The 115,343-nt window shown below is 41.5% G+C and carries 106 protein-coding genes and 2 pseudogenes (2 of these 108 only partly in view); 47 read left to right on the top strand and 61 right to left on the bottom strand.

Annotated elements, in window-relative coordinates:
- The 3 genes from J0654_RS01640 to J0654_RS01630 all read left to right on the top strand — a co-directional run.
- Nucleotides 1–1,040 carry the 3' portion of a Gfo/Idh/MocA family protein gene (locus J0654_RS01640; protein WP_207026034.1) on the top strand. 292 nt of this gene lie to the left of the window's left edge, so the window shows 1,040 of its 1,332 coding nt (coding positions 293–1,332); its start codon lies off the left edge, out of view; its stop codon occupies nucleotides 1,038–1,040.
- A 326-nt stretch (nucleotides 1,041–1,366) separates the two neighbouring features.
- Nucleotides 1,367–3,085, top strand: coding sequence for a GMC oxidoreductase (locus J0654_RS01635; protein WP_207026033.1), 1,719 nt, complete (start codon nucleotides 1,367–1,369; stop codon nucleotides 3,083–3,085).
- Nucleotides 3,085–3,738 (top strand): gluconate 2-dehydrogenase subunit 3 family protein, encoded by a 654-nt coding sequence (locus tag J0654_RS01630; protein ID WP_207026032.1) that lies wholly within the window; start codon nucleotides 3,085–3,087, stop codon nucleotides 3,736–3,738. Before J0654_RS01635 ends, J0654_RS01630 begins: the two co-directional genes overlap by 1 nt.
- Before the next feature lie 199 nt (nucleotides 3,739–3,937).
- On the opposite strand, the gene J0654_RS01625 is transcribed toward J0654_RS01630, so the two are convergent.
- Nucleotides 3,938–4,801, bottom strand: a complete 864-nt coding sequence (locus J0654_RS01625; protein WP_207026031.1) for a universal stress protein — start codon at nucleotides 4,799–4,801, stop codon at nucleotides 3,938–3,940.
- A 111-nt stretch (nucleotides 4,802–4,912) separates the two neighbouring features.
- Nucleotides 4,913–5,755, bottom strand: a complete 843-nt coding sequence (locus tag J0654_RS01620; RefSeq protein ID WP_207026030.1) for a universal stress protein — start codon at nucleotides 5,753–5,755, stop codon at nucleotides 4,913–4,915.
- A 193-nt stretch (nucleotides 5,756–5,948) separates the two neighbouring features.
- Between J0654_RS01620 and J0654_RS01615 the strand changes: the two genes are divergently transcribed.
- The 4 genes from J0654_RS01615 (at nucleotide 5,949) to J0654_RS01600 (ending at nucleotide 13,067) form a co-directional block, all read left to right on the top strand.
- Nucleotides 5,949–6,413, top strand: a complete 465-nt coding sequence (locus tag J0654_RS01615; protein ID WP_207026029.1) for an Hsp20/alpha crystallin family protein — start codon at nucleotides 5,949–5,951, stop codon at nucleotides 6,411–6,413.
- 104 nt (nucleotides 6,414–6,517) lie between these two features.
- Nucleotides 6,518–9,178, top strand: a complete 2,661-nt coding sequence (locus J0654_RS18350; protein WP_207026028.1) for a cation-translocating P-type ATPase — start codon at nucleotides 6,518–6,520, stop codon at nucleotides 9,176–9,178.
- A 264-nt stretch (nucleotides 9,179–9,442) separates the two neighbouring features.
- Complete coding sequence (locus J0654_RS01605; protein ID WP_207026027.1) at nucleotides 9,443–12,022, top strand: PAS domain S-box protein; 2,580 nt, start codon at nucleotides 9,443–9,445, stop codon at nucleotides 12,020–12,022.
- Nucleotides 11,994–13,067, top strand: coding sequence for a response regulator (locus tag J0654_RS01600; protein WP_207026026.1), 1,074 nt, complete (start codon nucleotides 11,994–11,996; stop codon nucleotides 13,065–13,067). Before J0654_RS01605 ends, J0654_RS01600 begins: the two co-directional genes overlap by 29 nt.
- Before the next feature lie 452 nt (nucleotides 13,068–13,519).
- Here the strand turns inward: J0654_RS01600 and J0654_RS01595 are convergent, their stop codons facing one another.
- From J0654_RS01595 to J0654_RS01580, 4 genes are all read right to left on the bottom strand, one after another.
- Nucleotides 13,520–14,821, bottom strand: coding sequence for an erythromycin esterase family protein (locus J0654_RS01595; RefSeq protein WP_237685854.1), 1,302 nt, complete (start codon nucleotides 14,819–14,821; stop codon nucleotides 13,520–13,522).
- Nucleotides 14,822–14,990: 169 nt separating this feature from the next.
- The gene (locus tag J0654_RS01590) at nucleotides 14,991–15,830 is read right to left on the bottom strand and encodes a universal stress protein (RefSeq protein ID WP_207026023.1); all 840 of its coding nucleotides are present in this window, start codon (nucleotides 15,828–15,830) and stop codon (nucleotides 14,991–14,993) included.
- A gap of 22 nt (nucleotides 15,831–15,852) precedes the next feature.
- The gene (locus J0654_RS01585; RefSeq protein ID WP_207026012.1) at nucleotides 15,853–16,389 is read right to left on the bottom strand and encodes a hypothetical protein; all 537 of its coding nucleotides are present in this window, start codon (nucleotides 16,387–16,389) and stop codon (nucleotides 15,853–15,855) included.
- Nucleotides 16,390–16,451: 62 nt separating this feature from the next.
- Nucleotides 16,452–16,685 carry a hypothetical protein gene (locus J0654_RS01580; RefSeq protein ID WP_207026010.1) on the bottom strand — a complete coding sequence of 78 codons (234 nt, stop codon included), beginning with the start codon at nucleotides 16,683–16,685 and terminating at the stop codon, nucleotides 16,452–16,454.
- A 202-nt stretch (nucleotides 16,686–16,887) separates the two neighbouring features.
- Between J0654_RS01580 and J0654_RS01575 the strand changes: the two genes are divergently transcribed.
- Complete coding sequence (locus J0654_RS01575; protein WP_237685853.1) at nucleotides 16,888–17,535, top strand: phosphoribosyltransferase; 648 nt, start codon at nucleotides 16,888–16,890, stop codon at nucleotides 17,533–17,535.
- A gap of 97 nt (nucleotides 17,536–17,632) precedes the next feature.
- Here the strand turns inward: J0654_RS01575 and J0654_RS01570 are convergent, their stop codons facing one another.
- The 4 genes from J0654_RS01570 to J0654_RS01555 form a co-directional block, all read right to left on the bottom strand.
- The gene (locus J0654_RS01570; protein WP_207026008.1) at nucleotides 17,633–18,028 is read right to left on the bottom strand and encodes a hypothetical protein; all 396 of its coding nucleotides are present in this window, start codon (nucleotides 18,026–18,028) and stop codon (nucleotides 17,633–17,635) included.
- Between the two features lie 8 nt (nucleotides 18,029–18,036).
- Nucleotides 18,037–18,678, bottom strand: coding sequence for a class I SAM-dependent methyltransferase (locus J0654_RS01565; RefSeq protein WP_207026006.1), 642 nt, complete (start codon nucleotides 18,676–18,678; stop codon nucleotides 18,037–18,039).
- A 166-nt stretch (nucleotides 18,679–18,844) separates the two neighbouring features.
- Entirely contained in the window at nucleotides 18,845–19,051 is a 207-nt protein-coding gene (locus J0654_RS01560) for a dodecin family protein (RefSeq protein ID WP_207026004.1), read from the bottom strand.
- Nucleotides 19,052–19,097: 46 nt separating this feature from the next.
- Nucleotides 19,098–19,607: a nicotinate-nucleotide adenylyltransferase gene (locus J0654_RS01555; protein WP_207026002.1), complete on the bottom strand. Its 510-nt coding sequence runs from the start codon at nucleotides 19,605–19,607 to the stop codon at nucleotides 19,098–19,100.
- A gap of 253 nt (nucleotides 19,608–19,860) precedes the next feature.
- Here J0654_RS01555 and ppsA point away from each other — a divergent pair, with 253 nt between their 5' ends.
- On the top strand, nucleotides 19,861–22,260 hold the full coding sequence (ppsA, locus tag J0654_RS01550; RefSeq protein WP_207026001.1) for a phosphoenolpyruvate synthase: 2,400 nt from the start codon (nucleotides 19,861–19,863) through the stop codon (nucleotides 22,258–22,260).
- A gap of 332 nt (nucleotides 22,261–22,592) precedes the next feature.
- Here ppsA and J0654_RS01545 read toward each other — a convergent pair whose 3' ends face one another.
- Nucleotides 22,593–23,042: a hypothetical protein gene (locus J0654_RS01545; RefSeq protein ID WP_207025999.1), complete on the bottom strand. Its 450-nt coding sequence runs from the start codon at nucleotides 23,040–23,042 to the stop codon at nucleotides 22,593–22,595.
- 99 nt (nucleotides 23,043–23,141) lie between these two features.
- A complete protein-coding gene (locus J0654_RS01540; RefSeq protein WP_207025997.1) occupies nucleotides 23,142–23,594 on the bottom strand; it encodes a DUF2267 domain-containing protein in 453 nt (150 codons plus the stop codon).
- 325 nt (nucleotides 23,595–23,919) lie between these two features.
- Here J0654_RS01540 and J0654_RS01535 point away from each other — a divergent pair, with 325 nt between their 5' ends.
- Complete coding sequence (locus J0654_RS01535) at nucleotides 23,920–24,297, top strand: DUF7980 family protein (RefSeq protein WP_207025995.1); 378 nt, start codon at nucleotides 23,920–23,922, stop codon at nucleotides 24,295–24,297.
- Here J0654_RS01535 and J0654_RS18415 read toward each other — a convergent pair.
- The 8 genes from J0654_RS18415 to J0654_RS01495 all read right to left on the bottom strand — a co-directional run bounded on the left by J0654_RS18415 (nucleotide 24,290) and on the right by J0654_RS01495 (nucleotide 29,478).
- The gene (locus J0654_RS18415; protein WP_417948822.1) at nucleotides 24,290–24,628 is read right to left on the bottom strand and encodes a DinB family protein; all 339 of its coding nucleotides are present in this window, start codon (nucleotides 24,626–24,628) and stop codon (nucleotides 24,290–24,292) included. The genes J0654_RS01535 and J0654_RS18415 overlap by 8 nt on opposite strands.
- Nucleotides 24,621–24,773, bottom strand: a complete 153-nt coding sequence (locus J0654_RS01525) for a hypothetical protein (protein WP_207025992.1) — start codon at nucleotides 24,771–24,773, stop codon at nucleotides 24,621–24,623. The genes J0654_RS18415 and J0654_RS01525 overlap by 8 nt, the downstream gene beginning before the upstream one ends.
- 61 nt (nucleotides 24,774–24,834) lie before the next feature.
- Nucleotides 24,835–25,596, bottom strand: coding sequence for an SDR family NAD(P)-dependent oxidoreductase (locus tag J0654_RS01520; protein ID WP_207025990.1), 762 nt, complete (start codon nucleotides 25,594–25,596; stop codon nucleotides 24,835–24,837).
- Complete coding sequence (locus tag J0654_RS01515; RefSeq protein WP_207025988.1) at nucleotides 25,577–26,263, bottom strand: WG repeat-containing protein; 687 nt, start codon at nucleotides 26,261–26,263, stop codon at nucleotides 25,577–25,579. The genes J0654_RS01520 and J0654_RS01515 overlap by 20 nt, the downstream gene beginning before the upstream one ends.
- A 197-nt stretch (nucleotides 26,264–26,460) precedes the next feature.
- Nucleotides 26,461–27,336, bottom strand: coding sequence for a universal stress protein (locus tag J0654_RS01510; protein WP_207025986.1), 876 nt, complete (start codon nucleotides 27,334–27,336; stop codon nucleotides 26,461–26,463).
- Nucleotides 27,337–27,567: 231 nt separating this feature from the next.
- Entirely contained in the window at nucleotides 27,568–27,966 is a 399-nt protein-coding gene (locus J0654_RS01505; RefSeq protein WP_207025984.1) for a hypothetical protein, read from the bottom strand.
- Between the two features lie 5 nt (nucleotides 27,967–27,971).
- Nucleotides 27,972–28,748: a sigma-70 family RNA polymerase sigma factor gene (locus J0654_RS01500; protein WP_207025975.1), complete on the bottom strand. Its 777-nt coding sequence runs from the start codon at nucleotides 28,746–28,748 to the stop codon at nucleotides 27,972–27,974.
- Nucleotides 28,749–28,848: 100 nt separating this feature from the next.
- Nucleotides 28,849–29,478, bottom strand: a complete 630-nt coding sequence (locus J0654_RS01495; protein WP_207025973.1) for a hypothetical protein — start codon at nucleotides 29,476–29,478, stop codon at nucleotides 28,849–28,851.
- Nucleotides 29,479–29,736: 258 nt separating this feature from the next.
- On the opposite strand from J0654_RS01495, the gene J0654_RS01490 reads away from it, so the two are divergent.
- The gene (locus J0654_RS01490) at nucleotides 29,737–30,501 is read left to right on the top strand and encodes an exodeoxyribonuclease III (protein ID WP_207025970.1); all 765 of its coding nucleotides are present in this window, start codon (nucleotides 29,737–29,739) and stop codon (nucleotides 30,499–30,501) included.
- Nucleotides 30,502–30,552: 51 nt separating this feature from the next.
- Here the strand turns inward: J0654_RS01490 and J0654_RS01485 are convergent, their stop codons facing one another.
- Nucleotides 30,553–32,202: an ABC1 kinase family protein gene (locus tag J0654_RS01485; protein ID WP_207025968.1), complete on the bottom strand. Its 1,650-nt coding sequence runs from the start codon at nucleotides 32,200–32,202 to the stop codon at nucleotides 30,553–30,555.
- Nucleotides 32,203–32,549: 347 nt separating this feature from the next.
- Between J0654_RS01485 and J0654_RS01480 the strand changes: the two genes are divergently transcribed.
- The 4 genes and pseudogenes from J0654_RS01480 to J0654_RS01465 all read left to right on the top strand — a co-directional run.
- The gene (locus J0654_RS01480; RefSeq protein WP_207025966.1) at nucleotides 32,550–33,212 is read left to right on the top strand and encodes an FMN-binding protein; all 663 of its coding nucleotides are present in this window, start codon (nucleotides 32,550–32,552) and stop codon (nucleotides 33,210–33,212) included.
- Between the two features lie 505 nt (nucleotides 33,213–33,717).
- Nucleotides 33,718–34,653: an MBL fold metallo-hydrolase gene (locus tag J0654_RS01475; protein WP_207025964.1), complete on the top strand. Its 936-nt coding sequence runs from the start codon at nucleotides 33,718–33,720 to the stop codon at nucleotides 34,651–34,653.
- 59 nt (nucleotides 34,654–34,712) lie between these two features.
- Nucleotides 34,713–35,879: an alpha/beta hydrolase-fold protein gene (locus tag J0654_RS01470; protein WP_207025962.1), complete on the top strand. Its 1,167-nt coding sequence runs from the start codon at nucleotides 34,713–34,715 to the stop codon at nucleotides 35,877–35,879.
- 208 nt (nucleotides 35,880–36,087) lie between these two features.
- Nucleotides 36,088–36,480: pseudogene (locus J0654_RS01465) on the top strand (nucleoside deaminase); the annotation flags it as partial.
- A 313-nt stretch (nucleotides 36,481–36,793) separates the two neighbouring features.
- Here the strand turns inward: J0654_RS01465 and J0654_RS01460 are convergent.
- Nucleotides 36,794–37,225 carry an RrF2 family transcriptional regulator gene (locus tag J0654_RS01460; RefSeq protein WP_207025956.1) on the bottom strand — a complete coding sequence of 144 codons (432 nt, stop codon included), beginning with the start codon at nucleotides 37,223–37,225 and terminating at the stop codon, nucleotides 36,794–36,796.
- A 115-nt stretch (nucleotides 37,226–37,340) separates the two neighbouring features.
- Between J0654_RS01460 and J0654_RS01455 the strand changes: the two genes are divergently transcribed.
- The 17 genes from J0654_RS01455 (at nucleotide 37,341) to J0654_RS01375 (ending at nucleotide 52,645) form a co-directional block, all read left to right on the top strand.
- The gene (locus J0654_RS01455; RefSeq protein ID WP_207025954.1) at nucleotides 37,341–37,853 is read left to right on the top strand and encodes a c-type cytochrome; all 513 of its coding nucleotides are present in this window, start codon (nucleotides 37,341–37,343) and stop codon (nucleotides 37,851–37,853) included.
- A gap of 5 nt (nucleotides 37,854–37,858) precedes the next feature.
- Nucleotides 37,859–38,440, top strand: coding sequence for a fasciclin domain-containing protein (locus J0654_RS01450; protein ID WP_207025952.1), 582 nt, complete (start codon nucleotides 37,859–37,861; stop codon nucleotides 38,438–38,440).
- A gap of 39 nt (nucleotides 38,441–38,479) precedes the next feature.
- Nucleotides 38,480–40,432 (top strand): Sec-dependent nitrous-oxide reductase, encoded by a 1,953-nt coding sequence (gene nosZ / locus J0654_RS01445; RefSeq protein WP_207025951.1) that lies wholly within the window; start codon nucleotides 38,480–38,482, stop codon nucleotides 40,430–40,432.
- Between the two features lie 125 nt (nucleotides 40,433–40,557).
- Nucleotides 40,558–41,169 (top strand): hypothetical protein, encoded by a 612-nt coding sequence (locus J0654_RS01440; protein ID WP_207025948.1) that lies wholly within the window; start codon nucleotides 40,558–40,560, stop codon nucleotides 41,167–41,169.
- Nucleotides 41,170–41,179: 10 nt separating this feature from the next.
- Nucleotides 41,180–41,614, top strand: a complete 435-nt coding sequence (locus J0654_RS01435) for a nitrous oxide reductase accessory protein NosL (protein ID WP_207025947.1) — start codon at nucleotides 41,180–41,182, stop codon at nucleotides 41,612–41,614.
- Between the two features lie 19 nt (nucleotides 41,615–41,633).
- Nucleotides 41,634–41,927, top strand: coding sequence for a cupin domain-containing protein (locus J0654_RS01430; RefSeq protein ID WP_207025944.1), 294 nt, complete (start codon nucleotides 41,634–41,636; stop codon nucleotides 41,925–41,927).
- A gap of 103 nt (nucleotides 41,928–42,030) precedes the next feature.
- Nucleotides 42,031–43,242: a nitrous oxide reductase family maturation protein NosD gene (locus tag J0654_RS01425; protein ID WP_417948417.1), complete on the top strand. Its 1,212-nt coding sequence runs from the start codon at nucleotides 42,031–42,033 to the stop codon at nucleotides 43,240–43,242.
- A complete protein-coding gene (locus tag J0654_RS01420) occupies nucleotides 43,239–43,952 on the top strand; it encodes an ABC transporter ATP-binding protein (protein WP_207025942.1) in 714 nt (237 codons plus the stop codon). The genes J0654_RS01425 and J0654_RS01420 overlap by 4 nt, the downstream gene beginning before the upstream one ends.
- Nucleotides 43,945–44,727, top strand: coding sequence for an ABC transporter permease (locus tag J0654_RS01415; protein ID WP_207025937.1), 783 nt, complete (start codon nucleotides 43,945–43,947; stop codon nucleotides 44,725–44,727). The genes J0654_RS01420 and J0654_RS01415 overlap by 8 nt, the downstream gene beginning before the upstream one ends.
- Before the next feature lie 24 nt (nucleotides 44,728–44,751).
- A complete protein-coding gene (locus J0654_RS01410; RefSeq protein ID WP_207025936.1) occupies nucleotides 44,752–45,954 on the top strand; it encodes a hypothetical protein in 1,203 nt (400 codons plus the stop codon).
- Between the two features lie 146 nt (nucleotides 45,955–46,100).
- Nucleotides 46,101–46,535, top strand: a complete 435-nt coding sequence (locus J0654_RS01405) for an RrF2 family transcriptional regulator (protein ID WP_207027887.1) — start codon at nucleotides 46,101–46,103, stop codon at nucleotides 46,533–46,535.
- A gap of 53 nt (nucleotides 46,536–46,588) precedes the next feature.
- Complete coding sequence (gene ric, locus J0654_RS01400) at nucleotides 46,589–47,317, top strand: iron-sulfur cluster repair di-iron protein (RefSeq protein ID WP_207025935.1); 729 nt, start codon at nucleotides 46,589–46,591, stop codon at nucleotides 47,315–47,317.
- A 7-nt stretch (nucleotides 47,318–47,324) separates the two neighbouring features.
- Entirely contained in the window at nucleotides 47,325–47,786 is a 462-nt protein-coding gene (locus J0654_RS01395; RefSeq protein ID WP_207025931.1) for a hemerythrin domain-containing protein, read from the top strand.
- 16 nt (nucleotides 47,787–47,802) lie between these two features.
- Nucleotides 47,803–48,090, top strand: coding sequence for a hypothetical protein (locus J0654_RS01390; protein WP_237685852.1), 288 nt, complete (start codon nucleotides 47,803–47,805; stop codon nucleotides 48,088–48,090).
- Nucleotides 48,091–48,351: 261 nt separating this feature from the next.
- A complete protein-coding gene (gene nrdG, locus J0654_RS01385) occupies nucleotides 48,352–48,801 on the top strand; it encodes an anaerobic ribonucleoside-triphosphate reductase activating protein (RefSeq protein WP_207025928.1) in 450 nt (149 codons plus the stop codon).
- A 6-nt stretch (nucleotides 48,802–48,807) separates the two neighbouring features.
- Nucleotides 48,808–50,661, top strand: coding sequence for an anaerobic ribonucleoside-triphosphate reductase (gene nrdD / locus J0654_RS01380; protein WP_207025927.1), 1,854 nt, complete (start codon nucleotides 48,808–48,810; stop codon nucleotides 50,659–50,661).
- A gap of 172 nt (nucleotides 50,662–50,833) precedes the next feature.
- Nucleotides 50,834–52,645 carry a hypothetical protein gene (locus tag J0654_RS01375; protein WP_207025926.1) on the top strand — a complete coding sequence of 604 codons (1,812 nt, stop codon included), beginning with the start codon at nucleotides 50,834–50,836 and terminating at the stop codon, nucleotides 52,643–52,645.
- Between the two features lie 97 nt (nucleotides 52,646–52,742).
- Here J0654_RS01375 and J0654_RS01370 read toward each other — a convergent pair whose 3' ends face one another.
- The 3 genes from J0654_RS01370 to nadA are packed head-to-tail and all read right to left on the bottom strand — an operon-like array spanning nucleotide 52,743 to nucleotide 55,907.
- On the bottom strand, nucleotides 52,743–53,351 hold the full coding sequence (locus J0654_RS01370; protein ID WP_207025925.1) for a thioredoxin family protein: 609 nt from the start codon (nucleotides 53,349–53,351) through the stop codon (nucleotides 52,743–52,745).
- 20 nt (nucleotides 53,352–53,371) lie between these two features.
- Nucleotides 53,372–54,940 carry an L-aspartate oxidase gene (gene nadB / locus J0654_RS01365; protein ID WP_207025924.1) on the bottom strand — a complete coding sequence of 523 codons (1,569 nt, stop codon included), beginning with the start codon at nucleotides 54,938–54,940 and terminating at the stop codon, nucleotides 53,372–53,374.
- Between the two features lie 7 nt (nucleotides 54,941–54,947).
- Complete coding sequence (nadA, locus tag J0654_RS01360; RefSeq protein ID WP_417948412.1) at nucleotides 54,948–55,907, bottom strand: quinolinate synthase NadA; 960 nt, start codon at nucleotides 55,905–55,907, stop codon at nucleotides 54,948–54,950.
- A gap of 183 nt (nucleotides 55,908–56,090) precedes the next feature.
- Between nadA and J0654_RS01355 the strand changes: the two genes are divergently transcribed.
- Nucleotides 56,091–56,543, top strand: coding sequence for an RrF2 family transcriptional regulator (locus tag J0654_RS01355; protein WP_207025922.1), 453 nt, complete (start codon nucleotides 56,091–56,093; stop codon nucleotides 56,541–56,543).
- 40 nt (nucleotides 56,544–56,583) lie between these two features.
- Here the strand turns inward: J0654_RS01355 and queD are convergent, their stop codons facing one another.
- From queD to J0654_RS01340, 3 genes are all read right to left on the bottom strand, one after another.
- Complete coding sequence (queD, locus tag J0654_RS01350; protein ID WP_207025921.1) at nucleotides 56,584–56,940, bottom strand: 6-carboxytetrahydropterin synthase QueD; 357 nt, start codon at nucleotides 56,938–56,940, stop codon at nucleotides 56,584–56,586.
- Nucleotides 56,927–59,293, bottom strand: coding sequence for a nitric-oxide reductase large subunit (locus tag J0654_RS01345; protein ID WP_237685851.1), 2,367 nt, complete (start codon nucleotides 59,291–59,293; stop codon nucleotides 56,927–56,929). Before J0654_RS01345 ends, queD begins: the two co-directional genes overlap by 14 nt.
- A gap of 398 nt (nucleotides 59,294–59,691) precedes the next feature.
- Nucleotides 59,692–60,270 carry a 5-formyltetrahydrofolate cyclo-ligase gene (locus tag J0654_RS01340; RefSeq protein ID WP_207025919.1) on the bottom strand — a complete coding sequence of 193 codons (579 nt, stop codon included), beginning with the start codon at nucleotides 60,268–60,270 and terminating at the stop codon, nucleotides 59,692–59,694.
- A 138-nt stretch (nucleotides 60,271–60,408) separates the two neighbouring features.
- Here J0654_RS01340 and J0654_RS01335 point away from each other — a divergent pair.
- The 5 genes and pseudogenes from J0654_RS01335 (at nucleotide 60,409) to J0654_RS01315 (ending at nucleotide 63,732) form a co-directional block, all read left to right on the top strand.
- A pseudogene (locus tag J0654_RS01335) lies at nucleotides 60,409–60,782 on the top strand (group III truncated hemoglobin).
- A 6-nt stretch (nucleotides 60,783–60,788) separates the two neighbouring features.
- The gene (locus J0654_RS01330) at nucleotides 60,789–61,085 is read left to right on the top strand and encodes a hypothetical protein (protein ID WP_207025918.1); all 297 of its coding nucleotides are present in this window, start codon (nucleotides 60,789–60,791) and stop codon (nucleotides 61,083–61,085) included.
- 361 nt (nucleotides 61,086–61,446) lie between these two features.
- Nucleotides 61,447–62,358: a tryptophan 2,3-dioxygenase family protein gene (locus J0654_RS01325; RefSeq protein ID WP_207025917.1), complete on the top strand. Its 912-nt coding sequence runs from the start codon at nucleotides 61,447–61,449 to the stop codon at nucleotides 62,356–62,358.
- A 2-nt stretch (nucleotides 62,359–62,360) separates the two neighbouring features.
- On the top strand, nucleotides 62,361–62,654 hold the full coding sequence (locus J0654_RS01320) for a cupin domain-containing protein (protein ID WP_207025916.1): 294 nt from the start codon (nucleotides 62,361–62,363) through the stop codon (nucleotides 62,652–62,654).
- A 757-nt stretch (nucleotides 62,655–63,411) separates the two neighbouring features.
- Nucleotides 63,412–63,732 (top strand): recombinase family protein, encoded by a 321-nt coding sequence (locus J0654_RS01315; protein WP_207025915.1) that lies wholly within the window; start codon nucleotides 63,412–63,414, stop codon nucleotides 63,730–63,732.
- A gap of 19 nt (nucleotides 63,733–63,751) precedes the next feature.
- Here J0654_RS01315 and J0654_RS01310 read toward each other — a convergent pair whose 3' ends face one another.
- From J0654_RS01310 to J0654_RS01250, 13 genes are all read right to left on the bottom strand, one after another.
- Entirely contained in the window at nucleotides 63,752–64,159 is a 408-nt protein-coding gene (locus tag J0654_RS01310) for a response regulator (protein WP_207025914.1), read from the bottom strand.
- Nucleotides 64,160–64,171: 12 nt separating this feature from the next.
- Complete coding sequence (locus J0654_RS01305) at nucleotides 64,172–65,269, bottom strand: PAS domain-containing sensor histidine kinase (RefSeq protein ID WP_207025913.1); 1,098 nt, start codon at nucleotides 65,267–65,269, stop codon at nucleotides 64,172–64,174.
- A 548-nt stretch (nucleotides 65,270–65,817) separates the two neighbouring features.
- Entirely contained in the window at nucleotides 65,818–66,489 is a 672-nt protein-coding gene (locus J0654_RS01300; RefSeq protein ID WP_207025912.1) for a bifunctional 4-hydroxy-2-oxoglutarate aldolase/2-dehydro-3-deoxy-phosphogluconate aldolase, read from the bottom strand.
- Nucleotides 66,490–66,500: 11 nt separating this feature from the next.
- Nucleotides 66,501–67,541 (bottom strand): sugar kinase, encoded by a 1,041-nt coding sequence (locus J0654_RS01295; protein WP_207025911.1) that lies wholly within the window; start codon nucleotides 67,539–67,541, stop codon nucleotides 66,501–66,503.
- 64 nt (nucleotides 67,542–67,605) lie between these two features.
- The gene (uxaC, locus tag J0654_RS01290; protein ID WP_207025910.1) at nucleotides 67,606–69,033 is read right to left on the bottom strand and encodes a glucuronate isomerase; all 1,428 of its coding nucleotides are present in this window, start codon (nucleotides 69,031–69,033) and stop codon (nucleotides 67,606–67,608) included.
- 38 nt (nucleotides 69,034–69,071) lie between these two features.
- Nucleotides 69,072–70,268 carry a Gfo/Idh/MocA family protein gene (locus tag J0654_RS01285; protein WP_207025909.1) on the bottom strand — a complete coding sequence of 399 codons (1,197 nt, stop codon included), beginning with the start codon at nucleotides 70,266–70,268 and terminating at the stop codon, nucleotides 69,072–69,074.
- 6 nt (nucleotides 70,269–70,274) lie between these two features.
- The gene (locus J0654_RS01280) at nucleotides 70,275–71,603 is read right to left on the bottom strand and encodes a Gfo/Idh/MocA family oxidoreductase (RefSeq protein ID WP_207025908.1); all 1,329 of its coding nucleotides are present in this window, start codon (nucleotides 71,601–71,603) and stop codon (nucleotides 70,275–70,277) included.
- 4 nt (nucleotides 71,604–71,607) lie between these two features.
- Nucleotides 71,608–72,972 (bottom strand): 3-keto-disaccharide hydrolase, encoded by a 1,365-nt coding sequence (locus J0654_RS01275; RefSeq protein WP_207025907.1) that lies wholly within the window; start codon nucleotides 72,970–72,972, stop codon nucleotides 71,608–71,610.
- A gap of 38 nt (nucleotides 72,973–73,010) precedes the next feature.
- Entirely contained in the window at nucleotides 73,011–74,306 is a 1,296-nt protein-coding gene (locus tag J0654_RS01270) for a TRAP transporter large permease (protein WP_207025906.1), read from the bottom strand.
- 5 nt (nucleotides 74,307–74,311) lie between these two features.
- Nucleotides 74,312–74,770 (bottom strand): TRAP transporter small permease, encoded by a 459-nt coding sequence (locus J0654_RS01265; protein ID WP_207025905.1) that lies wholly within the window; start codon nucleotides 74,768–74,770, stop codon nucleotides 74,312–74,314.
- On the bottom strand, nucleotides 74,770–75,750 hold the full coding sequence (locus J0654_RS01260) for a TRAP transporter substrate-binding protein (RefSeq protein WP_207025904.1): 981 nt from the start codon (nucleotides 75,748–75,750) through the stop codon (nucleotides 74,770–74,772). The genes J0654_RS01265 and J0654_RS01260 overlap by 1 nt, the downstream gene beginning before the upstream one ends.
- 61 nt (nucleotides 75,751–75,811) lie before the next feature.
- Nucleotides 75,812–76,990, bottom strand: coding sequence for a mannonate dehydratase (uxuA, locus tag J0654_RS01255; RefSeq protein WP_207027885.1), 1,179 nt, complete (start codon nucleotides 76,988–76,990; stop codon nucleotides 75,812–75,814).
- 19 nt (nucleotides 76,991–77,009) lie between these two features.
- Entirely contained in the window at nucleotides 77,010–77,828 is an 819-nt protein-coding gene (locus J0654_RS01250) for an SDR family oxidoreductase (protein WP_207025903.1), read from the bottom strand.
- 110 nt (nucleotides 77,829–77,938) lie between these two features.
- Here J0654_RS01250 and J0654_RS01245 point away from each other — a divergent pair, with 110 nt between their 5' ends.
- On the top strand, nucleotides 77,939–78,637 hold the full coding sequence (locus J0654_RS01245; RefSeq protein ID WP_207025902.1) for an NUDIX hydrolase: 699 nt from the start codon (nucleotides 77,939–77,941) through the stop codon (nucleotides 78,635–78,637).
- Between the two features lie 601 nt (nucleotides 78,638–79,238).
- On the opposite strand, the gene J0654_RS01240 is transcribed toward J0654_RS01245, so the two are convergent.
- A complete protein-coding gene (locus J0654_RS01240) occupies nucleotides 79,239–80,174 on the bottom strand; it encodes a TerC family protein (protein WP_207025901.1) in 936 nt (311 codons plus the stop codon).
- A 133-nt stretch (nucleotides 80,175–80,307) separates the two neighbouring features.
- Here J0654_RS01240 and J0654_RS01235 point away from each other — a divergent pair, with 133 nt between their 5' ends.
- The 8 genes from J0654_RS01235 (at nucleotide 80,308) to J0654_RS18230 (ending at nucleotide 86,439) form a co-directional block, all read left to right on the top strand.
- A complete protein-coding gene (locus J0654_RS01235) occupies nucleotides 80,308–81,387 on the top strand; it encodes a sensor histidine kinase (protein WP_207025900.1) in 1,080 nt (359 codons plus the stop codon).
- A complete protein-coding gene (locus J0654_RS01230; protein ID WP_207025899.1) occupies nucleotides 81,380–82,057 on the top strand; it encodes a response regulator in 678 nt (225 codons plus the stop codon). The genes J0654_RS01235 and J0654_RS01230 overlap by 8 nt, the downstream gene beginning before the upstream one ends.
- 110 nt (nucleotides 82,058–82,167) lie before the next feature.
- On the top strand, nucleotides 82,168–83,955 hold the full coding sequence (locus J0654_RS01225; RefSeq protein WP_207025898.1) for a TrkH family potassium uptake protein: 1,788 nt from the start codon (nucleotides 82,168–82,170) through the stop codon (nucleotides 83,953–83,955).
- Nucleotides 83,956–83,959: 4 nt separating this feature from the next.
- Nucleotides 83,960–84,646 carry a potassium channel family protein gene (locus J0654_RS01220; RefSeq protein WP_207025897.1) on the top strand — a complete coding sequence of 229 codons (687 nt, stop codon included), beginning with the start codon at nucleotides 83,960–83,962 and terminating at the stop codon, nucleotides 84,644–84,646.
- A complete protein-coding gene (locus J0654_RS01215; RefSeq protein ID WP_207025896.1) occupies nucleotides 84,639–84,932 on the top strand; it encodes a hypothetical protein in 294 nt (97 codons plus the stop codon). Before J0654_RS01220 ends, J0654_RS01215 begins: the two co-directional genes overlap by 8 nt.
- A 322-nt stretch (nucleotides 84,933–85,254) precedes the next feature.
- Entirely contained in the window at nucleotides 85,255–85,626 is a 372-nt protein-coding gene (locus J0654_RS01210) for an ArsR/SmtB family transcription factor (protein WP_207025895.1), read from the top strand.
- A 1-nt stretch (nucleotide 85,627) separates the two neighbouring features.
- The gene (merTP, locus tag J0654_RS01205; protein ID WP_207025894.1) at nucleotides 85,628–86,230 is read left to right on the top strand and encodes a mercuric transport protein MerTP; all 603 of its coding nucleotides are present in this window, start codon (nucleotides 85,628–85,630) and stop codon (nucleotides 86,228–86,230) included.
- On the top strand, nucleotides 86,230–86,439 hold the full coding sequence (locus tag J0654_RS18230) for a GDCCVxC domain-containing (seleno)protein (RefSeq protein WP_237685849.1): 210 nt from the start codon (nucleotides 86,230–86,232) through the stop codon (nucleotides 86,437–86,439). The genes merTP and J0654_RS18230 overlap by 1 nt, the downstream gene beginning before the upstream one ends.
- Nucleotides 86,440–87,291: 852 nt before the next feature.
- On the opposite strand, the gene J0654_RS01200 is transcribed toward J0654_RS18230, so the two are convergent.
- From J0654_RS01200 to J0654_RS01110, 19 genes are all read right to left on the bottom strand, one after another.
- Entirely contained in the window at nucleotides 87,292–89,766 is a 2,475-nt protein-coding gene (locus tag J0654_RS01200; RefSeq protein ID WP_313782972.1) for a TonB-dependent receptor domain-containing protein, read from the bottom strand.
- Nucleotides 89,744–91,111: an HTTM domain-containing protein gene (locus tag J0654_RS01195; protein ID WP_207025893.1), complete on the bottom strand. Its 1,368-nt coding sequence runs from the start codon at nucleotides 91,109–91,111 to the stop codon at nucleotides 89,744–89,746. Before J0654_RS01195 ends, J0654_RS01200 begins: the two co-directional genes overlap by 23 nt.
- A complete protein-coding gene (locus tag J0654_RS01190) occupies nucleotides 91,112–92,254 on the bottom strand; it encodes an imelysin family protein (RefSeq protein WP_207025892.1) in 1,143 nt (380 codons plus the stop codon). It lies immediately after the preceding gene.
- 102 nt (nucleotides 92,255–92,356) lie between these two features.
- Nucleotides 92,357–93,580: a DUF4856 domain-containing protein gene (locus J0654_RS01185; protein WP_207025891.1), complete on the bottom strand. Its 1,224-nt coding sequence runs from the start codon at nucleotides 93,578–93,580 to the stop codon at nucleotides 92,357–92,359.
- Between the two features lie 338 nt (nucleotides 93,581–93,918).
- The gene (locus tag J0654_RS01180) at nucleotides 93,919–95,004 is read right to left on the bottom strand and encodes a Fic family protein (RefSeq protein ID WP_207025890.1); all 1,086 of its coding nucleotides are present in this window, start codon (nucleotides 95,002–95,004) and stop codon (nucleotides 93,919–93,921) included.
- A gap of 296 nt (nucleotides 95,005–95,300) precedes the next feature.
- Nucleotides 95,301–96,734, bottom strand: a complete 1,434-nt coding sequence (locus J0654_RS01175; protein WP_237685848.1) for an SLC13 family permease — start codon at nucleotides 96,732–96,734, stop codon at nucleotides 95,301–95,303.
- 81 nt (nucleotides 96,735–96,815) lie between these two features.
- Complete coding sequence (locus J0654_RS01170; protein ID WP_207025889.1) at nucleotides 96,816–99,464, bottom strand: exo-rhamnogalacturonan lyase family protein; 2,649 nt, start codon at nucleotides 99,462–99,464, stop codon at nucleotides 96,816–96,818.
- A gap of 23 nt (nucleotides 99,465–99,487) precedes the next feature.
- On the bottom strand, nucleotides 99,488–100,333 hold the full coding sequence (locus J0654_RS01165; protein WP_207025888.1) for an ROK family protein: 846 nt from the start codon (nucleotides 100,331–100,333) through the stop codon (nucleotides 99,488–99,490).
- Nucleotides 100,333–101,589 carry an MFS transporter gene (locus J0654_RS01160; protein ID WP_207025887.1) on the bottom strand — a complete coding sequence of 419 codons (1,257 nt, stop codon included), beginning with the start codon at nucleotides 101,587–101,589 and terminating at the stop codon, nucleotides 100,333–100,335. Before J0654_RS01160 ends, J0654_RS01165 begins: the two co-directional genes overlap by 1 nt.
- Before the next feature lie 58 nt (nucleotides 101,590–101,647).
- Nucleotides 101,648–102,535: a PIG-L deacetylase family protein gene (locus J0654_RS01155; protein ID WP_207025886.1), complete on the bottom strand. Its 888-nt coding sequence runs from the start codon at nucleotides 102,533–102,535 to the stop codon at nucleotides 101,648–101,650.
- A 212-nt stretch (nucleotides 102,536–102,747) separates the two neighbouring features.
- Nucleotides 102,748–104,130 (bottom strand): RagB/SusD family nutrient uptake outer membrane protein, encoded by a 1,383-nt coding sequence (locus J0654_RS01150; protein ID WP_237685847.1) that lies wholly within the window; start codon nucleotides 104,128–104,130, stop codon nucleotides 102,748–102,750.
- Between the two features lie 17 nt (nucleotides 104,131–104,147).
- On the bottom strand, nucleotides 104,148–107,672 hold the full coding sequence (locus J0654_RS01145; protein ID WP_207025885.1) for a TonB-dependent receptor: 3,525 nt from the start codon (nucleotides 107,670–107,672) through the stop codon (nucleotides 104,148–104,150).
- 60 nt (nucleotides 107,673–107,732) lie between these two features.
- Nucleotides 107,733–108,914: a FecR family protein gene (locus tag J0654_RS01140; RefSeq protein ID WP_207025884.1), complete on the bottom strand. Its 1,182-nt coding sequence runs from the start codon at nucleotides 108,912–108,914 to the stop codon at nucleotides 107,733–107,735.
- Nucleotides 108,915–109,075: 161 nt separating this feature from the next.
- Entirely contained in the window at nucleotides 109,076–109,630 is a 555-nt protein-coding gene (locus tag J0654_RS01135; protein ID WP_207025883.1) for an RNA polymerase sigma factor, read from the bottom strand.
- A gap of 745 nt (nucleotides 109,631–110,375) precedes the next feature.
- On the bottom strand, nucleotides 110,376–111,038 hold the full coding sequence (locus J0654_RS01130; RefSeq protein WP_207025882.1) for a P-loop NTPase family protein: 663 nt from the start codon (nucleotides 111,036–111,038) through the stop codon (nucleotides 110,376–110,378).
- Entirely contained in the window at nucleotides 111,035–111,574 is a 540-nt protein-coding gene (locus tag J0654_RS01125) for a hypothetical protein (RefSeq protein WP_207025881.1), read from the bottom strand. The genes J0654_RS01130 and J0654_RS01125 overlap by 4 nt, the downstream gene beginning before the upstream one ends.
- 3 nt (nucleotides 111,575–111,577) lie before the next feature.
- Nucleotides 111,578–111,856 carry a helix-turn-helix domain-containing protein gene (locus J0654_RS01120; protein ID WP_207025880.1) on the bottom strand — a complete coding sequence of 93 codons (279 nt, stop codon included), beginning with the start codon at nucleotides 111,854–111,856 and terminating at the stop codon, nucleotides 111,578–111,580.
- Between the two features lie 284 nt (nucleotides 111,857–112,140).
- Nucleotides 112,141–112,980 carry an RteC domain-containing protein gene (locus tag J0654_RS01115; protein ID WP_207025879.1) on the bottom strand — a complete coding sequence of 280 codons (840 nt, stop codon included), beginning with the start codon at nucleotides 112,978–112,980 and terminating at the stop codon, nucleotides 112,141–112,143.
- A 12-nt stretch (nucleotides 112,981–112,992) separates the two neighbouring features.
- A protein-coding gene (locus tag J0654_RS01110) for an aminotransferase class I/II-fold pyridoxal phosphate-dependent enzyme (protein ID WP_207025878.1) crosses the window boundary here: on the bottom strand, nucleotides 112,993–115,343 show its 3' portion. 55 nt of this gene lie beyond the right edge of the window; 2,351 of the gene's 2,406 nt are visible here — the last part of the coding sequence; its start codon lies off the right edge, out of view — the gene reads right to left on this strand; its stop codon occupies nucleotides 112,993–112,995.

Below are 115,343 nucleotides of genomic sequence, written 5' to 3'. Positions count from 1 at the left end.
GAAAGATCAACGTAAAGGACAAGCATAAGTTTGTTGGCTTTGATGGCTTTAAAAAGGCCATTGACCTTGCGGATGTGGTCATATTGACCACTCCTCCCGGTTTTAGACCCTATCATTTTGCCTATGCCATTGAAAATGATAAACACGTATTTATGGAAAAACCGGTGGCCACAGATGCGCCCGGAATACGCAAAGTATTGGAGACGGCCAAGTTGGCCGAGCAGAAGAAACTAAATGTCGTTGTCGGGCTACAGCGACATTATCAGGAAAATTACATCAAAGTAAATTCACTTATCAAGGGCGGTGAACTGGGCAAAATCCTGTCGGGGCAGGTCTATTGGAACTCTTCCGGGGTATGGGTACGTCCACGAAAACCAGAACAGTCCGAACTAGAATATCAGATGAGGAATTGGTACTATTTCAATTGGATCTGCGGAGACCACATTTTGGAACAGCACATCCATAACATCGATGTGGCCAACTGGTTCATTGGGGAATATCCTGTCTCTGCGCAGGGCATGGGCGGACGCATGGTCCGGAAAGGGCCTGATCACGGAGAAATATTCGACCATCATTTTGTAGAGTTCACCTATCCCAGCGGAGCGGTCATCGCAAGCCAATGTAGGCACCAGCCCAACACCATGTACCGAGTGGGCGAGGCGTTTCAGCTAACCAATGGTAGGGTGGACACCCATGACGCAGGGGTCGCCAAGATCTATGACCTGGACGGTAAGGAAATACAGTCCATAGGAAACTCCAAAGGGCATAACCCGTATCAACAGGAGCATAATGAACTGTTTGCTTCTATACGAAACAATGCGGTCATCAACGATGCTTACAATGGTGCAAAAAGTACTATGACTGCGATAATGGGGCGTATGGCAACCTACAGTGGAAAAGTCATCGGATGGGAAGAGGCCCTAGCATCCGATCTACAACTTATGCCAGAAGAACTTAGCTGGGATTCTCCGACACCAACAAGGCCTGATGAAAATGGCAACTATCCTGTCCCGGTGCCAGGCCAGGCTAAAGTTCTTTAGTGGGCATGATCGATAGGATATGATAAAAAAGAGGTATATAAAAGGTTTGGTGATGAAATATGTCAATGAACCAATGACCAACACATTATACTCACTAAGCCGTCTGAACTAAAAGGGCACGATCAAAAAGACCATGCCCTTTCCATCGAAAGAGTTCTTCCGGTGGAAAATAATCCGAATGTACCTCCTAAAGTATATAATAAAAGCCACTATGGAATAAAAAATATACAACGTGAACGCAAAGGAAAGTACCCTTTGATATTTTAAATGAAATAACAATCGAAGAGCAAGAAATTTTGATATCTTACAATTATAATTATTAACTAATGAGCAAATTTTATTACAACGAAGAACAAGAGTCCTATGATGCCATCGTGGTAGGTACGGGTATCAGCGGTGGTTGGGCTGCCAAAGAGTTATGCGAAAACGGTCTCAAGACCTTGGTCTTGGAACGTGGACCCATGGTAAAACACCGTGAAGATTATCCAACCGCCAATATGGATCCATGGGATTTTCCCCATGGAGGGCAACAGACAAGGGAAGACAAAAAAAAGCAGGAGAAACAATCCAGAACAGGTTACACGGTGCAAGCCGCTTCCAAACATTGGTTCGTAAACGATCTGGAACACCCTTACAATGAAACCAAAAGGTTTGATTGGATGAGAGGCTATCACGTAGGTGGACGTTCCATCATGTGGGGACGTCAAAGCTACCGTTGGAGCGACATCGATTTTGAAGCGAATAAAAATGATGGTATTGCCGTAGATTGGCCGGTACGTTATAAAGATATAGCCCCATGGTATGATAAGGTTGAAAGCTTTATCGGAGTTTCCGGGGAAAATCTCGGATTGCCCCAACTACCCGATGGTCAGTTTGAGCCTATGATGGAACTTAACTGTGTGGAGCAACATGTCCGTGAAAAGGTAGCAGAACATTTTAATGGTCGGGTGATTACCGCAGGAAGAACAGCTCACATTAACAGTGACAAAAAATTTGAAGGAGATGGCCGCGTACGTTGTCAATTTCGTAACCGTTGTATCAGAGGATGTCCTTTCGGAGGATATTTCAGCAGTGTCTCCTCTACCCTTCCAACAGCTGAAAGAACAGGTAACCTTACCCTAAGGCCGGACTCCATAGTTCACGAGGTAATTTATGACCCGGACACCCAAAAAGCTACAGGTGTCAAGGTAATCGATAGGGAAACCAAAGAAGAGTTTGAGTTCAAAGCCAAAGTGATTTTCCTTTGCGCATCTTCAATTGCCTCAACTTCCATATTGATGCAATCCAAATCCGATAGATTCCCAGATGGTTTGGGAAATGATTCAGATCAATTGGGTAGAAATATCATGGACCACCATTTGGGAGTGGGAGCATCTGGTAAGTTTGATGGTTTCGAAGACAAATATTATAAGGGTAGAAAACCCAATGGCATCTATATTCCAAGATTTAGAAATCTGGGAGGTAGTTCCAACATGAAAAACTTTATCCGTGGGTATGGTTACCAAGGTGGTGCCGGTAGGGGCAACTGGGAAAATAACGTAGCGGAATTGTCCTATGGTAAAGAGTATAAAGATGCCATGCTCAAACCGGGGGGCTGGACTTTTGGAATGGGTGGATTTGGAGAGGTTCTGCCATATCAAGACAACAGAATGACCTTGGATTATGATAAAAAGGACAAATGGGGCCTACCTACCGTAACTTTTGATGCAGAATTCAAAGAAAATGAATGGAAGATGCGGGAAGATATGAAAGAACAGGCCGTCGAAATGCTTACCAAAGCAGGATTAAGGGATGTCCAACCTTATGATAATCCGGGCGCGCTTGGACTGGGTATCCACGAAATGGGTACTGCGCGTATGGGGCGTGACCCAAAAACTTCCGTGGTCAATGGATTTAACCAAGTTCATGCCTGTAAAAATGTTTACGTTACCGATGGTGCCTTCATGGCTTCCGCAAGTTGCGTAAACCCATCGTTGACCTATATGGCATTTACTGCAAGGGCCGCCAACCACGCCGCCCAAGAACTTAAAAAAGGAAATATATAATGGAAAGAAGATCAGCACTTAAAAATATGGGATTGGCCTTTGGCTATGCCGTGGCCACACCGACCTTATTATCGTTATTGCAGAGCTGTAAAAACAAGCCAGCCTATGCCGAATGGACTCCAAGTTTCCTTGACAAGGAACATGGATATGCCATGGCACAGACATTGGACGTGATTCTTCCTAAAACAGATACCCCTTCTGCAACCGAAGTGAATGTACATGTATTTATCGATGCTTATCTGGATGAAGTAATGCCCTTGGACCAAAGGGATTTTGTCGTCATGAAAATGAACAAGTTCTACGATAAGGTACTTGCGGATTCAGGTAAGGAAACATTAATGGATATTGAGGCAGCGGACATTGAGCCTGCCTTGCAAAAATATCTCAAGAAACGCACCGATGAGGAAGAAGAGGCACATTCCGAGGCCATCATGAGCTATATGCAGGCCATTATGCAAGGTGGCGAGGCCGTATTGGACGATGAAATCGCCCGTTTCTCCTTTGCCAACGATTTGAGGGATCTGGCCACTTGGGCCTACAAAAACTCAGAATACGTAGGTGAGGAAGTATTGGCTTATTTGCCCATTCCCGGGGAGTACGTTCCCTGTGGGGACCTAGAGACATTGACCGGTGGAAAAGCTTGGTCGTTATAAATATTGTCTTTGCACAACTAAAAATAAAAACCTCCAGTTCTGGAGGTTTTTTTGTCTCTATTTAACATAATGGTGGCTGAATGTCTCGCAAACAAGTACCCTCAAGCAATGGACTAAATAATATGGGGCTATCCTACACCGATCTCTGAACAAATGGTTATCCGTATTAAAATATACTCAATACTTCAATGATCTACTATCAACCCTTCCATTGAGTTTCGAAATCAGGCATCACCAATAAGGGGACATTCGTCTTGGAGCCTATCTTTTTAAGTATAGGTTCATGTATCAAACTTTCAAACAATCCATGGGAGTACTTGGTAATAACAATCATATCCGATCCAACGAAATTGGTTTCCCCAAGTATATCATCTGTTACCGAAGCGGACTGGTTTACTTGATCAAAGTTAACCTGTAATCCTTTGAGTCTTTTCTTCAAGATGACCTTGTTCATTTTTTGTTCTTCCGTTAATTTAAAGTCCTTCGCCACATAAACAATATGTAGCTCCGATTGCCATTTTTTTAACAATTCAATCAAGGGTGTCAGTACATATTTAGGAGTGAAATGTTTAAACTCTGTGGGATATACAACAGTTCTCAATCTTTGAAAGTCAAAGGAATTTGGAACCAATAATATATTACAGTTCATTACTTGTCTTAGTACATTTAGGGCATTATTTCCAGCAAATACTTTTTTGGAATCTGTCTTCCCGTGCGTCCCCATCACGACCAATTCCAAATCATATCTTGAAATCAATACCCTAACCGTATCGACCAAACTGCCAGCCATAAGTAATGCCTCAAAGGAATGATTACTGTTATCGTTATGTTTAATAAGATAATTTTTGGTTTCTTCCATACGCTCTTCTAAATCATGCTCAACGGGAGAATTAATTTCAAAACCTTTCGAGTCGCCCTCATTGGGTACCATCTTCCAATCCTTTGGCTCGAAGGTGTGCAGAAGATAGAATTTGCAATCCCATGCAGCATATAACTTTACCGCCGTATATAAGGCGTTCCATGCGTTTGTTGAAAAATCGGTGAGCAATAATATATTTTTCATGAGGTATTAATTATTTGTTTCGAACATCATCCGCTAAGCAATCCACTCTCGATCGCACCGATAGTTGACATTTTCACCTTCCCTTTTTAGGGTAGATATCAATAGATTATTTCATTGAACCATGGATTCGTTTATACTGAGCAATGGAATAGCGGTTTTTCTCATTATTTTTTTGACCATGTTTGTATGGGCGAATGTTTCTTTTTTGCCTCGCTCCAGCATCATTAAAATATCGACCTCCCCTCGTTCAAGATATTGCATCACAGCATCGGAAATGTTTTGGGCATACATTAACTCAAATCCAATCTTTTTATATGGAATCTTTTGTTTCAACAAGGCTCTGAACCGATTCATTTGAATTTCCCCCGCCTCAACACCCATCGAATGCACATGGAGCACATGTAAGTAACTCCCCAAGGGAGCCACAAGGTGCTTGACAAGCCATGATAAAACAGGGATGTCACCATCATCATAATCTGTAGCATAACCTATTCTTTCCAAAGAAAAACTACTTAGGTTTGGAGGTATGTTCATTAGGGGACATGATCTTTTTTTGATCATGGCCGTAGTGTTGCTTCCCATGATCAAATTCTTTAGGGTACTTGTACCTTTTGTTCCCATGACCACAAGTAATGCATCAAAACCAATGAACACATCTGTGATGGCTTCGCTAACTATAGGGTTTTCCCTGACAACAAGTTCAAGCTCTTTAGCGGAGGAATCCAAGCCGATATGGGCCTTACAAAAATCCTCTAGCCGCTCATAATGTTTGCCGAATTCCTCGTTCTCCATTTTTTGATAGGTCATGCTCAGCGGTGTCAATAAGGCAATATTCAAATCAAATACGTGCAGAACTACCAATTTCGCATGAAGTTTATCACTTAGCACATGCGCCATTTTCAGTGCGGAAACCGAACCTGACGAGTAATCCGTGGCACATACAATAGACTTCATTTTTGTTTTGATATAAACTTATCGGTAATCCACATAAAAAGAAATGATTTTCATCAATCCCTACACTGTAAGTGTATACTTAGAATCCCATACGAATTGCGTCCCATGGTGACCCAGATCATTTTACTTCAGCATAGTGTATTATAATTTAGGTACCATTAAATGGATAGTGTTTAACTAAAAAAATTGAATTATGTCACTGGTAAAATTTAAAAGAAGACCCCTTGGAAGACTTATAGGTTCGGATTTTTTCGACCTTGACGATTTCTTTGAAGATCGCATTTGGGACCCAAAAACTTGGAAAGGAAGGTTTTGGAACGGAAAATCTTCCGTTCCTGCCATAAATATCAAAGAGACCGATGAGGACTTTGCGGTTGAAATGGCTGCACCCGGTTATGACAAAAAGGATTTCAACATTACCATGGAAAATGGGTGTTTGAACATTTCTGCAGAAAAGTCCGCGACAAAAGAGGAAAAAGAAGGAGAGTATACACGACAAGAATTCAGTCACGAATCTTTTGAACGCTCCCTCCAACTGCCCGATAGTATTAAAGATGAGGCTGTAGAGGCAAAATATGATAATGGGATTCTAAGATTCAAATTGACCAAGAAAGAGGAAGCCAAAAAACAAAAACCAAAAGTAATAAAGGTCTCCTAGATTTCGATTTTTTTGGTATCCCCATTGCTGTTTCACCAACAAAAAAAGGTGATGACCAATGGGGATACCTTACTTCTAATTGTAAACTGAACAATTTTCAAGGGATGAACCTTACCCATCACAATGCATATTCCATCCCAATAAAAAAGGTTGTCCAGTTACTGGATAGTGATCAAAATAAAGGTTTGAGCCCTCATGAAGCAACAAACCGCCTCTCCAAATATGGTGAAAACTGCCTTCCTCAACATGTACGAAAGACCAAACTTCAGGTTCTGTTGGAACAATTGGATAACCCTATTCTATATATCCTTGCCCTTGCCGCTGTTCTAACCTACTTTTTTGGTGATTTGTTGGAAACAATTACCGTCTGTATTGTCATCATCATTACCCTTCTCATTGGGTTTTTCATGGAGCTAAGTGCCTTACGATCCCTTGAATTGCTTCGCAGCATTGGACAAATGGAGTGTCGGGTGATCCGTTCGGGCAAAATCCAAAAGGTTCCGACCACTAGAGTTGTTCCCGGGGATATTCTTATGTTGGGAATTGGGGATGTCATAGCAGCGGATATTCGTTTGACAGACACGGAAAACCTGGAAATAAAAGAAGGAATACTGACCGGGGAAAGTATCCCAGTTTCAAAGCATGTCAAAACTTTAGGGCAAAAACTTCCTACAGTCGAGCAAAAGAACATGGCCTTCAAGGGCACTATCGTAAGCAGGGGCAACGGAAAAGGAATAGTGGTAGCCACGGGGCCCACAACCGTTTTGGGGAACATTCAGTCCCTAGCGGCATCCACAGAGGAGTCCGGCACTCCTTTGGACAAAAAGTTGAACCAACTCGGTAGACGATTGATATACTTTACGTTAGCTTTTATTTTCCCCATTATCCTGATGGGGATTTGGAGGGGAATAGATCTTATCGTCATGGTCGAAATTGGAATCGCGTTGGCAGTGGCGACCATTCCAGAAGGTCTACCCGTGGTGGTCACCATTGCATTGGCCAGGGGGATGTTGCGATTGTCCAAAAAACAGGTCGTTATCAAAAGAATGGAAGCTGTGGAGGTGCTCGGTTCCATCACCATGGTGGCATCGGATAAAACCGGAACCCTGACCGAAGACAATATGTTGGTGGATACCCTTGCCATTGATGGAAATTTTTTCCGCCCATTGCACCAGAACCAAAAGGAATGGATGGAACAAAAAATGAATACAAATGCATTGGAAAAGCTTATATTGACAAGTACCCTATGCAACGATATCACCCTAGGGACAGATCGGCCATATTATGACTCCATTGACCTGGGCCTGCTTCAGTTTGTTCGTCAACTTGGCAAAGACCCCGAAAGGATACGGAAAAAACATCCCGAATTATACAAAATTCCCTTTGATGAGAACAGAAAGTTTATGGTCACGGTTAATCAAATGGATTCAACCTCAAATGCTGTTTTTGTAAAAGGGGCCTTTGAAAAAATAGCTCCATTATGTTCTCGGGAATACAGGGAGGAAACCATAGTTCCATTAAAGAGTCTGGATGCCTGGCGCCGATCCATGGAGCAAATGTCCTCCAATGGGTTAAGAACCATTGCAATGGCCTATAAAACTGGACAGGGAACGGAACTAAAAAAAGAGGATCTATGCAATAATCTTATTTTCTTGGGACTTGTAGGTTTTATGGACCCTGCAAGGGACGATGTAAAACAGATCATGGACATTTATGAGAAAGCGGGTATCAGGGTCGTGATGATGACCGGGGACCATCCGAAGACAGCACAAAAAATCGCTGTGGACATTGGTCTGTTGAACTTGGACGAACCGCAAATCGCTTTGATGGAAGGCAATGAATTGGAAAGGTTGGATATTAAAAGTCCCCAAAGTATAAAACGACTACTGGGCACAAAAGTGTTTGCAAGGGTAACACCCCAACAGAAGCTGAACCTCGTTACTTTTTTTCAAAAACAAAACAATGTAATTGGGATGTTTGGGGACGGAGTCAATGATGTACCGGCCCTTATCAAATCGGATATCGGCATTGCGATGGGCAAAAGAGGAACCGAAGCGGCAAGGGAAGCCGCTGATATCATTCTCAAGGATGATCGTTTTGCAGCCGTAGCATTGGCTATTAGGCAAGGCAGGGTAATCTTTGATCATATAAGACAGTTTTTGATTTATCTGCTCTCTTGCAATCTGGCAGAAATCATAATTGTGGGTGTGGCAGCACTTTTGAACATCACATCCCCCTTGCTACCCCTTCAAATCCTCTTCCTAAATCTGGTCACCGATATCTTCCCTGCGCTGGCCTTGGGTTTTGGAAAAGGTGAAGATGGGGTAATGGAAAAGCCGCCGAGAAACACAGAAGATCCCATAATGACCGCCCTGCATTGGAAATCCACTATTCTGTATGGTCTATCCATCACTATCTCTGTATTGGGAATAACCATCTTTTCTGAATATAGTTTACAACTTCCTCCTCAACAGATAAACAACTTGGCATTTTACACCTTGATCATCGCCCAATTGCTCCATGTGTTCAACATGCCAAGCAGACATGCTCCGTTTATCCATAACGAAGTGACGAAAAATCCATGGATATGGGGTGCCATTGTCCTGTCTTTAGGTATTACCCTAGCAACTTATTTTATCCCTGTAATGGCAAGGGCACTCTCCTTGGTAAGGATATCATGGTCAGAGATGGGGTGGCCACTTTTATTTGGAGGTATTTCTTTGATAGTTTCCCAATGTTTAAAACGAATCGGAATCACATGTTGAACACGAACATGAGTTATTCTGATTATTTGAAAACTTATCCCGCCCATAAGAACCATTCCATTCCAATAAATCATCAACAAGTTGATTTTCATCATGGTGTACACCACTATCAACACTTATTTTTGGTTCATATTATACTTAAGTTCTCTTTTGTTTAAGTTGAAAGAGGATATCAGCCCATTAAAGGAGAACACCGATGCTATCCGGGATCACAAAAGCAAGTGAAACATTTGTAATGTGGTATAGCCTCAAAAAAAGAAGGTTATGCAAGGGCAAAACTTCAATAAGCAACAAGACTACTCCCTTTTATTTGAAGGGGATAGGAAGTTGCGTACCCTCGTGGAAAACTTACCTGGTATTGTTTTTAAGTGCAAAAATGACCCTAAAAGGACCATGCTCTATATAAGCGAGGAATGCCAATGGGTCACGGGACATAAGCCCGAAGCATTCTGTGCGATCGATGGGGTTTCCTGGACGGATATCATCCATCCACTGGATCTTGGAAATGTTCAGAATACCATCCAAAAAGCCTTGGACAATAAAACGAAATTTCGTCATACCTACAGAGTTTTGGACAAAAACCAGAGGGTACACTGGGTAAACGAAACGGGGGTCGCGATCCAAAATAAAAAAGGAACCATTTTCCTGGAGGGATACATTCAAGATATCACGGAACAGATTACAGGGGGAAAGATCAATATCATAAGGGATAGGGCACTCGACGAAGTCCAAAATGGTGTAATCATATCCAATGCACAGTTGGAAGGGTTTCCCATCATTTATGTAAACAAGGCTTTTGAAAGGATTACCGGATACACTCACGATGAAGTTATTGGAAGAAAATGCAATTTTCTTCAAAATGATGATCGAGACCAAAGGGAAATATTCGACATGCGTGAAGCATTGAAGTCCAAATCACCATGCCGTGTCGAGATACGAAATTACAGGAAGGACGGCAGCATGTTTTGGAATCAACTTTCCATTACCCCCATACGGAACGAAACAGGCGAAGTCACCCATTTTATAGGTGTCCAAAACGATATTACCGAAAAAAAGAACCTGGAATTCATACGAAAAATAAAGAATGAGGTATTGGAAATGATCATAGAGAAAAGGAATTTGACACAGATATTCGACCGTATGAAATCAGTTTTGGAGCAACAACTCAATGTCGGTATCATAACAATTGCAGCCTATGATCAAAGGGAACAAAAACTGCAGCGGATTTCTGGTGTGTCCGCTTCAATGCCTTTCGAGCAAGCATTGGACCAAATTATATCTGAGTCTGCTTCGTGTACCGCTTTAAGGGCGGTACAATCCAAAAAAAAAGAAGTTGTACCCGATATCTTCAAAGAACCTTCATGGTCAAAATACTGGGATGTGCTCAAACAAAGTGGTATCCAATGGACCTGTTCCTATCCCTTGATGGACGCTGAGAACAATGTGCTTGGGATATTGTCCATTTTTCACCCATATCCATTCCGTCCAGACTCGAAAATAGGAAAACTTGTAGAAGAGATGGCCAATTTGGCCAGTTTAGCGATTGCAAAAAAAAGAGTTCAGGAAAATTTGATCCTTAGTCGTAAACAATTGGAGCGGTATTCCAAAGAATTGGAAAAAAAAGTTTCACGGAGAAACAAGGATTTAAAAAAAACCCTTAAGAAATTGACAGAGACCAATTTTGACCTCATCACGCAAATAGCGGAGACCAAAATGGCCGAAGAGCAATTGGAAATCCATGAGACCATTTTACTGAATATTGCACAAAATTTCCCAAAAGGCTCTATCCTTTTGGTCGACCAAAAAATGGAGATCACCTTTTTCAAGGGTACTGCGTTCAAACATTTACAGGACCAACTAGAAACAAATAAAGCACTCAGAATCAATGACCTGAGAGGTATATCCAAAAAAAACAGGTCACTACTCCAACAGCATATCGATCAAACCTTGAAGGGAAAGCACCTCAGTTTTGATTTTGAAGATGCAATGGACAGCTATATGGTCAACACCACTCCCCTATTCAAAGAAAATGGGGAGGCATCCCTCGCTCTTTTGGTCTTGTTCAATATTTCGGAAAGAAAACGAAATGAAGAGACTGTCCAGGATAACCTTAGAAAAGAGATAGAGCTCAGCGAACTTAAGAGCCGCTTTATAAGTACCGCATCCCATGAGTTCAGAACGCCACTAAGCATCATTCTTTCCTCCGCTTCCCTTATCGAGAAGCTTGACACTCCGGAAAAAGTTGAAAGGCGTATGTTCCATTTGGAACGTATAAAATCCAATGTTCAGCATCTGACAGACCTATTGAACGACTTTCTGTCATTGACCAAACTAGAAGAAGGGGCGACCCGGGCCACACCCAAAAACTTTGACCTATTGGAATTGTCCAAAACCCTTTTGGAAGAAGTGGGCATTGATAAAAAGAAGGGACAGACACTGGAATTGGAATGCAATGTTACCAAACTGGAGGTTTATCTGGATCCCAAACTGATTCGCTATATCGTTTTGAACCTATTGAGCAACGCCATCAAGTACTCCAACGAAGGGCAACCAATCCTGTTACAAATCTATGGGAAGGACGAAAAGACAATCATACGTGTAAGGGACCAAGGCATAGGGATACCGGAAGAAGAGAAACAATATATCTTCAAAAGGTTTTACAGGGCACGAAACAGTCTGGAAATTGCTGGAACAGGTCTTGGATTGCATATTATCAAGTCATATACAGAGCTGATGGAGGGTTCCTTACGTTTTGAAAGCGAAGAAAACAGGGGAAGCTCCTTTGAATTGGAACTTCCGAAAAACATGAAAAAAAATGAAAAAGGTACTAATCATCGAAGATAATCCCGAGTTCCGGGAAAACACAGTGGAACTTCTCGAATTGTGCAATTATGAGGTTATTGCCGCAGAAAATGGTAGAGTGGGCATACAAATGGCCATGACAGCACTTCCCGATATCATCATATGTGATATCGTGATGCCCGAAGCAAATGGCTATACGGTTCTGGAAGTATTGGGTCAAAATGAAAGGACAGCGGGCATCCCATTTATTTTTCTCACTGCCAAGGACCAAAAAGAGGATATTAGACGGGGTTTGAGCCTTGGAGCCGATGATTACATTTACAAACCCTTTAAAACGGAAGAACTTTTAAAGGCTTTGGAGATTCGTCTGAAAAAAAACGACTTTTTGCGACAAAGGGTCGATAAAAACTCCAAGGGACTCAATTTATTCTTAAAGGAAGCTTCAGCATATCTGGATGAAGAACTTCTTTCAAGCAGTAGAAAAAACAAGCACTTTAAGGATAGGGATATCATATTTCGGGAAGGCGATGCTGCCCATCATCTTTATTTTGTGGAAAAAGGCAATGTAAAAACCTATAGGGTAGCCGAAAGCGGAAAGGAAATAGTTACCGGTTGGTATGGCCCAGGTGATTTTTTTGGTCAACTTTCCCTACTTGGTAAGGAAGGCATCTATATTGAATCTGCCGTCACCATGGAATATGCCGAAGTGTTGGATATACCCAAGCAAGATTTTGTCAATTTGATCCACCACGACATGGAACTTGCCAATAAGTTCCTTGAAATTATTTCCAGCAATACGGTACACTTACAGGAAAAATTGATTGACATTGCTTACTCATCGGTTAATCGACGTACCGCCAAAGCACTATTGGAACTTCATGAAAAGGGTATATTGAAGGATGAAAACCAAAAAGGAGTGGATATCCTCAGGGAAGACCTGGCCTCAATGATAGGGGTCGCCAAAGAAACCGCAATCAGGACACTTACAAAATTTAAAGAAATTGGGCTGATTGGGACGGACAGCAGAAAAAAGCTCACGCTATTGGATAAAGAGAAGCTCCAGCGCATAGCGGATTTTGAAGACTAAAAGGAGAAAGAGGCCCGAAATATGGAAAGCCATGCTATCTCTTATACCATGCAACATAGCACCCAATCATGAAATGTCTTTTTTGATATGTCGGGGGGTGGGCATAAAAAACTGGGGTACTTGCGTACCCCAGTTCCGTGAAAATAAAAATTTGTCAATTACCACTTACATTAAAATCCGAACAAGTTTGTTGCCAAACAAATTCAAAAATCAAAAGGTTCAATGAACAATTTTTTATCTCCCCTAGTTCCCAAGTCTTTCACAAGATTTAAGAACCTTTACATTCAATATCTTTTGAATATCAAATGTTGCACTAAAGTAATCCATAAAACCATCCTAAGGGATGACCCAGATCAGTTCAACTGCCTTTTTTTGTTAATATTTTCCTAAAAAATGGAAGTGGTCCTTACTTTTCTTTCTATCCGGGCTGGAACACTCTAATGAACTGCTATTTAAAACGCCCAGGGGTAGGTTTCGGGCAATTGTGATTTATCCGAAAACATCTTCATAGGGTGGACGGAAGTGGTGACATCCAAATGTATAAATATATCATACCTTTCCGGCATTATTGATGGTACATAATTTCCAATATGTTCGTACTGTGGATGGTAGACTACTCCGATTGCCCGGTGTGGAATGGGGTCCATAAACATTGTACTTTCCTTAAGATCATCCATAAATACTATTTGATCTCCTTTTCCGGTCGAATGCAATAGATATTCCCAAGAACCCTCCCTTGCTTTTGGCATATGCATGTTTCTCATGGGGGCACCCCATTCCGACCCCGCCACTACAGTTCCAGAAAAAGAACCAAAACCTACAATTTTAGGCTTGAATATTTTCAGTTCTTCCCTTACCAGCTGTCCTAGGTTAATAGATCCTTCGTGAACCATATCAGTTGCTCGTGCATCGCCGACATGGGTATTGTGCTCCCAAACGATGGCTTTGGCATCCGAGCCGTGAAAATCCAATAACCGCCGTAATGTTTCCATCATGTGCCGGTCTCTAAGGTTCCAGGAATTTTGGTTAGTCGAAACCATGGAACGATAATATTTTTCGGCATTTTTGGCTATATGGGCATTTTGTTCCATATTCAGCGAGGCCTCCATATCGGTATTGAAATTGGCCATCCGCTGCCTGATACTTCTCAACAGGGATACTACCTCATTTTCACAGGTTTTTGGTATTAACCTATGCAGTGATCTTGCATAGGCCATGCCCATCTCGTCCCCAAAGGGCTCAAAGCACCCCAACGCCCTTTTGGCTTCGGGCAATAACGTGGGGTCATGGTCCTTTAGATAGTTGATCATGGCTTCCATAGATTCCCAAAGACTGTATACATCCAGACCATAGATACCGACTTTTTCAAGATTTGAAAGTTTTCCATTGTATCCATGAAGCCAATTTACCAAGGTTTCAATTTCCCAATTGGCCCACATCCATGTAGGCCATCGATTAAACTTTTTTAACACTTGAACCGCATCGGTCCCAGCTTCTGCATGATGCTTGACAAAGCGATTAACAGTGTAGAAGTCAGGCCAGTCCCCTTCCACGGCAATAAAATTGAAGCCATGTTCGGCAATGAGGCGCTTGCTGATGGCAGTTCTCCATGTATAGTACTCATGGGTTCCGTGGGAGGCCTCTCCCAGCAATACAAGTCTGGACTTTGATAGGTTTTCGATCAGTGCATCCAGGTCGTATATTCCCTCCAACGACTTGCTCACACTTGCCAATGATTTTATTCTATTATCCATTTCTGAAATTTTTGAAGTCATAGTTCCATTTTTTCATTTACTTAACAACTACCGAAAATTGCCAATGGTGCAACGAACATTACCACTTGGGTACATTATCCATTGGCAACTTTAATAGCCCATAAATGGTCTCACCCGTTTACTCTACCTCATTCCACCTCAACTCCTCTCATAATTGCGGAATGACCATAAAGGGGATATGGAGATGCAGCCCTATATTCCGTATTACAGGTTTGATGAACAGGCTTTCCAAAAAAGTGTGCTTGTTCATAATCATCACCAATAAGTTGACTTTATTTTTCAGTTGATATTCATTGATTCCTTCAACAACTTCATTTTTAGGAGCTTCATGAAATAGATGTGCAACAGGTTTTAACCGTTGATCAAGGAGTTCCTTGTTTTTATTTTGAAAATCCTTCATTTTAGTGCCTCTTCCCACATGCAGAACATTGATAAACCCTATGTGTGCCTTGGCCAAATACAGTAACTCTTCAATTCCCTTGCCTTTGTAGTCCACTTCAAAATCCGTAGGGAATAAAATTTGCTTGGGATTTTCATAAGCAAAGTCCTCAGGTACAGCAATGACCGGACAATTGGCCTTTTTTATGGTGTGTACCGTATTGCTTCCCAACAAAACTTCTTCGGCACTCGTTGCTCCTTGGGTCCCCATGACAACCAGATCAATTCCTTCTTTTTCCACTAGCCGCCATATTTCATCTGTTAAGATGCCAAAAGCACTATGGACCTCCCATCGATGTTTTGGATTGTTATGGTGAATCAATAGTTCTTCCTTCAATGCGATTAACCGGTCCATGGACTGCTTTTCATAGACCTCGAGCAAATCCATACCCAAGGGATTTGCCATATTGTACTCCGAGGTATAAACAGGTACCATATAGGTATGTACCAGATAAAAAACGCATGAAGTGTCTCCATAGAGCTTCAAAGCATATACAATGGCATTGTAAGCATTGCTGGAAAAATCGGTGGGAAGCAGTACTTTTTTCATAATTCATAGATTTATCAGTTATTTAAGGTAAAGTGTCCTTGGTATCTTCAAACAAAAGGGAATTCAATTTCATGATGGCCCAATCGGAATATTCGTGTGCAAATTTCACCTCCGATTCCCCGGAAATCCCGTCCACTCCCTCTATAAACCTATGACCCTCACCGGAAGTGGTGATTGCAATAACCTTTTGAATCTTGACCTTGCTATCCCCAATAAACTCCTCCACCACTTGCGGTGGCTTATTGTACTCCCATGTATGTACCAGTAGTATCCCATCAAAATCTTGGTGATTCACCTGTGGTAGCCCCGAAACATCGATAACCTTTATAAATACCGAGTCGTTTTTATAATGGGTTATGACATCCTGTACCAGGGCATCCTTGAAATCACTGCCCTGTGTAGCGATGAGCAGTTTTCTCCCAAAATTTTCGGAATTGACCGTGTAGGGTTCCACAAGGTCCATGGCATGGCTTTGCTTATACCAAAGGGCCAGAAGGAGGAAAAGGGCAATAATCCCCATCAATATCCAGATAACTACTTTATATCTTCTAGCTTTCATTTGATCACTATTTATTTTCCTTACTAGATAAGTGGACAAATAGACATGAAACCATTACACCTTTAGACCAAACTGACCATCTGCACACCCTTTTTATGTGTCTCCTGATGATGCTCCAACAATTGTTGTAAACTCTCCAAATAGCCTTCCAAAGCTTTTTTGTCCACTTGGGGATGAGGGCTCAAAGGCAGGGTCATTGGATTTTCATCCAAGAATCTGTAGAGTTCAGGGTACTGGGATTCTATGGTATTTGTCAATGCTGTAATTCGGTTCAATATGGAATTCAAGTTCTTCATAGCTATTAAAGACTATGATCAATACAATAAAAGTAGAAAAAGCAGCAAGTGCCGGAAATGATCGGGATCACTTGAAAAGTCATATCCTGAATGATGTATATCATTGATGGTAAAGGCCGTATGCCCTAGCTTCATGGTATAAAAACTGAAAAACCAAGGAATAAAATGGATACGGGCCACTTTTATAAAATGAGCCGAAAAAATGAAGGGAAAAATGTTCAAGGACAGAATTGACGCCGCTCTACAGCTGGCAGAAAAGCTAAAAACATTTAAGGGCAAGGACGTTGTGGTACTAGCCATACCGAAAGGTGGGCTTCCTTTGGGGGCTATCATCGCAAAGACACTGAACGCACCTTTGGATGTTGTACTATCAAAAAAGATAGGGCACCCGTTCAACAAAGAATATGCTATAGGCGCGGTAAGTTTGGAAAATATGGTTCTCAACGAGTATCTTGATATCCCCAAAAAGTATATCGCGGAAGAAACGGAGAACATTCGGAAGAAGCTACAAAAAAGATATGACCTATATCACAAGGGCCATCCTCCCATAGCATTGCAAGGCAAGACCATTATCATAGTGGATGATGGGGTGGCCACAGGGAATACTTTAAAGGTTACGGCCGAATTGGTCCATGGTCAACATCCCAAAAAAACAATCGTAGCCATTCCCGTTGCTCCTCTTGGAGCAGTTCAGAATCTTGAAGGTTCCAACTTTATAGATAAGGTCATCTGTTTGGAAACACCTCATAATTTCAGGGCCGTGGGACAATTCTATTCGAATTTCGAACAAGTTTCCGAAGAGGAAGCGATTCAATTGTTGGAAGAATTGAATGGTGTGCCCGATTATTGACCCCACGATTCGAAGTCATACGGGAAACAAGGATCGTTTGTTTTCAGGGTAAGCGTATGATGTTGGAAATCCACTATACCGTTTTTTGCCAACTAAACTAAGTATCGAAAAGGATATGGCTTTCCCAGATGTCGTCCCCATTTTTCCTTACATAGGCATTATCACAGCTTATTTTGATGTTCTCATTTAAAGGACCCGTCCATATTCCAAATAATCGTACATCCACTTTTTTTTCCGTCAATTCGGGAAAATAGGCATTACAGAAAAGAGCCTTTTGTTGATAGCCCAAAGAAAGTACCTCCGAAAGAAATTGAAGCAAAAGGTCAGTCGTATCTGTTGCGGCAAGCTCGAATCGCATCAAGCAATCAAAATGGGTTACTTTATCACAGGCCCTTTCCTTCAAAATATCGTTCATAACTCCAAGATTGTCCCTAAAAAGTTTACCCAGTGTCGGGGCCAGAACCTTTATTTCATTGCCTACCTTATGTTGCATCAATCCAGTCATGTCCTCACAGCTTTTACGGTTATAAAAGACCCCTCGCCATGTCCGTCCTTTGGTGTCTGTACTTCTTTGATTTCCTCAAGTTCCCCAAAAAGGGTTTGGTTGTATGTCAAATTTTTAAATCCTGACTTTTTGAGCAACTCCTCCACTCTTTCCACCGAATAAAAGGTCGCTTGTTTATAGAAGTTGCTTCTATTGCGCTTGTCCATGTAAGATTGCGCAATGTCCTTTTCCTTATCCAAGAAACCTATAATAATGGCCCCACCAGGTTTTAATACCCTATATGCCTCGGATATGGCCCTCTTTAGGTTCCTAAAGTAGCATATCGTGACAAACAGCACAAAATCAAACTGCATTGAGGCATAGGGAAGGTGCTCAGCTTTTCCTTTCATTACCTCTACTCCACGTTGAAGGGCTTTCTTCGCCATCTCAATAGAAGGTTCTATACCTTCTTTGATTCCCAAGGGCTCTGAAAACCTTCCAGTACCCAGACCAACCTCAATACCTCTTAGGTTTTGTGGAAGTTCCTGAAAATGCTGTTGCAGTGCCAACAGTTCTGATCGATAGACTTCGGGATGATCTTCATACCACTGTTCATACTGTGCCACGTATTCATCGAATGTTTCTATAATATCTGCCATGACTAATTGAATTTCATATTAATTTAATGGTAACATCACTTGTTTACAATGACGCCGATCACCCATTTGTTTTTTTAACTGGAGTTTTTCAAGTGATAAAAACATATGGCCCGAAAAGGCAATGAACCTATCCGGACCATAGCGACTAACCAAAACAGATAGATCATTATTCCTCCACGACTCCGAAAGTCACTTTGGCATTTACCCGGTATTCCGATATCCTATTATTCTTGACACATACTTGCATATCCTTTACATATACAGATTTGATATTCCGGATTGTTTTTGATGCCTCTGTAACAATGTTTGTTATGGCGTCCTCAAAACTTACTGTGGAGTTTCCTAAAATCTCAACTACTTTTAATACTGACATGATATTGGTGTTTTAGCATTATTTATTGTTTGCTTAAAGGAGAAGTTTATAGGAACTCTCCCATTTCATCTACTTTAACCCGAAGTACCTGATCTCCATTTTCCAACTTCAACTTGTACCTCTTTTTAACATCTTTGCCCTCATGGTATCTAACGAGATAAACATCTTTGGTGATGGTCCATCCTGGGAACCTGTCCAATATGGCTTCTTTTACTGCTAATGGCAGATTAATGTTCTTAAACTTTTCCACAGTGCGTATAATTTTGCCATCCTTATCATAGGCCGCCAAAATTTTACCTTCTGGGATAAAGAAGTCGACGTTGTACACCTCATAATCATCTTGATAAAAGTCCGATCCCTTCACATCGAAAGCAGCTACTTTTTGTCGCAATAATTCAACAGAGATGGAAGCTTCCTCTTCAGTATCGAGGCTATTCAAGTACTTGTAATTGGTTGCATGGACAACCACTTCGGATAATTCCTCTGTTTTAATGATTTGGGACTGCAACGGAATTACAAGCCCAATGGTCAAAAGACCAAATAGAATTTTTCTCATGATTTTAGTGTTTTCGTTAATACTGTTTTTTTTGGGGAAAAATCAATAATTCCCCTTTTGATATTATATGAATTTATGCCACTGCAACCCATTTGACAATGATTCCAATCACCCGTAAAAAAACAATACAAATGCCTGATAAACATATTTTTATAAAATTCCATGGATATCATTGGACCTAAAAGACTTGACGTAGATCATTGTATAAAGCTTCGCTGATTGTGAAATTGGTATACTAAAACAATACCCGATCATGTATATCAAGTTTTTCAACGACATAGCTATTGATGATGTACCGATAGTAGGCGGAAAAAATGCCTCTTTAGGTGAAATGTACAATCAATTGTCAGGGGAAGGTGTTCGTGTTCCAAATGGTTTTGCCACAACATCCAATGCTTTTTGGGATTTTCTGGATGACAATGGCCTAAAGATTTCTCTTAAGGAAACCCTTAGCCGTTTGGATACGAATACATATATCAACTTAAAAGAAATAGGGAGAAAAGCCCGGGAGCTTATCCTATCGGGTCACATATCCAAACCCATATCCGATGAAATCATAAGAGCCTATGACAAGCTTTGTGAAAATGCCCCTCTCCCAGTAGCCGTAAGGAGCAGTGCAACGGCAGAAGATCTTCCCCATGCCAGTTTTGCCGGACAACACGATACCTTTTTGAACGTAAAGGGCAAAAAAGATGTTTTGGAGGCCGTAAAAAAATGTTTTGCATCCCTTTATACGGATAGGGCCATTAAATACCGGAATGACAAAGGCTTTGCACATAGTAATGTGGCCCTATCGGTCGGTATCCAAAAAATGGTTCGTGCCGACCAAGGATGTTCCGGTGTAGGATTCACCATTGAACCAGAATCCGGGTTTGGGAATATAATTTTGCTTTCAGGTGTTTGGGGTTTGGGCGAGAACATTGTACAGGGTAATGTAACTCCCGATGAATTCTACATTTTTAAGCCCACACTGGGAACTAAACATTTTCCAATTCTACAAAAAAAACGGGGTGATAAGCAATTGACCATGGTCTACAATACAGGAAAAAGGGGTAGTCCTACCATAAATATCAAAACTCCAAAATCAAAACAGCAACAATTTGTACTCTCGGACAATGAAATCATACAATTGGCACGATGGGCGTTGACCATAGAAAAACATTATAAAAAACCCATGGACATTGAGTGGGCGAAAGATGGGGCAACCCATGAACTGTACATTATACAGGCAAGACCCGAAACCGTTCATAGGGGAAGGGAAAAGAAGGTCTACATCGAGTACAAACTTCTTGAGAAAAGTACTGCCCTAGTTTCAGGAAATGCTGTAGGCTCAAAAATAAAAATTGGTAAGGCCCTTCGGTTACAATCGCCCAAGGAGAGTAAAAACTTGACAACCGAACATTTTATCGTTACCGATAATATTACCCCTGATTGGGACCCATTATTAAAGCAGGTTGGCGGTATCATCACCAACAAGGGAGGCAGAACCAGTCATGCCGCTATTGTGGCCCGGGAACTGGGAGTGCCTGCCATTGTTGGCTGTGGCAATGCCACCACGACTTTACGGGATGGCCAAAACATTACCTTGTCCTGTGCGGAAGGAAAAACTGGATATGTATATAGTGGGACATTGAAATTTGAAGAAACCAAAGTTGATCTTTCAAATATTCACATGCCCAAAACTGAGGTGAAGATGATTTTGGCCGACCCCGAAAATGCATTCCAACTCTCGTTCTATCCCAATAATGGCGTAGGACTTCTTCGCATGGAATTTATTGTGACCCATTTTGTGAAAATCCACCCAATGGCTTTGGTAAGGTTTAATGACATCAAGAATCAGCGAACCTCGAACAAGATTGAAAAACTGACCAAAGGTTATGAAAAAAAGACGGCATATTTTATCCATCAACTCTCCCAGGGCATTGCCACAATTGCAGCTGCATTTTATCCAAAGGAAGTTATTGTTAGGTTAAGCGATTTTAAGACCAATGAATATGCCAATCTCATCGGCGGAAAGGATTTTGAGCCCGAGGAAGAAAATCCCATGCTGGGTTTCAGGGGAGCTTCCCGCTATTACAGCACATGGTATAAAGAAGGGTTTGCCTTGGAATGTGCAGCCATAAAAAGAGTAAGGGATGTTATGGGTCTCACCAATTTAAAGGTTATGGTTCCCTTCTGCCGCACGGTATCCGAAGGTGAAAAAGTGCTTCAGATCATGGAGGAATATGGATTAAAAAAAGGTAAGAATGGACTGGAGGTCTACACCATGGTAGAAATACCCAGCAATGTTATCTTGGCAGATGAATTTGCAAAAATCTTTGACGGATTCTCCATCGGTTCCAACGACCTTACCCAACTGACCTTGGGCATTGACCGTGACTCGGAAATCATGGGACACCTCTTTGATGAAAACGATCCTGCGGCCAAAAAGATGGTTTCCATGGCCATTGCCTCCGCAAAACGGACCAAGACCAAAATAGGTCTTTGCGGACAGGCACCCAGCGATTTCCCTGAATTTGCAGAATTCTTGGTAAAAGAGGGCATAGACAGCATTTCCTTTAACCCAGATGCCCTGCTACAGGGCATCGACAATATTTACAAGGCTGAAACTGCACTAAACGAACACAAAAAGACAGAAGGAGCAATCCACTGATTTTACCTTAGGATATGTTCAGTAAATGTTAAAACTTTAAAATAATGACTTGAACTGATCTGGGTCATTTCAAAGCCTGTCCCCATATTGTAATTTAGAACCATCATTGTTAAGCACATTAAACTTTAATGGGTAGGACAATTGCATAAAGAAATTAAGATAAAAGGAGAAGCTACAGATATCCTTTATACTTTTTGAGTTGTGAAAAGGTTTAGCGATAAATCTGAGTAGTTTCCAGTGTAAGCGGTCATTGGATAGCGTAATTTCTTCTTTGGAACCGGAACATTTAGGTGTTCCGGTTTCTTTTTTTTGGTCAAGACATTTTCCCGAACTTATTTCAAGAGATGGCTTTTCACCTCATCGGCATCCATCAAGAACTCCGTTATCTCAAATACACTTTTTCGATGGACCCTAAAATCCTTGACAAAACTTGAAAGATCATTTTCCAATTGTTGGTGTTCCTGTCTAAATGTATGTGAATCATACTTAAAGGGGTCATCGATCAATCCTGACAGGTGATCCAGGTGCTTTTTTACTTGTTGGATCAGTCCAACCCCTTGTTTATCCAAAACAAGCAAGCTTGTTTCCAAGGCCACAACTTTATTGATGTTTTCAGCTTTGGTGAGCCATTTGAAGTAATTATCGATCAAATGATGTAAAAACCTGAGGTCGTCCCTATAAAAATATAAATCTGAGAGCCAATGTTCGGTCAGTGTGTACAGTTGCTGCCAATCGGCCTCGAAAATATAGTTGTCAAGGGGTCTGATTCCATAGTTGTCCATAATACCGTTTTTTAGGGTTTACGCTCCATATGGCTTCCATACTGTAATCCCTATCTCCAAAAACATCCATTTACCATACCAACCCAATTTGATTTACGCCTAAAACATCAAGTTGGAATAGATCATGTTTTTAAGGTCTTTGGGAAGCCCATCACGGATATCCTCCATTTCTCCCAGCGATACATATTTTCGTAGATAGATAAATGTGGTATCGATATAGGTCTCTGCAAGATCATTTTCCTCACCATAATCAATGATTGCCGTCTTACCATCCATTTCTTTTACCAATTCAACGAACTCGTCCATATGTTTGATTTCGGGTCTCGTTTTTTTGGGATTCCATTGATTGACATAGGCGGCCTTCAAGAACATGGGCAATTGGGCCAAAAGGTCCAAAGATTCTTCCATGGAAATAATCTCGCGCAAGGCATGCATAATCGAAACAAAAATCCTGCCTGCCTTATCAGTATCATCTCCAAGGCCCAGGTTTCTGGCATATTCTTTCAGAAAAGCATTGCCAGCAGCTGCATAATTGTTAAAGTCCAGTGCCATAATTCCAGTTTTTTTAATACACTCTTCAAGTTGATACTTTTAAGGGAATTTCAAAATGACCTCGGTCAACTGGAGCATATTTTAACACTGACCCAGATATTCCAAGAGGTTTTCTGATAGCTTTTTAATAGAGAGCCATACTACAAGTCCTATGGTCAAGATTGTTATGATTCCTTGATTTTAAAGCATGAATTTCTATGGTCCCGGCCCGTTTCCAATGATGCACATCATTTCCTCTGTTTGGACCGTCAACTAACTTGTTCGGTACTTACAATGGAATCTCCTGACTCCACCAAATTGTATGCGACCACGATGACGATGTACCATGAAAAATAATTCCAACATAAGAAGAAGGCGAATTAAGGGGAGCATCATTGCTTTTTTAGGATATCTATTATCCCCGTTGGCATGGTGGAATGATTTAATTTTGAACATCCCCATAGCTTATGTAATTGCCCTACCCTTTAAACTTCTTTCCGAAAAGCTCTTTCTACCTGCAATGATTTTGGGCTATTGGATAACCAATATTGTTGGCTTCATCATGATTCATTATGGGGTTGGACACGCTGTTTCCAAAAAACAAAGAAAGTACTCCAAAAAGGAATTGATAAAAGATCTTACCATTTCAATTCTTTATACAGGAATTATTGTGGTCATGGTCTTAATGGGATGGCTGAAACCTCCAACCGAATACTTTAATTGACTTGTAAACTGTGGCGATCTGATTCTCCTTTTAAAACCTTTAGGTAAGCTGCTATCTGTCCCCGGTGATAAATTTCATGCTCAAGCACTTTTCGAAGTAAGAACCAGTAAAGGGTCATATCTTCCCCACTCTCGTTTGTCAATTGCCTATTGAGTCGGTTTTTATTCAGTTTCTCAATGATTTGGCAACTTTTATTTTGAAGTTTCTGCAACTTTTCAAGCATTAATACATAGATACCAATACCTACCTCGATGTGTGGTTCTTCTGACCCAAACTTCCAATGAAACTTTTTATGACTGCTACTTACAAGCTCGATAAACAACTTATCCACCTGTAATATCGGCAAAACTCATGGCCGTGTTGTTCAAGCGCCAATTGAAGAATCCTTTAGGCACTTCATCCAGTCTTTTAAGGGTCAGGCTTCGTATCGTGGAAGAAAACTCTGCCAGCACCAAGTTGAGTTGTACGGTATCCATGACATGGCAAATTTATATGCCCAAAGTAAAACCGTAACTATCAAATTCCCATTGAGCTAGGTCATGCGATGAGCATACCACCGTCCACCACATAGGTACCACCGGTAATGTATTTGCTTTGATCCGAAGCTAAAAATAAGATAAGGTCGGCAACTTCGCCAACGTTGGCATACCGGCCAAAGGGAATAGCAGCTTCGAACCCCTTCTTGACGCTACTGCTATCCTCTGGGGAGATCTCGGTCTCTATCCTACGCATCATCTGGGTTTCCACAGGGCCAGGGTGAATGGAATTGACACGAATATTTCTATCTGAAAACTCCAAGGCCGCTGTTCGCATGATTCCCACGATTCCATGTTTGCTGGCTACGTAGGCCCCTAATCCTTCAAAACCTTTGAGGCCTGCCACAGAAGAGGTAATGATGACGCTTCCGCCATTATTCATATGCGGCACCACATATTTACAACCGTACCAGACCCCTTTTAAATTGACATCAATAACTTGGTCGAACAGTTCATCGGGATATTCAACAATAGGTCTTGAAACGCCCTCAATACCTGCATTATTTAAAAAAATATCTATTCTACCAAAACCGTCCAATGCTTGCTTTGCATATTTTTTGACATCTTCGGGCTTCGATACATCGGCCTTGCAATGCATCAAACGCGGATTGTTGAATTCCTTTTCGGCCATTTTCAAGGCCTTTTGATCAATATCCACTAAAAGGACCTTGGCCCCTTCCTTCAAGAGTGTTCGGGCCACTTCTTTTCCTATTCCCGAAGCTCCTCCTGTCACTATGGCCACTTTATCTCTCAAGCTTTTCATGATTTTTATCCAGGGTTTTTATAAGGCTGATTTCAAAATCATTGTCCTTAGTTTTAATAGCGATAAGATCTGATGAAATCAAAGAGGCCGTCAATTCGGGCATCTCATACCTTTTCTTTATCATTGAAATGCCATCCCTCGTTTTTATCGGCCACACAATTTCCCCTTCGGCATTCAAAATTGCCTCCGTAAAGGTGTACTCATAAATATTCAGTTGAAAACTGTTTTTGCCCCTGAAGGTTTTGCGACAATAGATTCCCACGGCCTTGTTATCATTGAACTCGGTAACATTCAAGTATTCTGGTTCTATCACGACCTGCCCTTGATAATCCATAAAACCATAATATATGATACCTTCATCTTTGGTTTGCTGGATGGGACATAACCCATCCTTGAACCGTGGATATCGTATTCCTTTGATATCGGTTCGGTCGGGATCCGGGTTTTTGTTCCACACCACATCGTCCCTAAAATCTATGACCAATTCACCGGTTTTGTCAATAAAGCCCCATAGTTCTCCTTGCCGCACAGCCGCCAAACCTTCGCTGAACGGGGCCACTTCGTCCAATCCTTTAATGATGGGGGTATTGATGGTTTCAATGGTTTGTGATGTTCCCATAAAAGAAAACAAAATCCCACACAGCAGTAGTAGATATATTCGCTTCATAGCTCATGTCTTTTAGATGATATCAAGCAAGTTAGGTCACCATCGAGCCCTATCCAATGACCCAGGTCAGTATGGACTTTGGTCCAAATAAATCATGTAAAGAAAAATGGTAGCACCCCCAAAAACAACATGAACCCTGTACGCCTTCATCCAGTTTTTTGGAGAAAGAAAGGTAGGTATCTATTTATACCGGACAGTTATTCATACGACGGCGTAAAATAAAGTATTTGATGATTCTGCTCTCGAAATACCAATAAGGGTATCTTCCCATAGGATTCCATTTTGTTGACCATATCGGTTCGCAACCATTTTTTCAGAAAACTTTTATCCTCACGTTCCAGCATGACCAAAAGGTCTACATCCTCCTCTTTGAGGTAGCTCACCAGACGATTTTGAATATGGTTGGAAAGAAGTAGTTCAAATCGAATATGCTTGTAGGATAGCTCTTTTACTAAAAACTCCCTAAACCAGTCCATTTGGGCAGCCCCGGTAAATTCTTGTTCCGTAGCAATATGTACTATCCGTATCTCGGCCCTAAAAGGGCTGACCATTTCTGCCAAGCTACGGATGGCATAAATATCCTCTTCCTCAAAATCGGAAGCGTAAACAATGGTGTCCAATGGCGCATATACCGTATCGCTCGGAATGGCCCATACAGGACAGGGCGACGTTCCAAAAAGAGATCTAATCGTGCTCCCCACAATGACTTCCCGTAGTTTATTTTCCATTTTCATTCCCATAAAAATGGCAAAAGCTTGCCAATCCATTGCCTTGGAAACAATTCCTTTGATGACCGATGTATGCTCAACGGGCTCAAACCGAACCATTGAATCATCCTCGACCTTGCCCACATATTTTTCATAGAAGTTTTTCAACTTTTTACGTTCTTGGCTTTTGGATGCCGTTGAAAGTTCTGGAAAAGCCTTTTCCGCAGTAGACCCCAAAATAGCGGATAACTGGTACACATGGGTCAAAACCATACGAACTCCCAATGCTTTTGTAATTCCTGAAGCATACAAAAGAGCTGCAATGGATGCAGAGGAATAGTCTGTGGCATACACTATGGTTTTCACGAGGTCATTGTTTTTTATACGTTTTCAACACTGCCATATCTCAATTCTTAAGCCCATGATTCATGGCCATCGAAACTTTGGAAATGCAAAGTCTGGTTTATTTTTTACATCCAATGGTACGTGTTTGATCATCCCTGCACTTGATACTGACTTTCACAAAGTCGTAAATCCACTTGAAATCGGCTTTTGATTTTTCTTGGAATCAAATAGTTCTTTGCAACAGCATCCTTGTTACAATGCTTTTACATAACCGAACACCATCCTTTTGAAGGCCCTGAAATCCCGTTCGAAAACATCCATCCTTGATTTCAGTTTTTGATGTTTCTCACGATATTCGGCATCCGCAATGCCCTTTTCCGTTTTCAACACCTTACCCAAAAATATTTCATGTTCTGAAATATCATCGACCAAGTAATCATATAAACCTTCGTGGAGCTGATTTAAATCCTCAAGGATTTTTCCATACTCGGACAAGTTCCCAAAGCTTTTCTTTTTATTTTCCAACAAATCCCTGAAAAAACGGGTCTCGTCCTTCCAAAAGGCAACGGTCTCGAGCCATTCCCTACTCTCCCGGTGTAGGCTGTCCAAACTGGCTTCCAGCAATAGTTCCGTATTGGGGTTTCGTTCCATTTTGTTTAAACATTATCCGTTAAAAACCTGTAATATAAGCTGCTTTCCAAATGCTCCTTGGCCTTGTTTAAAAGCTGTTGTACCTCCTCTACCGAAATATTCTTGATTCCGGCGATTTCACGTATACCAAACCTTTGTTCCGCATAAAGTTGGTAAATGGACTGCATCTTTTCTGACATATGGTAAAGTACCAAATCAATATGCTTGGCAATGGTGTCCCTTTCCTGTTGTCGATCAAGTTTTGCCATGAGGTCTTTTTTGTCCTCGTCAAGAAAAATATTCTTGAGCAAATAATCACGCCCATGGTAGGAGATATCATCCAATTCTTCCAACATCACATAGTCACCATCACCATCCGTACTGAACTTTTCCTCCATTGATTTCCATTCCAACTTTGAATACGTATCAATGTTCTCAAAGAAAACCTCGTCGAACTCCTCTTCCTCGATCACTTCATCCAAAAGCATATCCGCCTTTTTAAAAAGCCATGGATTTAGGTCCCATTTATTGGTCACCTCATCAAAATGCTCAAACGCTTCCAAAAAGAGCTGATCGATAAAATCATCAATCTTGTATTTTCCTTTGGGGAGCATTCCTTTTCCCAAGGCGGTATTGAACCTTTTTGTCATATAGCTTCTCACTTCGGGCAAAATGGCAATAAGAAGGTTGCCAAAGGCACGCGTGTCACCTTGCTGTTTCAGTTGTCTCAATTCCGAAAAAGCTTCTGCCACCCTTTCCTGAAAGGGAAGCTCTTGCCAATTATCTACTTTAATCTTTTCCATAGTACATGAGATTATTATTATCAACAACTAAATATCCGTAATGTACTTATTACTTCAAATGACCTAAATCATTGGCCTTATTGGCAGCGAACAGCCTCCATTACTTTAACAGCAGGCCATCCCGTTCCATCTGTTTTATTATGCGTTCTACATAATCATCGACTGTGATGGTTATACTTGTTGGGTCCATAATATCAAAAGAGCCTACCCAGACCAAAGTTTGATTTTCCTCCCCAAGGAGGTCATATACTGCGGTTTCTACATGATAGACCTTATATTGGGAATAATATCCTGGAGTATGGTACACATCCTGATATAAATACCAATATCGCCCAAAACGATACCAACCATATCTTATATCATAATAATCGGAACGATAATCCACTTTATCGTCCACTCCTTTAATGGCCGTTATGGCCACCGCATCAAAACCTTGCTCTATTATTTCATCCGTCATTTCTTGTATTTCCTCCTCCGACCTTTTGGTATCCGAAAATGATTCATCAATGATTTCGGTACTCTCAAATGCATTTATGCCTTTCCTGATGAATGCCAATCGCAACTCTTCCTCAAAGATTTTCCTGGCCGTCAGGTTATCGGTAATACCAATGACCAACAGCTTTTTGGGGCTGAATACAGTAACTTCGTTATTCTTCCAGCTATCAACAAATCGAGTGCTTGAGCATGAGGCCAGCAACAGGACCAAGCACCATGCAACTATTTTTCTCATAACATCTATTTTTATCTAAATGCAAGTTATGGTGCCTACTGTGAATTGAAAATGATGCCGGTCAACCTCCATCAAATTAAACGATAATAGCTTAAATATTTTTTGATGTAAAAGGTATCAGATTGGTGATATGGGTATATTTTCTTGCCAGCCATACTCCATTGAAAAATGATGTGCTTTGGTATCCCCTTTAAGTTTGTCCCGCAGGTTTTTACAAGATGCTTTCAATCCGCTATATTTAGGTTAAAATAAACGGATATGAAGATTCTTTCCTGGAACGTAAACGGGATTAGGGCCATTATGAAAAAAGATTTCATAAAGAATATCGAGCAACTGGACCCGGATATCATCTGTATTCAAGAGACCAAGGCGCAAGATCAAGAAACGGAAAAGGAACTGTCCGTTTTAACTGGTTATACACTGTACTCCAACTCGGCCCTTAAAAAGGGATATTCAGGTACCGCGATTCTGAGTAAAAAAAATCCCTTGACCTTCCATAACGATATGGGAAATCCTGAGCACGATTACGAGGGAAGGGTGCAATGTGCCGAATACGATCAATGCTACCTTGTTAATGTCTATGTCCCAAATTCGGGACAAAAACTGGACCGGTTGGACTATCGTAAGACCTGGGATATGGATTTTCTAAACTACCTAAAAGAATTGGAAGCCACGAAACCGGTAATAGTCTGTGGTGATTTTAATGTAGCACACCAGGCCATGGACTTAAAGAACGACAAGGCCAATTACAACAAGACAGCAGGCTACACGCAAATTGAAATCGATGGTATGGACAATTTTCTCAATGCTGGATTTGTGGATGTTTTTCGTAAGCGGCACCCAGATAAAGTGGCCTATACCTATTGGAGTTATCGCTTTAAGGCGCGGGAACGGAATATCGGTTGGCGCATAGACTATTTTTTGGTCAGCTCTACATTGTTACCCAAGATAACAGCTATCAACATATTATCCGAGATCCTTGGCTCCGATCATTGTCCTATACTTTTGGAAATCGATGTATGATTCAAGTATGCTATTTGCAAAATGGCCACGGCCAACTGTAAGAAAGTATTTTTAATTTTTCCTTTTCAACATGGACACCACAATCCATAGCCCGATTAAAAATGATGCCGTAAAGCCGATAAGCCCCAGCAAGGGAACCCCAAAAATCTTTGGTGGCATATTGGCAAGTACCAAAATAGCAGAACCTATAGACAATGCAGAAATGATTAGGGCCAATACCAGGCGATCCATGGCTTTTTTCATTTCTGGCAATCCCTTTATTTGATGTGAAACCTTAAGGTTCCCATCTTTGACTTGCTGAAGTAGACCCAAAACTTCACCAGGAATATCCGTCAAGGTTTCCGATAGCTCGCCAATATTTTTAAAGCCCTCCCGAATTCTATGTAATGGTGACATTCTTCTCTTGATAATTCTTTTCGCATAAGGCTCCAGAGTATCATAAAAATTTAAATCAGAATCCAATTTTCTTCCAATCCCATCAATCTGAACCAGTCCTTTCATTAACAAATAGACATACTCCGGAAATACAAGGACATTCTTTCGGAAAATTGATTTTAACTCACCTATGATACTTGAAATATTAATTTTACCAATGGAATCTTGATCGATTATTTCAAAAATCCGATAAATATCACGTTGAAGCTCCCTTTCGTTACCGATAGACCTATGCAAGGTCATTTTCTTGAGGGTGGTAATGATTCCTTTGGCATTCCGCTGGACCAGATAACGAACAAAATCTTCCAAATGTTCCTTATCCGACGGCATTAGAGTGCCCATATTTCCAAAGTCTATAAAAGCGAGCTTTCCCTCATTCGTTACCAAGATATTTCCTGGATGTGGGTCTGCATGAAAATAACCATGCTCCAACACCTGTTTCATGTAAAGATCAAATCCGATTTGAGCCACGGTCTTTGGATCTGCTCCTAATTGTGCAAGACCCTCAATATCCGTAACACTTATGCCATCGACGAACTCCATACAGAGTATATTGTTGTTGGAAAGCTCGTTGAAAACTTTATGGCAATAAATCCTTGGGTCTTCTGCGAAATTTCTGGAAAAACGATCAATATTCTCGCGTTCGTGCATAAAGGATAGTTCAAGATGAATCGATCTTTCAAAAATCGACACCATTTGAACTGGGTTGAATTTCTTGATCTCTTCATTTTGATCCTCCAAAATCTTGGCCACATCTTTCATGATCAAAAGGTCTGCTTCAATAATTTGGGCAATCCGCTCCCTTTTTATTTTTAAGGCAACTTTGGTCCCATCTATCAGCTCCGCCTTAAATACCTGCGCGATGGACGCCGATGCAAAAGGATGTTCTTCGATCCAGGAAAAATGTTCTTCCTGGATTATACCAAGTTCCTCCTCTATTTTCTTTCTTACATCAAGTGCTTGTGGCCCTACATTGCTCTGTAGTTTTTTTAGCTCTGTAGTGAGTTCTTTTGGCAATAAATCTTCCCTATCACTGAACAACTGTCCCAATTTCACATAAGTGGGCCCCAACTCTTCCAATGCCATTCTGATACGCTCATATACCGAATACGAAAGATGTCTCTCTATTTTCTCATTCTTTTTAAGAAGCTTTTGTGGAATCCATTTTTTAATGCTTTGACTTGCCAATATATTTTCAAAGCCATATTTGGTAAAAACCGAGGTTACCTTCAAAAACCGGTTTAGTTTTGTAGTATTCCTATTCATTGTACTGCTTTTTGCCTCTGGGTTCCATCCCTTGCCATTATGAAGGGTAAGACAGAACTAACAAGTCACCTCGCCTTATGCGATGTCTCCTTCCCCTTTGTTCATTTCAAAGTTAAATCCTTCCCGACAGGCTCAGTATGACCAAAATCATCTCGATGACCAAATGTGCAGCGCTTCCCGATCAATATTCAATGAGGCTATAAGCAGAAAAGCCTTGCTATTATCAAACCTATATCACAATATGATGGTAATCATTCCTTTTGTGCATCAATATTTCCAAATTTGAGAATGAAAAAGGGGAAAGGCTGGGGAAAACCCTAAAAAACAACGAGCAAAACCGTATGAAGATGAAAGCAAAATATTTAATTCCGCTAGTTCTACTTGGCATGTGGAACTGCAAGCAACAGGATAAAAAGAGTACTCCTGACCCAATTTCGATAGAAATTGAAAAACCACGCAAACAATCTCAAGAAATGGAAAGTATAGCACAATACTTAGGTATTTCACCTTCAGATTCGGTCAATATTGAGAATCGGATTCATTGCTGGGCCATTGATGAAAATAAAAACGTTGCAAACGTGGATTTTTCCAACGCGATCAGTTTATTTAAAAAAATTTCTAAAACAGGAAAAAGTGATGTTTACCCCATTTTTGGAACTAAAACAGGTAAAGAAGTTCTAATCATCATGTCCAACCAGGGTTTTGGAGGTAACATCCGGGGTGTTTTTCTAATAGATAAAAGCAATTTGGAAATTAAAAAAGTTGAGTTTGACCATGTAGCGGAATCGGAAGGATATGGTGCGGCTATTACATTATCAACCTTTGAAAGTCAATTTGAGGGCACCAAGGTAAATTTTTCGACGAATACCTATGGATTAAAACAAAATGGTAAGATTATAATACCTGGAAGCAAGCTAGTCGATGGAATTTCAGGTGCCACCATTACCTCAAGGCTAACTGTGGAAATGATAAACGACAACCTTAAAAAATACAAGGTGTTTTTTGAGTGAAAAGATGTTTGCCCTCGAAGGTAGTTAAGAATAAGATAATCCTTTCATATTCAACAAGAAAGTCATGACCCGATTAGACCCTAAACTCTGAACCCCACTATTGACAGGAAGTCTGGAGGTATTGATTAAAAAAAGGATACCTTATAGGACATCCCCGTGTGATTTTTAATCCTTCTGAAATTAAAAGTAGACAATTATTTTTCAAATGATTTCAATTAATATTAAGCTACCTATTTAATCTTATAATGGCATCTAAAATAATATAGAACTATATTGGACTTGTAGATCCTGTTTAAGTTACCAGGGTATTACTTATATAACTTTCTAATACCAAATGAATTATATATAAAACAAAAAATAGGTGATTTAAGTCGAGTTATCAGATACCAATCCCTTATGATCCAAAATGGGCCCGATAATCATCTTTATAAGATTCCATTGTAACATTTTTGATTTTGTACAGTCTCCATTGCAAACACCAAAAAATGAAAAGATCATAAAGCAAATGAGAAAACTCCTTTTCATTATCAGCATATTTCCGCTGATTATCCAAAACTCCATGGCAAGGGACATTCAATCCGGTTTTGTGGTTACCGCCATCGCCAAAAACGTGTATAGCATCGTTTCACCGTCTATAGGATTGCCCACCCCCGATAATAAGGGCTGGAATTCGAATGTCCATTTTGTTGTCACCCAAACGGGTGTGCTCCTATTTGATACCGGTTCATCGGAAAAGATAGGCAACAACATCAAAAAAGCCATTAAAACGGTTACCGACCTTCCTGTCCGTTGGGTGGTCAATTCGCACAGTCATGCAGATCATTGGTTGGGCAATGCGGCATTTGCCGATACCGTAGTTGAAATCATTGCAAGTGAACAAGCTGTTGCAACCATGAGAAAATATGGTCAAGAGGATGTTGAGTTTTATGCCAAGGTAACCAATGGCACAATCGGGACCACGCAACTCAAGTATCCCCACCTATTATTAAATCAAGGACAAAAACGTAATTTCGGAGGGGTGGATGTTGAATTTATTTTCAGTAATGGGGCGCATTCACCCGGGGATATTTTAATCTGGTTGCCTGAACAAAAAATTATATTCGGGGGAGATGTAGTGAGTTCCGATTGGATGCCCATGATTACCGATCACGGCAATGTTCCAAACTTGATTGATACACTTCATAAAATTGCAAATCTAAGCCCAAGTATAGTCTTAGCGGGACACGGTAAAGCAACGACTGCAAAGGCAATAATCAGGGATACGGAATTATTATCGACTGTTTGGAAGCAGGTTTCTACGGACCATAAAAATGGTATGAAATCCAATCAAACATTATTGCGTGTCAAGGCTGATCTGGCGCCAAAATACAAAGCCCTTTATCAAGATTTTGAAACTGAGATTGAACGGTATGTCAAACTGATGTATCGTTTGCAGCAATAACGTCTTTCAAAAAACAAAGAGCAAAACAACGGTCCATACCGATTTTAAAAAATCAACAAATGAACAAAAACCTTATTGTATTACTTTTTTTATGCATGGGCATTGGCCAGATCAAGTCCCAGGATACCGAATCCATTATGTTGGGTACAAAACATATGCTCCACTCCAATATCTTGAATGAGGACAGAGGGTATTGGATCAGCCTGCCAGATTCTTACAATGATGACCAATCATCCCACAAACGCTATCCAGTACTCATGGTTCTCGATGGGAACATACATTTTAAAAGTATAACTGGGGTTGTAAATTATCTGAGTTCGGATGCGTACCGAAGTTGGAAAATTCCGGAAATGATCGTGGTAGGTATCACGAATGTAGATCGTAGAAGGGACTATACCCCCGATAAAGTCATTACTGTAAGAGAGAACAATTCAGGGGGAGGTAAAAAATTTCTGAGCTTTTTGGAAGACGAACTGATTCCTGAATTGGACAGCCATTATAGAACCGCCCCTTACCGAATTCTTTTTGGACATTCCTTAAGTGCTTTATTGACCACCCATGCCTATATGAAGGAAAAATCCCTTTTTAGCGCTTTTATTGCAGTGGATCCCAGTTTTGGCACATGGGATGCGGAAACCATGGATAAAAAGTTGGAAGCTGTTACCGATCGATCTTTTAAAAGGTACTTTTATCTGGCCACAGCGAACTGGGGAAAGAGAAATATCAGAAACCGTGATCGTCATGTAAGATTATTTGAAGGGCTTAATAGCAAATGTGAAGGTGTCTTTCCTGCCAAAATGGAATATTTTGAAAATGAAAACCATGCTTCCGTGCCACCAATAGCTTTTTACAATGGCATCTCCAACATATTCGAAGGTTATGGAATATCTTATCGGGAGGTGAAGAGCAAGGAACAATTGATTCAGCATTTTCAGTCGATTTCCAGACGACTTTCTTGGAACTTTAGGCCACCGGAACAACTGGTCAATCGAATTGGTTATAGCTTGCTTCGAAGTCGGAATAGTCATGATAAACCCACGGCCTTGTCATACTTTATCCTGAATACGGAGAATTTCCCCAACTCATTTAATGCTTTTGATAGTCTGGGCGAAGCCTATGAAGCTCTTGGAGATAAGAAAAAGGCCATCGACAACTATGAAAAATCCCTTGAACTGAATCCAAAGAACGAACATGCCTTGATGAAATTATCGGAACTGAAAAGCTGATGAACATGGTTGCCGATAGGCTTCCTTGACATCTTGAAAAATCTGAACAAGGCAAGACACATAACTGGATATTAAATCCATAAAGGCCGTATTAAAACCCCAGTAAAAAAAAGATGACAGACCAAAAACAAAGTCAACCTATGGAGACACATAAAAAATTTGTCAAAATGGCAATTGAAACCGCTCGTGTTTCAAAAAGAAAGGTAATTTACCTTTTGGCTGTATTCTGGTCTCCGGGAATGGTCAAGTACTCTTAAAAGGTAAAAACACCATTACCACCGATATAGATTGTTTGGCCCATGCTGAAATTAATTTGATCAGGGCAGCAAGCAAAAAATATGATCATTGCATTTTGAACAATTGTACGATCTATACCAGTGATGAGCCTTGTCCCATGTGCACATCTGCCATTTACTGGAGCGGCATAGGTAGAATTGTCTATGGATTGAGCAAAAAAACATATTACCAAATTGTAGGTAGAAATGACCCCAATTGGGTTTTTGAACTTCCTGTTAGGGATGTATTGGCAAATGGAGGAAGAAAGGTAGACGTTATTGGGCCACTTTTAGAAGAAGAGGCTTCCATACTTCATAAGCTATAACGCAAATCAGATTTGTTGACACCTCTGGGATTTGTCCGTCCAAACCAGGAAATAATAACGATTACAATGGAAAGACAGCTTTCAAACATACTGACCCGATTAGAACCTAACCACTGAATCCCAATATTGACGGGAGGTCTGTGGTTTTGATAAAAATAGGACACCCTATAGGACATCCCCGTGTGAGTTTTGGACTTTCAATTATAAAACTAGTGAATTACAAGTAAATGGTTATAATATTTATTTTACTTGATTACCAAAATAAAAAACAACATTATGCCCAACTAATTATTCGGGACAATCAAACCTATAATTAAATTGGAAAGTATTCTTCAACATCCCCTTTCCCCTCTATCAGATCCAATATAGTTGTTCTTTCAAGAACTTGTATGAATTTGGTTTTATTTGCCCCTACAAGTTTATGCAGTACACAGGGATTGTTCATGTCGCATTTACGAATGCCCATGACACAGGAATTCACTCTTTTTTCACCATCAATGACCTTTACAATATCCATCAAAGTATGTTTTCGGTCTTTCTCACTCAAATAGAATCCTCCCCCTGGCCCTCTAGTAGATGATATGATATTGTGACGAGACAATTCTTGTAACAGTTTGGCCAAATAAGCCTCTGGAACATGAACAATCTCAAAAATATCCCTTACCAAGACCTTATGGTGGGCATTGGAGTTCAACGCTAAATAAAGCACTCCTTTAATGGCATATTTGGAAGAATTGGAAAGCATGGTGAAAAATATAAAACAAAGATTAAAAGATATTTTTATCCTTTTTATGACCAATATCATGTTATAGGTCTTTTACCCTACATACTTTTGGTACCAAATTTTAACGCTTTATCACATGAAGACAATACTAAAAGGAATAGCATTACTCTTTGCTCTTACCATGATAAGCTGCGGAGGAAAGGACAAAGAAAAAAAAGAAGAGGGCTTCAGCGTACAACGTAAAAAAGCACCAACAGAAAAACCCGTTGAAACCAACACAGCCAGTAAAGTAAAAGCTTCTGAACGTGTTGATTTGACCACAAAAGGAGTCGGTCCTATCAAATCAATTGAATTGCCCGGTGAAATTGACCAAGAGATGGCTGCAAATGGTAAAGAAGTCTATGATCAATTATGCTTGGCCTGCCACAGGGTCGGAAAAAAATTCATAGGACCTGCACCCAACGGTGTACTGGAACGAAGAACCCCAGAGTGGGTAATGAACATGATATTGAATCCACAGGAAATGGTACAACAAGACCCGCTGGCCAAAGACTTGCTACAAGAGTTCAATGGTTCCCCCATGTCCAACCAAGGACTTACAGAAGAGCAGGCTAGAGCAATACTCGAATACTTTAGAACCTTAAAATAAGCCATATGAAATCATCCATTAAACTTAGTATGATGGGGCTATTCTCACTACTGACAATCATCAGTAGCTGTAAAAATGGTCCTCAAAACGAAACAAAGGACTTGAATCAAAATGAATCCACTGTTGCCTCAGAATATACAAAGGGACAGGCCTTTATTGAAGATGACGAGTCCACACCCAACGTTTTGCAGATAGCATTGCAATCCGAAGACCACACAACGCTTGTTGCTGCTGTACAAGCTGCACAATTGGAAAATGTTTTGGTCAACGCAGGGCCTTTAATGGTGTTTGCCCCCACCAATGATGCATTTAGTGCACTGCCCGAAGGAACCGTAGAAGATCTTTTAAAACCGGAAAACAAAGATGCTTTGGCCAACATCCTCAAGTACCACGTAACCCCAGGCAATTATTCCAAAGACTTTTTGAAAAATTTCAAAAAATTGGGACAGGCCAATGACCAAAATGTCCTGGTTGAAGTCAAGGGCGATGATGTCTTTGTCGGGGGTGCCAAAATAATAGGTAGTGTGAAAGCAGGAAACGGTATTGTCCATGTCGTGGACAAGGTCATTCTACCTCCTACCCAATGATCAATACAACAACCATAAAAACAAATAAATCCTAAAACAATGAAAATTAACAACCATTTGATAGTGACCATGGGAGCGGCCCTAATGCTGGTTTCCTGTGGCCAACAGAACCAAAGTTCGAACGGGGCCCTGTCATCCAGCGCTGCCGAAAAAGTATATGTCGCCCCTGGGGAGCAAGATGAGTTTTACGCTTTTCTATCTGGGGGATACAGTGGTAACCTAACAGTATATGGATTGCCATCTGGTAGAATGTTCAAGGAGATTCCTGTGTTCTCGCAATTCCCAACTTCGGGTTACGGCTATTCAGAAGAAACCAAACCGATGCTCAACACATCCCATGGGTTTGTGCCTTGGGATGATGCCCACCACCCGGACATATCCCAGACCAATGGGGAGTTGGATGGTCGTTGGATATTCATCAACGGTAACAATACACCTAGAATTGCCCGTATCAATTTAAGCACTTTTGAAACCGAAGAAATCATAGAGGTACCCAACAGTGCAGGTAACCATAGCTCTTCTTTCATCACAGAAAACACGGAATACGTAGTGGCCGGTACCCGTTTCTCTGTTCCTATTCCACAAAGGGACATGCCCATAAATGAATATAAAAGCAACTTTAAAGGATCATTGTCCTTTATCAGTGTAGACCCAGAACATGGTCACATGGATTTAAAATTCCAACTGTTGATGCCCGGTTTCAACTATGACCTATCGCACCCTGGTAGGGGAAAATCCCACGGTTGGTTCTTTTTTACCACCTACAATACGGAGGAAGCTCACACTTTACAAGAGGTGAACGCCTCACAAAACGACAAGGACTTTATTGCCGCTGTCAATTGGAAGAAAATCGAAGAATACGTTAATAATGGAGGAGGCACCAAAATGCCGGCCAATTATGCACACAATCTTTATGATGAAGGCACACATACGGCCACAACTACCATGAACAAAGAAGTATTGACGGTAGATCCGTTAAAAGTTCCTGGAGCAGTATACTTCTTGCCAACTCCAAAATCACCACATGGATGTGATGTAGATCCAACTGGACAATACATCATTGGAAACGGTAAACTGTCAGCAGATTTGACCGTACACTCCTTTGATAAAATGATCGCTGCCATTGAGGGTGAAAAATTTGATGGGGAAGCCTATGGAATCCCGATTTTGAAGTTTGAGGATGTATTGGCCGGACAGGTAAAAAGTGGAGGTCTCGGCCCATTGCACACCGAGTTTGATGGAAATGGCAATGCCTATACCACCTTCTTCATCTCTTCCGAAGTAGTCAAATGGAAATTGGGCACCTGGGAGGTCATCGATAGAAAACCAACCTACTACTCGGTCGGTCACTTGATGATTCCCGGAGGGAACTCAAGAAAACCATTTGGCAAGTACGTGGTGGCCATGAACAAGATCACCAAGGACCGTTATTTGCCCACAGGTCCGGAAATGGAACACTCTGCACAGATATATGACATCTCCGGGGATAAAATGGAATTGATCTATGATTTCCCCACCCATGGCGAACCCCATTATGCAGCTGGAATACCCGCTGAAATATTGGCGCCAAAGTCACAGAAAATTTACCGATTGGATGAAAACAAGCACCCCTATGCCGTCAAAACCCCAACAGATGCCAAGGTGGTACGGGATGGAAATGAGGTACATATCTATATGTCCACCATCAGGAGCCACTTTACCCCCGACAACATAGAAGGGGTCAAGGTCGGAGACAAGGTATACTTTCACATAACCAATCACGAACAGGATTTCGATGTACCGCACGGTTTTGCCATGATTGGCCAGAACACTTCCGAGCTTCTTGTCATGCCAGGCCAGACCAAAACTTCGGTCTGGGAGCCCAAGCAAGTCGGTGTATGGCCATTCTACTGTACGGATTTCTGTTCTGCCCTGCACCAAGAAATGCAAGGGTATGTTAGGGTTTCCCCGGCCAATTCAAACATAGCATTGAAATGGTCCCTTGGTGAATAGTTCGGATTGATTCACCGAGGAACAAAGCGGGCTGTGTCCATGACCTGCCCGCTTTCTTTTACAAATTGAAAAACAACCATCGACCAAAAAACCACACTCAGTTTGTAACGCTTAAATAGAAAAAAATGAAAAAGGCTAGTTTACTAATGATCATTGGCCCTCTCTTCTTATTGGGATTATATGTTTTTCCTCTCTGGAATATCATGCTGGGAGCTCCACAATATCCAGACCCCCTGGGTTTGAATATCCATATCAACGGTTTAAAAGGTGTGAATGAATTTGATATTCAGAACATTGATGGCCTAAACCATTATATTGGCATGCACACGCTCCCAAAACCAGAAGATATGTGGGAGTTCGGTACCTTTCCCATGATCATTGGGTTCATGGTCGCCTTGGGGGTATTGATTGGATTGTTGGGATACCTCAATAAAATAAGTTACAAATGGTTTCTCGGATGGTTTGTTCTGATGTCCGTTTTGGGCATTTTGGGCATGTACGATTTCAATGAATGGTTGGTGGACTATGGGACCAATTTAGACCCCAATGCCATTATGAAATTGACCAATCCCGACGGAACTCCGATGACTTATAAACCCCCGTTATTGGGACATGTGAAAATGCTGAATTTTGATGTGACCTCCATGCCTTCTACTGGCGGATGGTTAATGTTCATTGGGATGATGCTCACATTGACCGCAGGCTTTATGGGATGGCAGAAAACCAAAAAACAATAAAATATCCGCTATGAGACCATTTGTTATTATACTTCTTGCTATTCTTGGTTTAAACATAGGGTGCTCCGTCAGCCCAAAACCCATTGATTATGGTCATGTAGGCTGCCACTATTGCAGTATGACCATTGTGGATAAACAACATGCTGCACAGCTGGTGACCAAAAAGGGCAAGGTTTACAATTTTGATGCCGTGGAATGTATGATGAACCAATTAAAAGATTGGGATGAATCCACTATGGGCCTCTTCCTGGTCAATGATTTTGAAAGCCCGGGGGAACTAGTGGATGCTAAAAAGGCCACCTATTTGATCAGCGAGAACATTCCCAGCCCGATGGGGGCATTTCTAAGTGCATTTTCTGAAAAAGAAGCGGCCCAACATACATTGGAAGCCAATGATGGTGAACTCCTTACCTGGTCAGAATTAAAAGAACAATATAACCAATAAAAAATGTAAATCCATGTATATGATAGATATTGACAATACCATTGCCCAACAACCTTTTAATGGTTTACAGATTGAACAGCTGGTAAAAAACACCTCTTTGGAAATATTGAGCATCAGCTTGGCAAAGAATACAATCTTTCCAAAACATACATCCCCAAAAGATGCCCATTTGATTGTATTGGAGGGATCCATCGATTTTTATATTGAAAACCAATGTATTAATTTGAAGGCACAACAGCATTTTAGTTTTTCCAAGAACGTGGAACATTGGGTCAGGGCAAAAAAAGATGCCAAATTTTTGATAATCCGGTAAAAAAAGAAAGTTGGTTCTTTCCTTTTTTCAGGATACCCATGTGTACGTTAATTAGATAAACATCATGACATTTTACCATCCACACTGCAAATATATCCTAGCAATGTTTATGCTATTCTTGGGGCACTTGGTCTGGGCAAGGACATGGACGGTTTGCCCGACTTGTGAGCATAGTTCCATAAAACAGACCATTCAAGAGGCCAATGCCCATGATACCCTCTTGATCCAAAAAGGTACCTATAGGGAATTTGAAATTTTGGTCGACAAACCCTTGATATTAAAAGGTATGGAGTATCCCATCATTGATGGCGAAAAAAAAGGGGAAATCTTCAGAATTACATCAGATAACGTAACCTTGGACGGTTTGTTCATTATCAATGTCGGGGTTAGTTATACCAAGGACAACGCTGCCATACGAGTAGTACAGAGTAAAAATTTCAGTATCCAGAATATGGTATTGGAACAGTTGTTCTTTGGTATCTACTTAGAGAAATCATCACATGGCAAAGTGTACCACAATAGAATTATTGGAGATGCAGTGGACGAATATAATTCAGGCAATGGCATACAGCTTTGGTATTCCACGGATGTAGAAGTGCGCAAAAACCATGTACAAGGTACTCGAGATGGTATCTATTTGGAATTTTCAGATCGAATTACCATTACCGATAATGTAAGTATGGACAATCTTCGATACGGACTTCATTTCATGTTTTCAAACCATGATATCTATACCAACAATACTTTTGAGAACAATGGTGCCGGGGTTGCAGTCATGTTCTCAAAGTTTATAACCATGAAAAACAACACTTTTCGAAAAAATTGGGGGACGGCGGCTTATGGCATGTTATTGAAAGAAATCAATGATGCGGAAATAAGCGACAATACTTTTGAGGAAAATACCATTGGAATCAATGTCGAGGGATCCAACCGAATAAAGTACATCGATAACGACTTTATAGGGAACGGCTGGGCCATTCGTGTGGTAGGAGCCTGTTACACCAATAGTTTCAAAGGCAATAATTTCCTCTATAATTCCTTTGACATTTCATACAACAGCAAGTTGAACGATAATGTGTTCGAGGGTAATTTTTGGAGCAGTTATACGGGTTATGACCTAGACAAGGATGGTGTTGGGGATGTCCCTTATCGACCTGTAAAGTTATTTTCCTATGTCGTGAACCGTACCCCCGAGACCATTGTGCTGTTGCGGAGCCTATTCATGGATATCATTGATTTTTCAGAAAGGGTCTCCCCTGTTTTCACCCCTGATAACCTAAAAGATGCCCAACCTCTAATGAAAATACGGCCATGACCATAGAAATCAACAATCTACATAAGCAATTCGGCAAAAACCAGGTATTGAAAGGTGTGGACCTGACCATCGACCAAGGACAGATTTATGCCATACTTGGGCCCAATGGTTCGGGAAAGACCACCTTGATCAAGAGTATTCTAGGGATGGTAATTCCCGATGAAGGTTTAATCTCCGTATTGGATACGCCAATTAAAAAAAATTGGAAGTATCGCAAAAAAATCGATTACCTCCCCCAAATTGCCAATTTTCCTCCCAACATCAAGGTCAAGGAATTGATTCATATGATCAAGGACCTTAGGAACAGCCCCAGTTGCGAGGATGAACTGATAGCCCTATTTGGCTTGGAACCATTTCTGAATAAAAAGCTGTCCACCTTATCTGGAGGCACCAAACAAAAGGTGAACATTGTACTGACCTTTATGTTCGACACTCCCTTGATTATTCTTGATGAGCCCACCACGGGGTTAGACCCCAAGGCCTTGATCAGTTTAAAGGACTTGATCCGTAAAGAAAAAGCAAAAGGAAAGACCATTTTGATCACTTCGCATATTATGCAAATTGTGGAGGAAATGGCCGACGAAATCCTCTATCTCTTGGAAGGTGAGATATACTTTAAAGGAAGCATCAAGGAACTTCTGAAAAGAACCGAACAAACCAATTTTGAACATGCCATTGCGGCCATTACAACAACAGGAAGCCATGCTTAAAATTTTAAAATATAGTTTTTACGACCTTATCCGCAGCCGCTGGAGCTACGTTTATTTCTTGTTTTATCTAGCACTTGGCTTTGTACTGTTGTTCCTGAACAATGATGTTTCCAAGGCCGTAATTACCCTAATGAATGTGATTATTGTGCTGATTCCGTTGATAGGTACCATCTTTGGGGTGATGTACTATTACAATTCCCGTGAATTTACCGAACTTCTATTGGCACAGCCCATTAAACGAACCTCCATATTTATGGGGCAGTATTTTGGTGTGGCCGGTTCATTGACACTGAGTTTGGTTTTGGGCCTGGGCATCCCTTTTCTTTTATATGGCCTAATGAGGAGCAACGCTATTTTTGATTTCTCGCTCTTACTGGTCACTGGGGCTTTTTTGACGTTCATCTTCGTGGGGCTTTCCTTTGTGATAGCCATTTCCAACGAAAACAAGATCAAGGGTTTTGGATATGCTGTTTTGTTGTGGCTTTTCTTGGCCGTAGTCTATGATGGACTTTTCTTGATGTCCCTTATCATGTTCGAGGAATACCCATTGGATACTTTCTCTTTGGTGGCCACTTCACTGAACCCCATAGATCTTTCCCGAATATTGATATTGCTAAAATTGGACATCTCCGCATTATTGGGGTATACAGGGGCCATCTTCAAAAAATTCTTTGGAACCGATATGGGTTTCTTGGTCTCCATGGCCATCTTATTGGCATGGACGGTATTGCCCATCCTTGGATTGCGATACAAAGCAAGAAGGAAAGATTTCTAACAACATCATAAGAAGGAGCTCTTTATGAAGGACAAGGTATATCGTCACCATCTACGAATTGCCGTCATCTATTTCTGCGTTGCCGCAGTCTTGGGCCTATTGCTCCGCTCCTACCCGATCTTTTCCTTTAGGTTCAACTACAGGTATATGGTCCATACCCATTCCCATATTGCCCTCTTGGGTTGGGTGTATGTAGCCTTGACTACCTTGCTCCATTATGGTTTTGTGGAAAAGCAAAGCGTCAGTAAAAGGTATAAACAGTTGTTTTGGGGAACCCAAGGCACCTTAATCGGTATGTTACTGACTTTTCCCTTTCAAGGATATGCTTTGTTTTCCATTATCTTTTCCACCCTTTTTCTGATCATGTCCTACTTCTTCACCTATCATTTTTGGAAGAACATTGACCCAAAACTTAAGGACAGTAAAGGGCTGAAATGTGTGAAGACAGCCCTTGTCTTTATGGTGGTTTCCAGTATAGGGCCTTGGGTTTTGGGCATTATAATGAATACCATAGGGGCACAATCCATTTGGTATCGGTTATCCATTTATTTTTACCTCCACTTTCAGTATAATGGCTGGATGATACTTGCCTTGATCGGCTTGTTTATTTACGCATTGGAACAGCGTGGTCTGGAAATCCCCAATAAGAGTTTCAATCGTTTTTTCCTATCCCTTAACTTGGGCATTGTATTCACCTTTTTCCTATCCACCTTATGGACAGACCCCCCCACAGTATTCTATATCCTATCCGGGATTGGTGCCATCTCTCAACTTTATGCATTGACTTATTTTTGGTCCCATACCAAGAATGATGTTACCGTATTGTCCCTATCCCGAACACAGTCCGGCATTCTCAAAGTAGGTGTAGCTTTGGGACTGATTAAGGTAATGCTGCAATTATTGACGGTCATTCCCTATTTTACCCGAATTGCCGCTACATATCTAGATTTCACCATAGGTTATTTGCATTTGACATTCCTTGGGGTCATCAGTTTGGGACTCTTCTTTTTCATGGATTATTTTGGCCTAATGAACATATCCAAAAAGTCTTACTTATGGTATGTATCGGGATTCATCCTTTCAGAAATCCTTATTTTTTCCAAAGGGCTATTTGCTTGGATGGGTATCGCTACATTTCCGGGATATACCGAAGTGTTGGCTCTGAGCACCCTCCTTATCCCCCTCAGTCTATTCCTTATGTTGTTAAAGAAAAGACCAAATGCTTGATGCTTTGGCATTCAGGATATGTTCCAAACCTGCGATGATATATATTTGTCTTTTTCAATGGGACGAATTTATTTGAAAAAATAATAAAGGACTATTTTATCCTATTTAAATTTATAGTATCTTTGTAAATAAATCAAAACGCTATGATGTTTTCCAAAGCTTGTGAATACGGTATACGTGCAGCGGTCTATATTGCGTTGCAATCTTTGGACGGTAGACGTGTAAGTGTCTCCGAAATAGCGGAGGAAATAGATTCCCCTATCGCCTTTACAGCAAAGATTCTGCAACAGCTCAACAGAAACAACATCGTGCATTCCGTAAAAGGGCCTACCGGTGGATTTGAAATCGATAGAGAGAATATGGATACGGTAAAATTGAGCATGATCGTCAAGGCCATTGACGGAGATAAAATATACACGGGATGCGGACTGGGACTTAAGGAGTGTAATGCCCAGAAGCCCTGTCCCCTCCATGACAAGTTCGTCGATATCCGTTCCAATCTCAGGACAATGCTTATAAGTACGAGTTTGTTTGAACTGGCCACTGGCTTGGAAGTGGGATTGACCTATTTGAAGAGATAAAAAAATTTACATTAATAAAGGACATTTTTGTCCTATTTATAAAATCAGTTACTATGAATGATACATTGGAAAAATCAATTGGACAGCTTGTCGCTGAGGATTACAGGACAGCTCAAGTATTTAAAGCACATAAAATAGACTTTTGCTGTAAAGGCAATAGGACCTTGACCGAAGTTGCCACTAAGAAAGGATTGAACCTGGAAGCTATTTCGGAGGAACTTGAAGCGGTTAGGTCCAATGGACAGGAAAACCTACCTGATTTTAAGACATGGCCATTGGACCTTTTGATCGACTATATCGAAAAAACGCATCATCGTTATGTCGAAAAGCAAATTCCCGTACTAAAACAGTACCTGAACAAACTTTGCAGGGTACATGGTGAACGTCACCCTGAACTCTTTGACATCTTTGAACAATTCAATACCTCGGCCGGGGAACTGAGCATGCACATGAAAAAAGAAGAATTGGTCCTGTTTCCCTATATCCGAAAGATGGTAGCTGGGCCAACAGGGTCCGAAGCCTTGGAGAAACCCCATTTTGGCTCGGTAAGCAACCCCATCCAAATGATGATGGAAGAACATGACAATGAAGGGGAGCGATTCCGTACCATTGCAAAATTGAGCAATGATTATACCCCTCCAGAGGATGCCTGCAATACCTATCGGGTAGCATTCTCCCTATTACAGGAATTTGAGGACGACCTACATCGTCATATCCATTTGGAGAACAATATTCTTTTTCCAAAATCCGAAAAACTGGAAAACACATTGAAGAACCATTGATTCATATATGGGGCGTACTCCTATCAAACGACATAGTGCTCTTCAGGGAGTAAGCCGTGAGCATCATCACGGTTTGCTCCTTTGTTGGAAAATTAGGACCGGACTGTCTAAAAATGTTCCCATGGAACGTATCAAGGATTATGTAGACTGGTTTTATGAGACCTATTTGGTTCCTCATTTCGAACTCGAGGAAACATATATCTTCCCCATAGTGGGTAACGATCATCCATGGGTGAAAAAGGCACTTTCCGATCACAGAAGATTGATCCGCTTGTTCACATCGACCACGGCGGACATGAAAACTTTGGGACAAATCGAAGAAACATTGGAACAACATATTCGATTCGAGGAAAGACAGCTTTTCAACCATGTTCAAGAAATGGCCAATAAAAAGCAATTGGATATCATAGAAAAACAACACAGTAATGAAAAATTCAACGACAATCTCAGGGACCCTTTCTGGGAATAAATACAAAGCAAGTGCAATGAAAAAAATATACGACAGAGGGTACCATGAATTCAAAAAAAATCAATTGGGTTATTCGACCATTGCCATCATTGGTCAGAGCTGCTTGGGCTCCGCTGCTGCCATGGTACTGTTGATGGGCAGTATGGACATGGTCTTAAAAATGATCTTGCTCTTTTTGGTCACCATACTCTGTATGGCCTTTAACGGTGCCGTACTTGCCCAATTGAAACCTTTGACCACTTTTAACCTTTTGATACTAAGTATTGTATTCAATACCATGGTCATTCTATTCCATATCATTTAGTTTCTCCGTAAACATGGCACAATCTGCCCTGATTAAAACCTGCATGCCTTACATCAGGGGAAGGTTGTGTGATGTTCCTCTCCTTGCACGGCACGAGGAACCGATCAATAAGACTTCAGCATATATTTCGTTTTTAATAATTAAATGATAAAAAGGTCATTTTATTGTTAATAAGTCTTTTTATAACTTTTACAGTGTCCCTGTTATCCGAAAAACCCTTGTCCTAATTTTATAACGGACAAAAAATCAATCGCTTTCTTTATGTTTTATCATGACTTTCAGGTAGTACTCCAAGAAGTTCCCGGTGAAATCAGCCTTTGTTTTTCGATTTCGGGATGTCCGCTTCGATGTCATGGCTGTCATTCCCCTTTTTTATGGAAGGAAGGAAATGGGCATGAGCTGACCCCTGAATATTTTAAAGCCCTTTTGAACCAATATGTCGGTTTTGCCACCTGTGTCGTTTTTATGGGGGGCGAATGGCACCATCGCATCTTGACCGAATACCTTCAACATGCTCAAGACCAAGGCTACAAAACCTGTCTTTATACGGGTCAAGAGAAAATATCATCACATATATGCAATCACCTGACCTTTCTTAAAACGGGAAAGTGGGACCCCTCCCGGGGCGGGTTGGAAAGTAAGCGTACCAATCAGGTTTTCCTTGATCTACGGACCAATACAATACTCAATCATTTATTCATCTCTAAATAATTCCTTATGATACGACTCACCAAGGCACAAATCGCAGAAAAAATCTCGTTTATCGACCACTATCTTCACTCCAGCAACGCCGCCAATGGTTCGAAGGTAGATGCCAATGCCAATGTGACTTCCAAAAATATCGCCACCATGGAGGCGGAACTCAACAAGGACATCAATATACAGGTGAACCGGGCCCTGATACAACAAAAGATATCCTCATTGTTCGGCGATGACCTGGCAGAAGAGTATGTCCGTCAAATTGAATCCCATGAAATATATGTGCACGATGAAACTTCCCTTAAGCCCTATTGTGCATCCATTAGCATGTACCCCTTCTTGTTGGACGGACTTACCAAGCTAGGTGGTGAAAGTAGGGCCCCTAAACATTTGGAGAGTTTTTGTGGCGAATTTGTCAATTTGGTTTTTGCCGTAAGCTCTCAGTTTGCTGGGGCTTTGGCCACGGTTGAATTTTTGATGTACTTCGATTATTTTGCTTCAAAAGACTATGGACCTGATTACCTAAAAACCCATAAAACCAGTATTGCCAACCATTTGCAACATGTGGTTTATGCTATCAATCAACCTGCAGCGGCACGGGGATACCAATCCGTTTTCTGGAACATTTCCCTTTATGACAAACCTTATTTTGACAGTATGTTCGGGGATTTTATATTCCCGGAAATGGGACGACCCCAATGGGAGAGTTTAAAAAAACTGCAAGCCTTTTTTATGGAATGGTTCAACGAGGAACGTACCAAGGCCATTTTGACCTTTCCCGTGGTGACCGCGGCCATGTTGACCAAGGACGGTGCCCCGGTCGATTCGGAATTCACCGAAATGTGTGCAAGGGAACTGAGCAATGGAAACTCATTTTTCATATACCAATCCGAAAATGCCGATAGTTTGGCGTCCTGCTGTCGTTTACGAAACGAAATCAGCGACCATACCTTTAGTTATTCCTTGGGTGCCGGTGGGGTTGCCACGGGATCGATCAACGTCATCACTTTGAACATGAACCGATTGATTCAACAAGGGGCGGATATCGTAAAAGAAGTCCGAAAAGTACATAAATATCAGGTGGCCTTTAGAAAATTGATAGATGAGTATAAAAAAGCCGGTATGTTGCCCGTGTACCATGCCGGTCTAATTTCCTTGGACAAACAATTCCTTACCATTGGAATCAACGGTATGGCCGAAGCTGCAGAAAGCCAAGGAATAAAAGTGGGCAACAACGATGACTATAAGGAATTTGTAAACCACCACCTCAAAAATATCTATCAAGAAAACAGGCAAGCCCGTGAACACTATGGCTATATGTTCAATACGGAATTTGTCCCTGCGGAAAACCTGGGCGTGAAAAATGCGAAATGGGATCGTGAAGACGGCTTTTTCGTGCCCAGGGACTGTTATAACTCGTACTTTTATATTGTTGAGGACGAGAGTATAAATGCGTTGGACAAAATCATATTACATGGTTCCGAAACCATACAATATCTGGATGGGGGATCGGCACTGCACCTGAACCTGGAAGAGGCCCCGAACCGGGAAGGTTTTAAAAAATTGATCCATGCCACCGCTAAGGCAGGATGCAATTATTTTTGTTTCAATATCCGCATCACCATTTGTAATGATTGTTCCCATATTGACAAGAAAACACTTTTTGAATGCAGTGACTGTCATTCGAGCAACGTGGACCACGCCACCCGGGTTATCGGTTATCTCAAACGCGTCTCCAACTTCAGTTCCGGAAGACAAAAAGAGCATGGACTGCGACATTACCATTTACAACAGGCCAGTCGTTCCTTATCAAATAAAAGGGCGGATATGCTGTCCGATAAACTAAGAACACAAGAAGCAATGAATCAGTAAAATGTAGTGGTCCTTTCAATTGCCCCATATTTTGATATATGATGACATTGCTATTACAGCGGCAATATATTGGGACGTTCTCGCCCCAGGTTCACACCAATCAACATAATCAAATGCCGGGGCCTATTAGATCAACATTAAAAGGACACCACATACGATCAAATACATCCATATGACAACACCACACTCCTTCCATATTCCTGTCATGGGAATTGCATTCACCATTGATACACCATTGAAAGTTTCACATTTGGGCATAGACTCGGCCATTTCATTGGTCGATGACATCCTTTTGGAAAAACTGAGAAAGGCATATTGCAAAAAGTTTGAAATGCCCTACCATGAAATCAATGAGAACACCAAAGATTTCAGGGCCAAAAGAATCACCTCATATCTCAATCTTATTAAGGAACTGGCAGAAAAAAGATTTGAACAACTTAAGGATGTCACAAACGGTTATGGCGAAGGTTTAAAACAATATTTCGATATGTTGCCCGACACTTCAGTGCTAAAGCAACGGTTTATCGAATTGACCAAAAAAAACAATCATAGGGCCGCTCTTCAAGCATTTCTTGATACCAATCTTTCCATGGGCAGTATCGAGGTCAACATCATGACCAAATTGGATAAGGGGAATTATCGTAAAAAAATACCATTATCCAACAAGTACAATGATGCCCATGCAGCCCTAAGGGGGTATGCAAATAGCACCCTTAGCTCCTCGGTCATCTTTTCGGCGGGCATGAATCCCAGATTGTACGGATATATCGAGGAATTTGATGATTTTTATCCAGATGAAAACGGGAATATAAAAAAGAAAATAATCCTTAAGGTCAGTGATTACAGATCGGCATTGATCCAGGGAAAGTTCCTTGCAAAGAAAGGGTTATGGGTATCGGAATATAGAATAGAATCGGGATTGAACTGTGGCGGACATGCCTTTGCCACAGATGGTCATCTCATGGGACCTATATTGGCACAATTTCGAGACAATAAAGAAGACCTGGTATCGGAAATCCACAATATACTGGTTCGTGCACTTTCACATAGAAAGCGACATGTTCCACAATTTATCTTACCCGTTAAGGTCAGTGCCCAAGGTGGGGTGGGAACCTCGGAAGAACATGATTTTCTGTTGGAACACTACAAATTGGATTCCGTGGGCTGGGGATCCCCCTTTCTTTTGGTACCCGAAGCTACAACGGTGGACGACACGACCTTGACCAAATTGGCACAGGCCAAAGAGAAAGACCTTTACTTGAGCGATATCTCTCCTTTGGGCGTTCCCTTCAATAGCCTTAGGGGAAATACCAAAGATTTGGAAAAAAAGGCGAACATACATAAGAACAGACCTGGTAGTGCCTGTCCAAAAAAATACGTGGCCATGAACAAGGAATTCACCAATGAAGGTATATGTACGGCATCACGACAATACCAACATTTAAAAATACAGGAATTGGACAACAAGAACCTTCCCCCAGAAACATACCAACGGGCCTATGATAAAATTGTCGAGAAATCATGTGCATGTGTGGGACTGGGTACTTCAGCCCTAATAAAGCATGGGTTGGATACCAAGACCGAAGGGAATGGTGTTTCCATTTGTCCAGGACCGAACATGGCCTATTTTTCAAAAATTGCCAGCCTTAAGGAAATGATGCAACATATATACGGGAAATCCAACTTGATCAAGAGAACCGATCGGCCCCATATGTTCATCAAGGAACTTAAAATTTATGTGGATTTTCTAAAAGATAAGATCGCGGAAGTAACGGGGCCCATAACGGACAAGGAAATAACTTACTTATCCAATTTTACCGATAATTTGCACGAAGGGATTTCTTATTATCAAAACCTATTTGGAAGGGCAAACAAGGACCTTTACAACAACTCGCAAACATTAAGGGTTTTGGTGGATTTCAAATCAATTCTGGATGGCATATCAGACCATATGCTTCATTTGAAGGAAATGGCACGTCAATGATGCTTTTTCAACCTTGCCCCTATTGAAGCCAGACAAAGGAGCTGGGTTTTAGATGTCAATGCCTTGCTGTCTTTTGCCCAAATTACCAGCACTGATATCATAGTGGACTTACCATCCTGATAAGTTCGTCCACTATGGTTTTGCCACCGTCTTTATTATACCAGATCTGTAGCTCCCTTTTAAACTTTTCATCCACTTTCCCATATTGTTCTTTATACGCTTCGACCATCTTAGCGGCCACTTCAGGTCTCGGTCCCCAAATATGCAATAGATCACCCTCCTCGTTCGATACAAGGAGTTTGGGAATGGAGCGTGTCCCGTTGGTTAGAAAACGATCCATGAGTTTTGGGTTCTCATCCCTCATGATAATTTTCAACTCAATGTTCGGGGTCGATTTGGCCAACTTGTTGAAAACAGGTATAGCTTGTGCACCATCCGAGCACCAACTCTCCAACAGTACCAACCAAACCTGTTTTTCGGAAATGTTCTGGAACACCTTCAGTTGGTCCTCTGCAATGGATACCTTTTTATCTATCCTTCGTATCCTGGATGCGTTTAATTTGGTGTTGGCGATCCGTTGCTCACTCTGTTCTGACCCGGTGGTTTTTCCCTTTGCGACTAGGACGTTCAGCATGGTGACATATTCAATATAATCCATCCCATTTTCGATTCCGCCTTGAATCATATTTTTTACATTTTGTGACATATAATTACCATATTTAGTTTTTAAACATTTCTGACAAGCTCAAAATCAATATTGTAGAACCCGCCCTTATTTTCCTTTCTCCTCAGGCACTGCTCGACAATGAGACGGGCCACATGGACCATATTCCGCAATTCACAAAGGGCTACGTTCATTTTTGTTGTCCGATATAGTTCCTCTATTTCGCTGTACATCGTATCCAATTGTTTGATTGCTTTTTGCATACGCGCGGTACTTCGGACAATCCCCACATCATCCTGCATAAGTAGCTGTAATCGATCCCTGTATTGTCCGACAGGGTTTCCATCCTGGATAGCATCAACTCCCATACCCTCCCATTCGGGCATAACGACCGAGGGTGAAAATAGCTTCTGGTATCCCAAATACTCAAAAATATTATGGGCATACACCAAGGCTTCCAATAAGGAGTTGGATGCCAATCTATTGGCCCCGTGCAATCCAGTCCTGGAGCATTCGCCACAGGCAAAAAGATTGGTTATGGTCGTTCTTCCGTTTGAATCCACCATAATGCCACCACAGAGGTAATGTGCGGCTGGAACAATGGGTATCCAATCCGTTTCAAGCTTGATTTGCCGCTTCCGACATGCTTCATAAATGTTGGGAAACCGTACCCTGAGCGCTTTTGAATTTAGATGTGTACAGTCCAGATATACGAAGGGATCGTCATATTTTTTGAGCTCTTGGTCAATACTTCTGGAAACAATATCCCGGGGTGCAAGCTCCGCTCTTGAATCGTAATCGGGCATAAAACGATGTCCTTTTTGGTTTCTTAAATATGCACCAAAACCCCTTATGGCCTCCGAGATCAAAAATGACTGGCCAGCCTTGCCTTCGTAAAGTACTGTAGGGTGAAATTGGACAAACTCCATATCTTGAATCTGCGCCCCTGCCCTGTAGGCCATGGCAATACCATCCCCAGTGGCCACCGAGGGATTTGTGGTATGACCATAGATTGTTCCGATCCCACCAGTGGCCAAAACCGTGTTCCTTGCTCGAAAGGTCCGCACTTTACCCGTATTTTGGTCAAGCATATAAGCTCCAAAACAAGTCGGTTTACTTGGTTTGGTTCCATAAATCCGGTACTCCGTTATAAGGTCTATGGCAAAATGGTGCTCAAAGACTGTAATGTTGTGCCGTCCATATACTTGATCTAAAAGGGTGGATGCTATCTCTTGTCCCGTATGGTCCTTATGGTGTACAATGCGGGATTCTGCATGGCCTCCCTCCCGTCCTAAGGCCAATTGACCATTCTTTCCCTTATCAAAAGGAACACCACAAGACATCAATTCCTTTATTCGTTCAGGACCTCTCCTTACCACCATCCCCACTATAGAGGGATCACATAGTCCATCCCCTGCGACCAAGGTATCGGATATATGTTTTTGAAAAGAGTCTGTTTCCAAATCGGATACTGCCGCAATACCTCCTTGGGCATGTTTTGTGTTGGAATCCCCTGCGTCGGATTTGGTCGTGATGCATACGGTACGGTCGGGAAATTTATGTGCCATCTTTAGGGCAAAAGACAATCCGGCAATTCCCGAACCTATCACTAGGTAGTCTGTTGAAACCATTCTTGACTTATTTGGAAAGTTTCAACATCCGTTCTATGGGGATCAAAGCTTTTTCCACAATGGTTTCCCGAACTTCAACCTCAGGGGTCTCATCCCTGAGACAACGGTATGTTTTTTGAAGGGTATTTGTTTTCATGAAAGCACATTCGCTACAGGCACAATGATTGTCCTCCATTGCCGGGGCGGGAATCAGTATGGTGTTCGGGACTTCCTTTTGCATCTCGTGAAGGATACCGGCCTCGGTAGCTACAATATATTTTTCCTTAGGGTGGTGCTTTGCATAGGCTATCATTGCAGAAGTGGAACCGATATAGTTTGCTATTTTCAAGATATGTTTTTCGGATTCAGGATGGGCAATAACTTTTGCATCCGGGTGCATTCTCCATAAATCCAACAATTTGTCGATACAGAAAGCTTCGTGGACCATACAGCTGCCATCCCACAACAACATATCCCTTCCGGTCTGTTCAATCAGATAACTGCCCAGGTTCTTGTCCGGCGCAAATATTATGGGAACGGTTCCAGGAATCGCTGAAATGATTTTAAGGGCATTGGAAGAGGTACACACATAATCGCTCATAGCCTTGATCTCTGCCGAACAGTTGACGTACGTGACCACAACGTGATTCGGATGCGCTTTCACAAAGGGCTCAAAAGCTTCTGGTGGGCAGGAGTCGGCCAGTGAACAACCTGCAGCCAGATCCGGCAACAATACCTTTTTGGTCGGATTTAGAATCTTGGCCGTTTCTGCCATAAAATGCACTCCTGCAAATACGATAATATCCGCATCAGTGCTGGCAGCTGCCCGTGAAAGGTCCAGGCTATCCCCTACGTAATCAGCAACATCCTGTATTTCAGGACGTTGATAATAATGAGAGAGCAGTACCGCATTTTTTTCTCTTTTAAGTCTTTGGATTTCCTGGTAAAGCTCAATTTCAGGTGCAAAAATATCAATATGTTGTCCCATGTTCATGGTATGCTATTTCATTATCGGCCACCGTTCTTTAAATTTAGTGATACCCGAAGTTTATAAAAGGTTGTTCGCGGGGCGAAACTAGCTACTTCGCCAATGGTAAAAAATGATAAATATCACAATTAAAGATAAAATCATCTTTTTATTATCTTTACAGATATAAAACATGATCGCCATATGCTGACCAATGCTTGTAAGTATGCTATCCGTGCCGTAGTGTATTTAGCTATCCATAGTACTGTGAACAATAAAATCGGAGCAAAAAAAATAGCTGAGGAGCTTGAAGTGCCACAACCTTTTTTGGCACAACTGCTGCGTAACCTGACCACAAATAAATTGGTTTCCTCAAGCAAGGGGCCGGGAGGAGGCTTTTTTTTGGACGAAGGAAATATGGAAAATACGCTTTGGCAAGTTGTTTCCTGCATAGATGGTGAATATATCTTTGATGATTGTTTTTTGGGGCTTTCCAAGTGCAACAATGAAAATCCCTGTCCAGTCCACCATATAGTATCACCCTTCAAGGAAGAGATCCTCCGTAATTTTAAGGACAAGTCCATTGCTAAACTTGTTACAGAGATGGAAGAGAACGGGATGATCATTTCCCTAAAAGGAATCGATTTGTCAAGATGATCATTATCGAAAAATCGAAACATTGCTTTTTCCCTATCGTCTATACGCCTTCATAAACAACCCCAGATGTAGGGGTTTCATACAGTCTAATCCTGCTGAGCTGTGGAACTTTGTCCTTGATCTTATTCCACAACCAAATTGCAATATGCTCGCATGTGGGGTTTTCCAGTCCCGCTATATTATTCAACAGTTTGTGGTCAACACGCTCAATTATTGGGTTGACCGCTTCTTTTATGTCCGTGAAATCCATGACCCATCCAAATTCATTATCCAATTTACCTTCAAAATACAAGGTCAATCGGTAGGTATGGCCATGAATCCCCCTACATTTATGCCCCTCTGGCACCTTCGGTAAAAAGTGGGCCGAATCAAAGCTGAAATGTTTACATATTATCATGTCTTGATATTTGTATCAAACTTGTTTCTGTGTCCCCGGAACGTTTCAAGGAACTCGCCCTTGATATGATGAACAACAGTAAGGGAACTACTCCCCCAAAAAGAAAAACACAGGCCCCTATACCTCTCAACCAGGTCAGGGATTGGAACACCCCACCACCAATGAACTCATCGGACCTGGCAAACCAAAGTCCATTCTCGACCACCGCTTTGAATTGAATGGTACCTGCTGGAAGAAGGTCCAAGACCACCATCAGCATCAAACCAATATTAATGGACCAAAAAGAAACCTTGACCAATTTTTTATTCCATCGCTTACTTTTGAACAACAGTTTGGAGGCAAATAACATGGCCGCGAGCGAAATGTTCCCATATACCCCCATCAGAGCGGCATGGGCATGGTTTACGGTTAGATACGTGCCGTGCTCATAATAGTTCATTATGGGCAAATTGATAATGATTCCCAATACTCCCGCCCCAAAGAAGTTCCAAAAATTCACTGCGATCAAAAACAAAAACACCTCTGAAAACCCGAAATCACCCAATTCGCTCGGCTTGATTCCCTCAAGGGCAATTCGGGGCATGTTCTTGAACCGCCAAGCCTCTACGGTCAATAAAATAAGGGGTACGAATTGTAATGTGGAAAATATACTGCCCAAGGCCATCGTCGCCACAGGCTTGGCATTCCAATAAAAATTGTGGGAAATCCCCAAAAGACCAGTGCCCAAAAATAGAATGGTGGCAAAATAGATGACCCTTATGGCGGCATTTCTACTCACAAGCCCCATCAACACCATAAGGTAGCTCACGATAACGGTAATGAACACTTCAAAAAATGCCTCTACCCACATATGTACCACCATCCATCTCCAAAAATCGGCAATAACAAAATTGGTTTCCGGTCGGGCCACAAAACCAGAGATAAACAATAGGGGAATACCAATTATGGAATACATGATCCAATTGGGAAGATTCCAGGGCATCCCCTTGACAAATGCAGGTCTGATACCTCTGAACACCACAATGCTCCATAGCACAAAGATAAGCATGAGCAGTATCTGGAAAGCCTGTCCGAAATCAACGAACTCCCATCCTTGATGTCCCAAAGCATGCCACCAATCCCCTAAAAGTCCCATAGGGCCCATGACCATGCCTGTTAGGGAACCAGCGACCAGAACCACTAAAAGAACAAAAAGCAAATTGATCAGTCGAAGCTGATGTTCCACTTCCTTTTTGGCCAAAATCGGTAGAATGAAAATGGAAGAAGCAATCCAGCAAGTCGATATCCAATATAGAGAGAGCATCAAGTGCCAACTTCTGGAAACCGTGATAGGGAAAGATTCCGAGAGGTCAACACCAAAAAAACCCAGATAATCCACAAATTCATTAATGGTCACAAAACCACTTGATACCTGTACAAAAAACAAAACAATGGCCACAAAGAAAAATTTGTACGACGCTCTTTGGGTTTTAGTAGGCACAAAGTCCCTGACACTTCTGGCCGTCAATAATTCTTTGGCGGAAGGTTTGAAAAATTTGTTCGACAACTGATTGTACTGTCCTATGAAGTACAATACCACCCCACACATAAGCACAAAGGCCAACAACCCCAACACACTCCACAAAACCACTGGGGAAGTTGGGGTATTGCCTGCCTCTTCATCATAGGGCCAATTATGCGTGTAACTAAAATCCTCGCCCGGTCTTTCGGTGACACAAACCCATGCCCCCCAAAAAAAGAAATTGGAAAGATGAAGAAGCTCCTCTTTATCGGTTATATAATTCTTCAAGGGAAAAGAACTCTCACTGGAAGTATCCAAGAAAACATTTAAATAGTAATTCCTGACTTTTTCCAAAGCATACACGTAGGCATCGCTCAATACAACAATATCCTCTGTACTGTCATAACCATTATTCTTGAGCTCCCGTTTCACCCTTTCGGCAATTACTTTTTGTTCATCGAGATAAGCGGGGCGACCATTTTCAACCAGGTATTGCTTTTGATAGTAATCATTGACATGTATGGTTATCTGATGAAGGGCCTCAGCAGTAAAATCAGGGCCTCGTTGTGCCCCATCCCCAAAGAAGGCCCCATATTCCATCAGCGCATACTTATGGAAGACGATCTGACCCTTTTCTATGTCCGTCTTGCTTATCAGCAGTGTTCCATCCTGGTTCTGGAAACCTGTCATAGGTGGTGCATCGTTGTACGTTTGAAACCCGATCATGCCAACGCCTGCCAAGCTTATGATCAATATGAACAATAATGGCCCCCACCAATTTTTGGTATTCATCCAATAATCAATGTTCTTTTTGAAACCCTTTTTATCTGAAACCGCTTTTTTGTTCTTCATGTTACACACACTTAAAGTTTTTGATTGGTCAATGATACGATCAAGAGTTTCGCTCCTCCCCTTTCGTATGAATGGTTCGAAACAAAAATCTCGGCCCCAAAATAAAACAAATTTATTTAATATAATATTAAATGACCTTTTTATATTTTATTAGTAAAGACGTATTACTGAAAATTTAATTCTTATCACTTCTTTAAAATGATAGACAAAATGGGTTAAATAGGAAATCAAATACTGTACAGTTCCACTGTCCTCAATAAAATCTCAGGGATATTATCCAATACATGTATTTTTTCCCTCTTTTATTCCATGGCTACCTTATGTACCGCTTGGCAATAGGAGTGAATCGAGCATTAAAACCTGATCATTAATGAAACAACCCTGATACATACAAGTGGCTACCTATTTTGTCCATCTTCGATATCAAAGGTGCTCAGCACCTTATCCAATTGGATATCGTGGGACTCTTTCGGTAGGCTTTCCATTTTTTGAAAAGGGTAGCAAATTCCGATTTTGAATGCGTTGTTTTGCTTTGCCAAGAAAGTATCGTAATATCCACCCCCATACCCAAGTCGATAGCCTTTTGAATCATAGGCCAATCCAGGTATGATCATCATATCATACACTCCTTGAAAAATATGGTTTCCTGAAGGGAATCTCGTCCCGAACACACCATTCTCCAACGCTTGCAAGGAAGTCAGGATTAAATTTTCGAACCTTCTTTTCGGTAAGGTTTTTGGTACTACTACCACAAGCCCCTTCTCAAGACATTGTTCTATAAAGGGACTAATATCAATTTCAGAGCCCATGGGCAAATATGCGTGCAATGTTTTGACCTGACGGGATACCACCTCTTCCCATAGGCTTACACATATCCATTCATCATAAACCAATTTTTGTGATTTGGGCATCTGATCCCTATACCTCAACATCTGATTTCTTATGGTTTGTTTCTGTGTTCGAATAGCCGACTTCATTTGAACCGTTTATTTTCGGACAAATTTATCCTAGTTATTTTGGATTCTTTTTAACTTTGGATGTTTTATCCCACTTATCAACGGATCATATGGTACAAAGGGAGCATCACTTACAACCCCCTAAAATAATTGACAGCAATGAAACAGATTGAAAGTTTGGAAGAAATCCAACAACTGGTCGACAGCTTTTATGGAAAAGTTCGCAAGGATGACTTGCTCGCCCATATTTTCAATGAGGTGATACAGGACAATTGGCCCAACCATTTGGAAAAAATGTACAGCTTTTGGCAAACCGTGCTCTTGGAGGACCACACCTACCATGGCAGCCCATTCGCTCCTCATCTCAAACTAGCGGTGGAAGGGAAACACTTCGAGCGTTGGAAGCATCTTTTTTTTGAGACCATTGATGAGAACTTTATCGGTAAAAAGCTGAAGAAGCCAAAATCAGGGCCGCAAAAATGGCAGAGATGTTCCAATTGAAAATCGAATATTTCAACCGAGACAATACATAAATGCCTATGAAGGTCATACTTTCGGAAATATTTATCGAGAAGTCCAGTCAATCCTTTTATTCCAAGGATGAGTTGATGACCCTTGAAATAAAAAAGGAATTCATACAACGATTGGCTCGGTATTATAACATATCCTATATATCAAATAGCTCCAAGGAAAACACCCTATGCTATGCCAACAGTAGCAGCGTAAGATTTGAGTATAGATCGAACTTTACTAAAAAAGATATCATTGTCTACCTCCGCTCTACCTTAAAACAGGATATCTTTGATATTGAAACTGAAAACGTGACCTTTAGGTAAACTACCCTCTTGGATCATCCCCATTGATTCCAATGAACCTATCCTAAATCACCATACAGCAGCAAATCTCTTCCTTTGTAGTAACTCAATTAACATCCTCTTTTTATGCCAAAACACCCCTCCTTTCCCAAGGAACAATACAAGCGTAATATTTATTTCGGATAATTTTATCCGAAATAATTTTAGTGTTATATTTGCTAACGACCTGCCATTAAAGTGCCAGATAATATCGGACACTTGGTACAAGGAGCCTATACTGGATCTCAAAAAGTCATTGGCACATAACGATGATTTTTGAAGGACTCACCATACCATAGGGGGTCAATTATTTTTTGGACAGTAACCTTACTAAATTCAAAATATGTCGAATACCATCGACCGGCTCATGGACAAATACCTGGAAATGGGTGAAAACCCAGAAACTTATTTGGAAGGATTGCTCCATGCCAACCCCATCACCTATTGGGACTATATCGAAGTTGATACTTTATTGAGCCTGCAAAAGCCACGCACCCCTTTCAAGGATGAAACCATCTTTATCATGTATCATCAAGTCACGGAGCTCTTTTTAAAGATGATACGCCATGAACTGGAACAACTTGTGGACAGGGATGAGATCAATGAACATTATATGCTCACAAAAATCAAACGTTGCACACGATACACTTCCATGCTCATCAATTCTTTTGATATCATGAAAGATGGAATGGACTATGGGGAATACCAAGAGTTTCGAAAGACATTAACGCCTGCCAGTGGTTTCCAGAGTGTTCAATTCCGATATATAGAAATCCTGTGCACCCCTTTGAAAAACCTTATTAACAGGGAAGGCAGGAAAAGGTTGCCCAAAAACCCTTCCATTTCGGATTATTTTGAACATATCTATTGGAAGGATGCAGGCCATGACCGTACGAGCCAAAAAAAGACCTGGACATTACAAAGATTTGAGGAAAGATATCTGGACGATCTCATAACCTTTGCAAAAAAAATGGATGGACGAACCCTACAGGACCGAATCGGAGAAATGAAGGGCATATCGGCTCTACTACTCGATGCTCTCAAGGAGTTTGATCTCCTCTATAATGTGAAATGGCCCATGGTACACTTAACGACCGCTAGCCATTATCTAGAACGTGACAATAAGCAGAAGATGGCCACTGGAGGGTCACAATGGAAAAAATACTTACATCCAAGATTCCAACAGCGTAAATTCTTCCCAACACTTTGGAGCGATATTGAAAAGGAACAATGGGGAGAAATCAAAAACAATTGATTATGGAAACAATGAACAGACCCCAAATAAAGGATATGACCGTAGGGACAACATATAAGGTTCTGGAGATAACAGGGCTTAATGGCATGATCATGCCACCTCACCATAGTACCGGAGAAGTGGTTCTTGTGGTCAAACAAGGGGAAGCGTTGATAAAAATGCCAGATACCGAATATAAAATAGGCCTAGGTGATGTATCTATCATTCCTGCTCAAAAAGAACATACACTGACGGTCCTAAAAGAGTTGAAGGCGCTAGTCATAATGGCTGTGGAATCTAAAATACAATTCATCTGAGCAAGGACAGAAAACTGTCAAAAAGAACACCCTGTTTTTTTATGATCAAATCCAGAAATCTGGATATTTTTAAGCTTGACTGACTAAAAATTTTCAGTGCCCAACTTTAAACCAAAACATTACTTTTTTTCAAAAAAGGTAACCTAATAGGTGTTTTTACTGTTTCGATATGTTTTCATTGGGCAAATGAATAAATTTTGGAGAGATTTCATATTAATTGTATTTAACCCATTGAATATTTGCACCTAGATCCTTAATGGATTAGAACCAAAACTTTAAACCCCAATAATGAAACTAGGTCTGGGGATTTTGGATAAAAATAGGACACCCTAAAATACGTCTTTAGTCCAAATTAAATTCGGGCATAAAAAAACCAGAAAATATTAATTTTCTGGTTTTTAATTATTTATGGTCCCATTTAATATCAAATGAGACTATTTTTTAGTCGGGGCGGCAGTTTTAACCAATCATCTATAACCCCTTATGTTGCCAGAGTTTTTTCTCGACCATCCAAAAAAAGGCACCCTATAGGAACTTCCCCGTGATTTTTGGACTTTCAATTTTAAAAATACGGAATTATAACTAAATGAGATAGAAAAATATCCCACTTATAGTATCCAACTATTTCTCCTCTTAATAATCATTAATCCACCGTTTTATTGAACTTTCATTGTAAAAATGAGTCTACTGATTCTAAAGAGTTTACTTTTCGGTACACTTAAATAGTTTACCTTATATACCCTTTTTTACACCTAAGATGAAGTTCGGTTATGCAAGAGTGAGCACAAAATCACAGAAACACGATTTACAGGTGGATGCCTTTTTAAAGGAAGGTATCAAACCCAAGAACATCTATGCGGATATTTCATCTCGGGCAAAAGCGAAAAAAAAGGGTCTTGATGAACTTTTATCCATTTTGCGTGAAGGTGACACTCTTGTAGTCTGGAAACTGGACCGAATCGCCAGAAGCCTTTCACATCTCATTAAACTCATCGAAGATTTTGAAAAGAAGGGAATCCACTTCAAAAGCATTCAGGAGAATTTCATGGCCATTTTTTGTCAATTTTCACCCCTATGAAAAGTGAAATTCACTTTAATCAAGATAGTTGAATACTTTCAAGCATTAATATCAATTTTTCCTTTGTCAAAGGTTTGACAAAATAATCGGTCACTTCACTAATGCTTTTTGCCCTCTCTACATCACTAGGGTCAATTGAGGATGAAACAATATAGACAACTATTTTTTTCGCAATTCTAGGCTTCAATAAGAAATAACGCTCTAAAAATTGCCATCCATCCATCACTGGCATTGATAAATCAAGTAAAATAACATCGGGAATTTCATTTACATTTCCCAATACTGATTCTAAAAAATCGATGGCCAATTTACCATTGGAAAATATTTTAATGCTTTTGACCAATCTGGTCGATGAAATGGTTTTTTTCACAATGAATTGATAAGTATCATCATCATCAATCAAGTATAGAGTATCTATTGCATTCATAAAATGAAATATTTAAAATTTGACATAAAATGTGCTGCCCAAGTCTGGTTCACTTTCTGCAAAAATGATACCGCCCATGGATTGAACCTGTGTTTTGGTCATAAACAACCCAAAACCTTTGGCATCCTCGTTTCCATGAAAAGTCTTCTGCAATCCGAATAATTTATTTCCATATGCTTCTAAATCTATTCCCAAGCCATTGTCAGCTACCTTCAACCAAATTGATGAATTCGCTTTGTATGTGGCAATTTTGATAATCAATGTTCTATTGGGTGATCGATATTTGATGGCATTGCTTATTAAGTTATGAAAGATGCTGATCAAGTAGTTTTTGGGATAGATAATATGGGATGCATCATTGAAATTTGTAATAATAACAATCTCCGGAAATAACTGTTTAACATTAAGGGTACCAATAACTTGGTCGAAACAATCTTGAAAATAAAGTTCTTCCTTTTGAATTTTAGGATTATTCAAAACTTGGATGGACTCGACTAATTCATTGAAAGTCTCATTTAAGAGGTTTACCGGTTTGGATATCATTTCCACTAGTTCTTTTTGTTCATTGACATCGTTAGATTTCTCTATCATTGAAGTTAAAAGTATGAGGTTTGAAAGGGGCGCCCTAAGGTTATGGGAAACAATAGAACAGAAATCTGCCAATTGTTCGTTTCGATGAAGCAGTTCCAACTCTTGCTTTTTTTGATTAGTAATATCAAAACGTATTGAAACGTATTGGTATGGCTGGCCATTTTCGTCAAGAAAGGGAACTATAGTCGTGTACACCCAGTAATATGAATTATCCTTGGCCTGATTTCTAATTTCCCCTTGCCAAGTGTTACCACTTGAGATAGTTCTCCAAAGGTTTCTGAAAAAAGAATTGTCATGCAACCCAGAATTGATTATTCTATGGTTTTGTCCAATTAATTCCTGGCTAGTATATTGAGAAACCTCACAGAACTTATTATTAACATAAGTAATGTTACCACTAGTGTCAGTGATGGCCACCATTGCAGATTGGTCCAATGCGTTTTTTTGTTGTTCCAACTCTGAGAATCTTTTTTTTGGTGTTTGTTTCATGTCAGTTTGAGTAAATATGTTTTTAAACATAAGATTATAAATGAATCATCGACATTTCTGTAGCTGAAAAAACATTAATTACAAGTAAGATATTTCCTAATAAATGAAACTTTAATAAAATAAACGGTCTTATCCTGTGCTTATTGTCATTTAAGGTTTTAATTACCATTGTTGATAACCCTAAGCAAGCGAACCAAACATGGAGGACTGTTAATAAATCATTGTGAATAATCAAAGTTCTATTAGGTATTTCAGTTTTTGTATTATCCATATACAGTTGTTATGCTGCTCTAACCAATTTGGAGCATCTTGGATTGAGTTCGGAAAGAGTTTCTCTTATTGAATTACTGAGCAAGCTGATTTATAGGCATCCCTAAAAAGGGTAAGGCTACATTTTTAGCGAATGCTACACATACACTTTAATAAATATGGATTATTATGGAACAGCAAAAGATAAAGAGGCCTATATCCTAATATTGAAAGGAAATACAATCACTAAATTAGACTGGAATGAAATTCAAAATCTCTAAACCTAAAAGATATTAAAGTTCAAAAAGCGATGAAATTTAATGGTTTTCTTATGCGTTTCTAATCTTTGTTATGGTCGCCAAAGAAATTTTGACCCTTTCTCTCAAGCTATCAAAATCTCCCGATTCCAAAATTTCCTTGCTTATCAGCTTGGATCCAATGCCTACACAGGTAACACCTGCCTTGAACCATTCCCTAAGATTCTCCTCATTAATGTCGACACCTCCGGTTGGCATTACCTTGGTCCAGGGTTGTGGGCCTTTGATCGCCTTTACAAATCCCGGGGCATAAACAGACCCAGGAAAAAGCTTTACAATCTCACACCCTAGTTCCTCTGCACGATTAATTTCTGTTAAACTGCCACAGCCCGGTAAGTACAATATCTTTTTTCGGTTACACGTAATTGCTATATCTTCCCTTAACGAAGGTGTGACTACAAAGTTTGCTCCCATCTGGATGAACATTGAGGCCGCCGCGGCATCGGTAATCGATCCCACACCCATGATCATTCCCGGGAGTTCCTGCAATGCATATTTGCTCAGTTCAAGGAAACTCTCGAAAGCGAAATCGCCTCTTGCCGTAAACTCCATCAATCGAGAACCTCCTTCGTAGCAGGCTTTGAGCACCTTTTTTCCCAATTCCACATCTGGGTGGTAAAATAGCGGTACCATACCGGTGTCTTCCATTGCGAGTGCCACCTCAATTCTTGAATATTTTGCCATAGTTTCTTAATTTATCTCGCCACTCTTCCGGAGGCATCGCCTCCCATCAATTTTTCCACTTCTTCCACGGTCACCAAGTTGGCGTCTCCCATTATGGTATGCTTCAAACAGGAAGCGGCCACCGCAAAATTCAGTGCCTTTTGATCATCGTTCGGATAGTTTAGCAGCCCGTATATAAGGCCACCCATAAACGAGTCTCCTCCACCAACCCTGTCCACAATATGGGTAATTTGGTATTCCGGCGATTTATACATCTTTTTTCCGTCGTACAGTACGCCAGCCCATGTGTTATGGGAAGCACTTATTGACCCGCGAAGGGTCGTTATCACTTTTTTGGCATAGGGAAATTTCTTCATCATCTGCTTACAAACAGAAAGAAATGCTTCCGCTTTTACATGTTCTCCCTGGGTAGTGATATCCAGCCCTTCTGGTTTTATACCGAAATGCTTTTCGGCATCTTCCTCGTTACCCAAAATAATATCGCAATAGGAAGTAAGCTCGGTCATTATGGCTTCTGGTTCCACACCGTATTTCCAAAGTTTGGCCCTGTAATTCAGATCGGTGGATACAGTGATGCCACGTTTCTTTGCAGTCTGTACAGCTTCCAGACAAGCGTCGGCGGCACCTTGTGAGATGGCTGGGGTAATCCCTGTCCAATGGAACCATGAGACCCCATCAAACACAAAGTCCCAATCTATCATGCCTTTTTGAATTTCGGCCATGGCGGAATGGGCCCTATCATAAATTACCTTGCTGCCCCTACTTACTGCCCCGGTTTCCAAAAAGTATATGCCCAAGCGGTCTCCACCAAAAACAATTTTATCCACACCTACACCACGCTTTCGCATTTCCATAAGTGCACATTCCCCAATATCGTTCTTGGGCAACCTCGTAACAAAATCCACTGGAATACCATAATTGGCCAAGGAGACCGCCACATTGGACTCTCCTCCCCCATAGACCACATCAAACGAATTGGTTTGTGAAAATCTCAAAAAACCGGGAGGTGACAACCGCAACATGATCTCTCCGAATGTAACTACCTTATTCATAATTTACTGTTTCTCCAATTATTCTTTCCTGCGCCCATTATCCTATGGTCAATGGTTTCGACCATCATTTATGTATTGCATTAAATTTAAAATATTCTTTCGCATTTTGATAGCAGATGTCCACCACCATTTTCCCAATTAAATCCATTTCCTCGGGCAATTCACCTTTCTGCATCTCTTCACCCAAAATATTACAGAGCACCCTTCTAAAATATTCATGTCGTGGATAGGAAAGAAAACTTCTAGAATCGGTGAGCATGCCAATAAAACAACTTAACAGTCCCATATTGGAAAGTGCGTTCAACTGTTTTGTAATACCATCTTTTTGGTCCAAGAACCACCAACCAGACCCAAATTGCATCTTTCCTTTTATACTGCCGTCGTTAAAATTACCAATCATAGCGGCCAACATTTCGTTGTCTGCCGGATTCAGATTATAAAGTATTGTTTTTGCAAGGTTGTCGTCGGTATCCAATGCATCCAAGTAGCGGGACAGTGTATAAGCCTGTGGATAATCCCCTATGGAATCCCATCCGGTATCCGGTCCCAATTCCCTAAACTTACGGGAGTTGTTGTTGCGAAGTGCCCCCAAGTGAAATTGCTGTACCCAACCTTTGGCATGGTACTGTTCTCCCAAAAACAACAAGAGTGCGGTTTGGTACTTATCAACTTCGTCACGAGTCAGATTTTCTTCTTTTCTACTCTTGGTAAAAATTGATTCCAGCTCATGGGTCGAAGCTTCCACAAATGGAATATAATTCAATCCATGGTCTGATAACCGACATCCATTTTCATGAAAATAGGCAATCCGTTTGGCCAATGCATCACATAAAGTTTTATAGGATGTTATTTCCATACCACTTATCTCTCCGAGTACATCCAGATATGAATTATATCCTTCATGTGAAATCAGTAAGGCCTTATCCGGTCTGAATGAAGTGTTTATATGAACCTCATATCCACTTTTTGCAAGTTGTTGATGATGCTCCAACGTATCTGTTGGATCCTCCGTGGTACAGACTACCTCAACATTCATGTCTTGAATAAGGTTTTGGCAACTGTAGGCCCCACTTTTCAATTTTACGGATGTTTCTTGGTAAATTTCATGGGCCGTATCATTGTTGAGTAACAAATCAATATCAAAATATCGCTTGAGTTCCAAATGCGTCCAATGATATAGTGGATTTCTTAAGGTATATGGAACTGTGGCTGCCCATCCCTGAAATTTTTCCCTATCATCGGCACTACCGGTAATATACCTTTCATTGACACCTGCGGCTCGCATGGCCCGCCATTTATAATGGTCGCCCTGAATCCAAGCCTGGGTAAGGTTCTCAAAAATATGATCTTTTGCAATTTGGGCCGGGGAAAGATGACAGTGATAGTCAATGATGGGCTGCTTCGCCGCATATTCATGATACAATTCTTCAGCATATTTGTTATGCAGTAAAAAATTATCCGTTATAAAATTCTGCTTCAACTTCTTTTCCATGTTCGGTTGATTATTGCTGCTTCCAGCAGATTTCCAGGCTATCCCAATATTTCATGAATCATTTTATCATCCGTTTCCACAATGGTATTCCCATACATGGCATCGAGGCCCATCTGTACACAAAGTGCGGCCATGGCTCCTGTTTTTGCATTGGATATGGGTAGGGTGTTGTTCACGATATTGTCCCTAAAATCGATCAAGGCTTGTTTACTGGGGTCCTCATGGTCAAATTTTACAGGTATGCCCCTGCCTTGGTCCCAGTTCAGGGTTGCCCCCGAAACGCCATCGACCTCGCCTATTTCTTTTTGATAACTACCTTCCGGGTAATACCATGCTTTTACATAATCCAAAATATAGGCACCTTTGTCCCCCATTACCTTTACTTTATAATCGCCCATGGCATTACTGGTCAAACATGTGAAAGATGTCCTCACACCTTCGGGGTAGCTATAAATAAGATGGATGTTATCATACGTTTCCCTGCCGTCTTTCCAATAATCAATACCACCTATCCCCATCACTCTTTCGGGCATGGAACCGAGTACCCAATTGGCAAAATCCAATTGGTGTGAACAAAGTTCGGCCAAAAGCCCACCCGAAAATTCCCGATACATCCGCCAATTGATCATGCGCTCCCATTTGGGATCGGGCACAGGTCTTCGCCAATTATTGTTTCTGTTCCATTGGCATTCAAAAGCGGTTATTTTGCCAATTTTGCCCTTTTTGATTTCATCTACAATATGGGTGTACAAACGGGAACTATGGTACTGGTGACCTGCTTGGAAAATGGTTCCTGAATTTTCGGATGCGTGGACTATGGATTTTATCCCATCATAGCCCTTTGCCATGGTTTTTTCCCCATACACATGTTTGCCCGCTTTCAGGGCTTCGACCACAATTTGGGAATGCGTACTGAACGGGGTTGCCACCAATACGGCATCTACGTTCTTGTCTTCCAACAATTTTCTATAGTCCGAATAGCCCTTGGCCTTACCTTCCACTTTGGAAAGGCCGGAGCTTAACCTGAAAGGTATGATATCACTACAGGCCACCACTCTCATATTCGGGATTTGATTGATGAAAGGGATTAGTCCACCGCCTCGGTCTCCTGTTCCAATTACCCCGACATTGATGGTTTCATTGGCACTTGGTGTTCCAAACCCTAAGACTGTAGGAGCATATAGGGCCGCTGAACCAGCCAAACTACCCTTTACTAAAAATTCCCTTCGTTTCATCTTTATCTATAGTTTAGGTTCCCATCCATTTTCATAATCCCTCTTCCAGCTTTGCATGGCTTTTTCACTGTTCAACACCTTGCCCGTTTGGGTATCTATTTCGATGGTATGTCCGGCATCGTAAGCCATATTCCCCAAATGGCAGAGCATGGTGGAAACACTGGCATCCCTAATATCGGAATTCAGGGAGGCGTCTTTTCGGATGGCATTGAAAAAGTTGGCCACATGATCCACATCCAAGCCGCCGATGCCTTGAGTATTAAGGGTGGCACTAATGGTAGCTTCATCTTCCTGTTTCAACAACTTGCCATCCAAACCATATAATTTGTAAAAGTTTCTACTCAATTCCATAACACCTTTGCTGCCGTAGATCGTTATGCCCCGTCCGGGTCTTTCCGGTTTCATGATACCTCGGCTATGGGAGGTCCAAGTGATGAATTTATTTCCTGGAAAAGAATAGGTCACTTGTTGATTGTCCGGGTATTCCCAATCATCATCATAAGTATACTTTCCGCCAAAGGCGGTCACCGTTTCGGGCAGATCCACGCCCAAGGCCCATCGGCAAATATCAATCTCATGGGTACCGTTGTTATGAATCTCTCCCGTACCCCAGTTCCGGAACCAATGCCAATTGTAAGGGTGGATATTATCTCTGTAATCCTCACGGGGGGCCGGACCTTGCCATAGTTCCCAGTCTAGGGTTTTGGGTACATCCATCAACTTTCCGTGGCCTATGGACCCACGATTGTTGGAGTAATAAGCCTCTCCTTTGAACACGTTGCCAATCACTCCCTTTTTGATATCCTCAATAGCCATTTTGGAAGTTTTGGCCGATCGTTGTTGATTTCCCATTTGCACATTTTTTCCATACCTGTTCCGTGCAGCTAACAAAAGGTCGTTTTCATAGGGATTGTGGCTACAGGGCTTCTCCACATAAACATGCTTTCCCGCTTGCAGGCCCATTATGGCCATGGGAGCATGCCAATGCTCGGGAGTTGCGATAAAAATGGCGTCCACATCCTTATCTTCCAATACCTTTCGAAAATCCTTTTCCACCTTTGGTACGTAGCCTATATGTTTTTTGCACCATGTATTGTGTTCTTCAAGAATCTTATCATCAACATCGCAACTATATAAAATCTTGGCATTTGGATCTTGATGGATGGCCAATACATGGGCCTTACCTCGGCTCCGTATACCGATAACCGCGCAATTGATTTGATCGTTGGCTCCCAGAATGCGGGCATTGGCCCAAGAAGGAAATACCATGCTGCCCAATGTTACGGCTGCGGTTCCCGTTGTTGTTTTTTTTATGAAATCGCGTCTTGTGGTCATGATTTTACTGCTTTTCGGTGGTTTTTATCTTAATGTTCCTGAAATTGACCCTGTCCCCATGGTCTTGCAACAAGATGGGGCCTGTCGGCGCCTCTCCAAAATAGGGCCATACCTTATACTTGCTCTCGGAAACCAATTTTTTGAATGCATCGCTTCCCCTTTCATATTCCAAGACTTTCATTCCGTTGAGCCAATGCTCCACATGCGAGCCTTTGGAAATTATATGGGCCGTGTTCCATTCCCCAATAGCATTTGCAGGCTTGTTGGGGTCGGCCTTTATAAGGTCATAGAGAGAGGCCAAGGTTCGGCTACCTTCATGGTTGCCCAATTTGGCATCCGGGTGGACGGCATCGTCCAATATTTGATATTCCAATCCAATGGATGATCCTGGGCCCTTGTTCAAATCGGTGTTTACATAATATTTGATGCCGCTATTGGCTCCCCTGGTCAGTTTAAAATCTACCATAAGTTCAAAATCCCCATATACATCGGTGGTGACAATATCCCCTCCAGCTGCCGATTCCTCTCCTCCCGAGGACAAAACAGTTAATTCGCCATTTTCAATGACCCAACCTTTATCTGGAAAATCGTCCAATCGGGCTCCGCGCCAACCATTTGTGGTCTTACCATCCCACAACAACTTCCAACCATTTTTGGCCTCATCCACATTAACATGGTTTTTGGTCTCCACCGCTGCCAAAGGCATTGGTTTAGCATATTTTGAAAGGCTATCGGTCAAAATTTTGATGTTGCGCCAAGCAATCTCGGTTCCTTCCTTTTGGTCTTTTCCAATACTGTGTACCTGAAGGGCTATAAAGCCACTTGACGTTTTATCATCGATCAAATGGGCTGCCGGCACACCGTTGATCCAAGTTTTAATAGTATCGCCAAGGGCCTCGATACGATAATGGTTCCAATCGTTTTGTTTGAAGGCTTTTTGTGCCTCTGGATTGTTGTCCAAGGTAACAAGCCAACCTCTTCTGCCTTCATCATAAATACCGGCACTCCATGCCCTATCGGATGGATCGATTTCAATCTGATACCCATGGACCCGACCATTTTGGTAATACGGGATACTATTGCTTCGAATCTGTATCCCCGAATTCATGGTTGAGTCAACTTTATAGTCCAACTCTAAAATAAAGTCCCCATACATTTTATCCGTTGTCAAAAAGGAATTGGGTGTATCATGAACCGTTGCCCCTACAATTTCCTCCCCGTTAACGGTATAATTGGCTTCACCTCCCTTTTGATTCCATCCGTTGAGGGTCCCATCGTATAAATCGGTCCAAGGTGTATCGTCCTTGGGAGCTTTGGCACAGGCCCAGCATAATAGAAGCGCCAGTGCACCATATGTTAGTTTGTTCATTTTATGTGTCATATTTTAAAATTTACTTTACAAATCGATTAAAGTCCAAACAAACCGGGAAGCCATAGGGCCAACTCTGGTATGTAGGTAATGAGAAACAATGCCAAAATCATCGCCACAAATAGGGGCAGTAAGGGCTTGATCACTTTTTCTATGGATGTCTTTGCAATACCTACCCCCACAAAGAGAACCGAACCCACAGGTGGTGTACACAAACCAATGCAAAGGTTCAGGATCATGATGATACCAAAATGCACGGGATCTATTCCCAATTTCGTCACAATGGGTAAAAAAATAGGAGTGAATATGAGTACGGCCGGGGTGATATCCATAAAAATACCCACCACCAACAATATCAGGTTTATGATAAGCAACAAGCCAATCTTGTTATCGGTAATGGACAATAGTCCTGAGCTGATATCCTGCGGAATATGTTCAAAGGAAAGCGCCCATGACATACTCATGGAAGCTGCAATCAGCAACATAACAACAGCTGTGGTGGTCGAAGCATTCAAAAAGATATGGGGCAATTTTTTAAAAGTTAACTCCTTATAGACAAAACCCAACAAAAGACTGTATAGCACAGCAATGGCAGATGCTTCCGTTGCTGTAAAAATACCAGCGACGATGCCCCCGATGACCAAAACCAACAAAAATAGGCTTGGAACCGCATCAATGAAGGTTTTAACAACCTTGCCCAAGGAGCTTCGTTGTCCCGTGCCATATCCTTTCTTTTTGGCCCACAACATGGCAACCACCATGAGCAACAGACCAGTTATCAGTCCGGGAATGTATCCTGCCAAAAAAAGAGCGGCAATCGATGCCCCGCCGCTTGCCAAGGAATACACAATCAAAATATTACTTGGCGGAATCACCAATCCTGTTGTGGCAGAGGTGATATTGACTGCTGCTGCAAATTCCCTATCATATCCTTCTTTTTCCATTTCCGGTCCTAGAATACTTCCCATTGCCGATGCCGATGCCATTGCCGATCCTGCTATGGCTCCCATAAACATTGCGGAGATAATGTTGATCAAAGCAAGACCTCCTGGCAAAGCCCCTACCAAAGTTTTGGCAAAAGCGATCAATCTGTGGGCTATCCCTCCTTGGTTCATCAATTCTCCCGATAAAATAAAAAATGGAATGGCCAACAGGGCAAAGCTATCCAAACCAGTGGCCATCCGCTGGGATATGGTGGCCAAGGCCGGTAATGTGGGAACACTCACCAATAACGTCAGCATGGATGAAATGGCAATACTCCAGGCCACAGGTGTCCCTATGGCCAAAAGGCCCACAAAACTGATGATCAAAACAAGTAAGGGTATATATTCCATGGCGTTTAATCCGATATGATATCAATTATTTTATTGTAAACCACTATCAATCCACTCAAGGGAATTACGACGTACACATAGGCCAAGGGCAAACCCAATGCCGGGGAATACTGTTTTAGTTCATATGTGGTATAGACCAGCCAACCACCTCCTGTAACCATGGCCGCAATACAAAAGAGGATAATGAAGCCAGAGACCATTCTTTTCAACAATATCTGATTTTTGGTACTGGCCCGTTTGGCCAATACATCGATGGCCACGTGGCCTCCTTTTCCGGATACATAGGCCGCTCCCAACAATCCCAACCAGATCATCAAAAACCGGGCGAGCTCATCGGTAAAGGCGCTTGGTTCTCCCATAACATATCTACTGAGTACCTGCCAAAGCACATTCAAGACCATTAGGCCCATCAGCAACACAAGCGTGTAGGCCAAAATATGTTCCAATGTTTTTTTGAACCCCATCAGTCTGCCATTGATTTGATTTGTTGTATCATTTTATTCAATTCTTCATCATTTTCATAGGTACTGTACATTTCCTTTGTCATTTGGATGAATGGCTCTTTGTCCGGATACGAAATCTTTACGCCGGCTTTCTGCACCTCTTCCAAAGCCTCGGCTTCTGATAACGCCCATAACTTTCTTTGATGTTTTAGGGACCGTTTTACCGCTTCTTGCACCCATTCCTTTTCCTTCGCTGTAAGCTTGTCCCAAAATGAGGTGCCCACAATCAATACATCCGGAGAGAAGGTATGTTCGTCCAACGAATAATAGGGACACACTTCATAATGTCTTGATAGGTAAAAACTAGGGAGATTATTCTCCGCCCCATCCACAACACCTTGCTGTAACGAGGTATAGAGCTCTCCCCACGAAATTGGTGTTGGCGAGCCCCCAAGACTTTTAACCATGTCCACGGCAGTCACACTTTCCATGACCCTTATTTTGAGCCCTTTCAAATCTTCCGGGGAGTTTACTGGTTCTTTTTCTGTATAAAAACTCCTGAACCCTGCATCGTAATACCCTAATCCTTTCAATCTAAATTCTTCGGAATTGTCCAACAATGCTTGGCCGATGGGTCCATCCAGTACGTTAAAGGCATGTTCCCTACTTTCGAAAAGATAGGGCAACCCCAAAATCCTGGTCTTGGGAGCAAAATTCTCCAAAGTAGCGACGGATACCTTGGTCATATCGAGACTGCCGAGTTGAATCAATTCCAAAATTTCACGTTCGGTACCCAATTGTTGGTTGGGATAAATCTCCACGTGGAGCTTACCTCCGGAAATACTATCAAGGTCTTCACCCATTTTCACCATGGCCCTATGCACGGAGTGGTTTACATCCAAGCCATGGGCCAACCGGATTGTTTTTGCCCCATCATCCTGCATACAGCCCGAAAACTGTACAAGAAAGACGCCCCATAAAACAGTCCTGACTAGTTTCATACCCCAATTTTCTTGATATAGATTTTGTTCCCCATGGAAAAATTCAAAGTTCCTTTTAGCCTCACCCCAAAGATTTTTCAATACCCAACATCAAACCCCTTAATTCTGCCAATCCCCGGAGACGACCAATAGCCGAGTAACCGGGATTGGTCTGTTTTTTTAAATCGTCCAGCATTTGGTGCCCATGGTCGGGACGCATGGGCATTCTTGTGCGACCATTCCCACTACTTTTACGCCTTACCTGTTCTTCCATGAGCGCCTTCATCACACCATACATATCCACATCACCATCCAAATGATCTGCTTCGCAAAAATTACCCTCATCATCCCTTTTGGTACTTCTTAAATGAACAAAATTAATGTGGCCCGCCATGCGTTTTGCCATCCCGACCAAATCATTATCCATCCGAACACCATAGGAACCCGTACAAAAACAAAGTCCATTGTTCGGGCTTTCATAGGCTTCCAAAAGCGCTCGGGCGTCAGATTCCGTACTTACGACCCTGGGCAAGCCCAGAATGGGATATGGTGGATCATCTGGATGAATGGCCAGATAGACGCCCTCTTTTTCTGCAGTTGGTGTAATCTGCCGGATAAAATCATACAGATTTGCCCGTAATTCCTCTTCCCCAATGCCATTATAAGCTGCCAAGGCATTTCTGAATTGGTCCAGTGAATAACCTTCTTCCGCACCTGGTAGCCCTGCAATAATATTGGAGATCAGTTGGTTCTTCTGATAATCGTCCATTTTTTCAAAATGTTTTCGGGCATCATCAATCTCTGGTTCGGTATATTTTTGAAAAGCTTCGTTGCGCTTCAAAAGAAAAAGTTCAAAAACAGCGAGCTCAACACGATTAAAATACAATGCTTTTGAACCATCTGGAAGCTCATAAGCCAAATTTGTGCGTGTCCAGTCCAGAACGGGCATAAAATTGTAGCAAACCGTATCGATACCACAATGGCCCAAGTTCTCTATACTTTTTTTGTAATTCTCGATGTAAAATTCAAAATCCCCTACTCGTCTTTTAATATCCTCATGTACTGGAATACTTTCCACAACGGACCATGTGAGTCCCATGGATTCTATTTCATTTTTCCTTTTTTCAATTTCATCCATTGACCAGGTTTCCCCATTTGGAATATGGTGCAGGGCAGTAACAATACCAGTTGCGCCGGCCATTTTAATATCTGCCAAGGAAACGGTATCATCTGCCCCATACCATCGCCATGTTTGTTCCAATCCTATGTCCATCTCTTCTTTATACACCACTAAAAGCACTAAATCCACCATCAATAGGAATGATGGCGCCAGTTACAAAACTGGCAGCATCGCTAATAAGCCAATGAACGGCTCCATGCAGCTCATTGGCATTTCCAAAGCGTTTCATGGGCGTATTGTCGATAATTGTTTTGCCACGGTCGGTATAGCTGCCATCTTCATTTAAAAGCAACCTCCTGTTTTGATTGCTGATAAAAAACCCCGGGGCAATCGCGTTTACCCGAAGACCTTCCCCAAATTTCAGGGCCAGTTCGGTTGCCATCCATTTGGTAAAATTATCAATGGCCGCCTTGGAGGCCGAATATCCCACAACGCGTGTAAGTGCTTGAGTGGCTGCCATGGACGATACATTGAGAATGCAACCATGTCCTTGTTCCGCCATTTGTTTTCCGAAAACCAAGGAGGGAATCACCGAGCCATCCAAGTTTAATTCAGATACTTTTCTAAAGTCCTCCATATTTAAATCGAAAATGGTCTGGTCCTCTCCTATTACTGCGCCGGGCATGTTGCCACCTGCTGCATTGATGAGCACATCAATCCTTCCCCAAGTATTCACAACTTGGTTTTTTACTTCCATCAAGAAATGATTGTCCAATACACTACCGGAAAATCCTAGGACATAGGAGTATTTCTGTTTTAGCTCGTTTAACTTGTCTTCCACCTTGGTTCGGGTCTGCCCCATAAGAACGACCTTGGCCTTTTCAGAAAGTAGATACTCGGCCATACTACTGCCCAGCACACCGGTACCTCCTGTGATTAAAATTACTTTTCCTGTAATATCGAATAAGGTATTGCCCATCCCTGCATTTAGAATCAAAATCTTTGATTCATTCTGTTTAAAATTTGTTGTTTCTGTGTACTTTTGACACAGATGCTAATTTATAAGTTTTATAATTATAAAAAAATCAAATGCGCAATAAAAAGGTGTCTGAACAACGGATTTTACAAAATATAACAGTAAAAGCTGATTCATTCGAATGTTCGATAACGGCAGATATTGCGGTTTTCGGCTATGTTGACCATCGATTGAAGCTATTGCTGACCAAAAGGTCCGTCGGTGAGTTCACCGACCATTGGATGTTACCGGGCGGAGTAATGGAAGCCCATGAAAATATTGAAGATTGTACCCATAAAGTCCTTTTTGCGCTGACTGGTGTAAAGAACATCCATTTTGAACAAGTGAAGGTCTATTCCAACATAAACAGACACCCTATAAAACGAGTTGTCACCGTTTCGTTTTATGCTTTGGTACGACCAGAAAACCATCCTCTTTTTCTAAAGGGCAACGTGGAACAGATTGCTTGGTTCGATTTGGATGAGATTCCCAAAAATTTAGGTTTTGACCATGCCCAAATCATCCATGATGCCCATATGTACCTCAAGAACAACCTCAAGGACAGATTGGTCATGGGGGAATTGCTCCCAAAAAAATTCACGTTGTCGGAACTACAGGGTCTTTATGAAGATATTCTAGGGCTTGAACTGGACAAACGAAATTTTAGAAAACGAATTTTCCAGATGGGGATCCTTAAAAGCACTGGAGAGGTAAAAGCGGGAGTAAAGGGAGGGCCAATACTTTATGATAACCCTACGGCGAAAAAGCCATAATTCTCTTCGAGTGGAGTTTTGATTATGATAATGGCACTTCTGCATATATAAATCAAAACAAATTTTTACACCCATTTTGATTTTTTAAAGACCACTAAACCCCGTAAATATCATTCTATTTTTCCAAATTCTTTTTACTTAAACCAGGCTGGCATTCTTATGTTTTATAAAACTCATTTAATGATTATTAATAGAAATCCATTGGAATTAATTATCTTATGTCTCAGCAGTATTTTTTTAATTTTGTCTTAAAATCAATTTAACCTACTTAAGCCTAAAAATAGCTTATGAAAATCATTTGGCTGCCAGGACAAAATCAGAGTTCACATATAGAAATTTCTCGAGTGAATTTGGAATATACACTCCAATTGCAGCATAGCGGAGTATGTGCCTCATCTCTGGCTTTTTCGTATATTTAAGAGTTGTACTAAGTCTAAATTTAGTTTTTATAAGTGCACTACGGCGCATATCGAAGATCGTTGGTAGTAATTAAAAAATGACAATGATTCTTGCTTAAGGTAATTAATCGCTCCTATTGAACAGCTTAACCGACCCGTTGGAACAATAAATTTAAAATTAACGGATGATAATTGCTATTGTATTACTCTTTCTCGTTCCTTGTTGAGGCTATAATCCCGAGGAGCAAGGCCAATCCGATAAAACTTAAAGAGAACCATTCAGGAAAAGTATAATAATGGGCCAAAATCAATTTTACCCCTACGAAGCTCAATATGGCAACCAAACTATATTTTAAGTGGTAAAACTTGTTTATCATGTGTGCCAAGAAAAAATACATGGATCGAAGTCCCAAAATGGCAAATATATTGGAACTGAACACCAAAAATGGATCAGAGGTGATGGCCAATATGGCCGGAACACTGTCCAAAGCAAAGAGAATATCCGTAAATTCAATAATGACCAAAGCGATAAACAACGGAGTGGCCGCTGTTATATAGCGCAATTTAATAAAGAACTTCTGTCCTTGCATGTTTGAGGTAATGGGCAAAAACTTTCTAAGGTTCCTATAAATAAATGACTTTTTGGGATTAAATACCTTTTGCTGTGACACCAACATCTTTATGGCCGTAAAAATCAAGAAAGCACCGAAGATGTAAGTCGTAAAACTGAATTTTTTAATTAAAGCAACCCCAAAAAAAATCATTAGAGCCCTAAAAATTATAGCTCCCAAGATGCCCCAAAACAAGACACGGTGCTGGTATTTTTGGGGTATGTTGAATGAACCAAAAATAACAGCAATGACAAAAATATTATCCACACTCAAGGAGAGTTCGATAAGGTAGCCCGTAATATATTTCAGACTTGAATCCATAGGTTTCAAAGAATCCACGTTATCCATCTTTCCCGTTGCATACAACCAATAAATGACGCCGGAGAACAACATGGACAACGTAACCCAGATCCCTGTCCATAAAGATGCCTCCCTTACACTGATGATATGGGCCTTTCTATTGAAAACCCCAAGATCCAATGCCAAGAAAAAAAAGATGCCTAAAAGAAAAAGGGCCCAAACCAACATATAAATTAAACTTTAAGGTTCTAAAATAGATAAAGTACAACGTCAGGTAAAAAAAAGGTTGCCTAAATTCAGTATTGATATAAATCCATATAAAATCTTTATATCGTTCTAGCTAACTTTACCAAAAAAGGGTTTGGACTTTCTCAGGACAAGGAATTACAACAGAGAGAAGCAGTATACCATAAGTCTCTTACTTATTGTGTGCACATCCATATTGTGTTTCTTTTTGGTGAATTTTATAGGCTATGGTGCCGTTGCTTTAATTTTATTGATGGCGGTTTCCCTCAATGCCATCTTTTTTGATATTTTTCCCGTCATGGTATCGGCTCTTTTGAGTGCTCTCATATGGAACTTTTTCTTTATTCCACCCACCATGACTTTCCATATCGACACTCCTGAGGACGGTCTTATGTTTTTGATGTACTTCGTGATTGCATCCATAAATGCCGTACTCACTTTTAAGATCAGAGAATTTGAAAAGAAACAACGGGATGAGGAAGAACGAATCAAATCCATAGCACTGTACAATACTTTGTTAAACTCCTTATCACATGAATTACGGACACCGATCGCAACCATTATCGGTGCTGTGGACACTATCAAAGAAAACAGTTCCAGGCTCTCCGAAGAAAATAAAAATGAGCTTTATTCAGAAATAGGGATTGCCGGACTCCGGTTAAATAGACAAGTGGAGAACCTTTTAAGTATGAGCAGACTGGAAGCTGGGTTCATCAAACCCAAAAAAGATTGGTGTGACATCAATGAAATCATTTTTTCCGTCATTAGAAGGAACCAAGAAGATGCTGCGGACCACAAGCTCGTATTTGAGCCCAAAGAAGGCCTCCCATTGTTTAAGTTGGATGGTGGGCTGTTAGAGCAGGTTCTCCACAATATTCTCCACAACGGTCTTCAGCACACACCGAAAAACTCAATCCTGACCATAAGAGCCTCTCGTTCCAAGGAGGGTTGTATCATCATGATCTCGGACAATGGAAATGGCTTTCCCAAAAATGAATTGGACTCCGTATTCTTAAAATTCTACCGCCTGGAGCATACCACTGGTGGAACAGGACTGGGCCTTTCCATTGTCAAGGGCTTTATCGAAGCCATGGACGGAAAAGTGACCCTGGAAAACAGAAAGAAGGGCGGGGCGCTGTTCACTCTTTCCATCCCATCCGAGACCTCCCTGATAAACACGAACGTAAATGGATAAAGCCCAAATATTGATTATTGATGACGAACCCCAGATTCGAAAATTGCTACGGATCAATCTGGAAAGTAATGATTATAGGACCATACAGGCGGTTAGTGCCAAAGAAGGTGTTGCCCTAGCCGGGAGCCACTTGCCAGATGCGATACTACTGGACATCGGTCTACCCGATAAAAGTGGACATGACCTTTTGGTAGAAATCAGGGAATGGTACCATAAGCCCATTATCATCTTGTCGGTTCAGGACAATGAAGCGGATATAATCAAAGCCTTGGACAATGGAGCAACGGATTACCTCACCAAACCTTTTAGGACAGGAGAGCTTTTGGCACGTATTCGGTCTGCACTAAGGAGAAGTCATGATATTGGGCCAAACACAACTATTGTTTGTGGAGATCTTGAAATCGACCTCGTAGCCAGAACAACAAAAAAGAGAGGTGCGATTGTCAAGCTTACCCAGACCGAGTATAACCTTTTGGTCCTTTTCGCAAAGAATGAGGGAAAGGTCCTTACGCACCAACAAATTTTGAACCAGGTCTGGGGCCATGGACATAATACGGAGACCCAATACCTAAGAGTATTCGTGGGTACACTAAGAAAGAAAATAGAGGACAGCCCCAACCACCCTCAACATATTATTACAGAAAGTGGTGTAGGCTATCGATTTCAATAAATCCTTTTAATAATGGTAAATTTTCACATTACAGTCAGTGCGCTAATCTTTATAAAATCTTTATAACTCTCTTTCTACTTTTACACGTTGTTAACCAATCATAGTTTCATATGTCACCTTTCAACTTGGAAAGATTTGGTTTTAAAAATCGGAAGTATTCTGACCAATTTTTTCAGATTGCGTTCTACACCAGTATTATCGGGGTTTGTCTTTTTATTGTGGACTTTGGTTTCGATAAGTCAAGGCAGATACAAATAGGGTTCAACACCTTTTATTTTGTTGTGATCGCCCTGGGAATTTTGGCTACCGTTTTACGCTACACCAAGGGGACCAAACAGTTCAAACGTTCTGTGGTTATTTTTGATTTATTGACCATTTTTGCAACCTTGGCAATTCTATATGCCCACTTTTTAGGTGAGGAAGCCCATAAGCACATATCATTCCTATATTCGGATAATTGGGTGAAATTTGCCATTATCCTTACATTTATCAGAGAGTTTTCTGAACAGGACATAAACTATAAGCGAACGTTACTGAATCCCGCTCAATTGTTCGTTGCAAGCTTCTTGGCCATAATATTGATCGGGGCGATGCTATTGATGTTGCCCAATGCAACATATGAAGGACTGTCCTTTATGGATGCCCTGTTCACCTCCACAAGTGCGGTTTGCGTAACAGGGCTTATTGTGGTGGATACCGGAAGCTATTTCACCCTTTTTGGTCAATCCATCATTTTATGCCTTATCCAGGCTGGCGGCATTGGTATCTTGACCATTGCAAGTTATTTCAGTTACTTTTTTAAGGATGGGGCCTCATATGAAAACCAATTGACCTTGAGTGACATGACCGGGAGCAGTACGCTCGGTGAAGTGTTCTCCACTTTAAAGCGAATCCTGTTTATCACATTTTCAATTGAGCTTGTGTCTGGTCTATTAATCTTTACAAGTCTGGACAGGGAATTTTTCAATTCATTATTTGAAAGGACATTCTTCTCGTTGTTCCATGCCATATCGGCATTTTGCAATGCGGGCTTCTCTACCCTGCCTAATAGTTTATATGAAACAGGTTTTCGGTACAACTATATATTCCAAGGCATTATCATTACTACATTCATTTTAGGAGGCCTGGGATTCCCAATAGTGGTCAACATTATTAAATATATAAGGTATTCAATTATCAAGAAACTCTTCCGGATCAGAGGGAAGCAGTTGGTCCATAAACCTTGGGTCTTGACCTTGAACAGTCGCATTACCCTTTGGACTACCGCAACATTGACCATAATGGGGAGTGTTTTCTTTTATATCAACGAATACAACAACACCCTTACAGAACATCAAGGTATGGGAAAAGTGGTCACTGCCGTATTCGGTGCTGCAACCCCTAGGACAGCTGGCTTTAATTCAGTGGATATGGGGGCTTTGGATTTTTCAACGGTTATGATGGTCTTTCTGTTAATGTGGGTAGGGGCTTCCCCAGCATCGACAGGTGGAGGCATAAAGACCAACACCTTCGCCATTGCCACCCTTAACTTTTTGAGTTTGGCCAAGGGAAAAAGCAAGATTGAAGTATATAGAAGGGAGATTTCTGAAATATCCGTCAGGCGTGCCTTTGCGGTCATATCCTTATCATTGTTGGTCATCGGCACAGGAATTATCCTGATCTCTGTTTTTGATAGTCGAAAAAAATTGTTGGACATCGCATTTGAATGCTTTTCGGCCTATAGTACCGTAGGGTTGAGTTTGGGTATTACCAGCACACTGAGTCCTGCCAGTAAATTTGTTTTGATAGGAATCATGTTCATTGGACGGGTAAGCATGTTGACTTTACTGATAGCCATATTTAAAAAAGTAAAAGAGAAAAACTATAAATACCCTGTTGAGGAACTAACCATAACCTAAAAATATGAAGTATATAATAGTTGGACTGGGCAGCTTTGGCGCTTCCTTGTCGATGAAACTGACAGCAGATGGAAATGAAGTCATCGGTATCGACAACAATATGGATAGGGTTGATCATTACAAAGAGCATATATCCCACACCATTTGTATGGATGCCACGGATGAGTTTACTGTGAGTGGGCTACCCCTTAAAGAAACCGATATGGTCATAGTGGCCATTGGAGAGGACAAAGGTGCCAGTATCATGGCGACTGCCTTGTTCAAAAATTTTAAGGTCAAGCGATTGATCAGCAGGTCCATCGATGCACTTCACGAAAAAGTGTTACAGGCCATTGGGGTGGATGAAATCGTTCACCCTGAAGAGGAATCCGCTGAACGATGGGCCAAAAAACTTTGCTTAAAGGGTGTGGTGGATTCATTTGAATTAAATGATGATTACAGTATCGTAGAAGTTACGGTACCATCCAAATTAAATGGAAAGAGCATAAAGGAAAGCAAAATCAGAGAGCGCTATAATTTATTGGTCCTTACAACAATAGCCAATACAGAAGAAAGGGCTATAATCGGAAAAACAAGGAATGTCACTAAAGTCAGGGGGGTGGCAAACCCCGATAGCCTACTTAGCGAAGATGACATTATCGTGGTCTATGGCGCTAACATGGACATTAAAAAATTTATAAAAGATGATTGAAATTAGGACCGTATGCATTTGTTTGATTTCAGCAATTACACTTGGAATCGTTTCCTGTAAGGATAAAGCATATGAGCAAAGATTATTGGAACAAGAGAGGGTACAGGATTCATTGGAAAGCACCATTGAGGGAAAAACATCCAAAATTCCACAAAATAAATTCGAGACCATTTCGTACGAAGGATGTGAATACCTGATTTACAAAGAAAAGCCCGATGCCAACTCCGCATTTGGATTCATGGCCCACAAGGGAAACTGCAGCAACCCTATTCATAAAAAGCCATAGCCAACAATAGTTGTTTTTGAATACCTTTGCGGTTCCTTTCATGAGGCTCGTTCCTTCCTTACTAGACCTGACTGCATACCATTAAATGGTTAAAATATTCAATTTTAAGGTTCATGGGAATTCCCATATTTGTTCAAAATCACTTCTAACCAACAACTGATTGCAGCTATGGAATGGATGTCAATTAAGTCGCATAGTATTATTCTAGATAGCATATAGCTGATAGGACAAACTTGTAGTTTAAGTTCAATTGAAAGAAGTATTTATCATATTTATTTAAGTATTTGCTTAAATAATTATACATTTATACCAAATTCATCCAATGAAACTCGAAGTTAGCTGTACCAGAGCAGAAGCAGACCATCAACAAATCCTTCGTTGTAAAGAAAGTCTTAACAGCAATGCTGATTCCATAGAGGATATTAGTAGATTGATGGCACTTGCAGGTAATGAAGTTCGTTTCAAAATATTGTTCTTATTGCAAAAGGAGTTTGAATTATGCCCCTGTGACTTTGCAGATATTTTGGAAATGAGCGTTCCCGCTGTTTCACAACATTTACGTAAAATGAAGGATGCTAAGATCATTGGTGCCCGAAGGGAGGGCCAGACCATATTTTATCACATTTCAAAGAAGAACGAATCATTTTTTGCCGCCATTTTAACCAATGTACAATCCAAAAGAAAAATTGCATAAAATGAAGAAGACGAGAATCTCCAATCAAGGTGCTTTTGCTGGCCTTTTCTCGGCGATTGTGGCCTCTCTATGTTGTATCACCCCCGTATTGGCATTGTTTTCGGGTGCCACAGGTATTGCCGCCACCTTTTCTTGGATAGAGCCGTACAGGCCAATTTTAATAGGCCTGACCCTTTTGATCCTTGGTTTTGCCTGGTACCAAAGAACAAAACCACTCACACAAGATATTAATTGTGTCTGTGGAGATCACAAGCCTAAATTCATCCAATCAAAAGCGTTTCTATTTTTTGTGACCATTTTTTCTGGTTTCATGTTGGCTTTTCCATATTACTCACATTTATTTTATCCCAATTCAAATATTGAGAATCAGGTCATTTATGTATCCGAAAGAAATGTAGGTGAGTTGAACTATTCAATCCAGGGGATGACGTGTGCAGGTTGTGAAGCCCATATCGAACACGAAGTCAATCAATTGGAGGGTATTTTGGAAGTTAATGCGGACTATGATACATCCAGTACTTTTGTAAAGTATGACAGGGGTACGATAACTCCAGACGAAATAAAGACCGCCATTGGAAAGACAGGTTACAAAATCATGGAATAATGGAGGTGGTATTAAAATCTATTGTTACCTGTCCGCACTGCGGTTACCAAAAAGAGGAAGAGATGCCAACGAAGGCCTGCCAATTCCTTTACGACTGTGAAAACTGCAATAAAATACTAAAACCCAAAGAGAAGGATTGTTGTGTTTTTTGTTCCTATGGTACAGTTGCGTGCCCACCCGTCCAATCGGGTACTGGTTGCTGTAATTGATGATTTTTACAATACCGTCACAAATCCGATAAGTCTACAACTTCTTTAGGTTATTTTCATATCTGACCCAATACATCAAAAAATCGACCAGTTGCAAAGAACATATCCCTTCTCTATAAACAAATGCCAAAGGTGTCATTGCTGATTCAAAATCTATGTAAGTCACATCCATTTTATGATCAAAATGTTATGTCAATATGTACGTTGGTAATGAGGATATTTTTATATTTTTCATGATTCCGTTTCAAAACCTTTACAATGCAATGCGCATGTACCATTATTGGCTTAAATGTCCCAAACCGCTATTACCAATGAAAACCAGCATACTCCTTCCTTAAACAAATACAGCATCATTACGGAAAATATTTTTTAGTTCTGAACGAAGCCCTTCCATATCCTCACTGTTTTTATTGCTTTTGGATCCCAAAAAATTGATTAGGTCATGCGTTTAAGACTGAATTCAGCGCGTTTTCCATCCAGGATAACACTTGCATAAACGGGAGTTAAACCATCTTTTCCTTGGCCATATTGAGCCAATAATGTACACTAAAAGTTGTTGAAACACGAATGGGCTCTCATTTTAGATGAACACTCGATTTTGTTTTGAAAGTCAAATCGAGGTAAAAGTCAAATGCTGATGGGTTACCGAGTTAATGAAGAAAATGAGCTTGGTTCGTCGGTCGCCGCACCCTTAAGGTAAACGAACAGGTCACTTTTTAACAATTTTTAAAGGAAATCAGATGGAATCAAATAATATGTAACCAACTGATTCTCCAGTGATATTACCTATTTTGGATTGTTTCAAAACCCATTGCGTCAGGATGATAAGATGGGCGCATCAAGATGCCCATGTCACAATTTAATCTGAAAAGTCATGTAAAAAGTCCTTGGTTCGGCAGGAATGATTCCAGGACCCGGATAACCTGTGGCCCTCCGAGTAAAATAGGAACTATTCAATAGATTATTCACCCCTGTTTCTATTTTGAACCTATCAAAGGCATAGGAAAGCGATAGGTCCATGATATCATAAGCTGGAATTGTCCCTTCAATCCCCCTCTGATTATCGTTGACATCACGGGGCGCATTGGTCGCATCGGTAAATTGTTCCGACAGATACGTATATTGTATGCTTCCCAAAAAGTTGCCATAACCGATGTTGACCCCTGTCTTAAGGTTTACCTCGGGTATAAATTCCACTTGGTTACCCTCGACGTTATTCTCTTCAGAAGAAATATATTCAGAACCGGTAAGGGCCAAGTTTACAAAATAATTGAGCTTCAAATTGTCATTCTTCCTAAACAGCAGTGATTTCACATTGACATCGGCAAAAGATTCGAGCCCATATAAAAAGGCTGTTCCTATATTCCCCCTAAAACGGACGATACGGCCGGTTTCGACAGTCTCACCATCGACATTGACCTGTGTTTCATTACGGAGCACTTCACCCAGTCGGTCGTCGTATAGCAGCCCAAAGACACTTAAATCATATTTCAAATATTTTTTCCATTGCCCCCTGGTCCCCAGGTCGGCCGTAAATCCATTCTCATCGGAGATATTTTCGTCCACCTGAAAGGTAGGGTTGACTACGCGGATATCATTAAAGGTGACGGATCGGTAGTTCTGGGAAAAATTGGCATAGAGTTCCCTATTGGCCCCAAGTTCATAGCTCAGGCCCGCCCCCAAAAGCAGAAAACTACGCTCGAACACCCTATCTTCGGGCACATCTTCATTGAGGAGTGGATTTCCCGCTAGATCCAAAACAATGTTTTTGTAACTCCCTGTTCCCCGCGTCTTGATATATTCATATCGAAATCCGGGAGTGACAGATAGCTTATCGGAAATGGTAAAGATATTCTCCCCGAAAACCGCTAGATTCAGGTTGGGAAATTCATATTGTGATTGTCTTTCATAATTGGGATACCTATCATCGGCAAACATAAAGTCAGGGCCTTCGGCAGCACTTCCCGGTCCTTGCCTTTGTGAATTGGAAGACTGGTAATATTTGGCACCCAGCAATAGTGCATTATCCTTGTCCCCCATTTTGTAACGAGTCAGCAAACGACCTTCGGCTCCCCAATTGGAAAAATTGTCATGTAAAAGTTCACGGGGTTCAGTTGGGTCATCCGGTTGTGATACGCGATTGGTTCTAAAGCCCAAGGCACTACGTGAAGCATCCAGGGTAAAAAGGTTCAGACTGAAATCCGTGTCTGCGGAAAATTGATGTTCCAAACGAAGGGAAAACAGCTTCCAATCCACCTGGAACCAATTCCGCTCCCTATTGCTGAACGATGGGTCCTCCAAAAACTGGGCATCGGTCAATCCACCGGGCTGTTTGGTCAGGTAATTGAAAAAAGTGGTTTCCAAGGCCAAATTGGTCCGTTCATTGATTTTATAAGCAAAGTGTCCATGAAAGTTCCTGCTATTAAAAACCATATTGGGCCGAAAACCATCACCTTCCTTATAGTTAAAGTACGTATAGTAGCTAAAATCCCCTACCGTACCACTCAAACTGTTGAAACTAGTATAAAGATTATATGAGCCCAATGTCTGTCTGGAGATTATTTCCATTTTTTTTGAGGGATTGGGCCGTTTGAACTTAAAATTGACCAATCCACCAAACTGAGGCCCATACTGTAAAGAGGCAGCTCCCCGGACTACTTGGATCTCCCTTAGGGCCTCGGCAGGTGGGGTATAATAACTTTCCGGGTATCCAAGGGCATCGGCACTGATATCATAACCATTCTGTCGAACATTGAAATTTGCAGTTCGATTGGGGTCCAACCCCCTACCCCCGATGTTCAATTGCAGCCCAGCATCACCATTTTCATAAATGTTCAGCCCTACTACTTGACCGTAGATTTGTCTAGGGTTGTTGGCGGCCAGGTTAGCAGTGAGGTTATCGACCAGGACCACTTCACTTTTCTTAGCTGCATAAATGGCCGTTCCCTCTACTTTCTTCAAGGATTGGAGCCTGAATATCTGTTCCCGTTGGTTGGTCAAAACCACCTCGGACAACGTTTCCCCCAATGGTTCCATTGATATTTGGATTTCCCTGTCCGATCTTACATCAAGATTACGGCTGTATAGTTTTGAACCATATGCAAAAGCCATTAAGGTATACGTACCCAATGGAACATCCTCAAATTGAAAACGCCCGGTCTCCGTGGTCAAGACCGTCCGTTGGAGTTCCGATAAATATATTTCAGCCTCCGAAACCGGCAGGTTGGCAGTATCCGTGACCCTCCCGGAAACTACCGCTTGGCCCCAACCGTAAATGGTAAATAAGAATAAAACGACCGTACTTCTATATGCCCTTGATCTCATCATTAAATGGTAATATCCATGTTTTGTGTTCCCATATATCCTTTTCTTTAGTTAAATCCACCTTTGGATCGATAAAAGGTTGACTCAGGCGCCCGTTAAGCGAAACCCACGATTCCACGTAGACCGCGATATTTTGATGCCCGTCCTTTTCAAAATGATTTTTAAGGTAATGTGCATATTGAACGATAAAATCCGGTTGGAATGCCATTTGTTTTTCCTGGAACGGGGTCAAAAAATCACTGTTGTCGACGTAAAACCACTTCTGGGTAACTTTGTCCACAATCTTGAACTGGGCATAGCCTGATTTCTCCATGAGCATTACCCGCCATGAAAACCTATAACCTTCTTCCGTCCAGAACAGTTCGCCTGGATACAACAGGTATCGCCATGGCAACAATAGTTGAACCATGAAAAATAGAGCGATTGTACCATATTTTATGTGTGTCATAAAGCCGGCCTTGGGAACAAAGGCCTTGCCATTATCGAATTTACTCTTGACGATTCCCAAGATCCTTGATAAGAGCTCCAAAACCCTATGGTGCAGGCTGGCATCAAAAAATATGAGCGCGGATACAATCATGATGTAAGGGAACATCCCAATGGGAAACAAAACCCGGGTCAGCACATGAAAAAATACGACCAGGAAAAACCCGAAATACCTGGTCCTTCCATAAAGCAACAGGAAAGGTATCGTCAAATCATAAAGGGCACCTCCCCAACTGAATCCATATTGAACCCATTCCTTGGACAACCAATCCCCGATCAGGGGCAGATCGAACTTGGAGGGCAACCAAATCTTGAGTGGAACGGCTTCCATCAACCAATCCGAATTGAGTTTGGCCAATCCCGCATAGATATAAACAATGCCCAAAAGAAGTTTGATACTGTCGACGGTCCATCTTGGTATCAATTGACGCGTTTGTACATAGCCCTTTTTGGCATCCACCGAATAATATACATTGGCCGGGAGGAACATCATTAAAAAGGACAGTATACTAATAAAGTAATAATGGTTCAAATAGGTGGTTTTGTCCATCAGTTCGATATAGGTAAAGGACAAAAAGAACACGATTATGGAGATCCTATATCTATATCCCAAGGCAATTCCCATGGTAGATAAAGCACAGAGGACAAATAGGAAGTAAGTCCCCGTACCCAAGGGCTTTATCCATTCAAAGCCATAATATGAAAAATGAAATCGGGGCTCTAGATATAATTTTTCAATCCAACCATTGGCCCAAAAACGGAGAATCCCAACAAACATAACAATTCCAAAGCAAATTCGAAAGACCGCCAAAGGGGCGGCCTCCGTATTTCTTGTGAGATATGTTCTTGGAATCAGCGCCATTTAATCACCGTCGGCATCTACAAAATCGATACTGATGCTCATGGCCGACACCATATCCACTTTGAAGTAAGGGACTATGCGCTGTACTTCGTCATACGCAAGTAACATGTCCCTGGGGGGCGAATTTAGTTCGATTTCTTCCCTAAAGCTTCCCAATTCCTGTACCATCCCCCTGGCAAGATCAAATTGGTCATTGATCAATTGGGATAGATCATCACCGTTCTTCAATGTGTTCAGGTCATCTAAATAGGATGCAAGGCTCTCCCCAGAGGCATTGGAGCCATAATGCTTTCCGTTGAAAAAATCCTGAACGGCACCCATTCCGGCCAAAAACATTGATTTACCGAGCTCTGGCCTGTAATATACCTCCAGGGTTCCGGGCTGCGGTGTACCCGAGAACACACCCAACGGGATACCCATCTTTCCAGCCCTCAAGAACCTTTCGTAATAAAAGATGTAATCGTTCACAAAACGGTCCACGGAGGCCGTAGCGGATGATCCATCATTTTCCACAAAGGTATTGCGATAACCATCCTCCCATCCGGAAACCACGGCATCGGTCAAGGATACCATATCCGTCAATATGGCATCGATCAAGTCCATGGTATTCTCTGCTTCGGCACCCTCGGTCCATCTGGCCACCAATGCATCGTCAGTGTCCTCCAGACCGTTCAAAAGGTAATCCAATGCCGGGAAGCCCTTTGCGTCCCTATTCGAGGACAAGGAAAGGTCATAGCTTCCAGAATCGATGAAAGAGGCAATCAAGGTGGTATCGGTAGGAAAAGTGTTCATGTTCAAACGATAGCCATTGGCCTCGGCGGGACCTATCTCAAACATGGCAACACCCTGCCAAGACAAATAAGCATCTGCCCAAGCTTGCCTAAAGATCGCGAGATTATCCACGTTTTTAACGGTGACAAATGCTTCGAAGGCGGTTTTCAGCTCGATGATATCGCTTTGCAAGGCCTTGTAGGAGGGAACAATAATATTGTCCGTCCAGTTGACCAACATGGCCTTTCTATCGAAGGAAAGGTCAGTACCCTGATCAATACCGTTATCATGGGAAGGAATATCCGAACTATCGGAAGAGCAAGCGCACACCAACCAAGTCAACGTTATGACAACAACCCATTTTCTACCCATCTTATAATTATTTTTAATTATTCCAATTAAACATTGTGCGAAGATAGTCAATGAACCGGAAATTCACCAACATCCGCTACTGTCCAACATTACCAATACGTTTTAATCAGCCGCCTGTTCCAATGTGAACTCAAACCTTTCGGCAATAGATATGGAGATGGCATCCAGGGTCTCCGGTGTCACGTCCCATAATCCGTCAGCCCCATCATCAAGAAGATCTGCCAGGAATGCATCCACTTCGGATTTGGTAAAATACGGTTCGTCTGAATTGGGCATACGCGTAAATTGAAGACTATAGATAAATCCATAGGCTTCGGAAAGGTCATGAAAGACACCCCCAATATTTGGGTCCGGTTGTTCCAAGATGTTTTTGCCTTGCTGTAGGTAGTGTACGGCCCGAATCGCGATCACCTTGGATATCAACCCCCTCAAGATTTCAGACTGTTCATCACGCACGGTATAGTCTTTGGCCACTATGGCCGCACGTCCCAATTTGTAGGCTTGGAATATGTCATCGGCAATACCCTGGAAATCAATGTCCTGATCTACAACACCTATATATTCATTCAAGAACTCGTCGTCACTACCGACGGTCGGGCGTGGATCGGCCACATCCTGTGATGCACCAAAAGCGTAGCCATATGCCTCATCCCAATAGTGTTCCATAGTGGTATAGTTACGCCCCTCTACCAATATTCCTTCATCATTGTCCGATTTTTGGTTCCCGGCATCCAAATACCGATTACTGATGTAGTTGTTCAAGATCTGATCGACCATCAAGGCCCCTATCAATGACTTATTGAATACTTGATTCATTTCCAATCCTTTGCCCGTGACGTACCTGGTAGAAGAACCATCGGCAATTTGTCCAGCTACTCCTGCAGAGGCTGCTGTATTCCAGTTGGGGTACACCTCATCTACCTGGACCTGAATCCAATTTTCGAAATCTGCCCTGATCAAGGCCTGATCTGTTGCATTATTGGAATAGAAATCAAATGACGCAGCGGTTTTACCTTTTAGGTTTTTGTTGGAAGCGTTCAGATCGGCATTTGTAAAATCCGTTCCTCCCTCTTGATGAGCATACATGCTCTTCAGGATATCGCCCGTTGCGGTCTCATCCTTCAGCTTGGCAATGATTTCCTCAGCCATCAAAATTCGTGTGGTCTGTCCTCCGAAATAAACGGAACTTTCACCATTTCGTTGAAAGTTGTAGGTCTCAGGATTGTCGATGGCCATTATTGGATCCACCTCATCGGAACTGTCGTTTGAGCAGGAATTTAATACGGCAAGGACCATAGCAACCCCCAATATTTGTCTTGAAATCATTTTTATTTAGATTTAATATTAATAATTTTGGACAAATATATTTTCCACTTCCCAATACCCCAAATTTATTTAGACTTATTTAAAATAATTATAAAAACGTGAACCTTTGGACGTACTTGTTCAGCGCACCTTAGATTACATAGCTATCTTTTCTCCTGGGGTTGTGATTACAGGTCGTTCACCGGTCCCTTTCCAGAATTGATTTTCCTTTGCATCGATCTGGCATATGTATAGGTATAAAAGAGTTTGCCATATAATGATTTGGATATGTGCTGACCCGATTTGAACCTTATGCATTTAAATCCTCATTTTAGGCTCAAATCGCATTCTTTGTAAAATTATCCTTGTTCCAAGACTTTCATCAATTCATGGTTCAAATACAATTTTTCCTTTCCAACTTTTATAGATTTCAAAAAACCTTGCTCTTCCAATTCCATCAAATAGTTTCCAACTGTTTTAGGAGTACCCAAACCTATATCAATAAGGTTTTGGCGCTTGGTATAAGGTAACTTGAACAAGACTTCGACCAAATCCTTTGAATAGACTTTGGGTAATTGTTCCTTTATTTTAAGTCCAGTGGTTTCCATCAGGGCAACAATGGATTCCAAGCGACTGAGTCCTAGAATGGATGTTTGCTCGATCATATCAAGCATATACAAGATATAGTCTGTCCAATTATTTTTTTCCGTTACATTTCGTAAATGCTGATAGTACAATTCCTTGTGCTTAATAATATAGTCACTTAAGAACAATGCTGGTATATCTAAAAGTTGCTCCAATTTTAATTGCAGTAACAATAAAATCCTTCCCGTTCTCCCATTGCCATCCGAAAATGGATGAATTGCCTCGAATTGATAATGGGATATGGCCATTTTAATCAAGGGGTCCATCTTATCATATTGATTGATAAACTTTTCCAGATGGGCCATTTTTTCACGTATGATTTCCTCTCCTGAAGGTGGTGTATAGATAATTTCCCCTTTTGTGTTGGATAGGGTCGTACCTATTGAAGTCCGTATTCCAGAAGTATTCTGTTTGATACATTGAACAATTTCAACACATAAATTAGTGGTGATGAAGGGTTTTTCTTCAAGCCTTTGAAGCCCAAGCCATATCGCTTCCTTATATTTTATAACCTCTTTTGTTGCTGGATTATCAAATTTTTTATCTGCAACGACTGCCTTGTACAAATCGTCATTTGTTGTAATGATATTTTCTATTTCAGAACTTGCCTTGGCTTCTTGAAGATGCAAGCTATCCAAAAACAAGCTTGGATTTGGTAAATTCCTAATGGCTCCATTTAACTGTGCCAAGGCCCTACTTGCAGTTATGGTCTTAGAAAGGATGACTTTAGTCTCCAAATCTTCCTTAGGTGGAAGTGGAGGCAAATTGTTGAACGGTTTTGTTTTATCGAAAGAAACCATATGCGGGTAAAATTTACTCTTGAATCAATTACAAGGGTAAAAATAACCATTTTTTACACTTGTTTAAACTATTGAGGTAATTTTTACCCGTGTTTGAAATTTAAAATCACCTCCCAAAATTCGACTTCCCTATCATTCAAAAATTTATTACTGGCCCGATGAGAACCCAAATCCACAATATCCTAGATCACACCGATCAACGAGCAGATAAAATTGCCGTGACACCCTATGGGACATTCATGTTCGTGTTTCAAACCTTCTCCTTAATAACATCTAATGGACAGCAATTCTATTGCTTAGGAAAAATCCATGGTCAACGGAAGTATAAAGTAGACGGCCAAGGCCATTAACAAAATCGACAATATATTCATGAAAAAACCGGTTTTTAGCATATCTGGAATCCTTAGATAACCGGATCCGAATACCACCGCATTGGGCGGAGTTGCCACCGGTAACATAAAGGCACAGGATGCTGCTGTAGTGCAGGCCACCATAAGCATAAAGGGTGGAATCTCCAAGGATATGGCCAACGGTGCCAAAACAGGCAACATCATAGCGGTAGTAGCCAAATTAGAAGTGACCTCAGTCAAAAAATTGATGGATGCAACAACTAAAAGTAGAATACCCAATAATGAAAATCCATCAAAGAATGTCATCTGACCTCCTAAATAAACCGCTAATCCGGTATCCTGAAACCCTTTGGCAATAGCCATACCCCCACCGAATAGAAGAATAATGCCCCATGGAATCCGGACAGCTTCGCTCCATTTTAAAATGGGGCGCCCCTTAGTTCCCGTAGGAAGAATAAATAGCACAATGGCCGAACCTATGGCAATCATGGTATCATCAATGCCCGGAACAAATTTTTGTAGTAGAAATGATCTCGATATCCAGCAAAAGGCTGTTAGTATAAATACAGACAGTACAATTTTTTCCTCTTTTCCCATAGGTCCCAATTCAGCAATTAGCCTTTTTATTTCTTGTTTCCCTCCGGGAAAATGTACCTTGTCCAATGGATAGGCCAACCGAGTTAGATATAACCATGCCAATATCAATAGCACAGTAGATATGGGAAGACCAAATTTCATCCATTGCCAAAAACTTATTTCCACACCATATGCTTCTTGGACAAAACCGGCAAAAACCAAATTGGGCGGCGTACCAATCAATGTAGCAATTCCACCTATGGATGCTGCATAAGCTATGGCCAGCATCAATAACTTGCCAAAAACCGTATTTTCATTCTTGGAGGTTTTTGGATTGTCCGTCACCTGCTTTACAATAGAGATTGCCATGGGCAGCACCATTACCGTGGTAGCCGTATTCGAAATCCACATGGAAAGGAAGGCAGTTGCGACCATGAATCCAAGTACAATCGTATACATATTGGTGCCAATGACCCAAATAATCCTTAATGCTATCCTTTTATGGAGGTTCCATTTTTCAATGGCCATGGCCAACATAAACCCTCCCATGTATAGGAAAACATATTTATGTCCATAACTTGCTGTAGTATCTCCCAAGGGGATTGTATCCAAAAGGGGAAACAGTATTATGGGAAGTAGGGCTGTTGCTGCAATGGGAATTACCTCGAAGACCCACCAGACAGCTATCCATAAAGTAGCGGCCAATATATCCTGACCCTCCTTTGGCAGTCCATCCACTCGAAAAAATAAATGAACCAGGGTAAACAATAGCGGCCCCAATACAAAACCAATTTTTTTGTGCAAAATGCTTCTTTGTTAGATGATATACAAATAAAAAGGGACAGTGGCCAAGGCGCACCGTCCCCTTTCCGAAGATTACCTGATTTAGTCGATATTTTCCTTATCCATCCAATAGAGCAAATAAGGAATATTATAGGCATGGGTCCATCCAAAAACACGAAGCCCTTGGTTGGTTTGCCAATTGGTAAAACGTCCCTTGCTCATGGGCAAATTGGAAATTTTCAAAAGGTCCTCACTATATGCAGCGGCAGACTCATATGCTTCGGGCTTTTTGGGCAATTCACCGATCTTGAGTACCTCGGCCCTGGCCAAAGCTTCGTCCAAATAGACTCTTTCACCACTTATTTCGTATCCCAGTAACAAGGGGTAAATGGTGGCCAAATAGGATTCCATTTCATGGTTCAATGGTGGCACATCACGCACCCATCTAGCATGTTTCAAAAGCGCTTTACGGACATCTTCATCACCTGTTATCTGTTGATATTTGTACAACCCTTGAGCGACATAAGTTTGGGAATATCCATATCTGTCCAGCAACAAGTTCCCCCCTTGCCGTTCTTGGAACTCCAACATCAATCGCACTCTTTCGTCCAACTCATCTTTATATTTTTTCAATTTAGTGGCATCATAGAGCTCCACTAGGTTCAAAACAGAAAGGTACAATCGTCTCCCCCTTAAATCATGTTCTCCCCAAATCCTTTTGATATAGGTGTCCCCCGTCATTTTTGCCACTTCCAATGCCCTGTGGTCTGCTGACAAATAATAATCAGCGATCCATCCTTGAATCCATACATGTGCGCTTAAAAGTGCATACCAATGTTCATTTGCGTGTCTTCTGCCGATACCTAAGTAAGGTGTGGACTCCGGTTCATCTTCATAATCCCAAAAATCTATGGCATCGTTGATCTCCCCATAATAGGTTCTCTTTTTGGGCCAATGAATATTATCCACATCCATGGTGTGCCTACTCATGGCTTTGGCCAATTCAAAATATTTGGGTTGGCCCGTACGCATAAAATTGGTCCACAGCATGAAATCCACCGTGGGTTCATTATTGGTCCATTGTACCCACTTGCCATTATAGAAATAACTTTTGCCATCCCCGTAGTTGAACATGCCGTACCATGGCTCGTTTTTTTGGTTATATGCCCACCATTGGAATCTATATTGAAGGGCATTTTCGAATTCTGGATGTACCTCGGAGGCGGGAGCCATGTTTCCATATACTTTGGAGTTTGCATACCACTCAGGTGTGGTATGTGCCACAGGATTTTCCACTACATAATCCATTTTTTCCGCTACATCCCCATTATTGTCATGGAAGTAATAGATAAACTCGGTGGTTTTGGTGATACCCTGTGCAAAATTGCCCAACATTCCGCCATCTGGTTCCGTATTGTGCCGAGCAAAGCTCATTGGACCATTTTCTTCAGGCCAAATACTTCCCAAAAGTATATTATTAACAGGGTCTACTTTAATACCTTTTGGGTACTCTTTCATAAAATTCTTGATCCCAACGCCAATTCCTCTTTTTCCATCGGTGATGTTCATCCAACCTTTTGCCCTTTGGGATTTTGCCAAGCTATCCTCCCCTTTGAATACAATAGCTTCAAATTTTTGAATACTATCTGAAGCTCCACTAGGTTTAGTTTCCTCAGATCTGTTTAAATACATACTTCGAAGGCTAGTACTTTTTCTATATCCAGGTCCTTTTTGCAGTAACTGAACTGGGGTTTGGTCCTCCACTGTAATTTCTTGGATCTCTGTGTTCGCATCATCATTTTTCCAGAAACCCTCATATAATGGCATGGAAACATTCACATTGTCGTCCAAGTGGTATCTGAGCTGGAGTCCAATTCCAGCGATTTGATCATTGGGCTGTGTCCAACCTTGATCATCTTCTGTATTTTCCGATATGATTTTTTTGTTTTGGGTTGCTATGTTGGCGTGTTCTCCTTCCTGTGGCTTGTGTTTATCAGGAATTCCGGTATACGTCATAGTGTGCAATACCTTAACATAACTTTTTCCAGCATATGCATGAAGCCATATGGTAAAAGGCGACAGATTATTATCTTCCCGACTGTAGGTGTAGGTTCCCTCTATCCTAAAAATGGTATGCATGGGACCGGAACCTTTTTCCCGGAACACCTCATTTATGACGGCTTTTGAGGCATCTATTCCTGCATCATCCAGCAGGTCCAAAAACGAACCCCTATGCTTTTCGGGCGAAGATGCTATGAGTTCTTGTTCCGTATATTCACCATCATGATCGGAATCTAGAAACACCTCATCCAAAAAGCCATTCCCCTTTTTATGAATATTAAATGATATGGCACCGGTATTCACCTCGATTCCCCCACTCGGTCTCATATTATTGGCGGAAACTATTTTTTCTTTTGGAAGTATCGGCACAACACCTTCGCCATATTCCAAAACATAGTCAGATGTATCCTCGGAAAAGAAGAACACCCACACCCATTTTATACTGTCGTCAATTGGGCCCCACGTGCTCACTTGTGTAGTTTGACAAGGAATTTCCAATCCATCCGACGTTAATAAACGAATGTGGTCTACGGACTTTAATTCCCCTTTGGGAAAAGGAATCCCCAAAGTTATAGGTGCTCCTTTTTTATTGTTCTCCACCGTAATACTGAGCTGTTTTCCGGATATTTCGGTTTCCGTACAAGATTGAAGTAACAGAGATGCCAAAAGCACTGTAATTAGTATTCTCATTTGTATTGAAATATTGTTTGTTTTTACAGACATAGCGCAGCTGCACCCAAAATGGGCGAATCTGCCAAGTCCGATGTTTCTATTTTAAAATTTTCCAATTGTTTTGGATAGGCAAAGGAATCCAATGCCTCATACAAGGGTTCCTTGAAAAAGGGGTAAGCATTGCTGATGGAGCCTCCCAGAATAATGGATTCGGGTGCAAACAAATAGAGAATGGCCTTAATGGCTTCACCCAAGTGCACGCCGTATTCCTTAAATGCCGAGATTGCTTTTATATCTTTATCCAATGCTTTTTTGTACAAGGATTTTGCGGGCTCCCCATACGCATCCTCAAAAAAGAAGCTCCCGGTATAGTGTTCCATAATGCTATTTTTATAGGGAAGCATGCCCACTTCACCGGCACCACACAAAACCCCATTGTACAATTTTCCCGCTATTACAATACCCATGCCCATTCCGGTTCCCAAGGATATGGCAACATAATTGGAATGGTCCTTGCCTTTGCCAAAATACCTTTCTCCTAAGGCAAAACAGTTAGCGTCATTGTTTATGAATACGGGCACCTGGTACCTTTGTCGGATAAGTTTCTTCAATGGTACCTCCTTCCATGCCGGGATGTTTTGAACATCGTATACCACCCCTGATTCTGGATCAACCACAGCAGGTACACCTATCCCGATTCCTTCAACGGCATCGCAAAAGATTTCATCGATTACGGAAAACACTGTGGAGAGCGTTTTTTCTTGTGAATCATGTCCATTTACTTTTGCAAATGCGGTTTCACCTACATGGGCTCCTACTACTTTGCCCGCTTTCATCTTAGTCCCACCAATATCAACCCCAATAATGGTCTGTACCTCTTTTTCCATTACTCCTTCTTTAAGCTTATGGTTTTATTGTTTACCAAAGGTTTGGCCCAAAATCCGATGGAAAGGATAAAGCCCAATGGAATGATCAAAAAGAACATGCCGGACTGTAAGGACATCATTTCACCCAGCCCTCCAACTATAAAAGGGATTACGGCCCCTCCGGCAATGCCGGTACATAAAATACCCGATAATGACCCATGATGTTCCTTGACCGAGTTCAAGGCCAATGAAAATATTATGGAATACATTACAGAGATAAAAAAGCCGACCATGGGAAAGCCGATCAAAGCCATTTGAGCGGAACCGGTAAGTGCAACCACCAAGCAGATTATGGTAATGGATGTGGCCAAAATCAATAATTTTCGGCTATCCATAAACTTTAACAACAGTAAACCGAGTAGGCAACCGACCGTTAACATGGCCCAAAAATAAGACACTGTATTTGCTCCAATGGTCTGTGGATCCAATCCGTGGTATTGATTCAAAAATTGCGAAATCCAATTGCCCACTCCTTGTTCTGTTCCAACATAACAGAATATGCCCAAAAAGTAAAGTATGGTCCATTTGTTTTTTAACAAGTCCCAATAGGAACTGCTGTCGCCAGCTTTTTCCTCTTCGGTCTTCTCGAACTTCGGGTATTTGGTGAAGAAGACATAAAAAAACAATACCAAAGAGATAGTTGCAAAAACAATGTACAAGGAGGCCCATGGCAAATCTTGGGGCACCCATCCACGCAGCATTTCAGCAAATGCATCGTCCTTGTTATCCCTGCTCACCAAATATTTATACAGGTATGGGCTCAAAAAAGAAGCGGCACCAAAAACCAATTGGGCCAATACAGAGTTGAACGCAAAATGTTCTTCACCTCCAGCTACACGCAACATTGGATTAATGATCACCTGCAATACCGCCATACAACAACCCAGTACAAAAAGGGTTATGCTGAAAACGGCATACTGGGGCAATAATGCGAAACCCAGGGAAGCAAGCGCCATGACCAAAAATGAAACGGACAATAGTGTCCGTTCACTATATTTTTCGGACAAGAATCCTGCAGGAATCGACATGATGCCATACGCTATAAAGAACGTAAAAGGCAATAGTCCTGTCAAGGTGAGACTAAGGTCAAAACTGTCCTTAACATCCACAATAATTGAATTCAAAATATTGGTAATGAACGATATCACAAAAAATACGATCATCACCAATCCTATGATGTGAACATATCTTTTGGTCGAGGGCTTGCTATTCTCCATTTTAAAATGGTTGGTTATTTACGTTTGGATTCTACCTGGATGGTTAGTGTCAACTACTTTATTTTGACCCCAACATGGGGAACATTGCTTTTATTTCTTCATCTGTTGGTTGCTTTCCGTACTCACATATTTCAAAATACTCCACGTGTTTTACGTCGGAAACATCCACGTTCGGGTACCATTTTTTAACAGCTTCCAAGGTACTTGCATCTGCAGTCCTGTTCATCCATTTTTCCTTTAACCAAGCCAATCTTTCTTTTTCTCCTTTAGGAATGGTGGATAAGTCCACTCCATTGGTCCAGGGAAGCCACTCGAACATTTGGGAATCGTGCGCCGCCAGTCCCTTTACTTTTGTATCAATGACATCGTCCACGATAACGGCAATATCCTTTTGGAATGGATATGGCTTTTGAAAACGATCGCTCATATACAAGAAAACAGGATTCTTTTTAAGTGGTGGAGTATCCGGAGCAACATTGGGAACGATGTTCATATACGCTGCATCCTGTACCACGGAACCTGCATTTCTATGGTCCGGGTGATAATCATTGGGTCGAAGTCCCAAAACAATATCCGCGTCCCAATCCCGGATTCTACGGATCACTTCCAATCGTACATTCAAGGTTGGGAACAATTCCCCATCATGGTTGTCCAATACTTCATATTCGGATATCCCAAGGGCTTTAGCCGCGTTTTTGGCCTCTTGTCTACGCCTTTTCGCCAAAACACCGCCACCCATGTCATAATGCCCAGCGTCTCCATTGGTCAAAGCCAAAAACTTTACATTGTGGCCCATTTGAGCGAATAAGGCGGCCGTTCCGCCAAACTTGGAATCACAGTCATCAGGATGTGCCCCAATTGCTAAAATATTTAAGACTTTTTTCTGTTGGGCCTGAATTGTTGTAAATGCAAAGCATAAACAAATGGCCATTATTAATTTTTTCATTTTTCTATTTGATATTTAATTCATTAAAATTTTACAATCGAAGCCCTGGTCACCTCTGTAAAAGCAACGGGGTTTTCCTTATGTCCTCATCAAATTAGGTTTGAGCTCTATCGATCCATAGGTATAAGTAGGTAATCCATGGTTTGGGCACGTATCAAACTAACTTAATGAATGAAAACAAAATCATGCTAATTATCTAAATACTGAACTCTCTAGTTCTGTACAAAATTCGGGTTGATGTCCATTTCCCTTTGAGGGATAAAGAAATACTCCTTGGTACTGGTTATAAAGTCTTCCGCTTCTGTAACTTTATCCACTGCACCAAATCGCTTCAGGTCTGGCCATCGATGATTTTCAAAAGCAAGTTCCACCCGTCTTTCATGAAGTAATTTATCTTCAAAAGTTCCAGGTGTGGACGCATCGATATCAGGTAATCCGGCCCTATTTCTAACCTCATTGATCAATTCATAACTTTCAGCTGTTTCTCCCAAAGCCTCTGCCAACATCAGTAAGACATCGGCATAGCGGAATACCACAAAGTTGATGTCGGAATCATTCTCAATGGCCAAATCCGACTGATATTTTCTTATGTGTCTGGCTTCGACCACCTCTCCTTCCGAATCCACATAGGTTGCCCCCATGGAAGGTTCGAATCTTAAATCCCCATCCTCATAGGCTTCCAACATGGAAACGGTTGGACGGTTTCTTCCAAAACCTGATCCGGTCTGCAAATCGGTGCTCGGGGAAAAATCATTGGTAAAGAGACTTCCTTGGCCTATTCCCCCGCTGATATACTGGACCTCAAAAATCGACTCCGCATTATTTTCATTGGCAACGCCCCATAAATCGGCATAACTTGGTAATAATTCATACCCGTAATTGGCGATTATCCTTCTAAGAACTGTTGCTGCAGCAGCATCTTCACCCAGCGTCAACAATACTTTGGCCAATAATGTAGCGGCCGCCCCTTTAGTGGCCTTACCTACTTCACTTCCGGTATACGATACGGGAAGACTTTCCTCCGCCGTGGTCAAGTCGGTAACCAATTGTTGCAGTACGGTGTTTTCATCAACTTGCATAAGTTCATCACCTGAAACATAGGATGTAAGCTGTAAAGGAATATTCCCAAATCCAATGGCCAAATGATAGTACATCAAAGAGCGTATGAACAAAGCCTCACCAGATACTTGATCCTTTAAGGAAGCGTCCATTTCAACCTCCGTGATACGGTCCAAAATCACATTGCAATTAGCTATGACCCTATAGGACTCACTCCAAGCTGAAGTGACCTGCTCATTGAGCGCATCCTCTGTGAAAGCATTGATTTCAGTATACTGTCTTGCCAATCCGGTCGCATCCGGGCCTTGATCGGTATTGTCGCTTCGCATTTCGAACATCGTCCAATACCCCCTTCCGTATACCCCAGTACTTTGGAGTCCCGCATAACTGGCAGTAATGGCTACTTCAAAATCTTCTGGGCCATTGTAAAAATCCGCCTCATTTCTATTGGAAATAGGCGAGAGATCTGTAAAGTCTTCACTACACCCGGTAAACAAAACGGAGCATAGTATGATATATAGAATTCTTTTCATCATGTTTTCAGTTTTTTAGTTTAGAACTTTAGGTTTACCCCCAAGGTGAACGATTTTGTCAATGGAAATGCCCCATAATCCTCCCCTGGTGTTAAACTGTTTGTAGTAATGCTACTAACCTCTGGATTATAACCTAGATAATCAGTGATGGTAAAGAGGTTTGTTCCCGTAACATAGAACCTAAGTCTCTGAATTTTGTTTCCAAAAAACTTATCCGTTGGCAGTGTGTAACCCAAGGTTACATTTCTTAATCGCACATAGGATCCATCCTCAACCTGAAAAGAGGAGGGCCTATTATTGTTGCCATGGTTTCCTGTTTGCCTATCGGCTCTTGGGATATATCCATTTCCTGGCTCTGAAGGAGATCTCCATCGTTCATTGAAAATGGCATAGGAGTTGAAATTGGCCTCCCCATTTTTCATATGTCTTGACGTCAAGTTAAGGATTTCATTGCCTTCCACTCCCTGTATCAAAAAGCTGAAGTCGATGTTCTTGAACGTCAACCTATTGTTGATACCCCAAGTAAAATCAGGGAAATAACTACCTGTAACCGTTCTATCATCAGGAGTTATCTCTCCATCGCCATCGATATCCTTGAACCTGATATCACCAGGAGCGGGATCCGGGGCCTGGGTATCGAAAGGTGCATTGTCGATTTCCTCTTGGGATTGATAGATGCCATCGGTCACATAACCATAATAGCTTCCTATCGGATCGCCAACTCGGGTAACATGCCTTACACCGGCACTACCTGAGGAATATATCGGTTCATTGCTTTCGTTCAAAGAAAGAACTTCGTTTTTGTTTGTGGAGAAATTGATATTTGTATTCCAAGTAAAATCCTCTCCCACAAAGTTTTTAGTGCTCAAGGCCAATTCAAAACCCCTATTCTGTACCTCTCCAAGGTTCCTCAATGTAGTTTCGAATCCAGAAACTGAAGAAATGGCCACATTTAGAAGTAAATCCCTTGTCTTGGTATCGTAGTAATCGGCCAAAAGAAATACCCTGTTATTGAAAAGCCCCAATTCTATACCGGCATCGATCTGTTCAGATTTCTCCCATGTAAGGTTAGGATTAGGAATGGTACTTTGTACAAGACCGTTGATTTGATTTCCTCCAAGGTTATAGTTCTGTGGGGATAAAAGGCCAACGGCACCATAATTCGGAATTTCGAAATTACCGGTTTGACCCCAGCTCACCCGCAATTTAAGCTCGGATATAGTTTCTGAATCAGCCAAAAATTCCTCTTCGTTCAACCGCCATCCCATGGAAAAGGAAGGGAAATATCCTGTTTGGTTATTCTTTCCGAATCTTGAGGATTTATCGGAACGAATGGTTCCAGTAAATAAGTATTTATCCTTGAAGCTATAGTTAACCCTGAACAGTGAAGACAATAAGGACCATTGCTCCTTGACGGAAGTTCCTCCAAATACCTGTCCACCACTAATGGTAGGCACAAGATCGTCAGGGTAATTGTTGGCCAATACTTGTTTAAGGGTCAGGTTATCCTTTTGTGCGGTATACCCCAATACCGCATCAATATAATGATCTCCGAACTCTTTCGTCCAGTTAAGTGTATTTTCCCATAGCCAATTGGTCTCCGTTGATGACGATGCCTGTCCGTACGGGTCACCATTGGCATTATTTCTATACAAAAGTGTATTTGACCTGTAAAAATCTTGGTTGTACAGGTTGATATATACACCTCCAAATGTTTTAAAGCTCAACTCTGGAAGAATATCATAAGTAAGCGCTAGGTTTCCTCTGGTCTGAAATTGAAAAATCTGATCATCTACAGCCTCAATAATGGCCAGTGGATTACTTGCCGTGGTGGTACCACCACCTAAATAGGATTGATTGTTCAATTGGTTGATGGTCCCATCCTCATTATACGGACTTACCGTTGGGGAATGTACCAATCCAGAGTACACGATGCCCGGAGGACGTGCAAAATACGGAGAAGATGCGGGCACCCTTTGATTTTCCGTTACCGTTGGGGCCAACCTAAGATCCAGATTCAATTTTTCGGACAGTTGGGAATTTAAATTCAACAATACGGAATAACGCTCAAACTTCGCCTTTTCAATAACACCTGTTTGCGAGAAATATCCCGTAGAGGCATAAAAGCTGGTTTTATTCCGAACCGGGGAAGCGTATGAAAAATTATAGCTCTGTACTATCCCGGTCTTAAAAAGAATATCTTGCCAATCGGTGTCCGTACCATCCCAGTTCAGAAATGATTCAGGAATTTCATAATTGGTATTACCTCTATCCCCTGGACCAATCGGATCATCGATGGAAGCCCCGTCCACGGATTGCAGATAATTGTTATTTCGGGCATCGATTGTAAAATCGATCAACTCCCTGGCATTCATTAAATCTATTTTGTTTGCAACGGATTGCATGCTCACAAAAGAATCAAAGGAAAAAACACCCTCATCACCGTTGGAGCCTTTTTTAGTGGTTATCAAAAGCACCCCATTACCTCCCCTAGATCCATAAATGGCTGCAGCGCTGGCATCCTTTAAGACTTGGATGGATTCAATATCATTGGGGTTTAAGGTAGCCAATGGATTGATTGTCGGTGGTTGAAATGTTGCTCGTCTATTGGCAACGCCACCCAATTGACTTGAAGAGGTCAGGTTACGTGATATCGGAATCCCGTCCACTACAAACAAAGGATCATTCCCCGCAGAGATCGATCCAGAACCTCTGACCCTAATATTCGGTGCAGCACCCGGTTCCCCGGACACTTCCTGTACCTGTACTCCCGTCACTTGACCGATAAGAGCGCTTTCAGGTGTCAATGCCGGGACTTCGGTTATGGTCTCCGGGGTAATCGAAACCACAGAACCCGTAACCTTTTTCTTTGCCAAGGTACCATACCCAACAACAACGACTTCTTCCAGGGCAGCTGCATCTTGCTGCAAAGTAACGGTCACGGACGACTGTCCTTCAACATTTACCTCCTTGGCTTTGAAACCGATATAGGTAACTCGAATAATCGATACACCCGAAGGCATTGTAATCTCAAAGTTTCCGTCAAAATCAGTAGTTGCTCCGACATTCGTTCCTTTAGCGATTATAGTGGCCCCAGCAAGAGGTACTCCTGCTTCATCCAATACAATTCCAGTCAAATTGGATTGTGGGTTCTCTGCATTGATTTTCTTTTTCGGAACCAAGCTTGGTAAGGTCTTGGGTCTCTTTTTGATCACTATCTGTCTTTCGATAATCTCGAAGTATAGATCCGTATCCCTAAAAATCTCCTTCAAAAAATCTTGAATACAAAGGTTATTTCCATTGATGGAAACTTTTCTGTTGATATCAACCTCGGATGCTTCATAAAAAAACTTATATCCCGTTGTATTGGTTATCGTTTCGAATACATTTCCAAGTTGTACATTTTCAAAGCTTTTATCGACTTTGTCGTATTGGGCGCAGGTCGCGGCATTAACTTGGCCAAGCATAAAAAGCAGGAAAAATGCATATATCATTTTTTTTCCAAGCTGAGGCAACGATGTACCTGGTATTTTGGTTTTTTTCATAATTGAATTAGTCTAGTTAGTAATTGTTTTTTGGTCAATTGGTTTTTTATTTCATAGGCACTATTGTTTACTGTTTTTTTTAATTGTTATCGTATTTCCTTCTATCTCATAACTAAAATTTGTGTGCGCCTGTATGGTTCTAAGGACATTATCAATACTCTCTTCATCGAACATTCCCGTAAACCTTCGTTGCTCCAATTCTTCAAACTGATTCACAATAGCTATATCATATTGACGCTGCAACCTTTTAATGATTTGTCCCATGGATTCATTTTCAAAGGCCAAAATTCCCTTGGTCCATGAGATATATGATGAAACATCCACATCTTCGACAATGAAATTCACATCATCCCCTTGAACATGAGTTGCCTTCTGATAGGGTTTTAACATTTGAAGATCTTTGGAGTTCAATGCATCATTGGATTCCCCAACCCCCACGGAACCTTCCACCAACACAACTTGGCCAGGACCATCTTCCTCATAAGCGGACACATTGAATACAGTTCCAAAAACTTGGGTATACATTGCTTGTGTCTTTACGATAAAAGGTTTTTCCGGATTTTTGGTGATTTCGAAAAAGGCCTCCCCATTTAGTACCACCTCCCGGGTATCCATAAAAGCAAAGCTCGAAGGATAGGTCATGCTTGAGCCAGAGTTCAGCATTACCACCGAACCATCCTGCAGTGTAACGGAAAGCGTTTTACCAAAAGGTACACTAATGGTATTCCTCCTCACTTTTCCTTTTTCAGCTTGGGCATCTTCTTGGGTAAGAACACCTTCTTTAAGGGAAACGATCGTATTTCCGTTTCTGGACCGAAAAGTGGCATCGGATTCTGGATCAATGGTCAGTATCTCACCATTTTCCAATTGAAGGGTGATATGCTTTGGGTTCACCTTTACCGAAATGTCCCCAAAAGGATTTTGGTTCAGTGAAAAATATAATGATGAACCGATGACCACCATAATGATAGCGGCATATTTCCAAACCTGTTCTATATTGTACAGCGGCCTTACTTTTACAGCCTCCTTTTCCTTGATGGTATACAAGAAACTTTCAAAAGCCTCTTCGGTTTTCCACGATTTATCTTCATAATTGACCAAAAAATCAGCTTGAACCAACTTTTTGAACACTTCCTTGTTGTCCTCTTTTTTTACCCATTCGTATAAAATGCCCAATTCTTCTTGTGAAGCTTCTTGGTTGATATACCTGGTAATTATTCTTCTGATATCAATTTTGGTCATTTGAAAAATATTGTCACTTTTTAAAAGAGACGGAGGATTTTCAAAAAACCCTTACAAAGAATTATTTTTTTAACATTTAAATTGATAGAAACGTTTTTTAAACAACGTTTTATTGAATTGGTCAATAATTGGGAACAGGTATCGTTTGTTACCGAAAAGTATTATAGAAAAGATGTTAATTGGGCTCTAAGGCGCTTCATGGCTTTAGCCATATGTACCTCTACGGTTTTAATTGAAATGTGAAGTTGTTCCGATATCTCCTTGTATTTAAGTCCTTCCTTTTTATTCATGATAAAGACCTTTTTGCATTTTTCCGGGAGATTATCAATTTCCTTCTCCACTTTTCTGAGTCGCTCTTCAAATAGGGAAGTATCGGCTTCTGCAATGTCCAGGTAAGCTTCCTGTTTAAGGTTTTCAAGCAATTGGAACTCCTTCTTCCTTTTTCTTTGGGAATCAATGAATAAGTTATAGGCAACTTTGAACAAATACCTTTTTAACTTGTTCTTCGATACGAACAGTTTTCTTCTATTGTCCCATATCTTGATAAAGGTTTGTTGGGCAATATCTTCAGCAACCCGTGGATTTCCGGAAATTGCGGTCATATAATTACAAAGTTCCCTATGGTACAACTTAAATAGATGACCATAAGCATCCTTGGAGCCTTTTTTCAACTGCTCAATGAGGTAAGTTTCATTATCAAAGCTTTTCTGGTCCATTTTCGCCCTTCTTTTAAGTATGTGGCCATCAACATTAGGTTTACTCTGTCAATAAGCCAAATATCTTCATTCTTAAACTTACAACAGTTCCGATGATATACCGCGGAACAGTTTTCGTCCTAAACGAAAAAGTGCCAATTTGTAAGAAATAATCTTAAAACCAATTACTTCTATAAAGGAAAGTCGTTTTATTCCCTTGATGGAATAAAAAACCAATTGAAATAATACCAAAAAACGTTAACAAATTATAAAAAAATATTTAAACCTTATGTCTTTCCAAATAAATTTTCATTCCATCTGTTTTTTTCCACCTTACATTTCTTTGGGATTTGATTGTTGAAGTGCAATACAATTTAGCCATAGCCTTCAAACATTCGAACAGTTGCATTTAGGGCATGTGTATTTTATTGAAACCTTGCATTATATTAGGTGAATCAAAGGAAAACCTCTTTCCCAAGCTTGGATTCAGTAAAAGATACCTTTTGACAAACAGAGCGTACTGCATCCCCTAGATCTTAAACTTTAGATACCTTCTTTTCCATTTTTTCATTCCCATGCCTAATATGGTAACTTGGGTCATCATTATCTCAGTTGATCTCTGGTTCAATGAACTAATCTATAATTCCATCACATTCAATTTTCCAATCGGGCTGCTACAAATGACTTAATTACAGATGCAAAAAATATCATGAAAAATTCAAAAGGTCCGGGGATTATAAAAACCATTTCCGGCCCAATCTTGAAGTTACAGTCTTTTATCCCTGCTCCCTTTATGGAATGCTATCAAATTGAACAATTCCCTCATACGTGAACGCACCCTGTTCCCGTAGCGTTCCTCCAATTCCTGGGCATTTAAATTGGTAGTGGCATGTGTTTTCCTTTTAGAATCCATAAAGAGCTCGTAACGCGACAACAGCACCTCCCCCATCACATTGCACTCCTGTCCGAAATGCACCCCATCGGGTTCTACGCCAAGATCATCAAAACAATAGAACTGGGCATCCCCATAATCGTGAATGACCTTGTACCCCAAATGATTAAATCCGAACACAATATTTCTGCACGGGATGACAGCATAGGGTCTTTGGTGCGGGACCATACATTTCAGCAATTTCATCAAACTTGTCTTTCCACAACCTACGGGACCCGAAAGCAAAATCCCTTTTTCCGTATCGATGCCCAGCTGTTCACAGCGCTTCCTGTCCCTGATTGTGTATAGGCACAATCGGTAAATGATGTCCCGGTCCTCATGGTAGATCTTGAACTTTTTCCCAAACAACAATTTTCCCTTGGCCTCAAGATATACCAACATCTTCTCGAAATCATAATGGATTTCACGCCCCTTAAGCGATCCCAGTTCATATTGGACCGTACCCTCCGTAATGATATGTGGGGCTCGATAGTTCAAAGTGGTTGATCGTAATCCTTGTCCTTGGTTGTTCGAAGGTTGTCCCCATTTGGAACAGTGCCATACCGTTTTTCCTTTTTTTCAAAGGCCTCACAACTTGATTTTTTAAAATTTTCCGGTTTTAAAGGGTTTGTATTGTTTTTCCCGGTTTGTATATGTTTTATTATAGGTACCAGTGCTTGTCCAGTGCTTGTCCCGATTTTGGTATGGCTTGGGTACGGTACTTGTCCACTGCTTGTCCCAAAATCGAACAACTTGATCCGGCTCCCTTTGAACGGATTGTGTGAGGGCTCATATCGGATATAGCCCCAATGGCTGAGCTCTTTGATACAACGGTGATAAGTGGACTTGGAGCCTATTTTGGCATATCCCATCACTTCTGCCCTATTGATATAAAAGCTATCCTTGAAAAAACTGTTGTTCCATAATTGGAAAAGGGCCACATAGAGACTGATATGGGTAGGGTTCAATCGGCCGTCCTTGACAAACTGTCCAAAGACCCCGTTCAGGTGTTTGATATAATTGATATCGCCCAAAACTTACAGATGGTTATGGACCTTGTTCCTTTCAAGGATTTCCATGATCTCCCCATGATCATAGTACAATACTCCCCCTATCCGTGTAAAGGGCAAAGTACCGTTGACCCTAAGGTTTTGAAGTGTTCCCGGGGATATGCCCAAGAGCTCACGTACCTCGTTGGATTTCATCCATCTCTTGTTCAATTGTCCGTTTTGGTTCTCCAATAGTTCCTTGATATCTTCCAGTAGTTCCATTTTGAACTCCATAAGGTCTTCCGTGGTGATGATGGTTGCTCCCATATGATTTGAATTTAAAAGAAAGGACCACCGCATCAAGTTCATTTAATTTGGTGGTCCCTCCACTGATTTGACTTTCACCTACAAATCTCAAAAAGCATATTGGATAAACGTCTAGAGTTGGGTCCCACCTAGGGAAAGATTTTTCAACATAAGTTTTAAGGTCGATTGTACTGATATGAAGTGTTGGGGACTCATAAAATCCATGAAAAGACAAGTGAACGACGGTACAGGATCCCTTCCCTACAAAATCCCCAAGTCGGTACCGACTTGGGGAAACCAAAAACTCACTCATCCAGGGCATCCATGCGCTGGTTGAGCAGTTCGATCAACTTGTCGAGAAAACGGGTCTTACTAGTCTTCCGTGAACGTATCTCAATGAAGGTATGGTAATAATTGCCCAGATCAATATTGTAAAAATGTTCAAAATGGGAGGCCAATTCCTTGATATCGACCGTTCCGCTATTAATGGAACTGCTGGCATGCAGCCCATAGAGCAGTTCGATCAGGTCGGTCTTGCTACCGGTCCAGAATAATTTTGAAGGTTTTTCCATAGGTGCGTTCTTTTGGGGTTCCAAACTGTGTTGTAGATCGTCCACTTCCTTTCTCAAATAGACGATGAGCATGTCATAGGCCATGATGGTCGCTACCGTTCCATCCTGACAGGTCGAGAACTGATCATCGATCAAAAAATGGAAGGATTCCAGGGGCAAACGGAGGTCCCTGTTCCCTCGTACAAAATATTGCTCGTCCAGGGACATGGCTCCACGACGGTAGTAGTTGTAAAACTCGAGGTTATCGTTAAAGAAGGTCTGGAACTTATTGATCTGGTGCTGTAGGTATTTGATCTGCGCCGTATCGTTGCCTCGGGGCCTCTTGCTTTCAATATTGAACAATTTGACGTAATAAATGAGCTTACTGAATATTTGGGGCTTGACGTGCTTGAAAAAATAAATCTCATCGGCCTGGCTGGCAAAGGGCTTTCCCGTAATCTGTTTTTGAAGTTTCCGGATACACTTTTCGACCAGAACGATACCCTTTTCCGCCTTGAAAAGGATATCCCCATTTCCGCTTTCCAAGGCATCCAGTTGTCCCTCAAATTCCGATAACAGCTTTTGGTATTTCATGGCATCCATCCATTAATCCTGGCCTTCCATGACCCCGAGCAACTCCAGGATATAATTATCCGTAATCTGGAGGTAGGCATATTTTTCATGCACTAGGGCCCCCAGTTTTTTCTTTTCAAAGGAAGCGGTCATGCCAAAATCTATCTTACGCATTCCAAGGGAAATGGCACGCTCAATGGTACGATATAAAAGTTGACGGTATGGAGCAAACACTTCCAGTACCTTATAATCCATGCCCACGAATGCAGGCACATAGACCTTATCCGTATTGGTATAGCAAAACATGACGCCCATAACGCTTTTAGGTTCGCCCAAGGGTGAGAGTACAATGAATTCCCATAGCGGACTACGGTTCATATGTTCGAACAGGGAATCTGGAAACGAAAAGGTGTTAAGTCCCAAATTCCTGGACCGTACTGCCTCAAAACGTTTTTTAAACTGCGACAACAATTTCCCATCCACTTGGGAAACAACCCTGTGTTCGGTCAACTCCAAAAAGGGTTGGATATCCTTGCGCAAATGACGCCGGTTCCTGGATGACAGCTGCCCTATGAAATCATCCATCGAGGGCACATTGGTCAGATCTAGGGTACAGGAACCCGGCATGCGCAAGCGCAAGAACCCCTGTCCATACAGTGTTGTGTGCCATGCGGCATCCTTGGGGAAATCCCGCAGAACGGTCATCTTGGCCCCGAGGTCATGTTCCAGGAATTCCAGCTGTTCCAAAAAACAATCCAAGGCCTGCTGCGACAGTGTATGGTCCTTATCCCAATATAGGTGATCACCTTCCGTAAACAGACAGCCCATCGAAAGCACTGAGGAGGACATATAATAGGGATGGAGCCCTCGTTCTTCCTCGAGCCTGGCCGAGACCTCGGGAGTGGCCAACATATCGTCCTTCCAAAGAGCAAGGGTCAGAAAGGTCATCAATACGGGAGCTCCGTCCGCATCGCGAATGGTGACATATCGAAACTTCCAATGGTTTTCTTTTTTGTCTTGGTGCTGAAATACGCTTTCAAGAAATCGGAGCCCCTGCCAATCATATACCCCTTGGCCTCCCAAATAATGGTCCCATTCCCCTCGGTCCACCTCATTGATGGATTCCACGATAGCTATTAGGAGCCCTTGGGACCGCAGTGGCCTTTCCTTCACCGGGGCTTGAAGCTTAAAAGCATGGAAGACCCGTTCCATATGGGTCCCTGTCTCCTCCAGGGCCTTGGGAAAATGATGGGCCATGGCCTCGACCAGACCTTTAATCTCCTCGAATTCATTATGCCTGGAAACGGTGATTCGCACCCCCGTGTTTTTCACCGGCACCGCTGGAAAGATACCCAAGTTGACATAGTAGCCCTCCCGCATCAAACGGTTCACAAAATTGTACCCGGTCTTGGGCATGCCCGTACCGATATAGAATACCGGGGATTCATTACGGTCGATCAATGGGAGTTGGGTATCGGAAAGGCATTCATTGAAATACGCTATCCGTTTTTTCAGGTCCGCTTGCAGTACATATATTTCCGGTGACAAATGAATCTTGGCAGAAGCAAGGGCAGCTGCTACAGAGGCCGGTTCCAATTGTGCCGAAAAGGTAAGCGGGCCGCCGAAGGTCTTTATCTTGTCATAGAGATTGGAGTCGGAACAGGCCAGTACCGCACCACTGGCACCAAAGGTCTTGCTCAAGGTCCCGAACAACAGTATATTTTCGGTCAGTTCCCCCAGTTGATCCAGTACATAGCCCGTTCCGTTCCTGCCTGTCCAGCTCATCCCGTGCACATCGTCAAAATACAATCGTAATTGTGGATATTGCTTGGCAAGGGTCATCAGTTCCTGTACTGGGGCATAATCCCCGTACATGGAATAAATACCATCGGCCATATACCAGATAAAGCGTTTCGATTCGCGATATTTCTTGATCTTTTCTTCCAACATGTCCAACTGGTTGTGTCGGATCATCTCTATGGGAACACTCCGTGTCTTGAGCATTTTTGACGCATTCTGGACACTCCAGTGCACCTGATGGTCCAGCACGATCACATCATCATCGTTGACCGCACTTGGGATCATGCCCATATGTCCAAGCGTGCTGTTCTTTGTGATCACGATCGAATGTCCGTACATCTTCTCGATCTTATGCTCCAGTTCCTCGTACAATGGATTTGAAAGATAGGATTTGGAAAGTGGGAACTGGGTACCATATTTCTCAATGGCATCCATGGCGGCCCGCTTCAGTCTAGGGTCCTGTTCCAATCCCAGATAGCCCGTGGTCCCAAAATGGAACAATTCCCTTTCATTTACAATAATGGTCCTTCCCGAAAAGGAATCCCCATCGGCATATAAGTGAAGGACACCGGCATTTTTGGCAT

This window comes from Flagellimonas profundi, assembly GCF_017313275.1.
GTDB lineage: Bacteria > Bacteroidota > Bacteroidia > Flavobacteriales > Flavobacteriaceae > Flagellimonas > Flagellimonas profundi.
Note: the sequence above shows the minus strand (reverse complement) of the source record. Positions and strands in the feature narration are given on the sequence as shown.

Coding starts and splice junctions, on each gene's coding strand:
- ppsA (WP_207026001.1), top strand. CDS start 19,861: ATGTATATCAAGTTTTTCAACGACATAGCTATTGATGATGTACCGATA.
- J0654_RS01295 (WP_207025911.1), bottom strand. CDS start 67,541: ATGAATAAGGTAGTTACATTCGGAGAGATCATGTTGCGGTTGTCACCT.
- J0654_RS01555 (WP_207026002.1), bottom strand. CDS start 19,607: ATGAGAAAAATTCTATTTGGTCTTTTGACCATTGGGCTTGTAATTCCG.
- J0654_RS01635 (WP_207026033.1), top strand. CDS start 1,367: ATGAGCAAATTTTATTACAACGAAGAACAAGAGTCCTATGATGCCATC.
- J0654_RS01390 (WP_237685852.1), top strand. CDS start 47,803: ATGAAAAAAATATACGACAGAGGGTACCATGAATTCAAAAAAAATCAA.
- J0654_RS01115 (WP_207025879.1), bottom strand. CDS start 112,980: ATGAAATACCAAAAGCTGTTATCGGAATTTGAGGGACAACTGGATGCC.
- J0654_RS01575 (WP_237685853.1), top strand. CDS start 16,888: ATGAAGGGAAAAATGTTCAAGGACAGAATTGACGCCGCTCTACAGCTG.
- J0654_RS01455 (WP_207025954.1), top strand. CDS start 37,341: ATGAAGACAATACTAAAAGGAATAGCATTACTCTTTGCTCTTACCATG.
- J0654_RS01600 (WP_207026026.1), top strand. CDS start 11,994: ATGAAAAAGGTACTAATCATCGAAGATAATCCCGAGTTCCGGGAAAAC.
- J0654_RS01370 (WP_207025925.1), bottom strand. CDS start 53,351: ATGTCACAAAATGTAAAAAATATGATTCAAGGCGGAATCGAAAATGGG.
- queD (WP_207025921.1), bottom strand. CDS start 56,940: ATGATAATATGTAAACATTTCAGCTTTGATTCGGCCCACTTTTTACCG.
- J0654_RS01475 (WP_207025964.1), top strand. CDS start 33,718: ATGAGAAAACTCCTTTTCATTATCAGCATATTTCCGCTGATTATCCAA.
- J0654_RS01265 (WP_207025905.1), bottom strand. CDS start 74,770: ATGGGGTTCAAAAAAACATTGGAACATATTTTGGCCTACACGCTTGTG.
- merTP (WP_207025894.1), top strand. CDS start 85,628: ATGAAGAAGACGAGAATCTCCAATCAAGGTGCTTTTGCTGGCCTTTTC.
- J0654_RS01300 (WP_207025912.1), bottom strand. CDS start 66,489: ATGGCAAAATATTCAAGAATTGAGGTGGCACTCGCAATGGAAGACACC.
- nosZ (WP_207025951.1), top strand. CDS start 38,480: ATGAAAATTAACAACCATTTGATAGTGACCATGGGAGCGGCCCTAATG.
- J0654_RS01545 (WP_207025999.1), bottom strand. CDS start 23,042: ATGGACAACTATGGAATCAGACCCCTTGACAACTATATTTTCGAGGCC.
- J0654_RS01500 (WP_207025975.1), bottom strand. CDS start 28,748: ATGGAAAAGATTAAAGTAGATAATTGGCAAGAGCTTCCCTTTCAGGAA.
- J0654_RS01315 (WP_207025915.1), top strand. CDS start 63,412: ATGAAGTTCGGTTATGCAAGAGTGAGCACAAAATCACAGAAACACGAT.
- J0654_RS01540 (WP_207025997.1), bottom strand. CDS start 23,594: ATGGCACTGGACTTTAACAATTATGCAGCTGCTGGCAATGCTTTTCTG.
- ric (WP_207025935.1), top strand. CDS start 46,589: ATGAATGATACATTGGAAAAATCAATTGGACAGCTTGTCGCTGAGGAT.
- J0654_RS01230 (WP_207025899.1), top strand. CDS start 81,380: ATGGATAAAGCCCAAATATTGATTATTGATGACGAACCCCAGATTCGA.
- nrdG (WP_207025928.1), top strand. CDS start 48,352: ATGTTTTATCATGACTTTCAGGTAGTACTCCAAGAAGTTCCCGGTGAA.
- J0654_RS01590 (WP_207026023.1), bottom strand. CDS start 15,830: ATGAAAAAAGTACTGCTTCCCACCGATTTTTCCAGCAATGCTTACAAT.
- J0654_RS01245 (WP_207025902.1), top strand. CDS start 77,939: ATGCGCAATAAAAAGGTGTCTGAACAACGGATTTTACAAAATATAACA.
- J0654_RS01525 (WP_207025992.1), bottom strand. CDS start 24,773: ATGGATACCGTACAACTCAACTTGGTGCTGGCAGAGTTTTCTTCCACG.
- J0654_RS01280 (WP_207025908.1), bottom strand. CDS start 71,603: ATGACCACAAGACGCGATTTCATAAAAAAAACAACAACGGGAACCGCA.
- J0654_RS01145 (WP_207025885.1), bottom strand. CDS start 107,672: ATGAAAAAAACCAAAATACCAGGTACATCGTTGCCTCAGCTTGGAAAA.
- J0654_RS01535 (WP_207025995.1), top strand. CDS start 23,920: ATGAAAAATAATTCCAACATAAGAAGAAGGCGAATTAAGGGGAGCATC.
- J0654_RS01305 (WP_207025913.1), bottom strand. CDS start 65,269: ATGTTTAAAAACATATTTACTCAAACTGACATGAAACAAACACCAAAA.
- J0654_RS01620 (WP_207026030.1), bottom strand. CDS start 5,755: ATGAAGTCTATTGTATGTGCCACGGATTACTCGTCAGGTTCGGTTTCC.
- J0654_RS01275 (WP_207025907.1), bottom strand. CDS start 72,972: ATGAACAAACTAACATATGGTGCACTGGCGCTTCTATTATGCTGGGCC.
- J0654_RS01240 (WP_207025901.1), bottom strand. CDS start 80,174: ATGTTGGTTTGGGCCCTTTTTCTTTTAGGCATCTTTTTTTTCTTGGCA.
- nrdD (WP_207025927.1), top strand. CDS start 48,808: ATGATACGACTCACCAAGGCACAAATCGCAGAAAAAATCTCGTTTATC.
- J0654_RS18230 (WP_237685849.1), top strand. CDS start 86,230: ATGGAGGTGGTATTAAAATCTATTGTTACCTGTCCGCACTGCGGTTAC.
- J0654_RS01225 (WP_207025898.1), top strand. CDS start 82,168: ATGTCACCTTTCAACTTGGAAAGATTTGGTTTTAAAAATCGGAAGTAT.
- J0654_RS01200 (WP_313782972.1), bottom strand. CDS start 89,766: ATGATGAGATCAAGGGCATATAGAAGTACGGTCGTTTTATTCTTATTT.
- J0654_RS01615 (WP_207026029.1), top strand. CDS start 5,949: ATGTCACTGGTAAAATTTAAAAGAAGACCCCTTGGAAGACTTATAGGT.
- J0654_RS01520 (WP_207025990.1), bottom strand. CDS start 25,596: ATGAAAAGCTTGAGAGATAAAGTGGCCATAGTGACAGGAGGAGCTTCG.
- J0654_RS01140 (WP_207025884.1), bottom strand. CDS start 108,914: ATGACCAAAATTGATATCAGAAGAATAATTACCAGGTATATCAACCAA.
- J0654_RS01250 (WP_207025903.1), bottom strand. CDS start 77,828: ATGGGCAATACCTTATTCGATATTACAGGAAAAGTAATTTTAATCACA.
- J0654_RS01375 (WP_207025926.1), top strand. CDS start 50,834: ATGACAACACCACACTCCTTCCATATTCCTGTCATGGGAATTGCATTC.
- J0654_RS01320 (WP_207025916.1), top strand. CDS start 62,361: ATGGAAACAATGAACAGACCCCAAATAAAGGATATGACCGTAGGGACA.
- J0654_RS01480 (WP_207025966.1), top strand. CDS start 32,550: ATGAAAGCAAAATATTTAATTCCGCTAGTTCTACTTGGCATGTGGAAC.
- J0654_RS01330 (WP_207025918.1), top strand. CDS start 60,789: ATGAAGGTCATACTTTCGGAAATATTTATCGAGAAGTCCAGTCAATCC.
- J0654_RS01310 (WP_207025914.1), bottom strand. CDS start 64,159: ATGAATGCAATAGATACTCTATACTTGATTGATGATGATGATACTTAT.
- J0654_RS01440 (WP_207025948.1), top strand. CDS start 40,558: ATGAAAAAGGCTAGTTTACTAATGATCATTGGCCCTCTCTTCTTATTG.
- J0654_RS01170 (WP_207025889.1), bottom strand. CDS start 99,464: ATGAGAATACTAATTACAGTGCTTTTGGCATCTCTGTTACTTCAATCT.
- J0654_RS01220 (WP_207025897.1), top strand. CDS start 83,960: ATGAAGTATATAATAGTTGGACTGGGCAGCTTTGGCGCTTCCTTGTCG.
- J0654_RS01450 (WP_207025952.1), top strand. CDS start 37,859: ATGAAATCATCCATTAAACTTAGTATGATGGGGCTATTCTCACTACTG.
- uxaC (WP_207025910.1), bottom strand. CDS start 69,033: ATGGAAAAGAAGTTGAAGCAGAATTTTATAACGGATAATTTTTTACTG.
- J0654_RS01485 (WP_207025968.1), bottom strand. CDS start 32,202: ATGAATAGGAATACTACAAAACTAAACCGGTTTTTGAAGGTAACCTCG.
- J0654_RS01515 (WP_207025988.1), bottom strand. CDS start 26,263: ATGAAGCGAATATATCTACTACTGCTGTGTGGGATTTTGTTTTCTTTT.
- J0654_RS01410 (WP_207025936.1), top strand. CDS start 44,752: ATGAAGGACAAGGTATATCGTCACCATCTACGAATTGCCGTCATCTAT.
- J0654_RS01470 (WP_207025962.1), top strand. CDS start 34,713: ATGAACAAAAACCTTATTGTATTACTTTTTTTATGCATGGGCATTGGC.
- J0654_RS01560 (WP_207026004.1), bottom strand. CDS start 19,051: ATGTCAGTATTAAAAGTAGTTGAGATTTTAGGAAACTCCACAGTAAGT.
- J0654_RS01430 (WP_207025944.1), top strand. CDS start 41,634: ATGATAGATATTGACAATACCATTGCCCAACAACCTTTTAATGGTTTA.
- J0654_RS01630 (WP_207026032.1), top strand. CDS start 3,085: ATGGAAAGAAGATCAGCACTTAAAAATATGGGATTGGCCTTTGGCTAT.
- J0654_RS01190 (WP_207025892.1), bottom strand. CDS start 92,254: ATGGGTAGAAAATGGGTTGTTGTCATAACGTTGACTTGGTTGGTGTGC.
- J0654_RS01565 (WP_207026006.1), bottom strand. CDS start 18,678: ATGGCAGATATTATAGAAACATTCGATGAATACGTGGCACAGTATGAA.
- J0654_RS01340 (WP_207025919.1), bottom strand. CDS start 60,270: ATGAAGTCGGCTATTCGAACACAGAAACAAACCATAAGAAATCAGATG.
- J0654_RS01165 (WP_207025888.1), bottom strand. CDS start 100,333: ATGGAAAAAGAGGTACAGACCATTATTGGGGTTGATATTGGTGGGACT.
- J0654_RS01355 (WP_207025922.1), top strand. CDS start 56,091: ATGCTGACCAATGCTTGTAAGTATGCTATCCGTGCCGTAGTGTATTTA.
- J0654_RS01215 (WP_207025896.1), top strand. CDS start 84,639: ATGATTGAAATTAGGACCGTATGCATTTGTTTGATTTCAGCAATTACA.
- J0654_RS01345 (WP_237685851.1), bottom strand. CDS start 59,293: ATGAAGAACAAAAAAGCGGTTTCAGATAAAAAGGGTTTCAAAAAGAAC.
- J0654_RS01495 (WP_207025973.1), bottom strand. CDS start 29,478: ATGAGAAAAATAGTTGCATGGTGCTTGGTCCTGTTGCTGGCCTCATGC.
- J0654_RS01505 (WP_207025984.1), bottom strand. CDS start 27,966: ATGGAACGAAACCCCAATACGGAACTATTGCTGGAAGCCAGTTTGGAC.
- J0654_RS01325 (WP_207025917.1), top strand. CDS start 61,447: ATGTCGAATACCATCGACCGGCTCATGGACAAATACCTGGAAATGGGT.
- J0654_RS01580 (WP_207026010.1), bottom strand. CDS start 16,685: ATGAAGAACTTGAATTCCATATTGAACCGAATTACAGCATTGACAAAT.
- J0654_RS01195 (WP_207025893.1), bottom strand. CDS start 91,111: ATGGCGCTGATTCCAAGAACATATCTCACAAGAAATACGGAGGCCGCC.
- J0654_RS01120 (WP_207025880.1), bottom strand. CDS start 111,856: ATGGGAGCAACCATCATCACCACGGAAGACCTTATGGAGTTCAAAATG.
- J0654_RS01150 (WP_237685847.1), bottom strand. CDS start 104,130: ATGATGAAAAGAATTCTATATATCATACTATGCTCCGTTTTGTTTACC.
- nadB (WP_207025924.1), bottom strand. CDS start 54,940: ATGGTTTCAACAGACTACCTAGTGATAGGTTCGGGAATTGCCGGATTG.
- J0654_RS01160 (WP_207025887.1), bottom strand. CDS start 101,589: ATGGAGAATAGCAAGCCCTCGACCAAAAGATATGTTCACATCATAGGA.
- J0654_RS01490 (WP_207025970.1), top strand. CDS start 29,737: ATGAAGATTCTTTCCTGGAACGTAAACGGGATTAGGGCCATTATGAAA.
- J0654_RS01270 (WP_207025906.1), bottom strand. CDS start 74,306: ATGGAATATATACCCTTACTTGTTTTGATCATCAGTTTTGTGGGCCTT.
- J0654_RS01425 (WP_417948417.1), top strand. CDS start 42,031: ATGTTTATGCTATTCTTGGGGCACTTGGTCTGGGCAAGGACATGGACG.
- J0654_RS01395 (WP_207025931.1), top strand. CDS start 47,325: ATGGGGCGTACTCCTATCAAACGACATAGTGCTCTTCAGGGAGTAAGC.
- J0654_RS01210 (WP_207025895.1), top strand. CDS start 85,255: ATGAAACTCGAAGTTAGCTGTACCAGAGCAGAAGCAGACCATCAACAA.
- J0654_RS01135 (WP_207025883.1), bottom strand. CDS start 109,630: ATGGACCAGAAAAGCTTTGATAATGAAACTTACCTCATTGAGCAGTTG.
- J0654_RS01625 (WP_207026031.1), bottom strand. CDS start 4,801: ATGAAAAATATATTATTGCTCACCGATTTTTCAACAAACGCATGGAAC.
- J0654_RS01285 (WP_207025909.1), bottom strand. CDS start 70,268: ATGAAACGAAGGGAATTTTTAGTAAAGGGTAGTTTGGCTGGTTCAGCG.
- J0654_RS01595 (WP_237685854.1), bottom strand. CDS start 14,821: ATGGATAATAGAATAAAATCATTGGCAAGTGTGAGCAAGTCGTTGGAG.
- J0654_RS01570 (WP_207026008.1), bottom strand. CDS start 18,028: ATGCAACATAAGGTAGGCAATGAAATAAAGGTTCTGGCCCCGACACTG.
- J0654_RS01185 (WP_207025891.1), bottom strand. CDS start 93,580: ATGATTTCAAGACAAATATTGGGGGTTGCTATGGTCCTTGCCGTATTA.
- J0654_RS01605 (WP_207026027.1), top strand. CDS start 9,443: ATGCAAGGGCAAAACTTCAATAAGCAACAAGACTACTCCCTTTTATTT.
- J0654_RS01405 (WP_207027887.1), top strand. CDS start 46,101: ATGTTTTCCAAAGCTTGTGAATACGGTATACGTGCAGCGGTCTATATT.
- J0654_RS18350 (WP_207026028.1), top strand. CDS start 6,518: ATGAACCTTACCCATCACAATGCATATTCCATCCCAATAAAAAAGGTT.
- nadA (WP_417948412.1), bottom strand. CDS start 55,907: ATGGGACAACATATTGATATTTTTGCACCTGAAATTGAGCTTTACCAG.
- J0654_RS01420 (WP_207025942.1), top strand. CDS start 43,239: ATGACCATAGAAATCAACAATCTACATAAGCAATTCGGCAAAAACCAG.
- J0654_RS01585 (WP_207026012.1), bottom strand. CDS start 16,389: ATGAAAGCTAGAAGATATAAAGTAGTTATCTGGATATTGATGGGGATT.
- J0654_RS01460 (WP_207025956.1), bottom strand. CDS start 37,225: ATGCTTTCCAATTCTTCCAAATATGCCATTAAAGGAGTGCTTTATTTA.
- J0654_RS01260 (WP_207025904.1), bottom strand. CDS start 75,750: ATGAAACTAGTCAGGACTGTTTTATGGGGCGTCTTTCTTGTACAGTTT.
- J0654_RS01415 (WP_207025937.1), top strand. CDS start 43,945: ATGCTTAAAATTTTAAAATATAGTTTTTACGACCTTATCCGCAGCCGC.
- J0654_RS01155 (WP_207025886.1), bottom strand. CDS start 102,535: ATGAAAAAATTAATAATGGCCATTTGTTTATGCTTTGCATTTACAACA.
- J0654_RS01180 (WP_207025890.1), bottom strand. CDS start 95,004: ATGGTTTCTTTCGATAAAACAAAACCGTTCAACAATTTGCCTCCACTT.
- J0654_RS01435 (WP_207025947.1), top strand. CDS start 41,180: ATGAGACCATTTGTTATTATACTTCTTGCTATTCTTGGTTTAAACATA.